The sequence below is a fragment of the Prevotella sp. P6B1 genome (assembly GCF_000702825.1).
Taxonomy (GTDB): domain Bacteria; phylum Bacteroidota; class Bacteroidia; order Bacteroidales; family Bacteroidaceae; genus Prevotella.
Genome location: NZ_JNKF01000015.1, coordinates 1 through 115,343 on the forward strand (window position 1 = coordinate 1; position 115,343 = coordinate 115,343).

At 50.2% G+C, this 115,343-nt stretch carries 97 protein-coding genes, 1 tRNA gene, 2 pseudogenes and 1 riboswitch (1 of these 101 running past the window's edge); of the genes and pseudogenes, 48 read left to right on the forward strand and 52 right to left on the reverse strand.

Features of this window, described 5'->3' with window-relative positions:
• Positions 1-26 precede the first annotated feature (26 nt).
• Both T495_RS0112250 and T495_RS0112255 read right to left on the reverse strand, forming a co-directional pair.
• Positions 27-878 (reverse strand): annotated as a pseudogene (locus T495_RS0112250) (IS3 family transposase); the annotation flags it as partial.
• Positions 863-1,396, reverse strand: coding sequence for a helix-turn-helix domain-containing protein (locus T495_RS0112255; RefSeq protein WP_033148910.1), 534 nt, complete (start codon positions 1,394-1,396; stop codon positions 863-865). The gene T495_RS0112255 and the pseudogene T495_RS0112250, both read right to left, overlap by 16 nt.
• Before the next feature lie 116 nt (positions 1,397-1,512).
• Here T495_RS0112255 and mfd point away from each other — a divergent pair, with 116 nt between their 5' ends.
• From mfd to epsC, 11 genes are all read left to right on the forward strand, one after another.
• Positions 1,513-4,860, forward strand: a complete 3,348-nt coding sequence (gene mfd, locus T495_RS0112260) for a transcription-repair coupling factor (protein WP_033148911.1) — start codon at positions 1,513-1,515, stop codon at positions 4,858-4,860.
• 110 nt (positions 4,861-4,970) lie between these two features.
• The gene (locus T495_RS0112265) at positions 4,971-5,396 is read left to right on the forward strand and encodes an Hsp20/alpha crystallin family protein (protein WP_033148912.1); all 426 of its coding nucleotides are present in this window, start codon (positions 4,971-4,973) and stop codon (positions 5,394-5,396) included.
• Between the two features lie 92 nt (positions 5,397-5,488).
• Positions 5,489-6,316, forward strand: coding sequence for a sensor histidine kinase KdpD (locus T495_RS0112270; RefSeq protein ID WP_033148913.1), 828 nt, complete (start codon positions 5,489-5,491; stop codon positions 6,314-6,316).
• Between the two features lie 55 nt (positions 6,317-6,371).
• Positions 6,372-6,471, forward strand: a riboswitch (TPP riboswitch).
• A 34-nt stretch (positions 6,472-6,505) separates the two neighbouring features.
• Positions 6,506-7,285 carry a thiazole synthase gene (locus tag T495_RS0112275; protein WP_033148914.1) on the forward strand — a complete coding sequence of 260 codons (780 nt, stop codon included), beginning with the start codon at positions 6,506-6,508 and terminating at the stop codon, positions 7,283-7,285.
• A gap of 3 nt (positions 7,286-7,288) precedes the next feature.
• Entirely contained in the window at positions 7,289-7,489 is a 201-nt protein-coding gene (gene thiS, locus T495_RS0112280; protein WP_028903611.1) for a sulfur carrier protein ThiS, read from the forward strand.
• Between the two features lie 6 nt (positions 7,490-7,495).
• Positions 7,496-8,638, forward strand: coding sequence for a 2-iminoacetate synthase ThiH (thiH, locus tag T495_RS0112285; RefSeq protein ID WP_033148915.1), 1,143 nt, complete (start codon positions 7,496-7,498; stop codon positions 8,636-8,638).
• The gene (locus tag T495_RS16390) at positions 8,635-10,020 is read left to right on the forward strand and encodes a thiamine phosphate synthase (RefSeq protein ID WP_081832120.1); all 1,386 of its coding nucleotides are present in this window, start codon (positions 8,635-8,637) and stop codon (positions 10,018-10,020) included. The genes thiH and T495_RS16390 overlap by 4 nt, the downstream gene beginning before the upstream one ends.
• The gene (gene thiC / locus T495_RS0112295; protein WP_033148916.1) at positions 10,001-11,587 is read left to right on the forward strand and encodes a phosphomethylpyrimidine synthase ThiC; all 1,587 of its coding nucleotides are present in this window, start codon (positions 10,001-10,003) and stop codon (positions 11,585-11,587) included. Before T495_RS16390 ends, thiC begins: the two co-directional genes overlap by 20 nt.
• Positions 11,575-12,150 (forward strand): thiamine phosphate synthase, encoded by a 576-nt coding sequence (locus T495_RS0112300; protein ID WP_033148917.1) that lies wholly within the window; start codon positions 11,575-11,577, stop codon positions 12,148-12,150. The genes thiC and T495_RS0112300 overlap by 13 nt, the downstream gene beginning before the upstream one ends.
• A 5-nt stretch (positions 12,151-12,155) precedes the next feature.
• Positions 12,156-12,851, forward strand: coding sequence for a HesA/MoeB/ThiF family protein (locus T495_RS0112305; protein WP_197020397.1), 696 nt, complete (start codon positions 12,156-12,158; stop codon positions 12,849-12,851).
• A gap of 61 nt (positions 12,852-12,912) precedes the next feature.
• Positions 12,913-13,833, forward strand: coding sequence for a serine O-acetyltransferase EpsC (epsC, locus tag T495_RS0112310; protein WP_033148918.1), 921 nt, complete (start codon positions 12,913-12,915; stop codon positions 13,831-13,833).
• A gap of 32 nt (positions 13,834-13,865) precedes the next feature.
• Here the strand turns inward: epsC and T495_RS0112315 are convergent, their stop codons facing one another.
• Positions 13,866-15,134 (reverse strand): MFS transporter, encoded by a 1,269-nt coding sequence (locus T495_RS0112315; RefSeq protein ID WP_028903616.1) that lies wholly within the window; start codon positions 15,132-15,134, stop codon positions 13,866-13,868.
• Positions 15,135-15,168: 34 nt separating this feature from the next.
• A complete protein-coding gene (locus tag T495_RS15645; RefSeq protein WP_081832121.1) occupies positions 15,169-18,837 on the reverse strand; it encodes a DUF4922 domain-containing protein in 3,669 nt (1,222 codons plus the stop codon).
• A gap of 102 nt (positions 18,838-18,939) precedes the next feature.
• Here T495_RS15645 and rlmN point away from each other — a divergent pair, with 102 nt between their 5' ends.
• The 9 genes from rlmN to T495_RS0112365 all read left to right on the forward strand — a co-directional run bounded on the left by rlmN (position 18,940) and on the right by T495_RS0112365 (position 28,962).
• Positions 18,940-19,977, forward strand: coding sequence for a 23S rRNA (adenine(2503)-C(2))-methyltransferase RlmN (rlmN, locus tag T495_RS0112325; RefSeq protein WP_028903617.1), 1,038 nt, complete (start codon positions 18,940-18,942; stop codon positions 19,975-19,977).
• Positions 19,970-21,007: a PdxA family protein gene (locus T495_RS0112330; RefSeq protein WP_028903618.1), complete on the forward strand. Its 1,038-nt coding sequence runs from the start codon at positions 19,970-19,972 to the stop codon at positions 21,005-21,007. The genes rlmN and T495_RS0112330 overlap by 8 nt, the downstream gene beginning before the upstream one ends.
• A gap of 15 nt (positions 21,008-21,022) precedes the next feature.
• Positions 21,023-22,027, forward strand: coding sequence for a lysylphosphatidylglycerol synthase transmembrane domain-containing protein (locus tag T495_RS0112335; RefSeq protein WP_028903619.1), 1,005 nt, complete (start codon positions 21,023-21,025; stop codon positions 22,025-22,027).
• A 65-nt stretch (positions 22,028-22,092) separates the two neighbouring features.
• Positions 22,093-23,334, forward strand: a complete 1,242-nt coding sequence (locus T495_RS0112340; RefSeq protein ID WP_028903620.1) for a sigma-54-dependent Fis family transcriptional regulator — start codon at positions 22,093-22,095, stop codon at positions 23,332-23,334.
• Positions 23,318-23,836 (forward strand): LptE family protein, encoded by a 519-nt coding sequence (locus tag T495_RS0112345; RefSeq protein WP_033148919.1) that lies wholly within the window; start codon positions 23,318-23,320, stop codon positions 23,834-23,836. The genes T495_RS0112340 and T495_RS0112345 overlap by 17 nt, the downstream gene beginning before the upstream one ends.
• A gap of 6 nt (positions 23,837-23,842) precedes the next feature.
• Positions 23,843-24,619, forward strand: coding sequence for a hypothetical protein (locus T495_RS0112350; protein WP_033148920.1), 777 nt, complete (start codon positions 23,843-23,845; stop codon positions 24,617-24,619).
• A gap of 4 nt (positions 24,620-24,623) precedes the next feature.
• Positions 24,624-25,013 (forward strand): preprotein translocase subunit SecG, encoded by a 390-nt coding sequence (secG, locus tag T495_RS0112355; protein WP_028903623.1) that lies wholly within the window; start codon positions 24,624-24,626, stop codon positions 25,011-25,013.
• Between the two features lie 218 nt (positions 25,014-25,231).
• Complete coding sequence (locus tag T495_RS0112360) at positions 25,232-28,330, forward strand: glycoside hydrolase family 2 TIM barrel-domain containing protein (protein WP_033148921.1); 3,099 nt, start codon at positions 25,232-25,234, stop codon at positions 28,328-28,330.
• Between the two features lie 167 nt (positions 28,331-28,497).
• Complete coding sequence (locus T495_RS0112365) at positions 28,498-28,962, forward strand: hypothetical protein (RefSeq protein WP_155993658.1); 465 nt, start codon at positions 28,498-28,500, stop codon at positions 28,960-28,962.
• Here the strand turns inward: T495_RS0112365 and T495_RS0112370 are convergent.
• Positions 28,933-29,841, reverse strand: a complete 909-nt coding sequence (locus T495_RS0112370) for a glycosyltransferase family 2 protein (RefSeq protein ID WP_033148922.1) — start codon at positions 29,839-29,841, stop codon at positions 28,933-28,935. The two genes, T495_RS0112365 and T495_RS0112370, sit on opposite strands and share 30 nt — an antisense overlap.
• A 131-nt stretch (positions 29,842-29,972) precedes the next feature.
• Here T495_RS0112370 and T495_RS0112375 point away from each other — a divergent pair, with 131 nt between their 5' ends.
• Both T495_RS0112375 and T495_RS0112380 read left to right on the forward strand, forming a co-directional pair.
• A complete protein-coding gene (locus tag T495_RS0112375; RefSeq protein WP_028903627.1) occupies positions 29,973-30,524 on the forward strand; it encodes a 30S ribosomal protein S16 in 552 nt (183 codons plus the stop codon).
• Between the two features lie 8 nt (positions 30,525-30,532).
• Complete coding sequence (locus T495_RS0112380; RefSeq protein ID WP_081832122.1) at positions 30,533-31,690, forward strand: glycosyltransferase; 1,158 nt, start codon at positions 30,533-30,535, stop codon at positions 31,688-31,690.
• Here T495_RS0112380 and T495_RS15365 read toward each other — a convergent pair.
• Complete coding sequence (locus T495_RS15365; protein ID WP_197020398.1) at positions 31,671-32,648, reverse strand: glycosyltransferase; 978 nt, start codon at positions 32,646-32,648, stop codon at positions 31,671-31,673. The genes T495_RS0112380 and T495_RS15365 overlap by 20 nt on opposite strands.
• A gap of 8 nt (positions 32,649-32,656) precedes the next feature.
• A complete protein-coding gene (locus T495_RS0112390) occupies positions 32,657-33,643 on the reverse strand; it encodes a glycosyltransferase family A protein (protein WP_033148924.1) in 987 nt (328 codons plus the stop codon).
• Positions 33,644-33,697: 54 nt separating this feature from the next.
• On the opposite strand from T495_RS0112390, the gene T495_RS0112395 reads away from it, so the two are divergent.
• The gene (locus T495_RS0112395) at positions 33,698-35,179 is read left to right on the forward strand and encodes an oligosaccharide flippase family protein (RefSeq protein ID WP_033148925.1); all 1,482 of its coding nucleotides are present in this window, start codon (positions 33,698-33,700) and stop codon (positions 35,177-35,179) included.
• Here the strand turns inward: T495_RS0112395 and T495_RS0112400 are convergent.
• Together T495_RS0112400 and rlmD are read right to left on the reverse strand one after the other, a co-directional pair.
• A complete protein-coding gene (locus T495_RS0112400; RefSeq protein WP_051652044.1) occupies positions 35,176-36,309 on the reverse strand; it encodes a porin in 1,134 nt (377 codons plus the stop codon). The two genes, T495_RS0112395 and T495_RS0112400, sit on opposite strands and share 4 nt — an antisense overlap.
• 116 nt (positions 36,310-36,425) lie before the next feature.
• On the reverse strand, positions 36,426-37,877 hold the full coding sequence (rlmD, locus tag T495_RS0112405) for a 23S rRNA (uracil(1939)-C(5))-methyltransferase RlmD (RefSeq protein WP_028903632.1): 1,452 nt from the start codon (positions 37,875-37,877) through the stop codon (positions 36,426-36,428).
• Positions 37,878-38,088: 211 nt separating this feature from the next.
• On the opposite strand from rlmD, the gene ppdK reads away from it, so the two are divergent.
• Complete coding sequence (gene ppdK / locus T495_RS0112410) at positions 38,089-40,809, forward strand: pyruvate, phosphate dikinase (protein WP_033148926.1); 2,721 nt, start codon at positions 38,089-38,091, stop codon at positions 40,807-40,809.
• A gap of 451 nt (positions 40,810-41,260) precedes the next feature.
• Here the strand turns inward: ppdK and T495_RS0112420 are convergent, their stop codons facing one another.
• The 6 genes from T495_RS0112420 to T495_RS0112445 all read right to left on the reverse strand — a co-directional run bounded on the left by T495_RS0112420 (position 41,261) and on the right by T495_RS0112445 (position 46,490).
• Positions 41,261-42,385 carry an alpha/beta hydrolase gene (locus T495_RS0112420; protein ID WP_369793256.1) on the reverse strand — a complete coding sequence of 375 codons (1,125 nt, stop codon included), beginning with the start codon at positions 42,383-42,385 and terminating at the stop codon, positions 41,261-41,263.
• Position 42,386: 1 nt separating this feature from the next.
• The gene (locus tag T495_RS0112425) at positions 42,387-43,322 is read right to left on the reverse strand and encodes an EFR1 family ferrodoxin (protein ID WP_051652045.1); all 936 of its coding nucleotides are present in this window, start codon (positions 43,320-43,322) and stop codon (positions 42,387-42,389) included.
• Positions 43,319-43,903, reverse strand: coding sequence for a cyclophilin-like fold protein (locus tag T495_RS15370; protein WP_051652046.1), 585 nt, complete (start codon positions 43,901-43,903; stop codon positions 43,319-43,321). The genes T495_RS0112425 and T495_RS15370 overlap by 4 nt, the downstream gene beginning before the upstream one ends.
• Before the next feature lie 19 nt (positions 43,904-43,922).
• A complete protein-coding gene (locus T495_RS0112435; RefSeq protein WP_033148928.1) occupies positions 43,923-44,606 on the reverse strand; it encodes a dihydrofolate reductase family protein in 684 nt (227 codons plus the stop codon).
• 95 nt (positions 44,607-44,701) lie between these two features.
• Positions 44,702-45,607 (reverse strand): AraC family transcriptional regulator, encoded by a 906-nt coding sequence (locus T495_RS0112440; protein WP_028903638.1) that lies wholly within the window; start codon positions 45,605-45,607, stop codon positions 44,702-44,704.
• Between the two features lie 58 nt (positions 45,608-45,665).
• Complete coding sequence (locus tag T495_RS0112445) at positions 45,666-46,490, reverse strand: AraC family transcriptional regulator (RefSeq protein ID WP_033148929.1); 825 nt, start codon at positions 46,488-46,490, stop codon at positions 45,666-45,668.
• A gap of 212 nt (positions 46,491-46,702) precedes the next feature.
• On the opposite strand from T495_RS0112445, the gene T495_RS0112450 reads away from it, so the two are divergent.
• The 3 genes from T495_RS0112450 to T495_RS0112460 are packed head-to-tail and all read left to right on the forward strand — an operon-like array spanning position 46,703 to position 49,352.
• A complete protein-coding gene (locus tag T495_RS0112450) occupies positions 46,703-47,308 on the forward strand; it encodes a flavodoxin (protein WP_033148930.1) in 606 nt (201 codons plus the stop codon).
• A gap of 11 nt (positions 47,309-47,319) precedes the next feature.
• On the forward strand, positions 47,320-48,165 hold the full coding sequence (locus tag T495_RS0112455; protein ID WP_033148931.1) for an aldo/keto reductase: 846 nt from the start codon (positions 47,320-47,322) through the stop codon (positions 48,163-48,165).
• Between the two features lie 14 nt (positions 48,166-48,179).
• On the forward strand, positions 48,180-49,352 hold the full coding sequence (locus tag T495_RS0112460; protein ID WP_033148932.1) for an iron-containing alcohol dehydrogenase: 1,173 nt from the start codon (positions 48,180-48,182) through the stop codon (positions 49,350-49,352).
• A 74-nt stretch (positions 49,353-49,426) separates the two neighbouring features.
• On the opposite strand, the gene T495_RS0112465 is transcribed toward T495_RS0112460, so the two are convergent.
• The 6 genes and pseudogenes from T495_RS0112465 to T495_RS15945 all read right to left on the reverse strand — a co-directional run.
• Entirely contained in the window at positions 49,427-50,695 is a 1,269-nt protein-coding gene (locus T495_RS0112465) for an ATP-binding protein (protein ID WP_369793258.1), read from the reverse strand.
• A 277-nt stretch (positions 50,696-50,972) separates the two neighbouring features.
• Positions 50,973-51,455 (reverse strand): DUF4112 domain-containing protein, encoded by a 483-nt coding sequence (locus T495_RS0112470; RefSeq protein WP_033148934.1) that lies wholly within the window; start codon positions 51,453-51,455, stop codon positions 50,973-50,975.
• Positions 51,455-52,210: an MBL fold metallo-hydrolase gene (locus T495_RS0112475; RefSeq protein ID WP_033148935.1), complete on the reverse strand. Its 756-nt coding sequence runs from the start codon at positions 52,208-52,210 to the stop codon at positions 51,455-51,457. Before T495_RS0112475 ends, T495_RS0112470 begins: the two co-directional genes overlap by 1 nt.
• On the reverse strand, positions 52,185-52,307 hold the full coding sequence (locus T495_RS15940; RefSeq protein ID WP_369699755.1) for a hypothetical protein: 123 nt from the start codon (positions 52,305-52,307) through the stop codon (positions 52,185-52,187). Before T495_RS15940 ends, T495_RS0112475 begins: the two co-directional genes overlap by 26 nt.
• 50 nt (positions 52,308-52,357) lie before the next feature.
• Complete coding sequence (locus tag T495_RS0112480; RefSeq protein ID WP_028903654.1) at positions 52,358-52,906, reverse strand: exonuclease domain-containing protein; 549 nt, start codon at positions 52,904-52,906, stop codon at positions 52,358-52,360.
• A gap of 10 nt (positions 52,907-52,916) precedes the next feature.
• Positions 52,917-53,072, reverse strand: a pseudogene (locus T495_RS15945) (flavin oxidoreductase); the annotation flags it as partial.
• A 233-nt stretch (positions 53,073-53,305) separates the two neighbouring features.
• Between T495_RS15945 and T495_RS0112485 the strand changes: the two are divergent.
• Positions 53,306-53,764, forward strand: a complete 459-nt coding sequence (locus T495_RS0112485; protein WP_033148936.1) for a GNAT family N-acetyltransferase — start codon at positions 53,306-53,308, stop codon at positions 53,762-53,764.
• A gap of 34 nt (positions 53,765-53,798) precedes the next feature.
• On the opposite strand, the gene T495_RS0112490 is transcribed toward T495_RS0112485, so the two are convergent.
• The 4 genes from T495_RS0112490 to T495_RS0112505 all read right to left on the reverse strand — a co-directional run bounded on the left by T495_RS0112490 (position 53,799) and on the right by T495_RS0112505 (position 55,436).
• Positions 53,799-54,341: a carbonic anhydrase gene (locus T495_RS0112490; RefSeq protein ID WP_033148937.1), complete on the reverse strand. Its 543-nt coding sequence runs from the start codon at positions 54,339-54,341 to the stop codon at positions 53,799-53,801.
• 107 nt (positions 54,342-54,448) lie between these two features.
• Positions 54,449-54,979 carry a hypothetical protein gene (locus T495_RS0112495; protein ID WP_033149022.1) on the reverse strand — a complete coding sequence of 177 codons (531 nt, stop codon included), beginning with the start codon at positions 54,977-54,979 and terminating at the stop codon, positions 54,449-54,451.
• A 5-nt stretch (positions 54,980-54,984) separates the two neighbouring features.
• Entirely contained in the window at positions 54,985-55,230 is a 246-nt protein-coding gene (locus T495_RS0112500; RefSeq protein WP_028903662.1) for a hypothetical protein, read from the reverse strand.
• Positions 55,227-55,436 (reverse strand): DUF4250 domain-containing protein, encoded by a 210-nt coding sequence (locus T495_RS0112505; RefSeq protein ID WP_028903663.1) that lies wholly within the window; start codon positions 55,434-55,436, stop codon positions 55,227-55,229. The genes T495_RS0112500 and T495_RS0112505 overlap by 4 nt, the downstream gene beginning before the upstream one ends.
• Positions 55,437-55,588: 152 nt before the next feature.
• Here T495_RS0112505 and T495_RS16080 point away from each other — a divergent pair, with 152 nt between their 5' ends.
• Together T495_RS16080 and T495_RS0112510 are read left to right on the forward strand one after the other, a co-directional pair.
• Positions 55,589-55,729 carry a hypothetical protein gene (locus T495_RS16080; protein ID WP_197018844.1) on the forward strand — a complete coding sequence of 47 codons (141 nt, stop codon included), beginning with the start codon at positions 55,589-55,591 and terminating at the stop codon, positions 55,727-55,729.
• A 53-nt stretch (positions 55,730-55,782) separates the two neighbouring features.
• Positions 55,783-56,157, forward strand: a complete 375-nt coding sequence (locus T495_RS0112510; protein WP_033148938.1) for a thioesterase family protein — start codon at positions 55,783-55,785, stop codon at positions 56,155-56,157.
• A 95-nt stretch (positions 56,158-56,252) separates the two neighbouring features.
• Here T495_RS0112510 and T495_RS0112515 read toward each other — a convergent pair whose 3' ends face one another.
• The 5 genes from T495_RS0112515 to T495_RS0112535 form a co-directional block, all read right to left on the reverse strand.
• Entirely contained in the window at positions 56,253-56,660 is a 408-nt protein-coding gene (locus tag T495_RS0112515; protein WP_033149023.1) for a hypothetical protein, read from the reverse strand.
• A gap of 56 nt (positions 56,661-56,716) precedes the next feature.
• Positions 56,717-59,116, reverse strand: a complete 2,400-nt coding sequence (locus T495_RS0112520; protein WP_231495107.1) for a BT4734/BF3469 family protein — start codon at positions 59,114-59,116, stop codon at positions 56,717-56,719.
• On the reverse strand, positions 59,071-59,355 hold the full coding sequence (locus T495_RS0112525; RefSeq protein WP_028903667.1) for a hypothetical protein: 285 nt from the start codon (positions 59,353-59,355) through the stop codon (positions 59,071-59,073). The genes T495_RS0112520 and T495_RS0112525 overlap by 46 nt, the downstream gene beginning before the upstream one ends.
• Positions 59,352-60,044 (reverse strand): Rha family transcriptional regulator, encoded by a 693-nt coding sequence (locus tag T495_RS0112530; protein ID WP_081832123.1) that lies wholly within the window; start codon positions 60,042-60,044, stop codon positions 59,352-59,354. The genes T495_RS0112525 and T495_RS0112530 overlap by 4 nt, the downstream gene beginning before the upstream one ends.
• Before the next feature lie 252 nt (positions 60,045-60,296).
• Positions 60,297-64,232 (reverse strand): hybrid sensor histidine kinase/response regulator transcription factor, encoded by a 3,936-nt coding sequence (locus T495_RS0112535; RefSeq protein WP_051652048.1) that lies wholly within the window; start codon positions 64,230-64,232, stop codon positions 60,297-60,299.
• A gap of 247 nt (positions 64,233-64,479) precedes the next feature.
• On the opposite strand from T495_RS0112535, the gene T495_RS0112540 reads away from it, so the two are divergent.
• The 8 genes from T495_RS0112540 to T495_RS0112575 all read left to right on the forward strand — a co-directional run bounded on the left by T495_RS0112540 (position 64,480) and on the right by T495_RS0112575 (position 81,229).
• On the forward strand, positions 64,480-67,674 hold the full coding sequence (locus tag T495_RS0112540; RefSeq protein ID WP_051652049.1) for a TonB-dependent receptor: 3,195 nt from the start codon (positions 64,480-64,482) through the stop codon (positions 67,672-67,674).
• A gap of 6 nt (positions 67,675-67,680) precedes the next feature.
• Positions 67,681-69,657 carry a RagB/SusD family nutrient uptake outer membrane protein gene (locus T495_RS0112545; RefSeq protein ID WP_033148941.1) on the forward strand — a complete coding sequence of 659 codons (1,977 nt, stop codon included), beginning with the start codon at positions 67,681-67,683 and terminating at the stop codon, positions 69,655-69,657.
• A gap of 18 nt (positions 69,658-69,675) precedes the next feature.
• Complete coding sequence (locus tag T495_RS0112550; protein ID WP_081832124.1) at positions 69,676-72,450, forward strand: SusC/RagA family TonB-linked outer membrane protein; 2,775 nt, start codon at positions 69,676-69,678, stop codon at positions 72,448-72,450.
• 19 nt (positions 72,451-72,469) lie between these two features.
• Positions 72,470-74,176, forward strand: a complete 1,707-nt coding sequence (locus tag T495_RS0112555) for a RagB/SusD family nutrient uptake outer membrane protein (RefSeq protein WP_033148942.1) — start codon at positions 72,470-72,472, stop codon at positions 74,174-74,176.
• A gap of 25 nt (positions 74,177-74,201) precedes the next feature.
• Entirely contained in the window at positions 74,202-75,533 is a 1,332-nt protein-coding gene (locus T495_RS0112560) for an IPT/TIG domain-containing protein (RefSeq protein ID WP_033148943.1), read from the forward strand.
• Positions 75,534-75,687: 154 nt separating this feature from the next.
• Positions 75,688-78,762: a glycosyl hydrolase gene (locus T495_RS0112565; RefSeq protein ID WP_081773325.1), complete on the forward strand. Its 3,075-nt coding sequence runs from the start codon at positions 75,688-75,690 to the stop codon at positions 78,760-78,762.
• Between the two features lie 45 nt (positions 78,763-78,807).
• The gene (locus tag T495_RS0112570) at positions 78,808-80,028 is read left to right on the forward strand and encodes a glycoside hydrolase family 27 protein (RefSeq protein WP_369793259.1); all 1,221 of its coding nucleotides are present in this window, start codon (positions 78,808-78,810) and stop codon (positions 80,026-80,028) included.
• Position 80,029: 1 nt separating this feature from the next.
• The gene (locus T495_RS0112575) at positions 80,030-81,229 is read left to right on the forward strand and encodes a glycosyl hydrolase (RefSeq protein WP_197020399.1); all 1,200 of its coding nucleotides are present in this window, start codon (positions 80,030-80,032) and stop codon (positions 81,227-81,229) included.
• A gap of 104 nt (positions 81,230-81,333) precedes the next feature.
• Here T495_RS0112575 and T495_RS0112580 read toward each other — a convergent pair whose 3' ends face one another.
• Entirely contained in the window at positions 81,334-82,389 is a 1,056-nt protein-coding gene (locus tag T495_RS0112580) for a hypothetical protein (protein ID WP_155993661.1), read from the reverse strand.
• 546 nt (positions 82,390-82,935) lie between these two features.
• On the opposite strand from T495_RS0112580, the gene T495_RS0112585 reads away from it, so the two are divergent.
• Positions 82,936-83,460, forward strand: a complete 525-nt coding sequence (locus T495_RS0112585) for a hypothetical protein (RefSeq protein WP_033148946.1) — start codon at positions 82,936-82,938, stop codon at positions 83,458-83,460.
• A gap of 19 nt (positions 83,461-83,479) precedes the next feature.
• Positions 83,480-83,581 (forward strand): smalltalk protein, encoded by a 102-nt coding sequence (locus T495_RS15950; protein WP_155950094.1) that lies wholly within the window; start codon positions 83,480-83,482, stop codon positions 83,579-83,581.
• An 83-nt stretch (positions 83,582-83,664) separates the two neighbouring features.
• Here T495_RS15950 and hisC read toward each other — a convergent pair whose 3' ends face one another.
• The 3 genes from hisC to hisG are packed head-to-tail and all read right to left on the reverse strand — an operon-like array spanning position 83,665 to position 86,853.
• Complete coding sequence (hisC, locus tag T495_RS0112590; RefSeq protein WP_033148947.1) at positions 83,665-84,699, reverse strand: histidinol-phosphate transaminase; 1,035 nt, start codon at positions 84,697-84,699, stop codon at positions 83,665-83,667.
• Positions 84,700-84,718: 19 nt separating this feature from the next.
• The gene (gene hisD / locus T495_RS0112595) at positions 84,719-86,005 is read right to left on the reverse strand and encodes a histidinol dehydrogenase (RefSeq protein ID WP_033148948.1); all 1,287 of its coding nucleotides are present in this window, start codon (positions 86,003-86,005) and stop codon (positions 84,719-84,721) included.
• Entirely contained in the window at positions 86,002-86,853 is an 852-nt protein-coding gene (gene hisG, locus T495_RS0112600) for an ATP phosphoribosyltransferase (RefSeq protein WP_028903679.1), read from the reverse strand. Before hisG ends, hisD begins: the two co-directional genes overlap by 4 nt.
• A 117-nt stretch (positions 86,854-86,970) precedes the next feature.
• Between hisG and T495_RS0112605 the strand changes: the two genes are divergently transcribed.
• Positions 86,971-88,104: a transglycosylase SLT domain-containing protein gene (locus T495_RS0112605; protein WP_028903680.1), complete on the forward strand. Its 1,134-nt coding sequence runs from the start codon at positions 86,971-86,973 to the stop codon at positions 88,102-88,104.
• 87 nt (positions 88,105-88,191) lie between these two features.
• Here T495_RS0112605 and rpiB read toward each other — a convergent pair whose 3' ends face one another.
• The gene (gene rpiB / locus T495_RS0112610) at positions 88,192-88,638 is read right to left on the reverse strand and encodes a ribose 5-phosphate isomerase B (RefSeq protein WP_028904622.1); all 447 of its coding nucleotides are present in this window, start codon (positions 88,636-88,638) and stop codon (positions 88,192-88,194) included.
• A 49-nt stretch (positions 88,639-88,687) separates the two neighbouring features.
• The gene (locus tag T495_RS0112615; protein ID WP_033148949.1) at positions 88,688-90,700 is read right to left on the reverse strand and encodes a transketolase; all 2,013 of its coding nucleotides are present in this window, start codon (positions 90,698-90,700) and stop codon (positions 88,688-88,690) included.
• A 143-nt stretch (positions 90,701-90,843) separates the two neighbouring features.
• On the opposite strand from T495_RS0112615, the gene T495_RS0112620 reads away from it, so the two are divergent.
• From T495_RS0112620 to T495_RS0112630, 3 genes are all read left to right on the forward strand, one after another.
• Positions 90,844-91,608, forward strand: a complete 765-nt coding sequence (locus T495_RS0112620; RefSeq protein ID WP_033148950.1) for an amidohydrolase — start codon at positions 90,844-90,846, stop codon at positions 91,606-91,608.
• Positions 91,609-91,661: 53 nt separating this feature from the next.
• A tRNA-Tyr gene (locus T495_RS0112625) sits at positions 91,662-91,744 on the forward strand.
• 99 nt (positions 91,745-91,843) lie between these two features.
• A complete protein-coding gene (locus T495_RS0112630) occupies positions 91,844-92,734 on the forward strand; it encodes a cation diffusion facilitator family transporter (RefSeq protein WP_033148951.1) in 891 nt (296 codons plus the stop codon).
• 36 nt (positions 92,735-92,770) lie between these two features.
• On the opposite strand, the gene T495_RS0112635 is transcribed toward T495_RS0112630, so the two are convergent.
• The 16 genes from T495_RS0112635 to T495_RS0112710 all read right to left on the reverse strand — a co-directional run bounded on the left by T495_RS0112635 (position 92,771) and on the right by T495_RS0112710 (position 112,235).
• Positions 92,771-94,363 (reverse strand): alpha-N-arabinofuranosidase, encoded by a 1,593-nt coding sequence (locus tag T495_RS0112635; protein WP_033148952.1) that lies wholly within the window; start codon positions 94,361-94,363, stop codon positions 92,771-92,773.
• A 15-nt stretch (positions 94,364-94,378) separates the two neighbouring features.
• A complete protein-coding gene (locus T495_RS0112640; RefSeq protein WP_033148953.1) occupies positions 94,379-95,965 on the reverse strand; it encodes a xylulokinase in 1,587 nt (528 codons plus the stop codon).
• A gap of 23 nt (positions 95,966-95,988) precedes the next feature.
• Entirely contained in the window at positions 95,989-97,527 is a 1,539-nt protein-coding gene (gene araA, locus T495_RS0112645; RefSeq protein ID WP_028904425.1) for an L-arabinose isomerase, read from the reverse strand.
• Between the two features lie 18 nt (positions 97,528-97,545).
• Positions 97,546-98,256, reverse strand: a complete 711-nt coding sequence (locus tag T495_RS0112650; RefSeq protein ID WP_028904426.1) for an L-ribulose-5-phosphate 4-epimerase — start codon at positions 98,254-98,256, stop codon at positions 97,546-97,548.
• 5 nt (positions 98,257-98,261) lie between these two features.
• Complete coding sequence (locus T495_RS0112655) at positions 98,262-98,936, reverse strand: NUDIX domain-containing protein (protein WP_033148954.1); 675 nt, start codon at positions 98,934-98,936, stop codon at positions 98,262-98,264.
• Positions 98,937-98,949: 13 nt separating this feature from the next.
• On the reverse strand, positions 98,950-100,629 hold the full coding sequence (locus T495_RS0112660) for a sodium:solute symporter (RefSeq protein ID WP_033148955.1): 1,680 nt from the start codon (positions 100,627-100,629) through the stop codon (positions 98,950-98,952).
• A gap of 41 nt (positions 100,630-100,670) precedes the next feature.
• Positions 100,671-101,849, reverse strand: coding sequence for an aldose epimerase family protein (locus T495_RS0112665; RefSeq protein WP_033148956.1), 1,179 nt, complete (start codon positions 101,847-101,849; stop codon positions 100,671-100,673).
• Between the two features lie 184 nt (positions 101,850-102,033).
• Complete coding sequence (galK, locus tag T495_RS0112670) at positions 102,034-103,197, reverse strand: galactokinase (RefSeq protein ID WP_033148957.1); 1,164 nt, start codon at positions 103,195-103,197, stop codon at positions 102,034-102,036.
• A 26-nt stretch (positions 103,198-103,223) separates the two neighbouring features.
• Positions 103,224-104,501, reverse strand: a complete 1,278-nt coding sequence (locus T495_RS0112675; RefSeq protein WP_033148958.1) for an MFS transporter — start codon at positions 104,499-104,501, stop codon at positions 103,224-103,226.
• Positions 104,502-104,534: 33 nt separating this feature from the next.
• Complete coding sequence (locus T495_RS0112680; RefSeq protein ID WP_033148959.1) at positions 104,535-105,626, reverse strand: aldose epimerase family protein; 1,092 nt, start codon at positions 105,624-105,626, stop codon at positions 104,535-104,537.
• A gap of 107 nt (positions 105,627-105,733) precedes the next feature.
• Positions 105,734-107,047 carry a folylpolyglutamate synthase/dihydrofolate synthase family protein gene (locus T495_RS0112685; protein ID WP_028904433.1) on the reverse strand — a complete coding sequence of 438 codons (1,314 nt, stop codon included), beginning with the start codon at positions 107,045-107,047 and terminating at the stop codon, positions 105,734-105,736.
• A gap of 20 nt (positions 107,048-107,067) precedes the next feature.
• A complete protein-coding gene (gene dnaJ / locus T495_RS0112690; RefSeq protein ID WP_033148960.1) occupies positions 107,068-108,228 on the reverse strand; it encodes a molecular chaperone DnaJ in 1,161 nt (386 codons plus the stop codon).
• 6 nt (positions 108,229-108,234) lie between these two features.
• Positions 108,235-108,819, reverse strand: a complete 585-nt coding sequence (locus T495_RS0112695) for a nucleotide exchange factor GrpE (RefSeq protein WP_028904435.1) — start codon at positions 108,817-108,819, stop codon at positions 108,235-108,237.
• Between the two features lie 50 nt (positions 108,820-108,869).
• A complete protein-coding gene (locus T495_RS0112700) occupies positions 108,870-110,483 on the reverse strand; it encodes an ABC-F family ATP-binding cassette domain-containing protein (RefSeq protein ID WP_028904436.1) in 1,614 nt (537 codons plus the stop codon).
• Between the two features lie 70 nt (positions 110,484-110,553).
• A complete protein-coding gene (gene hisB / locus T495_RS0112705; protein ID WP_028904437.1) occupies positions 110,554-111,624 on the reverse strand; it encodes a bifunctional histidinol-phosphatase/imidazoleglycerol-phosphate dehydratase HisB in 1,071 nt (356 codons plus the stop codon).
• Entirely contained in the window at positions 111,621-112,235 is a 615-nt protein-coding gene (locus T495_RS0112710) for a hypothetical protein (protein ID WP_033148961.1), read from the reverse strand. The genes hisB and T495_RS0112710 overlap by 4 nt, the downstream gene beginning before the upstream one ends.
• 98 nt (positions 112,236-112,333) lie before the next feature.
• Here T495_RS0112710 and T495_RS0112715 point away from each other — a divergent pair, with 98 nt between their 5' ends.
• The 4 genes in view from T495_RS0112715 to T495_RS0112730 are tightly spaced (at most 33 nt apart) and all read left to right on the forward strand, a layout consistent with a single transcriptional unit that may run on beyond the window.
• A complete protein-coding gene (locus T495_RS0112715) occupies positions 112,334-113,326 on the forward strand; it encodes a Gfo/Idh/MocA family protein (protein ID WP_028904439.1) in 993 nt (330 codons plus the stop codon).
• Between the two features lie 13 nt (positions 113,327-113,339).
• Positions 113,340-114,431, forward strand: a complete 1,092-nt coding sequence (locus T495_RS0112720) for a DUF4421 domain-containing protein (protein WP_231495108.1) — start codon at positions 113,340-113,342, stop codon at positions 114,429-114,431.
• Positions 114,428-115,291, forward strand: a complete 864-nt coding sequence (locus T495_RS0112725) for an N-acetylmuramoyl-L-alanine amidase-like domain-containing protein (protein WP_028904441.1) — start codon at positions 114,428-114,430, stop codon at positions 115,289-115,291. Before T495_RS0112720 ends, T495_RS0112725 begins: the two co-directional genes overlap by 4 nt.
• A gap of 33 nt (positions 115,292-115,324) precedes the next feature.
• Positions 115,325-115,343, forward strand: the beginning of a protein-coding gene (locus T495_RS0112730) for a YkvA family protein (protein ID WP_028904442.1). The gene runs 374 nt beyond the window's last position; 19 of the gene's 393 nt are visible here — the first part of the coding sequence; the start codon lies at positions 115,325-115,327; its stop codon lies off the right edge, out of view.

The following is a 115,343-nucleotide window of genomic DNA, read 5'->3' on the forward strand; positions in this document are numbered from 1 at the left end:
TGAAGTGAACCCCAAAGTTTGGACGGTTAAACAATAGAAGCTGTAAGCATTTTCCTGTATTGTACAGGAGACATGCCATTAAGCCTCAGTTTTATTCTCTCATTATTGTAATACTCAATGTACTCTTTCAAGTCTTTTATGAAGACTTCCATAGAGGTATACTTACCTGGATATAGCAGTTCAGACTTCATGAGACCAAAGAAATTCTCCATCATGGCATTGTCCAGACAGTTTCCCTTGCGAGACATACTTTGGATGATGCCATGTTTCTTTAGGCTATTCTGATAGGCCATATGCTGGTAGTGCCATCCTTGATCAGAGTGTAATACAACGCTCTCAGGCAGCTTTATACGCTTGTACATTTGGTTGAGCATACCGAGCACCATCTCCATGTTGGGTACCTGTGTGATTGTATATGCAAGGATCTCGCCGTCACACATGTCGAGTATTGGTGAGAGATAGGCCTTACGCCCCTCTATCGTCACCTGAGTTACGTCTGTAGCAAGCTTCTGGTAAGGCCTGTCTGCAACAAAATCCCTGTCGATGATATTGGGAGCCGTCTTACCCACTTCGCCCTTATAGGAACGGTATTTCACCTTCCTCACCTCGCTTTTCAGTCCAAGTTCATCCATAAGCTTCTTGACCGTCTTGTGATTAATAAGACGACCCTCATTACGGAGTTCCAGAGTTATACGCCTGTAGCCGTAACGACCTTTATGCTTATGAAATATGGTGTATATCATATCTTTTACTTCCTTGTACCTGTCTTTCTTCTTGCCGTGCTTGAGGTGATAGTAGAACGTGCTACGCGCCATCTTCTTGAGCTCTAGCAGGACATCTAAGTCCGCATGCTCATTACGCCTTAGTTCTTCGATGGCTTGCGCCCAATCGCTTTGTTTCGGGCTTCTCTTTCCTCGACTAAGGCTCTCACTTTTTTTAGCAGGAGAATCTCCAGCCTTAAGCGTTCGTTCTCCTTGCGAAGGCGCTCATTTTCCTTCTCGCATTCTTCTTTTGGGAGTCGTTTCATTCTTACCATACCAGTCTTTGGCCCTCGTTTCTTAGGCGCAAGCGCTTCAAAGCCGCCCTTTTCTACAAGTTGAGCCCAGTCACTCAACGCAGTACTTGATACGCCATATTTTCCAGAAAGCTGGTACAAAGTTAATTCACTTTCTTGATATTCGCGAATGATTTTACATTTTTCTTCATAAGAAAGTTTCTTTTCCCTTTTTCCTTTAGTAATAAGGCCCTGAATTCCATGCTCCTTGTAGGCAGCCAACCATTCATACACATTATTACGATTTAAATTAAGTTTGTCAGACACAGAACGAACTGACTGACCTTGTTCTACCAACTTAAGAATTGCTAACTTTTCTTCTAAACTACGATGTTGTTTCATTTGAACCTTTAAGCTGTGTCCAACTTTCTGGGTTCACTTCAAAGGTGCCAGAGAATAAAAAAAACGAAACATTCATGAGTTTCGTTTTTTTTGTTTATCTTTGCACCGATTACGCGATGAAGATAGAAGATTTAGAGAAGGTATATGCCAAGCTGCCGCAGGTGTCGGCGCTGGCTCATGAGATAGGAACGTCCGCCTCCAAGCGGATTTTCCTCGAGGGTTTGTTGGCCTCCAGTGCGCCGATGTTGTTCGGCAGTCTGGCTGCCAAGTGTAAGGCGCCCATCCTGTTTATCCTGCAGGATGCCGAGGAGGCTGGCTACTTTTATCACGACCTGACCCAGTTGCTGGGGCAGCGCCGTGTGCTGTTCTTCCCGAGCAGCTACAGGCGCGCCATCAAGTACGGTCAGCTGGATGCTGCCTCGCAGATACTCCGCACCGAGGTGATGACGCAACTGTCGACAGACAACTGTCAGCTTTACATTGTTACCTATCCCGAGGCGCTCGCCGAGATGGTAGTGCCCAAGCAGACGCTGAACGCCCGCACACTCACCATTGAGCGTGGGCAGCAGGTGGCTGTGGGCGATATTGTGAAGCAGCTGCGCGAGCTGGGATTCAGCGAGGTGGACTACGTGTATGAGCCCGGACAGTTTGCCCTGCGTGGCTCTATCCTCGACGTGTATAGCTACAGCTGCGAGTATCCCTACCGTGTGGATTTCTTTGGCGACGATGTGGATTCCGTACGTACCTTCCAGGTGGAGGACCAGCTCTCGCTCGATGCCCGCGATAGGGTAGAGATAGTGCCGGAACTTGAGGCCAGCGATACTGCCCAGGAGCCGTTCCTCTCGCTGTTGCCTGCCGATACCATCATCGCCACGAAGGACTATCTGTATGTGCGCGATGCCATCGATGCCGCCTTCCAGGAAGGTATGCCACTGGTCACTGGTCCGCAGTTCATGCATCAGGCAGAGGGCTTCTGCAGAATAGAGTTCGGGCATCGTGCCTCGGTATCCGATTGCAGCATCATCCGATTCAATATCACCATCCAGCCCCTGTTCCACAAGAACTTCGAGTTGCTGTTCCAGGCGTTTGATAACTATATAGACCAGGGCTACCAGCTGTATATCCTCGCCGACAGTCCGAAGCAGAACGAACGACTGAAGGATATCTTTGCCCAGCGTGCCGCTACCGAGGGCGAACAGGCCGATATCCGTTTCACGCCCGTGGATAAGACCCTGCACGAGGGCTTTATCGACGACGATCTGAAGGTCTGTTTCTTTACCGACCACCAGATATTCGACCGTTTCCATAAATACAACCTGAAGAGCGACAAGGCCCGTAGCGGTAAGATGGCGCTGACGCTGAAGGAGATACAGCAGTTTGAGATTGGCGACTACGTGGTGCATGTGGACCACGGTGTGGGTAAATTCGGCGGATTGGTGCGCATGCCGCAGGGTGATGGCTATCAGGAGATGATCAAGCTCACCTATCAGCATGGCGACGCCATCTACGTATCGATCCACTCGCTCTACAAGGTGGCTAAATACAAGTCGCAGGACGGTGGCGAGGCACCACGACTCTCTACCTTAGGCACTGGTCAGTGGGAGCGTCTGAAGGAGCGCACCAAGGCGCATATCAAGGAGATAGCGCGCGACCTGATCAAACTCTACGCCAAGCGTCGCCGCGAGAAAGGGTTCGCCTTCAGTCATGATTCCTATCTGCAGCACGAACTCGAGGCCTCGTTCCTCTATGAGGACACCCCCGACCAGCTAAAGGCCACGCAGGATGTGAAGGCCGACATGGAGAAAGCACGCCCCATGGACCGACTGGTGTGTGGCGATGTGGGCTTCGGTAAGACCGAGGTGGCTGTGCGTGCTGCCTTCAAGGCTGCCGTGGATGGTAAGCAGGTGGCGGTGCTGGTGCCCACCACGGTGCTGGCCTATCAGCACTTCCGTACCTTCAGTAAGCGACTGAAGGATATGCCTGTGACGGTCGACTACCTCACGCGTGCGCGTACCACTAAGGATACTACCCGCATCCAGAAGGATCTGGCCGAGGGTAAGATAGATATCATCATCGGTACCCACCGACTCATCAGCAAGAGTGTGAAGTTCAAGGACCTGGGACTGCTCATCATCGACGAGGAGCAGAAGTTCGGTGTATCTACCAAGGAGAAGCTGCGCCAGATGAAGACATCGGTCGACACGCTGACCATGAGTGCCACGCCTATCCCCCGCACCCTGCAGTTCTCGCTGGTAGGTGCGCGCGACCTGAGCGTGATCCAGACGCCACCGCCTAACCGCTATCCCATACAGACCGAGATACACACATTCTCGCCAGAGATCATCGCCGAGGCGGTGAACTACGAGATGAGCAGGAACGGACAGGTGTACTTTGTGCACAACCGCATTGCCGATCTGCCACATATCGCCGAGATTATCCAGAAGTATGTGCCCGATGCCCGTATCTGTATCGGTCACGGACAGATGAAGCCCGAGGAACTCGAGAAGATCATCCTCGACTTCTCGAACTACGATTTCGACATACTGCTATCGACCACCATCGTCGAGAACGGTATCGACATACCTAATGCCAACACCATCATCATCAACGGTGCCCATAACTTCGGACTCTCCGACCTGCACCAGATGCGTGGTCGTGTGGGACGTGGCAACCGCAAGGCCTTCTGCTACCTGTTGGCACCGCCGCTCTCGGCACTCAATCCCGAGAGCCGCCGAAGACTGGAGGCCCTCGAGAACTTCTCCGACCTCGGTTCGGGCATCAATATCGCCATGCAGGACCTCGACATCCGTGGTGCCGGCAACCTGTTGGGATCGGAGCAGAGCGGCTTTATTGCCGACCTGGGCTACGAGACCTATCAGAAGATACTGAACCAGGCGATGGCTGAGCTGAAGAACGAGGAACCCGAGTTCGCAGCTGTAGAAAAGGCCGATGCTAAAAACGATCAACAGTCAGCGCTTCATGCTCAAATAGCCTGGGTGGACGACTGTGCGCTGGATTCGGATATCGAGATGTACTATCCCGACCAGTATGTGCCCAGCGACTCCGAACGTATGCTGCTGTATCGCGAACTTGATAATCTGGCCAACAGCACCCAGCTCGAACTGCAGCTCGATGCCTATCGCAAGCGCCTGATCGACCGTTTCGGACCTATCCCTGCCGTCAGCGAAGAGCTCATCACCGTGGTGCCTCTGCGTGTGGCTGGCAAGCAGTTGGGTATCGAAAAGATCATGCTCAAACAGCAGAAGATGTACTTCTACTTTGTGAGTCGCGACGATAGTCCTTACTTCCAGAGCGAAGCCTTCGGGCGCATTCTGCAGTACGTATCGCGCTATCCCCGCAGGTGCAACTTCCGCGAGGGTAAAGGCAAGCACTCTGTTGTGATTTCTGAGATACCTACCGTAGCGGCTGCTCTGTCAGTTTGTCAGGAAATTCTGTCAATCTGACGCATATTTTCTCGCTGGTATCTGTTTTGCATCCTTGGTTGCTGAACGCCACGAGGCGCTCATCAACATGGTTTAACAATTTAAAAAAATAGAATTAGGAGGTAAAGATTATGATGCCAGTAATGAGAAGTAACAGTTGGATTCCAAGCGTGTTTGGTGATTTGTTTGACACGGATTTTATGCCGCGCGCCAATTGCACCGCACCAGCCATCAATGTGAAAGAAAGCGAGAAGGCCTACACCGTAGAGCTGGCCGCACCGGGCATGAAGAAGGAGGATTTTAATGTGCACATCAACGATGAGGGTAACCTGATCATCAAGATGGAGAAGAAACACGAGCACAAGGAGGAGGATAAGAACAGCCGCTACCTGCGTCGCGAGTTCTCTTACTCTAAGTATGAGCAGACCCTGATCCTGCCTGATGATGTGAAGAAGGAGGACATCAAGGCACGTGTGGAGGATGGTGTGCTCACCGTAGAGTTGCCGAAGATGGTCGAGGAGAAGGTTAAGCTCTCACGTCAGATAGACATCGCCTAACGTATAAGGAGAAGCAGTTAACGATTGTTAACTGCTTCTTTTTTTCGTCTTATTTGCTTATCTTTGCAATCAGAAACCTAAAATATAGTTATATGGATTGGTATTGGATTATAAACATTGTCATTATTGTTGTATTGTTGGTAAGTCTGTTTCTGGGGCATCACTACTATCGGAAACGTTTGAATAAGGAGATAAGTCGTGCTCAGCGTAGTGAGCGTATCAAGACGGTGTTTCTGGCCAATGTCAGTCATGCGCTCCGTTCGCCGCTTAATACCATTATCAAGACTAGCGACGAGCTTTCTACTCAGAGTGTAGATGATATGGATGCCGTCAAAGTCATCAATCAGGCTAAGCATATCAACAAGAATGGTCATCAGCTGCTTTATTTTATCTCGCAGTTGCTCGAGCTCTCTAATTTCGAGAGTAGTATGGGTACCTTTACGATGATTGAAGTGAATCTGGCCGAGCTTATGGCGTCGTATCGTCGTGAGGCGTTGCGCGATGTCAATTCCGAGGTGTCGATTGTGGTGCGCAGTCCGCTTTCGCCCCATTGCAAGGCTACGCTCGATACCAATCTGATGTATCAGCTCATGATGCACCTGCTGCATAACGCCACGCAGCATACCAAGGAGGGGCTCATCACGCTGAATTATGAATATGAGCGCCGCGGTCTGAAGATAACCGTCACTGATACTGGCGACGGTATGCCGCAGAAGCTGCAGAACAATCTCTCGTCGATGTTCCAGATGGGCGACTCGCTGAATCTCTTCAATCAGAGTTCCGGTCTTGGGCTCAGTATCTGTAAGGCTATTGTCGATAGTCTGAATGGTCAGATCACTCTGAACTCCGAGCCTGCCAAGGGCACCACGGTCACAGTGTGGCTACCGTGTGCCATGCGCCACATGAAGAAAGGATTATAAAAAATATCTGCCGAAATGTTTGGACGTTTCGGCAGATTTGTTTATCTTTGCAGCCGATTTAAACACGGGGTGCCTGCTGTTTGGCAGTGCTGAGATGATACCCATATAACCTGATGCAGGTAATGCTGCCGAAGGGATAGTTTGATGAGGTCTTCTTATAAAAGCTCCATTAATTGTTATTTAAAACCAATGGAAAGATTGTGGATTAACGGAAAGGAATTTTCGTCGCGTATCATCATGGGTACCGGCAAATTCGGTTCTAACAACCTGATGCAGAAGGCCATAGAGGCATCGGGTACTGAGATGGTGACTATGGCCATGAAGCGTATCGACGACGATGAGCGTAGCGACGACATGCTGCCCTTCATCGAGCATCCAAGCATTCAGATTCTGCCTAACACATCGGGCTGTCGCAATGCCGAAGAGGCGGTGTTTGCCTGTCAGATGGCTGAGGAGGCGTTTGGTACCAAATGGGTGAAGCTGGAGATTCATCCCGACCCACGCTACCTGTTGCCCGACCCTGTGGAGACACTGAAGGCTACCGAGCAACTGGTGAAGATGGGATTCACGGTGCTGCCTTACTGTCAGGCCGATCCCGTGTTGTGTCGCAGGTTGCAGGAGGCTGGTGCCGCTACGGTCATGCCCTTGGGCTCGCCCATCGGCAGTAACCAGGGACTGCGTACCATCGATTTCCTGCACATCATTATCGACGAGGCTCAGGTGCCAGTAGTGGTCGATGCCGGTATAGGCGCTCCCAGCGATGCTGCCAAAGCCATGGAGATAGGTGCCGACGCTGTGATGGTGAATACCGCCATTGCCGTAGCTGCCGATCCCGTGCGGATGGCACACGCCTTCCGACTGGCTGTTGAGGCTGGACGCGAGGCTTTCGAAGCAGGTGTAGCCACACCGACAGCGCGCATGGAGGCTTCGGCCACATCGCCACTCACATCATTCTTAGCGGAGGACTGAACGATGGAAGTAACAATCAATCACCAACCTGCCACACTGAACGATGGTACCACACTGGCCCAGTTGGCCGAGGCGCGTAACATCGGCACCAAAGGAGTGGCGATAGCCGTGAACGGCGCCATCGTTCACGCTGCTGACTGGGAGAAGACCACCATCAGCCCGCAAGACGACATAATTATCATTAAAGCTTTTTGTGGAGGATAACGCATCATGTTTATAGACGAAATCAGAAAAATAGGCTGGGACGCTACCACTGAGCGCATCATGAGCAAGACCGATGCCGACGTGCTGCGCGCCCTGAATAAGACGCATTGCGACGTGGACGACCTGATGGCGATGATATCGCCTGCTGGTGCCAAATATCTGGAGCCCATGGCAGCGCTGAGCAGGAAGTACACCCGGGAGCGTTTCGGTAATACGGTCAACATGTTCATACCCGTGTATATCACCAATGCCTGCACCAACTCGTGTGTGTACTGTGGCTTCCATGTTGAGAACAAGATGAAGCGCATTGTGCTCACCGAGGATGAAATCAAGCGCGAGTACCAGGCCATCAAAGCCTTGGGACCGTTTGATAATCTGCTGATACTGACAGGTGAGAATCCGGTACTGGCTAATGTGGACTATATCGCCCGCGCCCTCGACCTGGCCAAACCCTATTTCAACAACCTGCAGATCGAGGTGATGCCACTCAAGATGGAGGACTACGCCCTGTTGCGACAGCACGGACTCAATGGCGTGATCTGTTTCCAGGAGACCTATAACGAGGCCCGCTACAAGGTGTACCATCCCCGTGGCATGAAGTCGAACTACGAGTGGCGCCTCAATGGCTACGACCGTATGGGGCAGGCCGGTGTGCAGCGCATCGGCATGGGCGCCCTCATCGGTCTGGAGGACTGGCGCACGGAGATAGCCATGCTGGGCTATCATCTGCGCTATCTGGAGAAGACCTACTGGCAAACCCACTACAGCGTGAACTTCCCCCGTATGCGTCCGTCGGAGAACGGTGGCTTCCAGCCCAACGTGGTGATGAGCGACCGCGAACTGGCTCAGGTCACCTTCGCCATGCGTATCTTCGACCATGATGTGGATATCTCTTACTCTACCCGTGAAACCAGCGACATGCGTAACCACATGGCCACGCTGGGTGTCACCACCATGAGTGCCGAGAGTCATACCGACCCAGGCGGCTATGCCTGCTATCCCAACGCCCTGGAGCAGTTCCATGTGGCCGACAGCCGTACCACCCCCGAGGTGGTGGCCGACCTTAAGCGCATGGGCGTGCAACCCGTGTGGAAGAGCTGGGATCGCAGTTTCGATATTCCAACCATGAACCCTTGTGTGGCTGTATGAGACAACTGACAACCGTACTCACCATTGCTGGTAGCGACTGCTCTGGCGGCGCAGGCCTGCAGGCCGATATCCGTACCATCGGACAACTGGGTGGCCATGCCGCCTCGGTGGTCACGGCGCTCACCGTTCAGAACAGCATGGGGGGACTACACAGTGAATCCGTGTCAGCCACGCTGGTGCGTCAGCAGCTGCGTGCCGTATTGAACGACCTGCAGCCGCTGGCCATCAAAACGGGCATGCTGCCCACGCGCGAGGTGGTAGAGGTGGTGGCTCAGGAGCTCACCACCTACCGCCAGTCGCATCCCGATGTGTGCATCGTGCTCGACCCCGTGATGGTGTCCACCTCGGGCATGCCGCTCATGGATGCCGATGCCATCGGCACCTTTGTGACGCAGCTGTACCCGCTGTGCACCCTCATCACCCCCAACATCCCTGAGGCCAAAGTGCTGGCTGGCTATGGCTTGTGGCCTGGTAAGGATCAGCATGCCTGGCTGCTGAAAGGCGGACATGCCGAAGGTGACAAAAAGTGCGACCGGCTCTATATGGATGGTCAGGTGCTGACGTTCAGTCACGAGGCTGTCTATACCCAAGGCATGCATGGCACTGGCTGCCGACTCTCGTCGGCCATCGCCACGCTGTTGGCGCAAGGACAATCGCTGACCGATGCTGTGCGTGGAGGCATTGAGTATCTGCAATCCGACCTTCGTGCATCGGTAGGCATGAGCTACGGGCTGGGGCCCATGCGCGTGCAGTTCATCTCACACGAAACCGAGCGGTTCACCCAGCTGCTGGGTGTGGAGCAGGCCCTGATGGGCGGTTGCCGTTGGATACAGCTGCGCATGAAGGAGGCTACTGCCGAACAGATAGTGGCTACAAGTCGCGAGGTGAGTGAGCTGTGTCATCGCTTTGGTGCCGTGTTCATTGTCGATGACCATGTGGAGCTGGTAGATGCCATCGGTGCCGATGGCGTACATCTGGGCCGTCATGACATGTCGCCTGTTGAAGCAAGGAAGCTGTTGGGCGATGACAGAATCATCGGTGGAACGGCTAACACCATCGATGATGTGCGCCTGCTGGCTGCAGCCGGTGTCGACTATATCGGTTGCGGGCCTTACCGTTACACCACCACCAAGGCCAATCTCTCGCCCATACTCGGTGCAGAGGGTTATCTGAGGATTACCCGACAGATGCGTCAGGAGGGTATCAGCGTGCCGATGGTGGCTATTGGCGGGATAGAGCCCGACGATGTGAAACTGCTGTTGGATAGTGGTGTGCAGGGCGTGGCCGTGAGTGGTACGGTGCTGCGTGCCGAGCAGCCGAAAGAACAAATGAAAGTAATCATTAACAAAGTAAAGCAACATAATGAAGACCATACATATTAATCAACGTATTACATATCCCTCGTCGAAAAAGATCTATGTAGAGGGTAGTATCCATCCCGACCTCCGTGTGGCCATGCGCGAGGTAACGCTGACGCCCACCGTGAAGCATGTGGACGGTCAGCGCGTGCTTGAGGATAATGGCCGTGTGACCATCTACGACACCAGTGGTGTATATAGCGATCCCGACTACGAGGTTGATCTGGAGAAGGGACTGCCCAAACTGCGTGCCCCCTGGATTGAGAGCAGAAACGAGGTCGACACCCAGATGTCGCTGGCCAAGCGTGGTATCATCACCCATGAGATGGAGTATGTGGCCATCCGTGAGAATATGAACTGTGAGGCCATGGGCATTGAGAGCTATATCACCCCCGAGTTCGTGCGTCAGCAGGTGGCTGCGGGTAAGGCGGTGATTCCTGCTAACAAGAAGCACCCCGAGGCGGAGCCCATGATTATCGGTACCGACTTCCTGGTGAAGATCAACACCAATATCGGTAACTCGCGCGACAACTCGGGTATCGAGGAGGAAGTAGAGAAAGCCATCTGGAGCTGTAAATGGGGTGGCGACACCATCATGGACCTCTCGACAGGCGAGGATATCCACACTACCCGTGAGTGGATTCTCCGCAACAGTCCGGTGCCTGTGGGCACCGTGCCTATGTATCAGGCGCTGAAGAAGGTGGACGGACACGTAGAGCAGCTGAGCTGGGAGGTGTATCGCGACACGCTGGTGGAGCAATGCGAGCAGGGCGTGGATTATTTCACTATTCACTGCGGTATCCGACTGAAGAACGTACACTTGTCTGATAATCGTCTGACGGGTATCGTGAGTCGTGGTGGCAGTATCATTGCCCAGTGGTGCCAGCATCACCAGCAGGAGAGCTTCCTCTACGAGCATTTCGATGATATCTGCGATATCTGTCGTCGCTACGATGTGGCACTGTCGCTGGGCGATGGTCTGCGTCCGGGAAGTATCCACGATGCCAACGATGCCGCCCAGTTTGCCGAACTCGACACCATGGGCGAGCTGGTGCAGCGTGCCTGGGACAAGGATGTGCAGGTGTTTATCGAGGGCCCCGGTCATGTGCCCTTGCACAAGATCCGTGAGAACATGGACCGTCAGATCGAGAAGTGCCACGGCGCCCCCTTCTACACCCTGGGTCCGCTGGTCACCGATATCGCCCCCGGCTACGATCATATCACCAGCGCCATCGGTGCCGCCAATATCGGCTGGTATGGCACCGCCATGCTGTGCTACGTCACCCCCAAGGAGCACCTCGGACTGCCCGACCGCGAGGATGTGCGCAATGGCGTGGTGGCCTATAAGATTGCCGCCCATGCTGCCGACCTGGCCAAGGGACATCCTGCTGCCATGATTCGTGACAACGCCCTGAGTAAGGCGCGCTATGACTTCCGCTGGAAAGACCAGTTCAACCTCTCGCTCGACCCCGAACGTGCTTTGGAGTACTACAAACTGTCGAACCACACTGAGGGCAACTATTGCACCATGTGTGGTCCGGAGTTCTGCGCTGCCCGTATCAGTCACTCGTTGAAGTCATGTTCAGAGTAATAGGTATTACACGACCGGATTTCTATGCGGGCGAGGCCCGACAAATAACCGAACTGCTGGAGACTTGCCGGGTGGATATCATCCACCTGCGCAAGCCACAGGCAAAACCCGAGCAGGTGGCAGCACTATTGCAAGAACTGTCGCCCGAGGTGCGGAAACATCTCATGATACACGACTTCTTTGCGTTGGTGCCCGACTTCGGTCTGCGCGGCATCCATCTCAATGGGCGGCATCCTGATACCCCATCGTATATCACCAGTGCGTATAGGGTGTCGTGTGGTTGTCATACCATTAGCGAGTTGGTGGCGCAGAAGGCACGTGTGGACTTCGAGGGTAACCCCTTGATGGACTATCTGTTTCTGAGTCCGGTCTTCGACAGCATCTCCAAGCCCGGCTATTATGCCGCCTTTGCACCCGAGGTGATGTGTAAGGCGGGACAGATGGGTATCATCGACCAGCGCGTGATAGCCTTAGGCGGTGTGACGCCCCATCGATTCGATCAGTTGGCACAGTGGCATTTTGGGGGTGCTGCCATGTTAGGACATATATGGAAAAGCGTATGAACGAAATGCAGAAAGCAAGATATGAGCGCCAGATGAAACTGGACGAAGTAGGATGGGCAGGTCAGGAACGCCTGATGAAGAGTAAGGTACTGATTGTGGGAACTGGCGGTTTAGGCTCGCCGGTGGCCTTGTACCTCGCTGCTGCTGGTGTAGGTACCATCGGACTGATAGACAGCGATGTGGTAGAGATCAGTAATCTGCAGCGCCAGATTATCCACACGGTGGCCGATATCGGTAAACCCAAGGTGGAGAGCGCCTATGAGAAGATACATGCCCAGAACCCGGATGTGGAAGTGAGACGATATGCCGTGCGACTGAGCGAAGAGAATGTTGATGACCTGCTAGCCGACTATGATTTCATTATCGAGGCCTCGGATAATTTCGCTACCAAGTATCTGGTGAACGATGCCTGTGTACGTCTGCGCAAGCCGCTCGCTATCGGCAGTGTGTTCCGCTACAGCGGTCAGTTGATGACCATTCTGCCCGATACCGCCCAGCTGCGTGACCTGTTTCCGGAACAACCCGATGCCGATGAGGTGGACTGTAGTAGGTTCGGACTGCTGGCCACACTACCTGGAATCGTGGGTAGCATGCTGGCTACCGAGGCGCTGAAGTATATCCTGGGTGTGGGGCAGTTACTGACTAACCAGTTTTTCACCATCGACACCCAATACCTGCTCGCAGAAAAATTTTCTGCGTAAAATTTGGTTGTGTGGGATATTATTCGTACTTTTGCCGCGAAACTTAGGCAAAAGAAGAGAAATGGACAAATCTAGAATAAACGAGACATTGCAGCGCAATGTGGCTGAGTTGTCGAAACAATCAGCCCATGAGGTGAACATGATGCCTGCCACCGTAGCTCCACTGCCATCGGTAGAGCAGGTGAAGCGTATTGTGGCGCTGGTAAAGAACATCATCTTCCCCGATTATTTTGAGAAACGACAGCCCGATGAGGCTATCCGCGCTTATCATATCGGTGTGGCAATGGAGGAACTGTGTACACTACTCACCAAGCAGATAGCTCACGGTCTGCAGTTCTGTGAGGACTGCGAGGCAAACAGTACCAAGGCACAGGTATATGCCATTGCCGAGGAGAAGGCGCTGGCGTTTATCGATGCCCTGCCCGAAATCAAACGTCTGTTATATACCGATATTCAGGCTATGTTCGACAATGACCCTGCTGCGCCCAACTATGGCGAGGTGATATTCTGCTACCCATCGATGAACACGATGACGCACTATCGCATTGCCCACAAGCTGCACGAGTTGCAGGTGCCCGTTATTCCACGTATCATCACCGAACAGGCACACTCCAAAACGGGTATCGACATCCATCCAGGAGCGAAGATTGGCGAGTATTTCGCTATCGACCATGGTACAGGTGTGGTGATAGGCGAGACCGCTATCATCGGTAACCATGTGACACTGTATCAGGGCGTGACGTTAGGTGCCAAGAGCTTTAAGTACGATGAGAATGGAAATATGCTGAACATACCACGACACCCGATACTGGAGGATAACGTAACGGTATATTCGAATGCCTCGATCCTGGGACGTATCACCATCGGACACCATTCGGTGATTGGTGGTAACATCTGGGTAACGCACAGCGTGCCGCCTTACTCGCGCATACAGCAGAGTAAAGCCGTGGATGTGGCTTTCCAAGATGGCGCAGGAATATAAGAAAAAAGGCTTCCAGATGTGGAAGCCTTTTCTTATGCTTTTTTCTTACCGAACTCCGGATCGATCTTCAGTAGTGCGGAGACGATATACGTCATGGCACAGCAACCTACCACGATGAGGAAGAATATCTGATAGCCAACAGCCTCCTGCAGGGCACCTGCAAAGAGACCAGGAATCATCATCGACAGCGCCATGAAAGCGGTACAGAGGGCGTAGTGGGCGGTTTTGTGTTCGCCCTGGCTGTAGTAAATCAGGTAGAGCATGTAGGCCGAGAAACCAAAGCCATAGCCGAACTGTTCGAGGAAGATGCAGATATTGATGACGAGCAGACTCGAGGGTAGGGCGTACGACAGATAGACGTAAACCAGATCAGGGATGGTAATTGCCATCACCATAGGCCAGAGCCAACGCTTCAAGCCGTCCTTGCTGGCTGCGATACCGCCTAAGATGCCACCTAAGGTGAGACCGATGACACCCACGGTGCCCTGCACCAGTCCGAATTCGCCATCGCTCAAGCCCAGTCCGCCGTTGCTGCCTTTATCCACTAAGAACAGTGCCGATACCTTGGCCAGTAATCCCTCAGGCATGCGGTAGAACAACATGAAACAGATGCCCACCCAGACCTGTGGCTTGTGGAAGAAGGTGACGAGTGTGTTCCAAAACTCGGTGATGATATCGCCTGCGGTTTTCTGGATGCGATGGGTATCTTCGCTGGGGCGTGGCAGTGCCCAGTTGTGGTAGAGCCACAGGGCGATGAACAGACCCGCAACGAGGTAGAACACCAAGCTCCAGGCGTAGGCAATGTTGCGCGTGAGCACTTGCAGCGCTCCTGCCAAGCCTACTAACAAACCTGATGAGAAAATGGTGGCAATGCGGTAGAACGTAGAGCGGATGCCCACGAAGTAGGCCTGCTCGTGCTGCTCCAAACCTAACATATAGAAACCGTCGGCTGCAATATCGTGGGTAGCGCTGCTGAAAGCCAGCAGCCAGAAGAATCCCAACGAGCCCTGTAACCATAACGGCCCGGGAATGGTGAAGGCCACACCAGCCAGGGCGGCTGCGATGAGTATCTGCATGGCCAGGATCCACCAGCGTTTGGTCCGTAACATGTCTACAAACGGACTCCATAGGGGTTTGATGACCCATGGTAGATAGAGCCATGAGGTGTAGAGCGTGATGTCGGTATTCGACAAACCAAGACGCTTGTAGATGATCACCGAGATGGTCATCACTGCCACGTAGGGCACGCCTTCGGCAAAGTAAAGGGAGGGCACCCAGGCCCAGGGATTCTTATTTCTCATTTTTTATTGAACATTGACCATTGAACATTGACCATTAATCGTAGAGACGCTTGATTTGGGCACCGCGATAGTAGAACAGCAGGATATCATTGTACGGATGACCCTGTTCGCCCATCACGGCGGCACCTATCTGACAGAGACCTACACCGTGGCCCCAGCCCTTGCCATGAAGGGTGAAGCCCTCGGCAGTCTTCTCTACGTCGAAAGCCGAAGAGTAGAGGTGGCTCTCGCTCAGGGCACGACGAATCTCGAGTTCCTTACCAATGGTGAGGGTTTTCTTTGTACCTACAATCTTGAGTTTCCAGATACGTCCGCTCTTGCCACGCTCCACGGGGATGAGGTCGATAATCTCGCCGAAGTCGATCTTCAGCTTGCGGTTGATGAGATCTGATACCTCGGCCTTGGTGTAGCTGACAGTCCAACGGTAGAAGTCGGGCGTCTCCTGATCAAAGTCGTTGAGTACCTGCGAGAGGATATGCTTGTCGCTGGTATTGCAGTAGGGATCCTGGAATGATACCAAGTAGGGCTTCGGCGTGTCTTCCCAGCAGTACTGGAACTCTTCTGTCACGCCACCGCAACACTTCGAGAAACGAGCGTCGCAAATCTCGTCATCGTACATCAGTACCTGTCCGCGCGTTTCGCTGATAGCCTCCTCCACATGGGTATTGTTGGCACGGGTGATACCCTGATAACGCTGGCAGTGGTCGTCGGCACATACATCGAAGATAGTGTGATCCTCGCGATCGTACCAGCGGATAAACTCGGTGTCGCTCTTGGTGAACGAGAAGAAGTTATCGCCACCACTCTCGTGCTGCTTGCGCTTCTCGATCTGTGCCAATAGCCACGAACGTGAGATGACGGCATGGGCCTTCAGGAACTCAAGACTTGATGTTGAGCTCATCTCGCTCGATATGACGCTGGTGAGATATTTCTCGACAGGCAGTTCGTTGATGGCTACAATCTTGTCGGCCTCTACCACGATGCGTAGGGTGCCTTCGAAGGTCTGGGTCTCCTTGCGCTCCCAGTGGAAATTAACGCCGATGGTCACATCGTTGAGTGAGAACGAGGCATCGTCGGCTTGTGGTGTGAAGGTGAGGTTACGATACTGGGTGCCACGCCATAGGATACCACCCTCGCTGAACTCTACCACCTGGTTGCCGGTAATCACTTCGCCCTTGGCTACGTAAGGCTTGTTGAGGCTGAAGGATATCTTCTCGCCACTGACGATGCCAACAGTGACGTTGGGCTCCTTTTTCATTGAACATTGATCATTGACCATTGAACTTTGGGTAGCTCTCAGACGGTCGATAACCTGCTGGAGCTGGTCGGCTGGCAGCGATACCTCGTTAAGAATATCGATAGCAATCTCAGGCGTCAGTCGCTCAAAGTCCTGTTGACGTGGGGTGACGATGAGACCAGACATGTCGAGGGCGCCTGGCGAGATGATGAACTGTTCGTCGCCCTCCTTGTAATAACAGTCGGGACGGTGTTTTTCGCGGGGGAATACCACCGAATAGTAGTCGGTATCGTGTCGCCAGCTCACGATGTTCATCATGGGCTCTGGCTCGCCCTCTGGCACAGGCAGCGATTCGTAGAGTCGCAGGAAGAGCTGCTCGTCGCCATACTCCGACTTACTGTGAATCAACAGCGCAGGACATGGGTACTCCTCGATGAGCGAGATACCCTCTTCGTCGTTCAGGTTGATGATGGGCTTCAGGTTACGTGAAAGGCGTCCCCACGACATCTGTAGGGGTAATACACCCGAAGTGCCACCCTGGAAGTGGGCATGGTCGGGCGCTGAAGCACCACATTTCGGACCATTGTAGAATACCATCATCTGGGGGTACTCGCTTAGCAGTTTATGGATTTCACCATACGTGTTTCGAATCAGCTGTGGCTCATGCTTCACCGATGGAATTGTGAAGTGGATGGGCAGGATGGGGAAGGGGTTTACCAAGAGGTCGTACTGAGCGTCGAAGGGCTTCTTGACCTGCTCTTTCGGACGGTTCTGCTCGCAGAGGAAACAGGGGCGCTCAGCCAGTGTCTGCTTGTCGATCTTGGCACCTGTCGATACGATGCGGGCAGGGTTCCACTGCACCTTCATGGTCGAGGCACCCAACGATAACTCGCGTGTCTTCACATTGCGCAGGTCGTGGTAGCGCTTGCGGGCATCGTCCCACTTCTCAAGCTGACGGTTGAAGAATCGCATCAGAGGTGAGTCGTTCATCAGTTCCTGCTTACCCTGTAGCATCTGCTGACGGGCCATAATCTCCAATGAGCGCAACTGGTCCTTGTAGAGATTGTTAGCGTTTACCTTATCGATAGAGAGGGCTGCATCGCTGTTGCCACCCCAGCGGCGACAGAGATAAAGCTCAGTAAAGATACGTCCGATGCGATAGTGGCGCGAGAAGATCAATCCTAAAGCGTAGTCCTCACCATAGCTGGTGTTGGGGAAACCTATCTGGCGCAATAGGGGGGTGAAGAAGGCGCGTGGCGCGCCTAGACCGTTGATGCGCAGGGCATTGTTAGGGCCGTTCTCGTCAGTCCACTCCGCGTGGTCGATAAGTCCTGGCGGCAGGGTGTTCAGATCGAAGTCGCACATACGATACGAGCCGATGACCATGGCAGCATGCTGCTTATAGAAGGCATCCACTATCTGCTGTAGCGTCTTGGGCGACGAGTAGAGGTCGTCGCTGTCCAACTGTATGGCGAAGCGTCCGCAACGATCGTCGTGAATGGCTGTGTTCCAACAGCCGCCGATGCCCAAATCGTGGCGCTCAGGGATGATATGGATGAGTCGCTCGTCGTGAAAACTGCGCAGCAACTCTGTGGTCTTGTCAGTCGAGTGGTTATCCACCACGATGACATTGTATTTGAATTTCGTTTTCTGACTCAGGGCGCTGTTTACGGCGTCGCAGATAGTCTTTTCACGGTTATAGACGGGGATGACCACCGATGCCTCGACGTCGAACTCCTGCTCGTTGAAGTCGGGGGTGCGGTAGAAGGAGGGGTCGATTTTAGCACCAATAGCAGCCAGATGGGAGGTGGCGGCATGCTCCATCTCTACCTGTACCTCACGGTTACGTGGGTTCACGTAGTCGAACTGTTTTTCGCCTGAGGTACGGGTATCGGTCTCCAGCTCCGTGTAGAGTTTCTCGTTGATGTGGAAAATACGTCCCTCGCGACTTAGGAACAGACGGAGGGCATAAATAGCCGCAAACTTATAGCAGCAATGCTGTTGAACAAAGGAACGCAGCAGCGAGGTCTTGACGAGTATCAGCGATCCGAAGTCGAAATCGTCGCGGATACTGCCCACCTGGTAGTCGATAACGGGGTGGGGCTGCAGCTTGCTGTCGATCAAGTCATAGTGGTCGGCATAGATCATGGCTGCATCCGAATCGGTGGCGATGCGTAGCATGCGGTCGAGTGAGCCCTTGCCTAATTGTAATTCTCGGGGACGTATCTGCAGCAAGGCATATTCGGCTTTCGCCATATCGGCGATGGCCGTCAGGGTTTGGCTGCTTGTCAGGTCGTTTACTACTATTTGCTGACAGTCTTTCAACGCTTCGTCATCCGCTTCGATGGGTTGACTTACCAGCAAACATATATGCTGAATCGTTTTGCTGCCTTTGATCTGCGCCACCACGTCGCGTGCCGACTTGAGATCATTGCAAGGCAAAAAACAGTCTATTTTTTCTCTCATTCTCTGAAATTAGTAATTTATTAAAGCGCAAATTTCGTAATATTTTCCGAGAAAACCAAATAATTCAAGAAAATTTTCTAACTTTGCAGCCAAAAAGTAAAGATGTACGACGAAAAGAAAGTATTAATAGGTATGTCGCTTAGCGAATTGCAGCAGGTGGTAACAACGTTGGGAATGCCCAAGTTTACTGCCGGCCAGATAGCGAAGTGGCTCTACCAGCAGCACGTGAGCAGTATCGACGAGATGACCAATCTCTCGAAGGCTAATCGTGAGAAACTCTCTGCATCCTATACCATCGGCAATATGGCACCTCTTGACTGTCAACGCTCGGTCGATGGAACGATCAAATATCTGTTTCCTGTGGCCAGTGGCCATTTCGTGGAGACGGTTTATATCCCCGATGGTGACCGTGCTACGCTGTGTGTGTCGTGTCAGGTGGGGTGTAAGATGAACTGTCTGTTCTGTCAGACGGGTAAACAGGGCTATGAGGGCAGTCTGACACCAGGCGATATCCTGAATCAGATATACTCGCTGCCAGAGCGCGAGTCGCTGACCAATATTGTGTTTATGGGTCAGGGCGAGCCCATGGATAATCTCGACGCCGTGTTGCGTGCTACCGAGGTGCTGACAGCGGATTATGGCTATGCCTGGAGTCCGCGTCGTATCACCGTGTCGAGTGTGGGCGTTAAGAATAAGTTGAAGCGTTTCCTCGATGAGAGCGAGTGCCATGTGGCTATCTCCATGCACTCGCCGCTGCCAGAACAGCGTCGCATGTTGATGCCCGCTGAGCGACAGATGTCAATCACTGAGGTGGTTGATCTGTTGAAGCAGTACGACTTCGCTCACCAGCGTCGTTGCTCGTTCGAATATATCTGCTTTGCAGGTCTTAACGATACGCCCACCCATGCCCGCGAGATTGTAAAACTGCTCAAGGGGCTCGACTGCCGTGTAAACCTCATCCGTTTCCATGAGATTCCGGATGTTGATCTGCCTGGTGCCGACGAGAAGCGTATGGAAGCCCTGCGTGACTATCTGACCGCTCATGGCGTATTTACTACCATCCGTGCCAGTCGAGGACAAGATATCTTTGCCGCGTGCGGTCTACTTTCGACAGCTAAAAAACAACAAGAGAATGGATAATAAGAAAATTCGCGTGGCTATCACGCATGGCGATACCAACGGCATCGGCTATGAGGTTATCCTCCGTGCTTTCGAGGATCCTATGATGCTCGATATGTGTACACCTATCATATATGGTTCGCCAAAGGCCGCAGCCTTCCATCGTAAGGCTACAGGCATAGAAACCCAGTTTATCACGATTAACGACGCCGCTGAGGCCAAGGATGGCAAGGTGAACCTGCTCGCCTGCTTTGATGAAGAGGTGAAGGTAGAGTTCGGCGAACCCACCGAGGAGAGCAACCGTGCCGCCAGACAGGCGATGGCACGCGCCAAGGAGGATATGCAGAAGCATCTGTATGATGTGCTGGTGTTAGGTCCTGTGGTGCCCAATCCCAACCCTAATCGCGATGATAAGGCGCTCACTGTCATGCTGAGCGATCGTGTGCGCATAGGTCTGCTCACCAATCGTCTGCCTATCAATGAGGTGGCTCAGAGCATCAGTACGGAGAAGATTGTGGAGAAGGGACAGATATTCTGGAAGAGCTTGAAGCGCGATTTCCGTATCAATAATCCCCGTATCGCTGTGCTGGCACTTAATCCGCAGGCTGGCACTGAGGAGGAGAAGATCATCGCCCCTGCCATCGAGGAACTCGAGAAACAGAATGTGCAGGCTTATGGTCCTTATACGGCTGAGGATTTCTTTGCTAACAACCAGCATGAGGCTTTCGATGGTGTACTGGCTATGTACGACGATCAGGGACTGCTGCCTTTCCGTGCTCTGGCACCCGAGTTTGGTGTGAAATTCAAGGCGGGTATCAGCGCCATCTGTATTACCACCGACCATGGACCATTATTTGAGAAAGCCGGTAAGGGTGAGGCCGATCCAACTTCGTTGCGCCAGGCCATCTATACAGCAGTTGATATGTTCCGCCATCGTCAGGAGTACGACGAGCCATTGGCTAATCCGCTGCCTAAGCTCTATCACGAGAAACGTGAGGATGGTGACAAGGCCCGTTTTGCTATGCCCCGTGCCAAGGATATCTTTAAGTAATCGTCTCTTCTGCTGATGAAAAAGAATTATCAGAACGGCTTTTTCCTGTTTGGACTGCTCGTTCTTATCATTATGGCCTCGCAGCTTGATTTCCGTCAGGCCTGGGAGGGTATACTGCATGCTGGCTATTGGTTTGTGGGCGTACTCGTATTGTGGGCGTTCCTCTATATGATGAATACCGCTTCATGGTATCTCATCATTAATACCATTGGCAATGAGCAGGGCGTGTGCCGCAAGTGCAAGGTGGGTTTCTGGTGGCTCTATAAGATTACCATCTCGGCTTTCGCCTTGAATTATGCGACGCCTGGCGGATTGATGGGCGGTGAGCCTTACCGTATCATGTCGCTCTCGCCCAAGGTGGGTACTCAGCGTGCCTCGTCGTCAGTCATCCTCTATGTTATGACGCATATCTACAGTCACTTCTGGTTCTGGCTGCTCAGCGTGCCATTGTATATCATTACCCAGAAGATGACGCCGCTCACTTATATCCTGTTGCCCATCATCGCCGGTGTAGCTCTGTTGGCCATCTGGTTCTTTCTGCGTGGCTACAAGCGTGGTATCGCCATGACGGGTATGAACGTCCTGAGCCATTTCCCCATGGTAAAGAAGTGGGCACAGCCATTCATTGAGCGCAACCGCGAAAAGCTGGCAGAGATCGACCAGCAGATAGCCGCCCTGCACAATCAGAACCCGCGTACGTTCAAGTTGGCTGTGGTGCTCGAACTGCTGTGCCGATTGGCTTCTACGCTTGAAATCTATTTCATCCTGCTGGTCATCATGCCTGATGTCACCATTCCACAGTGTATCCTCATCTATGCATTCACCACACTATTTGCTAATATGCTGTTTTTCATGCCGCTGCAGTTAGGTGGTCGCGAGGGTGGTTTCCTGATGTCGACCGAGGGTTTGAGTATGACGGCTAACGCGGGTATCTTCGTGGCACTGCTGGTCCGTCTGCGCGAACTGATTTGGACCGCCATCGGCTTGCTTTTGATCAAGTTGGATAGGAAAGAAAAGTAATTTGCGTTAAAAATTCTGCCAAAATTGCAGATGTTTCGGAAAAATTATGTAATTTTGTCAGCTCAATGAAGACAAGTGAACTTCAAAATATCAAGCAGCGGTACAATATCGTTGGTAATTGCGACGCATTGAACCACGTACTCGACGTAGCCCTTCAGGTTGCGCCGACAGACCTTAGTGTGCTCATTGTAGGCGAGAGTGGTGTGGGTAAGGAGATTATCCCCCGCGTCATCCACGACAACTCGCCACGTCGCCGTGAAAAGTATTTTGCCATCAACTGTGGCTCAATTCCCGAGGGAACCATCGATAGCGAACTCTTTGGTCATGTCAAAGGTTCTTATACAGGTGCTATCAACGATTCGCCAGGTTATTTTGGCGTGGCCAACAAGGGTACGTTGTTCCTCGACGAGGTAGGCGAGCTGCCATTGGCTACCCAGGCCAGATTGTTGCGTGTGCTCGAAACAGGCGAGTATATCCCAGTGGGTGGCACCGAGATCCGCAAGACCGATGTACGTATTGTGGCTGCTACTAATGTGAATATCCGTCAGGCCATCAGCGAAGGTCGTTTCCGCGAGGACCTCTACTATCGCCTCAACTCGATACCCATCCAGATGCCGCCTCTGCGTGAGCGTGGTGAGGATATCATCCTGTTGTTCCGTTTGTTCGCCTTGCAGATGGCCGAGAAGTACAAGATGGACCGCGTGGTGCTCGACGAGGGCGCCAAGCAGCTCCTGATGCATTATAAGTGGCCTGGCAATGTGCGCCAGTTGAAGAATATCACCGAACAGATCAGCGTGCTCTCGCCCGAGCGTACCATCACTGCTCAGGTGCTCAGTCAGTTCATTCCCCAGGATCAGGAGTCAACCCAGTTGGCAACCATCCACCGCGAGGGTAGTGGCGACCATAGCTTTGAGAACGAGCGCGAGATCCTGTATAAGATTCTGTTCGAGTTGCGTGGCAACGTGAACGATATGCGCCGTGAGATGAGTGCGCTGAAAAAGCAGTTGGACGATGTGCAGACAGCATCGCCTGTTGTACCTCAGGTAGAGCATATGCCTGCTACAACATTCCCAACGCCTATCACTCCGCACCCTGCACCCGTGGCATCTGTAGAGGATGCCATTGCCGAAGAGTATATAGAGCCCGCTCAGGAGATGGAGAGCCTGAACCTGAACGATATAGGCAAGCAGATGCTTGAGAAGGCCTTGGAGCGTAATCATGGCAACCGCAAGAAAGCCGCCCAGGAACTGGGCATTAGTGACCGAACCCTTTATCGCAGACTGAAACAGTATGGGCTGGATCAATAAGATAAGAACAATCGTGTTTGTTTCTATCCTCGCAGTAGTAACAAGCTGCTCCGTGAGCTATAAGTTCAACGGCGCCAGCATCGACTATTCGCAGACCAAGTCTATCCAAATAGCCGAGTTCCCCATCCGCAGTAGTTATGTATGGGGACCGATGGGACCACTGTTCAACAATCAGTTGAAGGACCAGTTTGCCGACCATACCCGTCTGGAGCTCGTCAAGCGTAATGGCGATTTGAAGCTCGAAGGTGAGATTACGCGCTACGAACAGCGCAACAAGTCGGTGAGTGCCGAGGGCTATTCGGCCATGACCGAGCTCTCTATGACTGTCAACGTGCGATTTACGAATAACAAGAACCATAATGAAGATTTCGAGGAGCAGTTCACCGCTTCACAGAGTTACGAGACCACTCAGTCGCTCAATAGCGTGCAGGAGGAGCTTGTTACCAAGATGGTGAAGGACCTCTGTGATCAGATTTTTAATAGAGCAGTAGCTAACTGGTAATACCTTATGGATAGAATCACTGAACTGATCCAACATCCTGAGCGGATGGATCGTGACTCGCTCTACGAGTTGCGTTCCCTGCTGGCACTTTATCCTTATTTCCAGACAGCCCGTCTGCTCCTGCTGCAGAACCTCTATCTGCTCCACGACGCCACCTTCGACGAGGAGTTGCGTCGTGCCTCGGCCTATATTACCAATCGTCGTGTGCTGTTCCAGATGATTGAGGGGCGTCACTACGAGTATCACCCTGTGGCCGCTACAGCCAAGGACAAGCCTGCTGCAGCCCCAGAACCTGCTGTTGATCGTACCATCTCACTCATTGATAATTTCCTTGAGAGCATCCCTAAAGAGTCTGACGACGAGCCTACGCGTAAGTCCAAGCGTCGTCCCACACCCGCTGATGCTGCTGTCGACTATGTCGCCTACCTGATGGATATCGAGCCCGATGGTGGTCAGGAGATGCCAGGAGAGGTTCCACAGATGCCTGGTCAGGAACTTATTGATTCATTCATAAATGATGACAATGGCGGCTTCCAGTTGCGTGAGGTCCCCGAGTACCATCCTGAGCCCGCTCCCGAGCCTCAAAATGATGAAAATGAGGTTGAAAGTGAGTATTTTACCGAAACTTTGGCACGAATTTATATCAAACAAGGTAGATATTCGAAAGCTTTGGAAATTATTCAGCGATTAAGTTTGCAAATTCCGAAAAAAAATGCTTACTTTGCAGATCAAATACGTTTCTTAGAGAAATTAATAGTAAATAGTAACAAAAAAAATAAATAAAAAAATGTACACATTATTTGTAATTCTCATCGTGGTTGCAGCATTTCTTATGATTAGCATTGTGCTCATCCAGGAATCAAAGGGAGGCGGTCTGGCTTCTCAGTTCTCAGGTTATAACCAGATTGGCGGTGTTCGCAAGACTACCGACTTCATCGAGAAGGCCACATGGTTCCTCGCTGGTTTCATGGTGTTGGTTAGCGTATGCTGCGCTTACGTAGCTCCTCAGGCCGATGGTGCCACTTCTGTGATGGAGAACTATCAGGCTCCTGCTACCAATCCTAACAACCTGCCTGGTTTCGGTGCCAGTCAGCAGAAGGACGCTGCTGCTCCTGCTGCCGCTGCTCCTGCTACAGAGGCTCCTGCTACAGAGGCTCCCGCAGCCGAGAAGGAGTAATATTTACCTCTTTCCACAAAAGATTCATGGAGAGTTTGCAAGCGCAAACTCTCCATTTTCTGTTAATGGTTTTCCTTAAATTTGTGTTTTTTTGAAAAGTACCTACAGTTTTTTTGCGCGCTAAGTACTTTTTTTGTGAAAAGTACTTAGAGAAATATAAAAAATATCGTATCTTTGCACGGGATTATTAATTAAATCAATTATTATATTACGACCGTATGATTAGGAAACTATTGTTATGTATGGTGTGTGGTGCGTTCACAATGGCGAATGCACAGAAGACACCAGTCTGGAAAGATGCCAGCGTGAACCAGCAGAACCGCGAGCCGCGCAGAGCCCACTTCTTTGCCTTTGAAGACGAGGACAAGGCTAATGGCGACAAGGCTCAGAGCTCACGCTATCTCTCAATGGAGGGAAAATGGAAATTCAATTTTGTGAAGAACCACCAGGATGCGCCCAAGGGATTCTATGCCCTGAAATACGACGACTCGGAATGGGTGGATTTCCCCGTGCCAGGACTCTTTGAGATAGAGGGCTATGGCGACAAGATCTACAAGAATATGGGCTATGCCTGGAGTACCACCTTTAAGAGCGAACCGCCCTATATCGGTGAGACAAACAACTATACGGGCTCGTACCGACGTACCTTCGAACTGCCCAAGGACTGGAAGGGACAGCAGGTGTTTTTCCACGTGGGTAGTGCCACCAGCAACCTGGCAGTATGGGTGAACGGCAAATACGTGGGCTACAGCGAGGACTCGAAGGTGGCTGCTGAGTTCGATATCACCAAGTACCTGAAGACCGGTAAGAACCTGATAGCCATGCAGGTGATGCGCTGGTGTGACGGCAGCTACCTGGAGGACCAGGATTTCTGGCGATTCACAGGTATCGCACGTGAGGTGTATCTCTATGCCACACCAAAGGTGCACATCCAGGATATCACCATCGGACAGGACTACGTGCAGGGCAACGGCTTGCTGAACGTGGACGTGAAGCTGGCCGGCAAGGCACAGGTGCAGGCAAAGCTCTTCGACGCTGCCGGCAACCTGGTGGCTGAGGGACTGAAGGCTACCGTGCCTGGCGCCAAGGCCTGGACGGCTGAGACACCAAACCTCTATACACTGCAGCTGACACTGAAGCAGGCTGGCAAGACCCTCGAGGTGGTGAAGAAGAAAGTGGGATTCCGTCATATCGAGATCAAAGGCGGACAGCTGCTCATTAACGGACAACCCATCCTGATCAAGGGTGCCGACCGCCATGAGCTGGACCCCGACGGTGGCTATATCGTGAGCGTGGACCGTATGATACAGGATATCAAGATCATGAAGCAATTGAACATCAACGCGGTGCGCACCTGCCACTATCCTGACGACCCACGCTGGTACGACCTGTGCGATGAGTATGGTATCTACCTGACAGCAGAGAGCAACCTGGAGAGTCACGGCATGGGCTATGGTGAGGGCACACTCGCCAAGCGTGCTGACTTTGAGAAGATGCACATTGAGCGACAGGAGGGTAATATGATTACCTATAAGAACCACCCCAGCATCATTGTGTGGAGCCTGGGTAACGAGGCTGGCTACGGTCCTAACTTTGAGAAGGCCTATGACTGGGTGAAGGCGTATGACAAGACACGTCCCTGCCAGTTTGAGCAGGCCCGACAGAACGGCAAGACGGATATCTTCTGTCCTATGTACTATGGCTACGAGGACTGCGAGCGCTATGCCAAGGGCGACAATCCACGTCCGCTGATACAGTGTGAGTATGCGCACGCCATGGGTAACTCGATGGGCGGATTCAAGGAGTACTGGGATATCATCCGCAAGTATCCGAAATACCAGGGTGGTTATATCTGGGACTTTGTGGACCAGGGACTGCGCGACAAGAACAGCACCACTGGCAAGGAGATCTTTACCTATGGTGGTGACTACGGACGCTATCCTGCCAGCGACCACAACTTTAACTGCAACGGACTCATCGCACCCGACCGTAGACTGAACCCGCATGCCTACGAGGTGGGCTACTACTACCAGAACGTATGGGTGAGCGACAAAGGACTGAAGGAAGGCCGATTCGAGGTGTACAACGAGAACTTCTTCAAGACGCTCGACGACTTGGAGTTGGAGTGGTTTGTTGGTGGTGCTACTGCTGGTAAGGCACACCATCATGGTGGCAACCGTCCTGCAGGTATGACCTTCGGACATGGTGGCAAGATCGATATCAGTGGCATTGCTCCACAGCAGCGTAAGGTGATTACCGACGAGGCCATGAAGAAGACTATCGAGCGTGTGTTAGGACATCACGGCGATATGGAAGTGTTTGTCATCTTCCAGTTCAAGAGCAAGGAGGCTCAGCCACTGATTGAGAAGGGACAGGTGATGGCACGTCAGCAGTTTGCCCTGAACAGCTACCAGTATCCTGAGCTGAAGGCCGAAAAAGCCAATGTGCAGAAGGAGGAAACTGAGAGTTATGTGAAATTAGAGGTTGCTGGTACCACACTGACCATTGGCAAATGGAGTGGATGGATTGACTACCTCGACGTGGATGGTAAGGAGATGCTGCAGGATCGTGAGTCGATTATGCCAGAGTTCTGGCGCGCACCTACTGACAATGACTATGGTGCTGGCATGCAGCAGAAGTTTGGCGTGTGGAAGAACCCACAGATGATAGTGAAGGATGTGAAGATTGATGGCAACACTGTTATCTCGACTTTCGACATGCCAGAGGTAAAGGCTACGCTGACCATGACTTACACGCTGACCGAGGAAGGCGAGGTGATTGTACGCGAGCAGTTGAAGGCCGACAAGGAGGCTCAGGTGAGTCCGATGTTCCGCTACGGTATGCAGCTGCAGATGCCGAAGGAGTTTGATGCTGTCAGCTATTATGGTCGTGGTCCTGTTGAGAACTATATCGACCGTAACTCGAGTGAGTTCTTGGGCATCTATAATAATAAGGTAGAGCAGGAGTACTATCCATATGTGCGTCCGCAGGAGTCGGGCAACCACACCGATGTACGCTGGTTCCGCGTGATGAATACCCAGGGTGAAGGACTGGAGTTTTACAGCAATGCACCTATGGAGGCCAGTGCGCTGAAGTTCCTGACTGAAGACCTGGACGACGGCGTGACCAAGGATAAGAAGATAGGCCGCCACTCGGGCGACCTCGTGGAGCGTGCCCAGACACAGGTGCACATCCAGCAGCGACAGATGGGACTGGGCTGTGTGAACTCATGGGGTGCATGGCCTCGTGAGGAGTATATGATGCCTTATAAGGACTATGATTTTACATTCGCTATCCGTCCGATAAAAATAAAATGAGCGGAATTTAGGCTTTTTTAGAACAAAATGTAACCACCTAAGGCTTGATTTCAGTCAAAAAGTAGGCCTTAGGTGGTTATTTTATGAATTTTTAGCCAAAAAGCCTTGGCTGGTACATGATAAATTGTTACCTTTGCAGCGTTAAAAGGAGATGAATTGATATGAAGATGAGAGAAAAAGTAACAATTTTGCTGATGGCCCTGATGATGGGTCCAATCATGAGCTATGCTGAAGAGAACCAAGTCACCAGCGAGTGTGACACCACTTATATCAAACTCGATGAGAACCGTGTGCCCATCACGCATGTGAACCTGACATACGACGAACTCGTAGAGAAAGTTGGCGAACTTGAGACGATTCTGGAGACTGACGATTTCCAGCTCTACGCTGCAGGTGACTATACCTATAAAGTAGTAGGCGGTGTCGTAACCTCTATGGCTATTCAGATTCCTGATGACAACAACGATAAGGTGGTTTACAATCAGATTCTGAATACACTGGCTAAGAGCAATTCGCTGAAGGATACGCACAATACAGGTGGTAACTATTACCAGTATGCTAACTTCCAGATTCAGTTCGACGACTTTGAAGGTTACGAGAAATTAACCTTCTCTGCACTCGAGGTGGAGTAAGTTGAGGTAATACCCCAAGCGATACAATTTAAAAAGAGAGAGATAAGGGCGGGATCCACAGAGATTCCGCCTTTCTATTTTTCCAAATAATCGGTGCCACAGACGGATGAGCCACAGAATGGCTGGAATGTGGATGCCCGATACCAGGGTGAGCAGGCGCGAATAGCCACGCAGATCATGACGGAAAGAGCAGAGTGTGTGTAGTCCTTCCTCTGTCTTAGCCACAAAGTCGGCATTCGACTCGAAGGTGCAGAACCCCATCGGATTATCGATATGTATGATGGGGATGCGATGGCGCTGCAGCGCCTTGCCCAATAGCACATCCTCGTAGCCGTAATGGCGCAGGCGCTCGTCGAATGGATGCTGGAGCATCACCTCTCGGGCGATAAGCAGATTGGCGGTATGCAGATGCTGGTAGGGCTTTTTCTGTCGCTCGCTGGCTGTATGGTGGGGCTCTTCGGCCTTTTCGTAACGATAACGCAGCAGTTGCTGCTGTTCTATAGAATCGGCAGTGATGCTGACGCCGCCATCAACCACCTGAGCAGGCAGACAGTCGAGATAACGTTGCAGAAAATCGGGGCGAATGAGCGTCATATCACTATCTATATATAATAGGTACGCGTACGTAGCCTCTTGAGCAAGAAAGTTGCGGATAGCGGCACGTCCGGTGTTCTGCTTGCGCTCGATATAGCGGCAGTGGGCGAGGGTGGAAATCTGACGGTTAGCTGCAATACATGTCTGGTCGGTTGAGCCATCATCAGCCACCAGAATCTCGAAGGGCAATCCCAATGCAACCGCTTGCTTGTGCAATCGGTTCACCAGTTCTACACACACCTGCTGATAGGTGGGAATCAGTATCGATAACGTTATATCACTCATTTTGGATGCAAAAATACAAAAAAAAGATGAAAATATTTTGTGGATTGATAGAAAAGTCGTAATTTTGCACCCGCTTTTACGAGATAAGAGCATGAAATTCAAATTATTAACAACAAATTAAAGATTAAAAAATGGCAACAAAAATCAGATTGCAGCGCGGTGGTCGCAAAGGTTATGCTTTCTACAGCATCGTTATCGCCGACGCTCGTGCACCACGTGATGGTCGTTTCACTGAAAAGATTGGTACTTATAACCCTAACACCAATCCTGCCACAGTAGACCTGAATTTCGAGCGTGCACTGTACTGGGTAGAGACAGGTGCTCAGCCCACAGACACTGTACGTAACATCCTGAGCCGTGAGGGCGTTTACCTGATGAAGCACCTGCGTGGTGGCGTAAAGAAGGGCGCTTTCGATGAGGCTGCTGCACAGAAGAAGTTCGACGCCTGGAAGGCTGACAAGCAGAACGGTCTGAACAAGATCGCTGAGGCTGAGGCTAAGGCTAAGAAGGATGCTGCTGCTAACGCACTGAAGGCAGAGAAGGCCGTTAATGAGGCCATCGCCAAGAAGGTAGCTGACAAGAAGGCTGCTGAGGCTGCTGCTAAGGCTGAGGCCGAGGCTGCTGCCGCTGCTGAGGCTGCTGCAGAGACTCCTGCTGAGGAGGCTGCTCCTGCTGAGGCATAAAGCTGGCTATGCATATACTCGAGATACCCTCGTTCTTTACCCCGTATGGAGGTGAATTCTGTTTGGAACAGGCCAAAGCTTTAAAGGCTTTGGGGCATGAGGTTCGTATATTGAGTAATGTACAATTAGGATTTACTATCGGAGGGAAGGACTATATGGTCCTTCCCTTCACTCGTTTTGAGCACGAGCGTGAGGGTATCACCATCTATCAGTCGTACCAGCGTGGTTGCCCACGCATGGTGCATCATAATGCGATGCGCTGGGTAAGCATCGTAGAGTCGATGTTCCGCACCTATGTCTACAGATATGGTAAGCCCGATATCATCCACGCTCACTGCGCCAAATGGGCAGGCTATGCTGCGATGCAGATTTGCAGGCAATATGGTATTCCCTATGTGATTACAGAACATCTGTCGCTGATGAGTCTGGAGGATGAGTTTGGTAAGGCTCCCAGCGATACCTGGCAGATACCTCTGCTGAAACAAGCTTATCAACAGGCGGCGATGGTGCTGCCGGTATCTGAGGAACTGGTGGCTGAGACCGCTTGTTATTATGGTACAGACTACCGATGGCAGCATCTGTCGAATGTGATAGATACCGATTTCTTCCATTATGCAGAGCGGGATTATAGAACGGACAGCCCCTTCCGATTCTGCTGTGTGGCTGACTACTCTTATCGGAAAGGTTATGATGTACTGTTGGATGCCTGCCGACTGTTACAGGAACAAGGCTGTGATATAGAATTGCATATCGCAGGTCGATTGACAGATAGGAAAGCCTGCCAACAGGCAATCGCAGAGAGAGGCCTGACGCAGATCGTTACTCATGGACAAATAGATCGTGAAGGTGTCCGCACATTGCTCTACCAGAACGATGCACTGGTGCTGGCCAGTAGGAGCGAGGTACAGCCATTGGTACTGCTCGAAGCGATGTCGACAGGTATTCCCGTGATTGGTACTGAGTGTACCCCCCAGAACCAGCGGATAGCTGGTGGTTGTACAGTTGTGCCAATAGACGATGTTGAAGCCTTGGCAGCAGCAATGCAGCATGTGGCCCAGGAAAGAAATACGGATGGTAAAGCCATTTCGGATGCTGTTAAACGGATGGCTTCGCCCAAAGTGGTAGGACAGCAACTGGTAAACTTGTTTAACGGAATAATCGTTTAGTAGCCACAAAGCTGTGACGTATCATGAGTCCTAACCGCCACAGCCATTCGTGCTGCATGACAGTAAACAATAGCTTGATTTTCCAATCTCTGTCAGTCAGCCATTCCCGTTCGTAGTTTAGTGTCTGGTGGAAGAGTGGTGCCTGATGCGAACGGAAGGCATGCATGCCTAATACAAAGATACGTTCTGCAAGAAAAGTCTGTATATCGAGATGCGCTTTGTTGGCCATATAACGGATCTGCTGGGTGGTTTTGTATACAAAATCGAAGAGTTTGATGTCGTCAGTGGCGTTCGATACTCCTCCGCAACTGTAGTTGAGTGTGATGTCTTGCAGATAGGCAATGTCGCCATGCTGAGCCATCACGAAAGCTATCTGCATGTCTTCGCTGACGTAGTTTGTTTGGCGAAACAGGCCAGCATCCTCCTCATAGGCTTTTCTGAACACCTCGGCCTTATAGAGTGATGTGCAGAGGTGAAACACACTCATGTTGCGCTGTGTGATGATATCTTTGAGCAGCTTATTGCCCGCTGTGATAGGGGCGTGCAGCCTTTGGTGGCTGGGATAGGTAGTACGGGTCAGTTCGTTGTAGAACTGCCAGTTGGTGATGACCATCGTCACGTTGGGATGCGCTTCCATGACCCTGACTTCCTTTTCCAATTTCTCTGTGTCAATCCAGAAGTCATCGCCTGCGCAATCGGCTATGTACCTGCCTCGGCATTGCAGCAGGCTGTCGAAATAATTATCTACAATCCCTTTGTTTTGTTCGTTTGCCAGCAGACGGATGATGACAGGATACTTGTCGGCATAGGTTTGACAGATAGCGCGGGTGTTGTCAGTAGAGCAGTCTTCGCCAATCACGATTTCGATGGGCAGATGGCACTTCTGCGACAGGATAGAATCGAGTGTTCGTGCTATCGTATTCTCCTGATTATAGGTGGTTACTACAACCGATATCATATTTTCCATCATCTTTCTTTTTTTATCAATGGAAGTGTGGATAGCAGAATCTTACGCCCGATGGTATTGTTGATCAGTCGGCGGAACAAGATGTATTTCTTGCTATATGGATGATTGGGTAGGGGGAACAGTCCGTCCTTGCTTAGTTCTTCCAGCGTTTCCTTCAGTTTATCCTCCGACCGTGTCAGCATAATCGTGTTGTAGATATAATCCATCGTCAGTTGGGACACACGGCGTTGCAGGGCCACTTTGTCACTCTGCGGACTGGTGTCGGCTAATCGATTTAGATGAAGAATAACTTTCTTGGTATCATCGAGTCGTTTTTGGATGCTTGCCTCGTCATTCTGGTGTATGGCTGAAGTGGCACGCTCACGATAGAAATAGGCTTTTTCCTCTGTGATATAGACCGTTTCAGCTCGAATCAGCAGTTGGGGGGTAAATTCCTCGTCTTCGCCGTATGTAATGTCTGGGGTGAAGGCTAATTGTCCTCTGACAGCCTGGCGGAACAGGCAGCAACAGGTTGAACCATGAATGTTTGTTGTGCGCATCAGTTCGATGCCGTTCTTTTTTATGGGGGAGCAGATGGCACTGGCTGGCTGATTATGTCGATGGGTAAAATCAAACATCACTATATCGGCATCGCTGTTATTGCGTAGGATATCCAGACAGTGCTCGTAGGGCTCTGTCAGCAGATAGTCATCACCGTCGATAAGCTGGATGTACTGGCCTTTGGCCATAGCCATTGCTGTATTTCTCGCTACGCTAACACCGCTATTCTTCTGTCTGATGTAGATAATCTCGTCGCCATACTTCAGAAGGTCGTTCATCGGACTTGTTTCTGAGCCGTCGTCCACTACGATAATCTCCCGCTCTCCGGGTTGCAGCGAGAGAGCAAGAATACTGTCGATACATGTGCAGAGCAGTTCGACAGGCAGATTGTAGTAGGTCAGGATGAAACTGACCAACGGAGCTGGTGCTTGATGTCTTATTTCCATATTTGTTTATATAAACGTAATATTTTCCTGAATATTGCGTTTTATGATATAGATATGAACCAGGAACGCGACGAAGGTTACAGTCACGTGTTGAAATACACGGGAGTATTCGGAGGCGTACAGGGCCTGAATGTGTTGATAGGTCTTGTGCGCAATAAGTTTGTGGCCATGCTGTTAGGTCCTGGCGGTATGGGCTTGGTATCCCTCTTCACTACTACCGTTCAGTTGTTGTCGCAGGCTACGAACTTGGGTGTTTCGTTCAGTGCGGTCCGACATATTTCAGAATGCTACGATGCTGGTGATACTGAACGCGCAGCTCATTTTGTCAGAGTGGTGCGTGGCTGGTGCCTGCTTACAGCCCTGTTGGGCATGCTGTTGTGTATAGTGGTAGGTCCGTTTCTTAGTAATACCACTTTCGCATGGGGCGACCATACGTTGCATTTCATCCTCTTGTCGCCAGCCATCGGCATGTTGGCGATTACTGGTGGCGAAACGGCTATCCTAAAAGGTCAGCGCCGTCTGGGGGCGTTGGCATTGGTGCAGATATGTTCGGCTTTGGCGTCGCTGGTGATATCAATACCCATCTATTATTTCTTCTGGCAGGCAGGTATTGTGCCTGTCATCGTGTTGATGGCGTTTGTCACCATGTGCGCTACGTTGCGCTTCTCCTTGCGCCTCTATCCTTTGCAGTTAAGGGGTATGTGTGGTATCTTGGGCGAGGGAATGGAGATGGTGCGCTTAGGCGTGGCTTTTACGTTGGCGGGTATTGTGGGCAGTGCAGCTGAGATGGTCATCCGTTCCTACCTCAATGTGGTTGGCGATCTCGATATGCTGGGCTTCTATAATGCGGGCTATATGCTTACTATCACCTATGCTGGTTTGGTGTTCTCTGCGATGGATACGGATTACTATCCACGACTCTCTGGTGTGAATCAGGATGTAGAGGCTACAAACTTCACTGTTAACCGTCAGATGGAGGTTTCACTACTCATTGTGGCACCTATGCTCACTGCCCTGATAGCCCTGTTGCCAGTATTCATTCCGCAGCTGTTCACCAGCGAATTCCTGCCTGTGGTGCCTATGGCGCAAGTGGCCGCGCTGGCTATGTTTTTCAAGGTGCTGACGCTGCCTGTGGCTTATATCACGTTGGCGCGTGGCTATTCGCTCTCTTATCTGGCGTTCGAGTCGGCCTATTACGTGGCACTGGTGTTGCTGATTGTGATTGGTTACGAGCAGTGGGGCTTGTGGGGGACAGGTCTCGCCATCGCGCTGGCACACGCTTTCGAGTTTATGATGATTCATGTCTATGCCTACAAAAAATACGGCTACCGAATGACGGTAACCGTATCTCAATATGCGTTTGTTTTGTTTACCTTAGGTGGGCTCGCCTACGCTTGCACCATTCTGCTTACTGGCATTGTCTACTGGGTAGTAGAACTATTGGTGGTTTTGGCGAGTGGCCTGTATTCATTGCAGATTCTTCGTCAGAAGACACATCTGTGGCAGGCCCTTACCCGCAGGTTCCGCAAAAGTTAGAAACGGAAGTCGAGTTCTACGTCAACCAGATTGTAGTTGTGCTTTCCTTCAGCCAACTTGCGGTCGTTAACGTGAGAGTATTCTACGTGCATCTCCAGATTCTTGGTGAAGAAGTAGTTCAAACCGCACTCTACCTGGTTTACAGATGAATTCCATTCCTTAGCTACGCGATAAGTCTGGTAGCGAGCCTTTGCGTGGAGCTTGCCCTTGATGAGTGGCACAATACCAAATGCGTACCAACCATCAGCCTTGTCGCCGTATTCGAGATTAGAACCCCATCCCTGGTTATGGATATACTCTGCACGGAAGGTGTATTCATCCTTGTCGTACTCAGCTGAGAGACAGTAACGGTTCTTACGAACACTCTTAAGGGTAATGGTTTGTCTGCCGAGGATGGGATCTACATAAGTAGTTGCCATCTCACCGCGTGTACCAGTCCATCCGAAGGCACCAATACGAAGCCCCTTGATAGGCATTACCCACATGCCACCGATGATATCCTTCTTGTTGTCCTTGTCCTTCATGTTGATACCTTCACCATTGTAAATACCAACCTGATAGTGCAGCAACTTGCGTCCGCTTGCGTTTGGCAGAATATTACCAGCCACCTGGATACCAAGGTCGCGACCACCTGAAGATTTCTCGCCAGTACGATCGCCGAAACCAGAAAGGTTGTTGATTACATCAGCATATCCTCTCCAACCCTGGGTGATGGGGTGTGTGGGGTTCTCGAATGTGAAGGCACGCTTGAACTGACCTGCACGAATCTTGAACTCAGGATATTTGCGCCACTCAGCATAAAGGTCAACCAGCTGTACTGTGGGCTCGCCTGGCCCCTTAGCGTTGGTGCCCTGAATCTGAGCACGCCAGTCGAAGTCGCCAATTTTGCCATCGAGAATAAAACGAGCCAAGCGGAGGTTAAAGGTGTTAGTATGATCGCCTTCTTTGTCCTGACCCTGATACTGCAGCATACCATAGCCACTGAATTTAATGTTCTTTACCCAGGCAGGTACCTCAACGGTAGCCTTCTCCTGAGTAGCCTGTGTCTCTTCTACTTCTGGCAATGTTTCTGCATTTGCAGTCATTGTCATCGACGCCATCAGCGCCATCATCCAATATAATTTTCTCATTGTGGTATGAATTAAAAAATTAGTAAATGTAGTTATCTGTAAAAATATTTTTAGTTAAACTTGGGGCAAATATATGAAAAAATATTGAAACTTCCAAGTATTTGCCCCAAATTCTTTTATCTGCGCTCCAGTAGCACCACATTTTCTACGTGTGGTGTGTGGGGGAACATATCAACGGGCTGAACGGCTGCCACGCGATAATCTACGTCGAGATCGTGCAGGTCGCGGGCTTGTGTGGCAGGGTTGCAGCTTACGTAAACAATACGTTTCGGAGCAGCGCCAAGGATGGTCTTCACTACATCGGGGTGCATACCAGCACGTGGGGGATCGGTAATAATCACATCCGGACGTCCGTGCTCGGCAATGAATTCCTCTGTCAGGATATCCTTCATGTCGCCTGCATAGAACAGGGTGTTGTCGATCTTGTTTACTTCAGAGTTGATCTTTGCATCCTCGATAGCTTCGGGCACATACTCAATACCAATCACTTTACGCGCCTTCTTGGCTACAAAGTTGGCAATGGTGCCTGTGCCGGTATAGAGGTCGTAAACCAGCTCGTTGCCAGTAAGCCCGGCAAAATTACGGGCTACCGAGTACAGGTGGTAGGCCTGCTCGGTGTTGGTCTGGTAGAAACTCTTGGGACCAACCTTAAACTTCAGGTCCTCCATCAACTCATAGATGTGGTCGATACCTTTGAATACCAATATCTCCTGATCGCCAATGGTATCGTTGCACTTCTGGTTGTCGAGGTACATCAGCGAGGTAATCTGTGGAAACTTATCGGCGATATGCTGCAGCAGTCCCTTGGCCTGTTCCTCGCTCTGGGCCAGAGCCTCGGCCGATGTACGGTCGTAGTGGAACTGGAAGATAACCATCCACTCGCCACTGGCGCTGTTGCGGATGATGATATCGCGCAGCAGTCCTACCTGGGCACGCAGGTCAAAGAACGATAAGCCGTTGGCCATTGCATAGTCGCGTGCCTCGTTGCGAATCTCGTTCTGCAGATTGTCCATCAACCAGCATTTCTCGATAGGCAGTATCTTATCGAAAGCACCTGTAATATGGAATCCGATAGCGGGCACGTCCTTCAGACTCTGACTCTCGTCGTTGGGCAGTGTCTGAATCTGCTCCTTGGTCAGATAGCGCTTGTTGGCGCATCCGAAGTCGAGCTTGTTGCGATACGCCTGGGTATGTACGCTTCCTAAAATAGGCATAAACTCAGGCAACTCGATTTTACCGATACGGTGTAATTGGTCGTACACCTGCTGCTGCTTAAACTTCAGCTGTTCCTCGTAAGGCAGGTTCTGCCATTTACAACCGCCACACACACCAAAGTGTGCGCAGAATGGGGTCGCGCGTACCTTACTTAATTCTATGAATCTTACAACCTCGCCCTCGGCAAAGGAGTGCTTCTTGCGGCGGATCTGTACATCGCACACATCGCCAGGCACGCAGAAAGGTACGAATACCACCAGGTCGTCCCAGTGGAACAGACACTTACCTTCAGCAGCCGCAGCCTCTATTACAACACCCTCGAGGAGTGGTAATGGTTTCTTGTTTCTTGCCATATTATTCTTGATTTTGGGCACAAAGGTACAAAAAATCTATCAAAAATCCGTTGTATTCCATGTTTCCTGTAGTAAAACTATGCCAAAAAAGTGAAAATGTAACGTCGACTTTGCAAATTTTGCCGATTTTTCTTGTAGGTTTGATGGAATTTTAGTAATTTTGCAAAATCTAATCGAAAATAATTTATCATCAACAAAACAATAATTACGTATGAGTCAGAAAAGAGTTTACCTCTTCGGTAATGGTAAGGCCGAAGGAAACGCAAAGATGCGTGAGGAACTTGGTGGTAAGGGTGCTAACCTTGCTGAGATGAACCACATTGGTGTTCCTGTTCCTCCAGGTTTCACAATCACCACAGATTGTTGTAATGAGTACTATCAGGTTGGTCAGCAGAAGATTATGGAGCTTCTGAACGACGACGTGATGGCTGCCGTGAAGCACATTGAAGATTTGATGAACTGTAAGTTCGGCGATGCCCAGAATCCTCTGCTGGTATCTGTTCGTTCTGGTGCCCGTGCCTCAATGCCTGGTATGATGGACACCATCCTGAACCTTGGTTTGAACGACGAGGTTGCCGAGGGTATGGCTAAGAAGACAAACAATCCTCACTTCGTGTACGACTCTTATCGTCGTTTCGTACAGATGTACGGCGATGTTGTGCTCGAGATGAAGCCCGTGAATAAAACTGATATCGACCCATTCGAGGAGATTATCGAAAAGGTTAAGAAGGAGAGTGGTGTTGTGCTCGATAAGGACCTCTCAGTAGAGGACCTGAAGAAGCTGGTTCAGCTGTTCAAGGCTGCCATCAAGGAGCGCACTGGTAAGGACTTCCCCAACGATCCTATCGAGCAGCTCTGGGGTGCTATCTGTGCTGTATTCCGTTCTTGGATGAACGAGCGCGCTATCCTGTATCGTAAGATGGAAGGAATCCCCGACGAGTGGGGTACAGCCGTATCAGTTATGGCCATGGTATTCGGTAACATGGGCGACACATCAGCTACTGGTGTATGCTTCAGCCGTGATGCCGCTAATGGTGAGAACCTGTTCAACGGTGAGTATCTGGTTAACGCTCAGGGTGAGGACGTTGTGGCTGGTATCCGTACTCCACAGCAGATCACAAAGATTGGTTCTCAGCGCTGGGCTGAGCGCGCAGGTATCTCTGAGGAGGAGCGCGTAGCCAAGTATCCTTCAATGGAGGAGGCAATGCCAGAGATCTATGCTGAGCTGAATGGTATCCAGGATAAGCTGGAGCACCACTATCACGATATGCAGGATATGGAGTTCACCGTACAGGAGGGCAAGCTCTGGTTCCTCCAGACACGTAACGGTAAGCGTACTGGTGCTGCTATGGTTAAGATTGCTATCGACCTGCTCCACGAAGGTATGATCGACGAGAAGACTGCCATCCAGCGTTGCGAGCCTCAGAAGCTCGACGAGCTGCTCCACCCCGTATTCGATAAGAAGGCTCTGGCTGCTGCTAAGGTTATCGCTCAGGGTCTGCCCGCATCTCCTGGTGCTGCTTGTGGTCAGATTGTATTCCACGCTGACGACGCTAAGGAGTGGCACGAGAACGGACACAAGGTAGTACTCGTACGTATCGAGACCTCTCCTGAGGATCTGGCTGGTATGGCTGCTGCCGAGGGTATCCTCACAGCTCGTGGTGGTATGACATCTCACGCTGCCGTTGTGGCTCGTGGTATGGGTAAGTGCTGCGTATCGGGTGTAGGTGCTCTGAATGTAAGCTATAAGGATAAGACCGTTGAGATCGACGGCGTAGTATATAAGGAGGGCGACTTCATCTCCCTGAACGGTACAACTGGTCAGGTATATGCTGGCGAGGTTCCAACAAAGGCTGCCGAGCTTTCTGGCGACTTCAAGGAGCTGATGGACCTCTGCGACAAGTACACCAAGCTGCAGGTTCGTACCAATGCTGATACACCACACGATGCACAGGTAGCTCGCGCTTTCGGTGCTAAGGGTATCGGTCTTACACGTACCGAGCACATGTTCTTCGAGGATCAGAAGATCGTTGCTATGCGTGAGATGATTCTGGCCGACAGCGTTGCCGGACGTGAGAAGGCTCTTGCTAAGCTGCTGCCTTATCAGAAGGCTGACTTCAAGGGTATCCTCGAGGCTATGGACGGTCTGCCAGTTAACATCCGTTTGCTCGATCCACCTCTCCACGAGTTTGTTCCCCACGATCTGGCTGGTCAGCAGACCATGGCTAAGGAGATGGGCGTAAGCTTGGATGAGATTAAGCGTCGTGTTGACTCACTCGCTGAGAACAACCCAATGCTGGGTCACCGTGGTTGCCGTCTGGGTATCACATTCCCTGAGATTACCGCTATGCAGACCAAGGCTATCCTCTCTGCAGCTTGCGAGCTGAAGAAGGAGGGTAAGAACCCAATGCCAGAGATCATGGTTCCTCTGATTGGTACTATCAACGAGCTCAAGCAGCAGAAGGAGATCATCCAGTATGCCGCTAAGGAGGTATTCGCTGAGTACGGTATCGAGGTTGAGTTCGAGATTGGTACAATGATCGAGATTCCACGTGCTGCTCTGACAGCCGATCTGATTGCTTCAGAGGCTCAGTACTTCTCATTCGGTACTAACGACCTGACTCAGATGACCTTCGGATACAGCCGTGACGATATCGCTTCGTTCCTGCCTGTATATCTCGACAAGAAGATTCTGAAGGTTGACCCATTCCAGGTACTCGACCAGAAGGGTGTAGGCCGTCTCATCAAGTTTGCCGTTAAGGAAGGCCGTGAGGTACGTCCTGACCTCCGTTGTGGTATCTGTGGTGAGCATGGTGGTGAGCCCAGCTCAGTTAAGTTCTGCGCTAAGATTGGCATGAACTACGCTAGCTGCTCTCCATTCCGTGTGCCCATCGCCCGCCTTGCCGCCGCGCAGGCTGCTGTCGAGGAGTAATAATCACTCTTACATAATTTGCTGAGGGACCTGCCCTAATGGACAGGTCTCTTTTTTATATCTCATTTGAGAGCATGTCGAAGTACAATCTTATCCGCGGAGAGGTATTCGTCTGTGGTGAACGTGTGTCTACAATCGAGGACTCAGGATTTACAAACGTCGAACAGGTTATAACGAGACTCCTTTCGTTTTTACATGAAGACGTGTCACGCCCAACCAAGGTTCAGATAAAGATATCGAATCTTGACAAGAAGCAAACGCGATTATATCAGAGAATATTAAAGTGACTGACATATAAACATTGATACGATTAACCTTCACAGAAGCCTAAAACCCTATTCGAGAACAATTTGGAAATAACAGCCTCAAAATTTCTGAAGGACAAATATCGAAACATCTCCCAAATCGAAAAGATTTGGGAGATGTTTATTGGTGTGGCTTGTATCTAAGCCTATCTCAAATACGTTTTGAAAAACTTCTCCAGTTTATCCCAAGGAATCATATTCTTGGGTTCGCCCTTACCTACGAGTTCAGTATATCCACCATCGTAGAGGTCGCAATGTGAGGCTCCTGGGATGATGAGCAGCTGCTTGTTCTCTGGGTTGGGATTGGGTTCGCCAACAAACTTGTACCCCTCTGCCTTACCATCAACCATATAGTGATAGGCAGCCTCACCGAAGTAGCGTGAGTGAGCCTTCTCACCATGCATCACGAGGACGGCAGAGCGGATTTCATTGATGTAGTAGAGGAAACGGGCGTTGGCATAAGCCTGAGTGCCGATGACGCGCCAACCGTCGTTCGAGTTGCCGCTGCGGGCATGATATCCGCGCTCGGTCTTGTAATAATCGTAGTACTCCTTCACGAACTGAGGAGCCTCGTCGGGCAGAGGATCGACGACGCCACCGGCCATCGCCATCGGGTCGGCCAGGCGCTGCTTGGCAAGTGCCTCACGGGCAGCATGGCGCGACTCTTCCTTGTCCTCGCTGTCGAAATAGCCGTTGCCACTGACGCGGGTCATGTCGTACATCGTCGAGACAACAGTAGCCTTGATGCGTGTGTCGGCAGCGGCAGCATTGAAGGCAATTCCACCCCAACCGCAGATGCCGATGATACCAATACGTTCAGCATCCACATTTTCCTGCTTCGACAGGAAATCGACAGCGGCCATGAAGTCCTCGGTATTGATGTCGGGTGAAGCTGTGCGACGAGGCTCTCCACTGCTCTCGCCAGTGTACGACGGGTCGAAAGCCAATGCTACAAAGCCGCGCTCGGCCATCTGCATGGCATAGAGGCCGCTCGACTGCTCCTTGGTGGCGCCGAATGGGCCACTCACGGCAATGGCGGCCATCTTGCCCTTGGCATCCTTTGGCGTATAGAGGTCAGCTGCCAGCGTCAAGCCGTACTGTGTTTCGAACGTCACCTTGCAGTGGTTCACTTTCTCGCTCAGCGGGAACACCTTGTCCCACTCCTGTGTCAGATTCAATGTTGTCATATTCTCTTCTTTTTTATTTTGTTCTTGGTTTGTGCAGGCTGTGAGCAATCCGCCCATCAGTACTGCGGCTAAAATTACTTTCATATTATTTTTGACTATTGGCCTTGATGAGATCAGCTAAGCTGACATTCGGATTACGATATCGTGCATTCCTGTTTGCCTCTTCGGGTTCCGGAGGCGTGGGAATGATTGAAATTGCTTTCTTCGGGCAGTTGTGAACACATGCCAGACAATTTTCGCATTCCCCATTGGCAACCGAATGACCATCAATCACTTTCCAGGAGCCATGCGGACAAACCGAAGTACAAACTCCACATCCGATGCAGTCATCCGTGGCAAAGACAATCTTCTCCGATCTTGTCACAGTCGGGCGCTGGCGGTCGCGTCCCGACATGCGGTAATATCCGTCACATATCATCCTGTCCTGCTCTGTAACCTCCTGAATATAGTTTTCGCGATTGTTGATAGAAGCAAGAACTGTGGCAACTCTTTCGGGAATACGCTGAAGCTTGGGGTCGGCCAATTCCCTTTCCATGTCGAAATACGGCAGGTAAGTATCGACCATCTGGATGGTGGAGATATAATTCATCTGAAAACCGTGCTTCTTGGCAAGGTCATCAACGAACTCTGGGAATATCGTGCTATGGGCTCCATAAGTGCCCACTGTAAAGAAATAATCGGCCTTGAAAGATGAACGAGCAATGAAATCCTGGACAATGGCAGGAGGAATGAAACAGTAGACGGGACACACGAATCCTATTTCTTCTGCCTCATAATCAGGATGCTCGTTGTGAATTTCCTGTGAGATGCTCAGCAAGGTCGCTTCATCTCCGCCCAACTGCCTGGCTATATAAAGGCTATTGCCGGTTGCAGAGAAATAGAAGATCAGACGTTTGGTCTTCTTCTCATTTTCCTTTGGGGACTCTCCAAACGACGGAAGCGTCGGAACGCAGGCTGCAAGCATTCCAAGGCCCATGACCTTGAGTGCTTTTCTTCGACTGATAGGTTTGTTGACGTTCATAGGATAACTTTTTTATGGTTCTTGAAATAGATGCCATGTGTAGGGTTCTGTACCCGCTGACCATTCACCGAGTAATAGGTTCCATCTTCCGACCCATTGCTCTTCACCTCCTTGATGGCAGCGGAATTATCCAGCGACAAAACTACGCCGATATTACTTTCCCCAGCTTTCAGGAAAGTGCGCAATTCGCTCTCCGAAAGGCCGTCAATCTTGCCCAAGCGGGTGTAGCTCCACGAATTGGTGCCATAGAAGAGACAGAGGTTACTGCCGTTGTAGAGGATGACATCGCCCGGCTGGGCTGTCGTTTGCTGATCGTTCTCAGGCAGAGAGAAGCCCAATGGGCCCCAAATCTCAAAGCCGCCGCTGCTGTTGAGCGTTATACTGACAGGTGCCTCTTGCAATTTGGCGACCAATGCCTGCGTGGCACTATTATTGGTCAGCGTGACGGCCTCAGTCCTTCCATCGATAGTGATGTACATCTTTGTTGTCATTGTCTCGTAGTTCGTTGTCTGTGCTTGAATCTCGTCTCTGCTGCATGACATGACAAGCAACGCAGCTAAAATCATAAAAATCTGTTTCATCGCAATTCTCAAATTTCAATTATGAATTCACGACCTGGTATCTCATCCACACGATTCCGTCCTGCTCCTCCACGCTCTTGAAGGCCAGCCGGACGGGGGTCCGCTCCATCGTTCTACCGTCGAAGGCAGCAGCCATGCCCTCGCGCCCGTCGATGCCGTAGCCGTACATTATGCTCACCTCGTCGATCAAACCCTGGTCGAGCAGCGATCCATTGATGTGTCCGCCACCCACCACGGCCAGACGGTTCACGCCGAACACCGTGCGCAACGTCTCTAAAGCCGATGCCAGGTCGATGCCATCGCGCCCCGTGGTAATATAAGATATGTGTTTCTGCTTCAGATAGTCCAGATATTCCTGACTGGCCTGCTCCGATAGTATCATCAGCAGCGGACGCCCGAACAGCTCCGTGGTGTTGTCGTCCCAAAGTAGCGTGCCGCGAGTATCAACGCCGATGGCATAACCGTTGACCTCTGTGGCCCGATACATTTGTTGCCCGGCATCTTCATGCGCTTTCTGCGGTTGGAACTCGCCAGTCTGTGCATAGTGCATCGCCAGTGTTGTCTTGCCCTCCAGCGTCGAAGGGCAATCGAGCTGTGTCAGTGCCTCGTAGTAGTGGTTCGTGTCATCAATCTGCTCTGTCATTGCGCAGTCTATCCTGCCGTCGAGCGAAGCCATCATGTGGCAAATTACGTATGGTCTCATTCTTGTTTGTTTTAAAAACCGCTGCAAAGGTACGACGATTTAGCCATACTCCGCTTAGACGGATTACGGATAAATCTACCAAAAATGATGATTGTTTATTTTTCGCGCTGTTCGGCGAAAAATTGTGAGGGAGTCTGCCCTGTTAGCTGTTTGAAAAGGCGGGTGAAATGGTTAGGATACTCGAAACCAAGCGCATCGGACACTTGCGTGATACTCATGCCGCCAAGCATCAGACTTTTGGCACGCATGATGATGAAACCTCTGATGTAGTCTTTCGGACTCTCTCCCAAAGCACCACGCACGATGTCGCCGAAATAGCCAGGCGACAGACACAGCTCGCTGGCACAGTATTTCACGCTGGGGAGCCCCCCGGTGCGCTGACGGCCTTTGTCGTAGTAGTCGATAAGCACCTGTTGGAATCGGGCTAGGATGTCGCTGCTGCCAGCTGTCATCTCCTTAAATTGGCGGGTATAGAAACGGTTACAGTAGTCCAGAATAAGCAGGATGTAGTCTCGCACGATGTCGTCCTGTACATTATCGTCATCAGTTGTTTGCAGCTCCCTTCGAATGTTCGCCATCAACCCCGATAACGTGTCCTTCTCTTCGGTATTCAGAAAGAGTGCCTCGTTGTTGTTGTACGAGAAGAAATGGTAGTCCTTCATGCGTCGTTCAATCTCCGTGCCGTGGATGAATACAGGGTCGAACAGCAGCACCCAACCGTGATACTGCCGCCTGCTGCCGTCATCGCGCTTGCCCCCAATTTGTCCCGGAGCAAAAGCAATTAGCGAGCCGTCGCCCTCGTGGTAGATGCCTATGCCGTAGGTCAGGTTCTCAGGGAACTCGCGTTGCAGGAAGATGCCGTAGCAGTCGATGCGGTTCAGCGAATGGCGTATCTCGCCCACCTCGTCGTAATGGATAATGGCGACGTGGGGATGTAGGATTGGCACACGAATGTCACGTGCATAGTCGTTAGCCTCGTTGATATACAGATCCAACTTCATTGCGGGTACAAAGTTACTAATTTTCTTCGAATTAACTGCAGAATAACATAAATGAGTCTTACAAATCAAGCTTTGGTTGCAGACTCAGACGGTATTCGCTGGGCGACTGGCCAAGATGCTTGGTGCAGTAGCGGCTGAAGTAAGAGAGTGACGTGAAGTTCATCAGGTCGGCTATCTGGGTGAGGGACAGGCGTTCATCATTCAGATAGTCTTTCAATATAGGTACGGTGTGTCGGTCGATGTATGAGGTGACACTGTGTCCTGTCACACGTTTGATGGTGGCAGAAAGATATTTGGGCGATACGTTCAGCCGTTCGGCATAGTAGCTCACATCACGCTCCGTTCGGCTGATGCCAGTAGCAAGCAGAGCCATCAGTTGTTTCACGATGTAGGCTGTGCGGTCGGTATGGGTGTCTGTTGCATCACGTTGGGCATGGGCCTCGAAGATGTCGTACATCATCGTCAGGCAGAGACTGCCCATCAGTTCGCGATAGAACTGCAAATGGCTGTCGTCCTTGCGGTCACGAAGACGATGGAAGTCATCAAGCAGATGTCGTGCTTGTTCATTTGTCAGTTTGATAACGGGGTCTTGGTTCAGCGAGATACTGCCACCGATGCTGTAGTTGTTCGACGGCAGCAGGTTCTGCAGGAACTTGTAATCAGCAGCAAACCATTCTACCTGCAAGTCTGCATGTGCCGCAAGGTTGCAGACACGATCAGGCATCGGTATCACCACCAGGTTGTTCTTCATGATATGGTAGCATCGCTCGTTGAACACAAAACTTGCCTCACCTGCCAAGCAAAGCAGATGCATGCAGGTGTGGCTCAGTTCCTTGGCATTCATGCCGTAGAAGTCGGTGGAATACTGAAAATCTATCTTCATATGAGGCAATGTTGCGATTAAGCAAGCGCAAAAGAGCTTGCTCATTTTGCCGAGCGTGAGCAACTTCGCGCTGTTTACAGCGCAAAATTACACATTATTTTATATATAAAAGAACGATTTAGGCAAAAAGTGAAAATTGTGAAGTAATTTATGAAACAAAAGTATCAGGAAATCGTCGTAACTTTGCAACGTGATTCAAAAGTATATTTAAAATGAATATCAAAAGTATCATCACAGCCGCATTGGCATTGCTCATCTCGACAGCTTGCAGCGGCGGCGCAAAACAGGAGAAAGTTATGAACAAGGATGGTAAAAGTTTGGTAGTATTCTTCTCACATGCGGGAGACAACTACGCAGTAGGAAACATTGAGGTAGGTAACACGAAGATTGTGGCAGACTACATCACAGAAGTGACAGGTGCAGAGCAGTTTGAAATCGTTACGCATAAGTACGACGGGATGGCTTATACACCACTCATCAATCTGGCGAAGGAAGAGACCAAGAAAGGCGAATTGCCAGAGTACGAAGGAGATGTAGATATGAGCGGCTACGATACCGTTTTCATTGGAGGCCCCGTATGGTGGGGCACTTATCCGCAAGTGATGTTCACCTTCTTCAAGAAGCATGCAAACGACCTGAAGGGTAAGACCGTCATTCCTTTCACCACCCACGAAGGTTCTGGATTGGCCAACTGTGTGGAGGATGTAAAGAAAGCCTTCCCTGGTGCAAATGTTACAAAGGGCTTCAGCATCTACGGTCACGAGGTGCGCACAGAAAAGAAAAAGGTCGAGAAGTGGCTTAATAGTTTAGGATATTAATAACGAAGATTATGGAGTATATTAAACTATCAAACGGTGTCAAGATGCCGACATTGGGCTACGGCGTGTTTCTGGTAAGCCCTGATGAGTGTGAGCGTTGTGTAAGCGATGCGCTGAGTGTGGGCTATCGCCTGATTGACACGGCACAGGCCTACCAGAATGAGGAAGGTGTAGGCAATGCCTGGCGCAAGAGTGGCATCAAGCGCGAAGACTTGTTCCTCGTTACGAAGGTATGGATTTCTAATGCTGGTGAGGAAAAGGCTGCCAAGAGCATCGATGAGAGTCTGCGCAAGTTGCAGACAGACTATATCGACCTGTTGCTCATCCATCAGGCCTATGGTGACGTGTTCGGCACTTGGCGGGCTATGGAGAAGGCCTATCGTGCTGGCAAAGTCCGCGCCATCGGTGTGAGCAATTTCCAGGCAGGCCGTTTCTTCGACTTTGCCCACTATGTAGAGCTGAAGCCGATGGTGAACCAGTTGCAGTGCAACACGCTCATCCAGCAGACAGACATCGAACCGATTCATGCTGAGTTTGGCACGAAGATGATGGCGTGGGGACCGCTTGGCGGACAGGGTGTTGACGGCATCGTGAAGAGCGAGGCGCTGACTGCCATCGGAGCGAAATATGGTAAGAGTGCTGCTCAGGTTGCCCTCCGCTGGCTCACCCAGCGCGGTGTCGTGGCTATTCCGAAGTCGAGCCACAAGGAGCGTATGGCGCAAAACTTTGACATCTTCGACTTCACGCTGAGCGATGACGAGATGGCTCAGATTGCCCAGCTGAACCAGCACGACACGGGCATCATCAACTTCGGCGACCCACAGTTTGTGAAATATTTAATTCAGAATTACGGATAATAAAAAATACAACTATGTTAGGAAACTTTTCTTATTACAACCCAACCAAACTGTATTTTGGTGATGAGTCTTTGAACTTCCTCAAGGACGAACTGAAGGGCTACGGCCCAGTGGTGCTGCTCAACTACGGCAGTGGCAGTGTAAAACGTAACGGCATCTACGACCAGGTGGTGGCTATCCTCAAAGAGGCAGGCAAGACCATCGTTGAGAACCCTGGCGTGATGACCAATCCCACCTTAGAGAAACTGCATGAGGGCGTCAAGATTGCCCGCGAGAACGAGGTAGACTTGATCCTTGCTCTTGGCGGCGGCAGCGTTTGCGACTACTCGAAGGCCGTGGCTGCATCTGTCTATTATGAAGGCGACTACTGGGACAAGTTCTGGCTGAAGCAGGAAAATCCCGCTAAGGACCAGAGACTGCTGCCTGTGGGCTGTATCCTGACGATGGCTGGCACAGGCTCTGAGATGAACGCCGGCACTGTGATTACAGATGCAGAGCATACTTTCAAGGTGGGGCATGTGTTCGACAGTCGTCTGATGCCTAAGTTCTCTATCCTCAATCCGAAGTTCACGATGACCGTACCCGAGAACCAGATGAAGGCGGGTATCTACGACATCATGAACCACATCATGGAGCAGTACTTCTCGGACTTCGATGACAACACCAGCGACTACCTCTCTGAAGGACTGATGCGTTCTGTCATCCACAGCAGCCGCATCGCTGTAAAGAATCCTCAGGACTACGAGGCACGCTCGAACATCATGTGGACAGCCACATGGGCACTGAACACCCTTATCGGACTGGGCAAGCAGCAGGACTGGATGGTTCACATGATTGGTCACAGCGTGGGTGCTTGGACACATGCCCCACACGGCTATGCGCTGGCATCTGTCTCAATGGCCTACTATCGCCGCTCCATGCAGAACGGTCTGTCTAAGTTTGTGCGCTTCGCCAAGAACGTGTGGAATATCCAGAGCAACGGAATGACCGACGAACAGATAGCCGAAGCTGGTCTGCAGGCCCTGAAAGCCTGGATGCAAGAGATAGGTCTGCCCTTGACCATCACTCAACTGGGTGCCACTGAAGATATGATTCCCGGCATCACCGAAGGCACCATCTGCTATCCCGCCGGTTATCTGAATCTGACGAAGTCAGACGTGACAGAGATTCTTAAGGAGAGCATGTAATCCCTTCAATCACTATAAAAAAGAACCCCGTCAAGTTTTACCTTGGCGGGGATTTTTTGTTTGTCTTGTTTATATTAATCTTTTAAACAACCAATGGGAACCACAAATATGCCGTCTGGCCTTTGGTATGCATAAGGCCCAACTGCTGTAAGAACCATCTTAAATGAAGGCTTTTTCATTTTCGTTGTATCAATGGTGTTTGCAAGCGTATTCAATGCATCAGCACCATCGTTTATCAGCTTTTCGCCGCCAAGTTTTACCTCTATCAGTCCATATGTTCCATTACGGCGATGTAGCACGGTGTCGCACTCAAGCCCTGAACTGTCGCGATAATGATAGAGCTTCCCATCAAGTGCTTCAGCAAATACACGTAGGTCGCGTACAGCCATATCTTCGAAGATAAGACCAAATGAGTCCAAATCGTTTATCAGGTCTTTTGGACCTAAACCTAATGATGCCGTACCAATGCTTGGGTCAACGAAATGACGAGTATCGCTAGTACGAATCGCAGCCTTACTGCGGATGTTAGGATTCCATGCATCGAGGTCTTCAATCACAAAAAGCTTTCTTAGAGCCTTGATATAGTCAGCGACGGTATCCTCGTCAAGTGTTTTTGCATCGTTTGATAGCATATCGGCCTTAATGGTACTATAGGGCACTTGCTGAGAAATATTACGGGCATAAGAACGAAGCAACAGACGCGTACGTTCTGGGCTGCGTTTTACACCATCTACTCGTTGTATATCTCTTTCTGCTATGTCATCAACATAGCCAAAAGCCTGATCCAGTGCAATATCACCTTCTAGCATTGTTGCTTGAGGCCAACCGCCACGACAAGTCAGATAGGCAATGCGCTCCAAATCGATGCTATTGGGTTGGGGAGCAAACGTCTCGCCATCAAAGAGATTTGTTAGGCTGACGCTACCCGTAGATTCTCCAGACTCATATAGACTCATCGGACGCATCTTGACTCTGCCAATACGCCCCGTCCCACTATGAACTGTATCTTCAGCCTGTGGTGCAACTGTAGAACCAGTCAGGATGAATTGAGAAAACGCATTTCGCTTATCCACTTCATTTCTGATAGTATCCCATAGTTCTGTTATCGTCTGCCATTCGTCAATCAGTCTGGGTGTTTCGCCTTGAAGGAGTGTCTTTGAACTGATTTCCATCATCTGCTTGCTCTGTTTTAAAACTTCTGTGTCTCCTAAATCAAGCAGACTCTTAGCTTGCTGGCGCGCTGTCGTTGTCTTGCCGCACCATTTTGGTCCTTCAATCAACACTGCACCCTTACCTGCCAGCTTGCGAGCCAAAAGTCTGTCAACAATTCTTGGTTTATACATATTATCCATCATTTTATTCGTTGTTGATTTTGTGCGCAAAGTTACAGATTTATATTGAATTGTCCAAATTTTTTTTGATTTTTCGGTTGTTTGTGGTGATTTTGTTCGGTCGTTTGTGAAAGTTTGGTTCGGTTGTTTGTAATTTTGTATGGGGATTTTTATTGAAAAGTGTAGTTTTTGGGTGCTAAAACTCATTGAAAAGTGTAGTTTATTTGCACTGAGTAAAATTACTCACACCACTGAGTAAAATTTTAATTTAATTCTAAATGCTTGACTATTAGGTGATTAGTGAATATAAGTAACTACCAAAACTTGCCAAAGCCCATATCATAAGAGCAATGAGTATAAGTAGGATGATTAGTATAACGGCTGATTGTATAGCTTTTTGATTCACCTCCTTTGTTACGGTCACGTTGCCGTCAACAAATCCTTGAATCATCGCCATGTTCTTAGTGTTAGCGCGGTGGAATACATCAATAACGTCGCCAATAAAGAATGGTATCATACCCAATAGCACATCACGGAGTGCATTGTTGATAATTGCAAGAGTAAGGGGGATGCTTTTGATGACGCGCGTTGAGAAATAGATGAAAGGAACTACACAAAACATGGTTATTACATCGCCCCATCCTGGAATGATTCCAATGACAGCGTCAAGATAATAGCGATCCATGTAACGAGTGATATCGTTCATTGTCTGATAGATTTTATTGTCCATCAGACGTTTCCTTTGTAGCAGTCGCTTCTCGTCTATATCCATTATTTTAGCAGTATAGTTTCTCCTTCTCTTTTAATCTCCCAGAATGGAATTTGCTTTTCATCCGTAAACTCATTCATGCGCCAGGACGATTCGAAGCCGCTGGCTACGAAGTGCATGGGAACGAACATGCCAACCTTGAAACGCTCGATGAATTGTCGGCCTCCGAGGGTATAGCCATTGCCTATGCGTCCGTCTATTGGGAACATCACAAGGTCGAAACCATCCGCAACTTTGCGAATATCTTTCAACTCGCCTAAATATTGTTTCTCGTGGGCTATCGGATCTATCTCTTCATCGAACTCCTCGCTATAGATAGTTTCTCCTGGTACCACATCTGGTAGGAATCTTGCATACCAGTTGTTCAAGTCGCCAGCATGGAAAATACGTTTGCCCTCTATCTCTACTATCCATGATACGCCGCTATCCGTGCTGCCAAGTGCTTTGACGTTAACTTTCTCATCAGACCACGAACCACCTTTTGCCAGCCATACATCAGCATCATCCTTATTGGCTCTTCTGTGTTTAAGAATATCCTTGCTTAAGATGTAGGTGATATCTGGCTTTTGTTTTTTCCATTCAAAGATAGTTCTTGTAAAGTGGTCTTCGTGGAAATGGCTGGAGAAAACATAGATTGGTTTTTGTTTTAGAAGTATATCTTCCATCACGCCACTCGGATCCAACCAATAGTCGAATACCAAGATGGCATGTTCCGTCTCAAGCACAAAGCCGCTATGGAATATATATGTTAGTTTCATTTTTCTTGTCGGGATACTTGTCGGTCAGATACTTCTCGTAGCTTTTTTGTGCCACAAAACTCTTATTGAAGTCAATAATCTGGTCTATCATACTCATAATGCCTAAATACATTTTTCATTGATGTTTCATTTTATTTTTTAGCTACCCTATAAGATATATAGGGCGATGGCAGCGCAGGCTTCGGCATCGGCCAGTGCGTGGTGGTGATTCTTCAGGTCGTAGCCACAGGCGGCTGCAACCGTGTGGAGTTGGTGGTTGGGTAGGGAACGACCAAATTGCCTGCGGGCGGCTGTGAGGGTATCGTAGAAGCGATAATCGGGATAGTCCATCTGATAGACTTTGAAAGCTGCTTTCAGACATCCCTCATCGAAACGGGCATTGTGGGCCACGAAGGGTAGGGAAGCTATCTGGTAGCGGAGATCATCAATTATCTGTTGCTCTGAGAAGAAAACATTGGCTATCTTTTCCTCTAATCGCTCCCATACTTTTGAGAATACGGGAGCATCGTCAGTATCTTGTTGGCTCAGCCCATGTACCCGTTGGCACCAATAATTATAGTAGTTGGGCTCGGGCTGGATGAGACTATAGAAACTGTCAACTACCTGCCCATTACGTACCATGACCACTCCGATGGAGCAGACACTTGACGGCTGCTGATTGGCCGTCTCGAAATCGATAGCAATGAAGTCTCGGATCATTTCATCTGTTTACCGTCAGAGAATGCCTTACCAACGGTTCCTTCATATCCCACTGACCGCCCCAAGCCGCATTCATAGCATTGGGCTTACCTTCTTTGTCGTAGGTGCCGATAATCAGCACGGGTTGTGGCAACAGCCACGCAGTTGATTTAAAACTCTTCATATCACAAAACATATTAAAAGCTACGGCAAAGATAGTAATTTTCAGGATTAAATTCGTATTTTTGCACCCAAGTTTACAATACTTTAAGAAAGAAGAATGGTAAAGGTTCTTTTAATTAACGGAAGCCCCAGAGAGAACGGTAATACCAAAATGGTTGAGAAAGTGCCATCCCTCAATATCGAGGAGCAAGCCGGCACCAGAACCTGTGGTGTAACTATATGTTTGGAAATACAATGAAACAATTTGAACCGAAACTGCATATGAAAACGTTCCTGGAGCTGACTACGGACGAGTTGTACGAACTCCTTAGAGTGCGTAGCGAGGTGTTCGTGGTTGAGCAGAACTGCGTCTATCAGGATATGGACGGAGATGACCAGGAATCCATTCATTTGTGGCTGACAATAGCCGACAAGATTGTTGCTTTAGCTCGTGTATGTCCTGCTGGTACTCACATGAAGGAGATTTCGATTGGCAGAGTCATCACCACTGAACGTGGGAAAGGCTATGGCAAGCAAATCATGCTCCATGCCATAGATGCAGCGATAGAGCATTTCGACGCGAAACTTATAGATATTGAAGCGCAGGAGTATGCCAAAGGATTCTATGAAAGTGTAGGATTCAAGCAGTCATCCGACACCTTCATGCTTGATGGAATCCCTCACATTAAAATGACTTGGAAAAAGGAGCTATGATGAAGTGGACAGAGCACATATAATACTGTCCACTTCATTTGATTTCCTCCAACGCTCCTGTTTCTGAATCAATGATAAACCCTCGAACCACTATATCCTTTGGCACCAACGGATGGGTCTTGATGGTTTCAACGGTCTTACGGACAGAGGTTGGTGTGTCCTTAAAACCTTCCAACCACTGGTTGAGGTCGATGCCGCACTTGCGGATGGTGTCGAGCGTTTCGTCCTTCACGCCACGGGCAATCATCTCATGGTGGAAGTGGTCGTAGCTCATGTGGCAGGCTCCGCAATGAGAGTGGGCTACCACCATGATTTCCTGTACGCCCAGCTCGTAGATGGCTACAATCAGGCTACGCATGGCTGAGTCGAAAGCCGAAATAACCAAACCGCCTGCGTTTTTGATAATCTTCGCGTCACCGTTCTTCAGACCAAGAGCAGCAGGCAGCAGTTCGGTCAGTCGGGTATCCATACACGAAAGTACTGCTAATTTCTTGTCAGGATACTTATCGGTTATGTATTTTTCGTATCCCTTCTGTGCAACAAATGTCTTGTTGAATTCAATAATCTGGTCTATCATAATCACAAAACATATTTAAAGTATTGTAAACTTGGATGCAAAAATACGAAAAAAACGAAGATAATGCGTATCTTTGCGATGAAAATCCTCATAAATCCACGAATGTATCAGTTCATCTGCGTCATGTGATACCCCATACGCTTCAGCTGTATGGCGGCGCCCATCAGGTAGAGCTGGTGCAGGCAGGCTACGTAGCCGTTGAAGGCCTCTTTCGTGCCTGGTTCATACCGCTGGTGCATCAGGGCATTGTAAACGCGTGAGGCACACTCGCCAGCCAACTTCTCCAGAGCGGTGTAGTCATCGCCCTGCAACAGCAGCACCTCCTCGCGGATATATTCGTCCATCGCATCGTAGCCCCGCTTGTCGCGCATATAGGCGTAGAGGTTCTCTACTTTCGAATAGATCTCCCATTCCGTGTCCCACATCTTGGCCACGGCCATGCCGAGATACATCATCCAGCCGAGCGATACCGATGGGTAACCCTGAAACTCGCGGATGCCGTCGGGGAGGTAGGCTCTGGTTATCTCCTCCCATTTATCTTCTACATCAGGACACTCAGGCATCCTTTCGTCAACCTCGTTCATGCTCAGCAGGAACTGATGCAGGTCTTTACGCAATTCTTCTTCAAAACTCTTCATAATCATTATAGCATTTTCTCAAGTATCTCCACGGCCTTGGTGATGTCTTCCTTGAACCGCTTGTGGTCTCGAAGGAAGTCAGCTCTGCCGTTACTGATGGCATGATACAGCTCCTGACTCATGTCGTTGGCATAGTCGGAAATAGCCATCTCTATGTCATCCTTCTGCCAGTCGAGCGTGGAATGAACATATATTCTCTGCTTCTGATGCAGAAAACTATAGGCGGTCTCGATACTGTCTTTGGTTATCATCTTCTTTCTTCATCATATCCTATCGGGCGGAACTGCCGTTGTGGCTCGCTGTACACGAATCCGTGGCCTAACAGGTAATTCTTGATATCCTCCGGCTCTGTCCCGAAGTTGTAGCACAATGATTCCAGCGTGTCAAATTCCTCGTCTCTCAGGAGCATATTCACGCTCGAAACCAGTATAGCAGGGTCTTTGGGTAGGTAGTCCATATAACAAATGTAAAGGCATTATACCTCATCTTATATCACAAAACATATTAAAAGCTACGGCAAAGGTAGTCATTTTTAAGAATAAATTCGTAATTTTGCCCTCACAATTAACATAAGTTGAATTTTAACGATTTCAGATAGTGATGGCATACATGAATAGATTTAATCAGACTGACGATTTCCGTCGCGACGAGCTGATCCGCATCATCGAGCACTCTGTGGAGAAGCTGACCCTCCAGGAACTGGAGGCACTGTATTATGATATGACGACGAAATCCTATATTAACGATTGATTTAAGTTATAAGCGTCATGCTTTGCACAAATATTAATAAATAGCATAAGAAGATGATAGAAATTGGATTGAAACATACCAGTAAGTTAGTAGTAACCGACGCCGTTACTGCCGTGAAGATGGGTTCGGGCGATATGCCCGTGTTGGCCACGCCAGCCATGATGGCGTTGATGGAGAATGCAGCCATGCTGGCAGTGGCTGGTGAGCTGCCCGAGGGCAGTACCACCGTTGGCGGCCATATCGCATCATCGCACCTGAAACCCTCGAAAGTAGGCGATAAGATTACGGCTACAGCCGAGGTGGTGAAGGTGGATGGCAGGAAGATAGAGTTCAAGGTTGCGGCCTATGCCGGCGATGTGCTGATAGGCGAGGGCACCCACCTGCGCTTCATGGTGGATAGAGAGCGCTTCCTGTCGAAACTCGGTTAAGTGATATTTCCCTTCCTGTACATGTGAATAAATGAATAGTTTCTTTAATAAAAAAGCAGGCTGATATCCGGATTGGGGATACCAGCCTGCTTGGGTTAGAGGAGGCGCCAGGCGCGGAGGAGGGAGATGGGGTCGCGACAGTTGGGACCGTTTTCCTGGATGGCCATGGCGGCGGCCAGGAGTAGCCAGTTGGCGGGGTGCTGCTGCGGATCGCCCAGATCGTCGTCGGGACCTATGCCGGTGGTGGCGGCTACATTCTTGATATAGGCCTTGGTGTTGTTCTCGGTAGGTGGTGCCCATTTCTCTACTATCTTACGGATAGTGTAAAGGCGGTACTTGCGGTAGTAGGTACGCGTGAGTAGCACCAGGGCTGCACGCCATCCATACTCCATCTGTTTGAACTGGCAGAACGCTGCGTCGGTCTGCTGGGCGCTGAGACCCTTCCACTGGTCGGCTGAGCGACGGATGTTAAGTGGATTACAATTTCTGATTCCTCGAGACATAATCATTGAACATTGAATATTGAACATTGAACTTTTTTTGAAAAGCGAGCAGAACATTAGGGGAGCTCTGGGAGGAGCTTGCGGTAGGTGTGGTTGCCGATGTCTTCGATGATGCCGTCGGCCTTTAGACGACTGATGTTACGCGAGGCGGTGGGTTGCGAACAGCCGAATACCTCGATGACGTGTTTGGCCTTGAACTGCTCGGGCAACTGGCGATAGCACTCGTCGTAACGGGTGGTGCGGCGACGAACCACAAACTCCTTGTCCTGGTCGGCAAAGTAGTGGAATGCCATCTCGCCGAAGAAGAACTGCTGGCTGCGATATTGTATCTCCATCACCAGACGGCAGAATCGGCGATCGATGTCGTCCATCGATAGCGTGCGGTTCTGGTCCCACTCCTGCCAATGGCGCATCAGGATAAAGGGCAGGCTGATGCCTATGCCGTAGTAGGGGATGCGTTTCAGCAACATGCGGTCGGCCTTGTCGTTGTTGAACTCGGCAATGTCCATGTGCTCCGTCTGCCACTCGTAGGTCTCGTCGTTCAGCGGTTCGATGGGTAGCTCGCCTGCTACCTTGTCCAGTCGGTAGGCCCACATCTTCAGCGTGTCGTCGGTACCCTCAATCACCTCCTGATGACGCTTGGCTTTGCCGCGGTCGGGCAGGGGGATGACAGCCAGGCGACTGCTCATACCGGTACCGAAGTTGCGCTGGTTCACCTTGCGATGCAGGGCATAAGGGGTGCCGGTGTAGATGAAGTTCCAGTACACGTTGAACATGCCGCTGATGCTCTCCTGGTTGGCATACATCTGTCCGTCTTCCTCGTTGTGAAAGGCCTTGAGCTCCATAATCTCACGGTCCTTCCAGTCGCCGCCTTTGTTGTTCTTGTTCACGTTGTCGAGCTCGGAGTCGAACGAGAACATATGCAGCTGTAGCGGCACTCCCTGAATGATCTCCCTGGCTGCCAGCATGTGGCGGATAAACTCGCCAGTGGCGGTGCGGGCTGGGTGGATGCGTATGCCTACCTCGGGCTTCTTCAGTGCCTCGGCTTTCTGTGCCTTGGTGCTGGTGGTGCGCTCGGTGCGGCTTTCCTTATAGCGGTTCAGGGCGTCGGTCATACACTGGTCGGCCTGTATGATAGGGTCGGCTATCTGCTTGTAGAACTCCTCGATCATGTGCTTGCCTGCACCGGGATCGCCGATGATGAAGATGCAGTAGTTGAGTCGGCGCATGATCTTGGGGTCGAACCAGAAGTGGTACCATGCACGGGTCATCAGCGTGCCGAAGAGAGCGCCCGACGAGAAGAGTACGGCGGGCAGTTTATGTGGATGTAGGTTAACAAACAGTTCTTTCAGGCAGGGGTAGTACTGGGACATCTCGAGCAGTTCGGCAGCCCATTTATCCAGTGGCAACTGGGAGTAGATGTCAGCCTGTTGTTCGGCTGGGGTAATGGCTTTTTTCAGTTTTACCGGCATGTGCTCGTAGAACTTGAAGTCCATCACCGATCGTACCGTGCCTTCCACATCTTCGCCATCGCGTGCCAGTTCCTGCACCCAGGGCAGTGTCAGCACTACTTCGGTGATTTTCTTGGCGTTCCGGCCCACGATATAGCGCAGCTTGCTGGCCAGATCAACCAGTGTGTTGTGACGGTTGTTGGATAGGTTCACGCCCTCCAGATACTTGTCGATGATCTCCGATACCGGCGTGCCGTTATAGGTTTCTTGCAACGGACTACATGACTTTAGGACTTTTTCAGCAGCAGAATCAGCCTTGTCATTCGTACCTATATTATTCTCTTTCGTAGCCTGCGACTGACCGTTTCGATATAGAGGGTCAAATCGCGCAGAAAATGTTTCATCTTCATAGGTAAACAGTTTTTCTTCGTTAATGTAAATAATGTCGTCGGCAGTGGTCATGAAGGCGCCTCGGCTGCCGTCCTTGCACGACTCATCGAGGGATAGGCCCAGCTTGCGCGAAAAGTCGATCTGGTTGTCGATGAGGTTGCCGATGGCAGGATCGGCGGTGAACACCGGCTTCAGGCCTTGGCCTGATGGGGTGATGTAAACCAGCACGATGCGGGCTTGGTCTTCGGGCGAGAGGCGCTGGTAGGCCTCAGTCCAGATCTGACGCACGTCGCCCTCCAGATGGTCGTAGTCGGCCACTACCAGTCCGTTCAGGTGTACGTGACTCTGACTGCGCCACATGGCCGTTTCCTTTCGCTTCTTGCCTGTGCGCTTGTTCTCTATTTCGCGCTCCCACTCCTCGAAGGTGCCCACGAAGATCATCAGCGCTAACTGCTTCTTCTTCAGGTTGTAGGTCTTCTCGTCGCCATTCAGGCGTGCCTGGCGGGCTTCGTTCACCAGTCTGGCTGTACGTGGCGCGCGGCAGTAGGCCCAGAACAGCTCGGGTGTAATCAGTCGCGTTCGCGAGTCAGTAAGTTGTTGTTGATAACAAAACATTTGTCTATTTCACTTGTTTGTCGATATAATTCCTGTCGTAATTCCTTGAGAGAGTTTACCTCGAACCGTTGATAGACGGTTACGAGGCGTGAGTTCTGTTCGTATAGCACCTTCAGGCGCTGCTGGTTAAGCAGCGGTTTGCCGTCGGGTGGGGCAGGTGGCACGGTGGCCACCTGTCGTTTACGTTGTTTCTTCCACTTCTTCATGTCTTCAGTGATTTCTAAATACTCCAGTGTCATAATGCAAGTAGTTCAAAGATCTTCTGGCAACCCAGTCGGGTCCAGACGGGATAGGTACACTTTCGCATGTCGCCGCGCAGCGTGTAATACTGATGTATGCGCTCGCGGGCCAGTCCGGTGCCTTCATAGGCCTCGGCCAGATGGTAGTGGCGTCCGCGGAACACCAGCAGTCCCTTTTTCACCAGTAAGCGTGCCATCTGCGTGAATGTCATCTCGGCCAGTTCGGCCAGCTCGGTGGTGGTCAGACAGCCGTCGGCTGGAGCGTTCTGGGTGGCTATCTGCTCGTGGCGGATTTCGTCGCAGCGCTGCATGATGTCGTGCTCGGTTTCGAGCAGCAGTGGCGGCTGCGGTTCGTGCGCCAGGTGATCGTCGATGGCCTGCTGAAACTCCAGCTGTTGCCAGCGCAGCACCAGACGGGCGCGCGCCTCGTCGCTAAACTTGGTGGCCACAAACAGGCTCTCGGTCTTGGTGAGCGAAAATACCGGGATGAGTCGTATGCCGCCTTGCGGCATGTTGATCACCTCGGATGTCAGCACAAATTTGTGCCCACATTCCTTTTCCCAGGCAGGCTCCATTTCGCGGATGGCTTTCAGCACCACCTTGTGAAGTTTACCTGTAATGTTTGCGATTTCGCGCGATGTGATGCGTTGCGCATCCATCGGCGTTTTTAATGAATGATTCTGTTTCATAATAAATACATTTTAGTTGTTATTAATGTGGCCTGTTTCAGCATGTCAAAGATCGCGCAATCGTTGTTGATTGGATTGCGGTTGCAAAAGTAGAGTCCAACTATCCAACTGCCAAAATTATTTTTGCGCCAGCCAGTTGGTTGGGATGTAGAATCGATGTGTGATGCTTGTGTTTATCGCCGTATCAGAAAAAACAAAAAAAATTAGCTCCCCCCAATCGGGAGAAGCTAATTGGACTGAATTGAAATGCGATTAGTTGGATTGAAGCAGAAATTCTGATGGCAGACAGCCATATTCTTCTTTGAAGTATTTGCTGAACTGCTTGGGAGAAAAACCTATAGTGTATGCAACTTCAGAGATATTGGTACGTCCTTGTTCCAATAGTGAACGACCTCGCTTGATTCGGATGATGCGAATGAATTCCAACGGCGACTTTCCGGTTATGGCCATCAGTTTCTTGTATAGATGGCTGCGCGTCATGCCTACAGCAGCGCTGAAATCCTCAACCGAGAAATCTGAATTGCTCATGTTATCCTCAACCACCTGAATGGCTTTTGTGATCAACTGCTCGTCGAGCGAACTGACTGTGATTTCACTTGGCGCAATGTCGCGTTTGATAAATTCACGATGATTATTGTCGGTCCATTTTATCATTTTCTCGATGCGTAACTTGAGTATGTTAAGATTGAAAGGTTTGGTGATATAGTCGTCGGCTCCATCTCTCAACCCGGTGATAATATTGTCTTCGGTTGATTTTGCAGTGAGCAGAATGACAGGTATGTGCGATAGGTTGATGTCGTTTTTGATGTGATGGCAAAGCTCCAAGCCATCCATTTCGGGCATCATGATATCGCTGATAACAATATGAATGTCGTTTTCGGACAGTATCTGTAGGGCTTCAACGCCATTTGATGCTGTGAAAACGTTGTACTGGTCGGTCAGGCATCGTTCCAGGAACTGGCAGAAATCGTGGTTGTCTTCAACTACCAGAACCGATTTGTTGCCTGTGTCTTCTATGGCCTTTTTGGTGTTGCTGTCGTTGCTGATAGCACTGGCAGTTCCAGATGCCGACAGAGATATTTGGATGGGGATGGTTACGATAAAAACCGAACCTTTGGGGTGGTTGTCGGCTACCTGTATTTGGCCGTGATGCATGGTTACATATTCCTTCACGATATGTAATCCTACGCCGCTGCCAACGTAGTCGGTGTGGTTATCGCCTTGAAAGAACCGGTCGAAGATATGAGGTTTGTCTTTATCCTTGATGCCAATGCCGGTGTCGGCTACTTCGATGCGTGCCATGGGGCCATCGCGCTCGATGAGGATATCTACACGCCCCTTAGTGGTGTTGTATTTGAAGGCATTGGATAGCAGATTCATAACGATGCGTCGCATTTTGGCCTGATCGAAATCCATTTCAAGATGAGAGGCATTGATTTTGAAATTCATCTGAATGCCGCGGCTTTCGGCATAGAATCTGAATTGCTCGCAGATTTTGCGTACAAATATGATAAGGTCGCCATGTGCAGGGTGTATTTCTTCGTTGCCAGCATCCAGTTTGCGGATATCAAGCAGCTGTACAACCTCGTCCATCAGCATGCGTGCGTTTCGCCAAACCAGATCGAGCTCAACCCGGATACTCTTCTCCAGATTGCCTGAGAGTAATTTCTCAAGTGGGGTGATGATGAGCGACAAGGGCGTTTTCAGGTCGTGACTGATGTTGGTGAAGAATTGCATTTTCTTATCCTCCATCTGCTGCTGTTGTTCGAGTTCCATCTCCAGCTTTTGCAAAGCCAGAGTGGCCTGATGTTTGCGCTTGAGCCACTGAATATAGAAATAGATGCCCGCCATGATGAGTAAAAGGTACAGCAGATAGGCATACCATGACCTCCAGAATGGTGGTTGTATGCGAATTTTTATTACAGACGGCTCGCTGGTCCAGCCACCCATATCTGAAGCGCAAACCTCGAGGGTATATGAGCCTGGAGTGATGGCATTGAAGCTGATGCGATTGCCTGGTAGCAGTGTCCACGGTCCGCCAACCTCTTTCAGTCGGTACATGTAATGCAGTTTGTGTTTTTTGCCGTAATTCATGGCCGAAACGTCGATGGAAAAACTGTTTTGGCTGTAGTTCAGGCAGATGGACTCCTGCAACTGCAGATTGCGCTGAAGGATACCACTCTCGTCGCCAGGAACGATATTCTTATTATTTACAGCCAGATTGGTGAACACGATGTGAGCCTGCAGATAGTTGGTGATTTGCTGCTGGCTGCCGATGCGCAGTAAACCATCGGTATAACCTATCACGCAGCATCCGTCTGTGGTCAGGCATGTGGCATCATTATTAAATGTGGCGTTTTCAAGTCCGTCTTCGTCGTAAAAAGGCGTGCAAACAAATTCGTAGGGTGCGTTTGCCTTTTTCGATGTCCGGATATAAGTTAGTCCGTGGTCGGTGCTTGCCCAGATGTTTTGTTTGTTATCAGCGATGATGGCTCTGACGTAGTTGTTGGATAAGCCTTCGTTTTCGGTGAGTGAGTAGAGAGTGTCATTTTTCTCGTCGTAGATGCGAATGCCGGTGCGTGTACCTATCCACACCAGACCGTGTTTATCTTTGTCAAGAGTTGTTACAAATTCGTTGGTCAGTTGCTGGATACAAGGCGTTGGTTTTAAGAATTTTCGCAGGTCGGTTTGATAGATATAGAATCCTGTGCTTGTGCCAATGTACAGTTTGCGCTTTCTGTCACAGTGTAGCGCAGTTATGCTGGTGGTTCTCAAGTCAGAGTTGTCCATCGTTATCCAGCTGTCGCTCCCGTCTTGTCTGAGACAAATCAAACCATTGTTGATGGTGCCAAACCAGAGATTGTTCTGTTCGTCTTCGGCCATGCATCGCATATACACAGCGCGTTTATTAATCTGGTTGTGATATTGCTTTTTGGCGAATCGGTGACCGTCGAAGCAAAACACGCCGTCGCCATAGGTGCCTACCCATAGATGGCCATTATGGTCGATTAATGAGCAGGTAACCAGATTATTATTCAGCAGGGCGTTTTTCTTGTTGTAAACGGTCTTCGTGCCGTTGGGGGATAGGCATACGATTCCGTTGCCATCAAATCCCACCCAGATATTACCTTGTTTGTCTTCTGACACACAACTCACATCCTCGTTGTTCTTTAGCGGGGTTAAGTCGAATACATGTGGCGAAAGGTCGGTAAAAGCCGCACCGCGTTTGCTGGTTCCGATCCACATCAGGTTTTGGGCGTCGCGATAAAAGCAACTGATATGGTTGCTTGGCAGTGTGAACGGATATTCTTCGTTGCGTGTTATCTGTTGTAATTCCTGGCTGTGGGCATTTAGCAGATAGATGCCCTCATTTTCTGTGCCTATCCATATCCTTCCTTTTTCGTCGTCGGTGAGTGTGGTAAGAATCACGTTTTTCAGCAGATGCAGCGAGGGTATGTCTTTCCACTCTTTGGTGGCGTTGATATAACAGCGTAGTTCATCTGAAGCCGAATGGGCCGTATAGAACCACAGTGCGCCTCTGGAGTCTAAATATACTTGGTGCCATAAGTTGGTGGATAGTTTTATCTGACTGACGTAATTCAGGCAATGCTGCAAGATATCGACTTGATAAAACCTGCCATCATTGGTTAGGATATAGGCTTGGTTTCCCCTGGCAGTCAGGCTGAGTATGTTATCGCCAAACTGGTGTGGGATGGTGGTGAGTTCTTGTTTCTTGAAGTCGTAGCGATACAGATATTTGGTGGATATGGTCCACAAATTCTGTGCATCATCGGTCATAATCTCTTTGATAGGCTCTTTGATGCCAAGTGCAGATAGTTTTTGGGTGGCATCATCGGCGATTTTGTCTAAGCACCTGTCGTAGGTGTATAGTTTCTGTATCGTTCTTACCCAAATGGTGCCTTCGGCATCCTCTATGATATAATTGGTGTCGTTATTATAGCTGCCCAGTTGGGTTACGGTATATTTCTTAAGCTGGTAGCCATCGTATCTGTCGATGCCATTGCTGGTGGCCATCCACATAAATCCGTATTTATCCCGGATGATGCTTTTGACGTAATTGTCGGAGAGCCCCGATCTTACATCTATCTTATGAAACATCAGTTGGTTGATGCCAAATGCATGTAGCTGTATTGAACCAATGAGTAGTAAAAGAATCAGTTTCTTCATTTCGATTGTTTTATTTATTTGTTGCAAAGATACTTTTTTTTCTGATTCGAGAGATAAGTTTAGGCAAATAATTACGGTTGAGAAACGAAAAAAGAACAGGCAACTTCCTGTTTGTGTTATTTTACTTCCCAAATGTTTCCTCGGCACAAAAGGGATGTTGTTCGAACCAAACGAGTCTGTCGAAAACCCGCAGAATGACTACTTTTGCCAGCGAATTACTAATATCCTAATATTTAATAACAACTTAATGAAAATTAAAAACGGTTTCTATTTGTGGTGCATCACGGGATTGTTCGCAATCCTGCCCATGGTTTCCTTTGCCCAGAATGGTCAGGTAAAGGGAACCGTCACCGATGCATCGACTGGTGAGGCGCTTATAGGTGCCTCGGTGTTGGTAAAAGGTACTTCCACAGGAACAATCACCGACATGGATGGTAACTTCACTGTCGATTTGTCGGGTCAGAAGACTCTGGTTGTTTCTTTTGTGGGCTACCTGAGTAAAGAGGTGCATGCCGTTAGCGGCAAAAACCTCAGTATCCTGCTCGAGCCCGACTCAAAAGTAGTCGAGGAACTGGTGGTTATCGGTTACGGACAGCAAAAAAAAGTAACGGTAACAGGTTCGATTGTCAATGTCACTGGCGATGAGCTGCTAAAATCGCCTACGCCGTCGCTTGGTAACGCCATTGCCGGTAAGCTACCAGGCTTGTCAACGGTGCAGTACTCTGGTGCGCCTGGTGCTGACGATCCTAACATCTTTATTCGTGGACAAGCTTCGCTTAACGGATCGAACCCATTGATATTGGTTGATGGTGTAGAGCGCAGCTTTACACAGATCGACCCTAACGAGGTGGCTGATATTACCGTACTGAAGGATGCTTCGGCAACGGCCGTTTATGGTGTGCGTGGTGCTAATGGTGTGATTTTGGTAACCACTAAGCGAGGCGAAGAGGGTAGGACGCATGTGTCGGCTTCTACCTCATGGGGTTTGCAAACGGTTACCAACTTTATCCAGTTTGCTGATTCATATACATATGCAACTACCTTTAATCGCGGACGCATAACCGATGGCAGCAATCCCCGTTTCAGCGAGGAGGTAATCAACCACTTCAAAACGCAGGATCAGCCATTGCTTTATCCTAATATCAACTGGATTGATTATGCCATGAACGATGTGGCCCTGCAGAGTCAGCACAACATCAGCGTGTCGGGCGGTAACAAGGTGGCACGCTACTTCGTATCGTTAGGTATGCTCGATCAGGATGGTTTGTTTAAAAACCTGGGCGAAGATCCTAAATCCAACTTCTCATACCAGCGCTATAACTATCGCGCCAATCTGGATCTGAATCTTGGTAAATGGCATCAGCTATCGGTAAACATTGGTGGACGTGTAGAGAATAAGCGTTCTATCGGTCGTGGCGAGTCTAATCTATTTAACACCCTGATGGACTGCCAGCCATTCTCGGGTGCAGGTATTGTGGATGGCAAGTGGATAAAGGCCAATCCAACCTATATATCTGAAGAGGATGCAGTAAGCGGCAACGATGGATTGAGCACATTCTATGGTCAGGGTTATCAGCAGCAAACAACCAATGTGCTGAATGCCGACCTGATTTACAAACTTGATATGGGATTCCTTACCCGTGGTCTTGATTTCCGCATTAAGGGTTCGTATAACTCTACCTATTATCATAGTAAGGACCGTACAGCCGGACAGCCTGCCAGCTTTATGCCTATTGTGAAGGAGGATGGCAGTATTGCACTGCAGCGTAAGGGCGACTATTGGAACTTGGGCTACAACGAGTCGAGCTGGCCCGACCGTAACTGGTATTTCGAAACCAGCTTTAATTACAGTCGCAGTTTTGGCATGCATAATGTGTCGGCTCTGTTGCTTTACAACCAGTCAAAATCATATTATCCCTGGGATAGTCAGAACAGTATGTACATTTCAATTCCTAAGGGATATGTGGGTTTGGTAGCTCGTGCCACTTACGATTACAACCATCGTTATATGCTTGATTTGAATATGGGCTATAATGGCTCGGAGAATTTTGCTAAAGGAAAACGTTACGGTGTATTCCCTTCTGCATCGGCTGGTTGGACTATTTCTGAAGAGAAGTTCTGGAAGCCTCTGCTGCCTGTCATTTCATACCTTAAGCTGCGTGCATCTATTGGTACTGTAGGTAACGATAACTGTCAGGGCTACCGATTCCTTTATCTGCCTGCCGCTTGGAAGATTACCGATGGCTATTATAACAATCCTGGCGATTTTGGTGGTTACAATTTCGGTACCACCAACACCCGCTTCCTGAATGTGGCTCGCGAGTATTCTTCGGCATCGCCCGATGTTACCTGGGAAACAGCTGTTAAACAGAACTATGGTTTCGACATGAAACTGTGGAATAATCGTATCAGCATAGGTTTCGATTATTTCTACGAGGATCGTAAGGATATCCTGATTAACAACGAGACTATGATTCAGGCGCCTACCGCTCTGCGCCCATCGTATATTAACTACGGTAGAGTAAAGAACCATGGTTACGAAGTGACGCTGAAGTATGCCGACAAGCTGAGCGATGATGTGCGATTGGAGATTTCGGCATCGATGGCTTACTCTAAGAATAAGATTATTGAGCAGGCCGAGATTAAGCGTGCCGACAAGCTGGTAAAGGCCAATAGCTATATGGGCAAGCAGCTGGGACTGACAGAGGACACTAAGGTGTCGCCCGACTGGACTTACTACACAGGTCATAGCATTGGTGAGCGCAAGGGCTACCTGTTCTTCGATTTCTATCAGAAAGGCATTACCGAGGAACAGTATATGCAGGCTTACGGTCAGCCTTTGCCCACACAGCTGGTTAACGATCTGAAAGATGGCGATGCGGTGTATGTGGATATTGATGGCGATGGCATAATTTCGGAAGAGTACGACCAGATGTTCTTAGGTACTACCGACCGTCCTGACTACACCTTCTCGCTGAATTGCAATCTGGAGTATAAGAACTTTGATTTTACCATGCTATGGGTGGCTGCAACCAATGTTACACGTAACCTCGATGGCGTTTATCGTCAGCCTTTTGGTCAGCAGTATCACTCATCTCTCCTCCAGTGGGTGGCCGATAATACTTGGACCGAGGAGAATACCAATGCCAAGTTGCCACGTGTCACCTTTGTCAACGAGAAACAGAACCAGTGTTTCTCAAACCTGTGGGATTACGATTCCAAGTATCTGCGACTGAAGAATGTAGAGATTGGCTACACCATCCGTCATCCGCGTTGGTTCAAGAGCTTGAGTAGTGCCCGTATTTATCTTAATGGTACCAATCTGCTCACCTTCTCGCCCTTCAAGGCTAACGATCCTGAAAATATGGGTGGTGGTTATCTGCAGTATATCAAGTACCCTATTCTGCGAGTATATAACTTAGGTGTGAAACTAAATTTCTAATAATCAATGAAAAAAATATATGCAATCATTATAACAGCCTCGTTTGCTGCCATGCCAATGCTTACCACATCGTGTGTTGATGAGGTAACGGTGGGCGATGCCTTCCTTGACAAAGCCAAGGGCGAGGATGTGAATCAGGACCTGATTTTCTCGAAGAAGGTCTATACAGAATACCTGTTGTGGCAGTGTTACGAAGGTTTGTACTGTCCGTTCAAGAATTGCTACAGCCTGAATGCCGGCGTGATGGAGTCGCTGTCGGATATCATGCATTCCGAGTTAGGTTGGGACGACGTGGGGCGCGAGTTCTATACCGGTCATCTGAGTGCAGCCAATGCCAATCCAGGTTGGGTGCAGAGTCGTTTTGCCTTCATCTCGCAGGGCGGTATCCAGAACATGAGCAACCAGTCAAAGCGTTCTATCTGGAACTGCGTGCGCGATTGCGAACTGCTGATAGATAATGTGGACCAAGTGCCCGATATGACCAACGACGAGAAGGCCCGTTTCAAGGCAGAGGCCAAGGTGATACTGGCTTCGAAGTATCTGGATGGCATCCGCCATTTTGGTGCCCTGCCAATCGTGGACCATGCCTTTAAAGGCGAGGACCAGATGGAGAGCGGACGTGCTACATTGGAAGAGACTGTGGCCTTTGCCGTAAACCTCATTGATGAGGCTGTGGCCGAGCCCAACCTGCCTTGGAACCTTACTGATACCGAGATTGCTACTTGGGAAGGACGTGTTACCAAAGCATCGGCTCTGGGTCTGAAGGCTAAGTTGCTCAACTATGTGGCCAGTCCTATCTTTAATAGCGATAAGCCTTATTGCACTGCCGATCCTCAGGATGCCGTCGAGGCTCGTCAGGTGTGGTATGGTAACTACGACGCTCAGCGCTGGCAGGCTGTGGTTGATGCTTGCGAGGAGTTCTTTAAGATGAACAGCGCCAATGGCAACTATTACCAACTGATTACATCGGCCGATAACACCGAAGAGGGCTACCGTCTGGCTTTCCGCAAGGCCTACCGTAGTCGCAACAATCGCGAGGCGCTGCTCTCTATTCACGACCGTGTATATATGAAGGAGTGGGACCAGTGCCCAGCTAACGTATGGCACTCGGGCGCCATTGCTGCCACACTCGACTGGATGGAGATGTTCCCTTGGGCCAATGGTAAGAACTATGATGGTCAGAAATACTACAATCAGAAGCCTGCACAGGTTGATATCTTTGAGAATCGCGATCCACGTTTGTACGAGTCGATGCTGGTACAGAAGAAGGATTACAAATACCAGATGTATGGACCCTCAAACCCTGTGCAGTTGTGGGAGGGTGGCGAGTTTATCGTAACCGGTTCAACAGGTTGGAACTGTCGTCCTCACGGATTTGCCACTTATAAGTACGTACTCGATTTAGGTTCCGACGATCAGGGCGGACAGGGTATTATCGACGACGAGCCCGTGCAGTTTGCCTATATGCGTCTGGCCGAACTCTATCTGATTTATGCCGAGGCTTTGGCCGAAACAGGCAAGCTTACCGAGGCCATCCAGCAGCTGAACATTGTGCGTGCCCGTGTGGGATTACCCGATATCGCCGCTGCCAACCCAGAGCTCTCGCTTACCTCTAACAAAGATAATCTGATAAAGGAGATTATGCGCGAGCGTGCCTGTGAGCTGGGATTCGAGTTCGAGAGTCGTTTCCACGATATGAACCGCCGCAAGATGGCTGCCGACTTTGTAAAGCCCCTGCGTGGCATGAAGATTTACCGAATTGACGATGCTGGTAATCGTGTGGAGCGCAAGTGGAACCCCGATACGGAGCCATTTCCTACCAAGTTCGAGTATGTGCCTTACGCCATCAGCGAGAAGACCGGCAATGCGCGATTTGTATGGAGCCACCCCGAAGCTTGGTCGAACAAATGGTTCTTGGCACCACTGCCACCCGATGAGATTAATAAGAATTACGGATTGACTCAGAATCCTGGTTGGAACTAATAAACGATATTGAATAATATGAATAACAAGATATTGCTAAAATCAATGGTGTTCACGGCGTGCCTGATGCCTATGGCATTGCCTGTTGGAGCACAAAGCGTGGCTAACGATAATGCCAAACTCTCAACCATCGCATCGCACACTATCTCGGGCGACGAGTTGCAGAAGACAGCTGCCACCACCCTGAAGGAGGCTTTGTACGGACGCCTGTTAGGATTAACCGTGCTGAACAATGGCAAGTTCGTTGGCGATGCCGATGCAGGAGCCATATTTAATATCCGTGGTACACAGACTACCAGTGAGAATAATGTGCTGATACTGGTTGATGGTATCAAGCGTTCTATCGATTATCTGACTGTAGATGAGATTGAATCGGTAACAGTACTGCGCGATGGTGCTGCTACGGCTATTTACGGCTACGAAGGACTGAATGGTGCCATACTCATTAAAACAAAGCGTGGTGCCGATAAGAAACTTGCTGTGCAGGTGGGGTACAACCATAAAATTGTGTTCGACCCTAAGACTGCCGACTTCGTTAATGCAGCCACTTATGCCAAGGCTATGAACCAGGCCCGACTGAATGATGGTTTGCAGCCCATGTATAACCAGACCGAGTTGGATGCTTTTGCCAACCAGAGCGCACCTTATTATTATCCACAGGTTGACTGGAAAGATGAGGCGTTGAAGAAGATGGGATCGGAAAACCGTATTAATCTGGCCCTTAACGGTGGCAATCAGCGCCTGAAGTTCTTCTCGTTCATCGACTATACCGACTGTCGTGGATTGCTGAAGGATACCAAGCAGGCCGACTACAACTCACAGCTCAAGTACTCAAAGGCCAATATCCGCACCAATATCGATGCCGAACTGACCAAGACTACCACCATGCAGGTAAATCTGCTGGGCTCGTTTGTAGAGACTAACCGTCCGGCAGGCGTGTCGGCCGATGATGTGTTCGATATGTTCTATCGTGTGCCGTCATCGGCATTCCCTATCACCAATCATCCTGATGGCGACCTGGCTGGTATCTGGGGTGGAAACACCACTTATGGCACCAACAATGTAATTGCACAGATACAGGCTTCGGGATTCCGTAAGTCGCACTCGCGCCTGTTTCAGGGCGATATCACCTTGCGCCAGGACCTGGGTGCGCTGCTTAAAGGCTTGTCGGCTTCAGCTCGTTTTGGTTATAACAACTATTCGCAGATTTTCGAGGATAATACCACGGGATTTATGTATGGCTACGAGCGATACACCTTTGATGCTGATGGAAACGTGAACGGACTGACCACCTACAAGGCTGGCGACAAGACCGACAACACCTCGTTCAACTACTGGCAGAATCAGCATCAGCGTTCTTCGTACCTGTCGATCTCTGCCGATTATCAGACCCAGTTTACCGGCAACGATCATTTTGCTGCTTCGCTCATGTGGAATCAGCAGAACGAGACACCTAACGGACAGTATCTTACCTTTAACCGCATGAACTGGATTGCCAGCGTGCATTACGACCTCAATAACAAGTATGTGGCCGATCTTACATTGGCTGCTAATGGTAGCAACCGCTCATATCCAGAAAAGTGGTCGTTCTCGCCAGCACTATCTTTGGGTTATATCTTTGCTGATAATGATGAGAACCGTGTCTTGAACTATGGCAAACTTCGCCTCTCGGGTGCTATCCGCCATTTAGACTATGTGCCCATCAACGGCATCTGGCTCGAGAATTATAATGGTGGCGGTGGCGATTATTACTTTGGTGCCGGTAATGGCTACCAGACATGGGGTACCTTCATCTCTTATCAGCCTACTACCGACTTTAAGCTCGAAACTGCATATCAGTTTAATATCGGTGCCGATCTGCGCCTGTTGAAGGGGCTCGACCTCACTATCGATGGTTATTATAACTACCGCGATAACATCCTGCTTTCGGGCGATGGACTCATCTCATCGGTGGTTGGTATCCCCTCTGGCTTTGTTAACTGGGGCCGTGTGGCCAGCTATGGTGTAGAGGTTGGCGCCAACTGGATTCAGAAACTGGGTAAGGACCTACAGCTGAATCTGGGCGGACAGTTCACTTGGGGCCGTAACCGCATCAGCCGTACCATCGAAAATGTGGCTTACGATTACCTCTCGGCTGTCGACGGTCGTGTAAACCAGGCATGGGGCTTAGAGGTTCTTGGATTCTTCAGCGACGAGGCCGATATCGCCAACTCGCCCCAGCAGGAGTTTGATAACTGCAAGCCTGGCGACTTTAAGTACAAGGATCAGAATGGCGATGGTGTCATCAATGAGAACGATGTAGTAAAGATGGGCTATAGCACTTCGGTGCCTGAACTGAACTATGCCATCAACGTAGGTCTCAAAGCAGGGAACTTCGGATTCAACGCCCTGTTGCAGGGTGCAGGCATGTTTACCCGTTATATGGGTGCCACAGGTGTATGGACACCTATGATGAATGGTGCCAACCTGACACAAGATTATTACGATAACTGTTGGGACAATAGTAACAACCCGCAGTACCCCCGACTCACATCGCAGGCTAATAACAACAACTACCGCGCCAACAGCGTGTGGTGGAAAAACGTCAACTTCCTGAAGTTGCGCAACTGCGAGGTGTACTATATGTTGCCACAGTCTCTTATTTCAAAGATCAGACTATCGCAGTGTAAGGTTTTTGTGAAGGGCGAGAATCTGCTCGACTTCAGCAACGTAGAGCAACTCGATGCCGAAACCATGTCAACCGGTTATCCTATCATGAAGACCGTCAGCGTAGGTGCATCATTATCATTCTAATTTTAAAACCGATACAATTATGAAGAATTTGAAACATATCATACTGCCAGCGCTTGGTGCAGCCGTGTTGTGTGCCAGCTGTGTTGATCTGGACTATAGCGAGGTAACCACTAACAACGAGGAGTGGGTCTACCAGAGTCCGCAATACGGTATCGAGCGTTTGGTATCGAGCGTCTATGCCCGTATCCCTAACGGACTGAGCAAGAATTTCGAGGGTGGCAGCGGTGCTACATTTGCTGCTGCCTGCGATGAGGCCGACTGTGCACTCTCGCATGCCAATATCCGCAAACTGTACAATGGTGGCTGGAGCCCCATTAACCCCTTCTCGTACACTTGGAGTAACTCGTATAAGGCCATTGCCGAGGCTAACAACTTCTTGGAGAAACTGGATAAGATAGACCTGTCGGCCTATGAGAACAATAACGATTTCCAGGCCATGAAGAATAAGTTTGAGTTGTTTGAGTACGAAACCCGCTTTTTGCGTGCTTACTTCTACTTTGAGTTGGTACGTGCCTACGGCGATGTACCTTTCACACTCAAGTCGCTCACTAATGCCGAGGCTAATCAGCTTAGTCGCACTTCGGCCATTACCATCATGGATTGGATTGTAGATGAGATGGACGCAGTAGCCCAATTTCTGCCCGTCACCTATGCCAACGAACTGAACACCGATATAGGCCGTGCCACCAAGCCCATGTGTATGGCACTCAAGGCGCGTACCTTGTTGTATAAAGCGTCGCCACTGTTCAATAGCTCAAACAACAAGCAGTGGTGGCTCGATGCTGCCCGTGCCACCCACGACCTGCTGGTCAGAGCCGAAGGGTGGGGGCTTAAGTTAGGACTCTATTCTGAGTTGTGGGGCCCTGCCAATGCCGATGGCACAGAGATTATCTTTGCCGTGAAGCGCGGCGCTTCCAGCTCGTGGGAAACCTACAACTATCCTGTAGGTGTTGAGAATGGACAGTCGGGCATGTGCCCCACACAGTCGCTGGTCGATGCTTATGAGTATCTGGATAGTCCTCAGTCCTTTGGCGAGCGCCATCCTGAGTCGGTTATCAACCTCAGCACTACCGATCCTTATGCTAATCTCGACCCCCGTTTTGCTATGACCGTTTGTAAGAATGGCGACATCTGGCCCAACTACAATACCACACCTATCGAGACCTTCGAGGGTGGAGTGAATGCCTCGCCGCTTACCAATGCCACTAATACCGGTTATTATCTGAAGAAGTATTGCGACCCCAACGTTAATATCTCAACCAATAATTCTACCACCACACTGCATGCCTGGATAGTTATGCGATTGGGTGAGTTTTATCTGAACTATGCCGAGGCTATGTACAACTATTATGGCGATGCAACCGCCAAGGGTGAGTTTACGCTGAGTGCTAATGATGCTGTGAACGCCATACTTGATCGTGCCGATGTGGGCATGCCTCACTGGACCACTTCGCCTGCCAACTGGCTGCAGCGCTACGAGCGTGAGCGTATGGTAGAGTTGGCTTTCGAGGATCAGCGGTTCTGGGATATCCGCCGCTGGAAGAAAGGCGATACGCAGAAGCTGGTCAATACCATTAGCATTACTAAGGATGCGGATGGACAGCTGCTGTTACACCGTGGTGCTCTGAGTCGAGGTTGGAACAATAAGTTCTACTTCTTCCCCATCCCCTTTGTCGAGATTAGTAAGAATCCTAATCTTACTCAAAACCCTGATTGGGACAAATAAAAACTCATAAAATTGAAACATCGATATGAAAAAGAATACATTTAACATGATGCTTTTGGCCATGGCAATGGGTGTTGTTTCCTGTTCGGATGATGCCGATAGCACTGTAGAGAGACTTTCGGTAGCGGCTTTCTATCCTACGATTGTAATGGATGGTACCGAGGTATCAATCACTGGTACAGGCCTCTCGGATGTAACGACGGTAGAGTTTCCTGGTGGTCAAGTAGCCAAATCGGTTCAGGTTATCAACGATTCGCGTATCATAGCCGTTGCCCCTACAGGTGTTGATGCCGAGGCTGGCACACTTACCGTATCAACAGGCACAGAGCAGGCACAGAGCCGACAGACTATCCGTAAGGCACAGCCCGCACTGCGTTATTTTAATCCGGCCGAGTCGGTAAAAACATACGATGACCTACAGATTGAAGGTAACGATTTAATGCTGGTTAAGCAGGTTAACATTGGTATGGGTGATGAGGCGATTACTATCAATGCCATCGACTTTAAGCGTAAATCAAACGATAACATCACCATTACGCTTCCTGGTGAGACACCTATTGGCAATGAGCAGCCTATTAGCGCAGTTTTCGATAATGGTGAGTTGATGGTGTTGGGTAATATGGATATTGAGCGCGGTGCTCAAGGCGGACACTGGGAAGACCAGGAGATTGACATCTATAACGATGGCGATGTAGTGATGAAGGGCGACTGGAGCAGCTACTTCATGATTGATAAGAGCGTCCTGGCCGATGCACAGGTTGGCAACGTTATCCGCGTGTATATTAAGGATAAGACCAGCGACGATAACTGGGTTATCCTGTCCGATGGTAATTGGAGCGAACTTGCAGCCCAGCGTGCCAGCGACGAGGATATGGCTGCAGGCTATAAGGACTTTACACTCGATGAAAATATGCTGGCAGCTATGCAAAGCACTGGTCTGCTTATTCGTGGTATTAATTTTACTGCCGTAAAGGTGGTACTGGTAGTGTCAGTATGGGTGCCCAATACTGCCGGCCCAGTAGAAACAGTACTGAATGATACCGAGACCGATATGGGTGGCTGGTCGGCTGCCATCATCATAGGCAAGGAAGCCTTCGAAAATGCAAAAACAGGTAATATTATACGTGTGTATATTAAGAATCAGGTAGAAGGATGGCAACAGGGCTCATTCAAGAATGGCAGCGACTGGGGCGGACTTACCGACGAACTCGGCGTGATAGGTCTATCAACCCAGGATTTCGAAATAGGCTATTACGAGATGACCATCGACGATGTAACCCTGCCGCTACTTCAGGATAACGGATTGATCATCAGCGGATGCAATTACACAGCTGTGAAAGTTGTGCTTATACAGTAAAGAACGGATTTATAGTATTATTAGTTATTAGTTAGTATTAGATTTGGTTAGGGGGGAGGGAACTCCTTGGTGTGATTCTCTCCCTCTTTTTTCAGTAAAAAGTATTGTGATTTCAGTATAAATGTTTATCTTTGCGGAGAAAATGTAAAACTATATGAAAAGAATTTGCAGCGTTTTATTATTGGGTGTTATGCCTTTCTTGTGCTTGTTAGGGCAGATAGCCCCCAGACCGATAGACAAGAAGGCTACAAAAGAGGCGGCGTCTTTGTATCAGTATCTTAGGAACGAAGTTTGGGGCAAGCAGGTGCTCTCTGGTTGTCAGGCCCGATGGGATTATAACACGACCGATGCTGATGAAGTGAGAAAAAGTACAGGCAAGTATCCCGCCATCAATATATTCGACTTCCAGCATTTCAGAATGGAGCATATTAACTATCTGGCCGATACTGCCAAGGATTGGCATCAGGCGGGTGGTATTGTGGGCTTTATCTGGCATTGGAGTGTACCTGTAGATACCTTGATGACCCCTGATAAAGGGTATTCGTTCTATACCCCTTCGGCAGCACGGACGCCACAGGAGGGCACTACATTTTCGCCACGTAAGGCGCTACAAAAAGGTACACCCGAGAATCAGGCCCTGATGCACGATCTGGAGCGTATCACCAACTTGTTGCTGCACTATCAGAAACAGGGCATCCCCATCATCTGGCGTCCGTTCCACGAAGCGGCTGGCAATAGCAACCGTGGTGGAACAGCATGGTTCTGGTGGGGCAGCGATGGTGCCGAAACGTTCAAACAACTGTATTTGTTCATGCAGAGTTACCTGATGGCGCATGGTGTACACAACCTGATATACGTGTGGACATCAGAACTCGATGATGACGATTGGTATCCTGGTGACAAGTTTGTTGATATTGTGGCCCGCGATCAGTATCATATTTCAACCAATCATGGCAGCTATAAAGAACAGTACGATATATTAAGCCGCAAGTATCCACATAAGATGCTGGCACTGGCCGAATGTGATTGTATGCCAAGTGCCGAGGCCATGATGAAAGACGGCGCTAAATGGTTGTATGTGGCTCCGTGGACAGTGCCTTTCCTTTTCGGCAGTAACAACACACCTGATTTCTGGAAGCAATTCCTGAATACTGACTTGGTTCTTACGCGCGATGAAACTCCATATTCAATAGGTAAAAAAAATAAAGCCCAGATGGTTCGTATCAAGTCGACATCGGGCGGAAAACAGTTTGATGGTATCGGTGCTGTGAATGGTGGCGGGGCTACTTCGGTGTTGCTGAAGGACTATCCTGAACCGCAGCGCTCGCAGATTATGGATTTGGTATATAAGCCTAAGTTCGGTGCTTCAGTCAGTTCTTTGCTGGTAGAGATACCTGGCGATGGTAATTCTACGCAGGGCTCCATGCCGTCGCACAGTCACTACCGTGGCGATTTCAATGCTCAGCGTGGCTACACATGGTGGGTGATGCGCGAGGCTAAGCAGCGCAACGCCAAGCTCGACCTTGATGCTACAGGGTGGAGCGCACCTCGCTGGGTGGGCGACTTCTGGACGCAGGATATGGCCGATTACTATGTGGACTGGCTTACGGGGTTGCGTCAACAATACGGACTGGAACTGAATGCCATAGGCTGTCATAACGAAAAGGGCTGGAATAATGAGTTCGCTAAGATGTTGCGCCGCACCATGAATGAGCGAGGCTTTAAGAATGTGAAGCTACATGCCTTCGACAACTGGGGACCTGACAAGATGGAGTTTATGAAGGCGATGACGCACGATGCTGAGTTACGCGATGCCATCTATGCTGTGAGTGCTCATACATTCAGCGAGATCCCCCTTACGGCAGAGCAGCGTGCCATGGCCGAAAGCATGGGCAAGCCCATCTGGAACAGCGAGGACCATATCTATCTCAAGGGTTTCGACTGCCTGATAGGCATCGTAAAAGCTTTTAATGAGAATTATATCGTGAGCGGTGCCACCAAGGTGATTAACTGGTACGACATTGGTGCTACCTATCCATTAGAGCCCTATAGCCAAGATCCGCCCATGCTGATAGCTCAGCAACCTTGGAGCGGCAACTATAGCGTGCGCCAGGCCTTGTGGGGCTATGCACACTACGGACAGTTTACCGAAGTGGGTTGGCAGTATGTGGACGATGGCTGTCGGAAACTTGATGGTGGCGGTTCTATGTGCATGTTGCGTAATCCTGCTACCAGCGACTATAGCATCATCTTCGAGACGAAGGAGGCTACCGCTCCTCAGACTATACGCATCAGTGTGCCAAAAGGCCTCTCTGCGGCTAAACTCTGCGTATGGCGCAGCAATGAGCAGGAACAGTTTGTACGACTGGCTGATATCACCCCCAAAAGTCGTAGCTTTACCATTACTTTGAATCCTGACTGTGTTTACTCTCTCTCAACTACCACAGGTCAGCAGAAGGGCAGTTTTGCCGATGTTCCGGCTACAGCTGCGTTCCCAATGCCTTATCAGGACGACTTTGATGGCTATGGTCACCCTGCACAATGGGGCTATCTGCCGCATTACATGGCCGACATCATCGGATGTTTTGAGTTGCGCCAGGCACCTGATGGCGGTTCGGGCACATGCCTGCAACAGACGGTAGGTGAGCATACGCTGAGTTGGGCGCCCGAATGGCACCATTACTCCATCATCGGTGATGCCGCATGGCAGGACTACGAGGTGAGTGCCGATGTGCTGCTGAATCCTCAGGACGAGGCAGCCATTATGGGGCGTGTATGTGATGTGGGCTCTGGTTATGGCGTATGGGCAAAAGGCTACTACCTGAAGATCAACGAACACGGACGCTGCCAGCTCTATATCACTCGTGGTAAGCTGGACCAGAAGGAGCTGATAGGCGATGCTGAGCAGCAGGCACTCATCCTGGCCCGTAAGGATATCGAGGTGGGAGGCGAGTATGTACTTGACAGTACGCAGGTTAAGGGCTTCGACGCCCGACGTTGGCACAACCTGCGTTTGCGTTTTGAGGGCGATGAGATAACTGGTTATGTGGATGGACAACAGGTGTGCCGTGCCACATCCGACCGTTACACCCACGGTATGGCCGCGCTGATGGCACCCCTGCAAGAGCGCCGTGTCAGCACGCCTTACTTCGACAATCTGAAGATAACACCTCTCGGTCGTACCAAGGCTGTTGCAAATATATCACGCAATCCGAATCCACTTTATTGATCGAAATAACAATTAGAACAGAATAATATGCAGAAGAAAACGAAAATGATCATCCTGGGCAGTATGCTTGCCCTGATGACACTGCCTGTAAAGGCACAGAAATGGGAAGGTCTGGCTGATACGCCACAGATGGGATGGAGTACTTGGAATAAGTTCCAAGGCAACATCTCGGAGGACGTGATTAAAGGCATTGCCGATGCGATGGTAGAGAGTGGCCTGCGCGATGCTGGCTATACCTACATTAATATCGACGATTGCTGGCACGGCAAGCGCGATGCCAACGGCTTTATTACGGCCGATCCCAAGAAGTTTCCCAACGGTATGAAGACCTTGGCCGACTACGTGCATAGTAAGGGCCTGAAACTGGGTATCTACAGCGATGCCGGTACCGCTACTTGTGCCGGCGAACCTGGTTCGTTAGGACATGAGTATCAGGATGCACTGCAGTATGCCCGCTGGGGAGTAGACTATCTGAAGTATGACTGGTGTAACACCACCAACGTGAACCCACAGTGTGCCTACCAACTCATCAGCGATGCCTTGCGTGCTGCTGGGCGCCCTATTTTCCTCAGTATGTGCGAGTGGGGGAGTAGCCGCCCTTGGAAATGGGCCCGACAGATAGGTCACTCATGGCGTACCACACCAGACATCTGGTGCGATTTCGATTCGCTGCGCGTTTTTGAGGCTGGTTATAGTCAGTTCGGGGTTATGCAGTGCATAGCGTATAACGACACCCTGCGTCAGTATGCAGGAAAGGGCTATTGGAACGATCCCGACATGCTGGAGGTTGGCAACGGCATGACTGAGAACGAAGACCGCGCACACTTCACGATGTGGTGTATGATGGCCAGTCCGCTGATTCTTGGCAACGATTTGCGTAATATGAGCGAGGCTACACGCAACATTATCATGAATAAGGAAATGATAGCCATCGATCAGGATACATTGGGCGTGCAGGGACTACACTATTGCGACCGCGACGGTTTGCAGTTCTGGTTCAAACCGCTTGCCGGAGGCGATTGGGCATTCACCATCCTCAATCCCACGCGCCAGGATATCACCTGCTGCCTGAACTGGCAGGACTTCAATCTCACGGATCGTGAGGTGAGCAAGCTGAGCACCGATTTTGCAACCAAGGTCTATAAGGTGTATAACCTGTGGACCCACAAACAAGAGGGCAAGACAACACTGAAGAACAAGGTTGATCGTAAGCTCGTGGTGAAGAGCCGCGATGTGGTTTCTTATCGACTGATAAATGGTAAATAACATGAAAAGACTGGCTGCTATACTAACGGCTGTCATGATGACTTGTGGCATCTGTGCTGCAGAACCAGTTAAGTCGGATGCAGCGCAGCAACTGATGCAGTTGCTGAATGATATCAACGGACAGAAAACGTTGTCGGGTACGATGGCTTGTGTAAACTGGAATATCAGCGAGGCAGAGTGGGTTCATCAGCATACTGAAAAGTGGCCCGCCATCGCTACTTTTGATCTGATTCATCTGCCATGGTCGTCGGCTGGAGGATGGATAGATTACGATAACACCAGTGTGCTCGAAGAATGGCACCAGCAGGGGGGCATCATCAGCATCTGCTGGCACTGGAACGTGCCTGCCCGCAGCGGTAAGAGTGGAAAGTATGCCTTCTACTGGGGAACCGATAATGGTAAGGAAGATGAGCAGACTACCTTCGATGTGAAGAAGATTTTCGACACGACATCGGCTGAATACCAGATCATGATGCAGGATATCGACCGCGTGGCCGGTATCTTGCTCAAACTCAAGGAGAAAGGCATCCCTGTGTTGTGGCGACCGCTGCACGAGGCTGGTGGCATGTGGTTCTGGTGGGGCCGCGACCCTGATGCCTGTAACGAACTGTGGCATAAGATGTATGACCGTTTTCAGGAGCTGGGTGTTGATAATCTGGTTTGGGTGTGGACTCAGAGTTCGGCATGGGGCAAGCCATATAGCGACGGTTATCGCTGGTATCCCGGCGACGATTATGTCGATGTAGTGGGTATTGACATCTATAACGAAACTAATGCCAGCACTATCCGCACCAAATGCTATGATTTCTTGAACGAATATTCGCCCTCGAAGCTTGTGGCACTCACCGAGTGCGGCTCGGTGCCCGACATGGGGCAGCAATGGCAAGCTGGAGCACATTGGCTATGGTTTATGCCTTGGTACGATTATGCCGTTACAAGCGATGTGAATAGCACAGCGTTCCGTCAAACTGCGCATAGCAATGCCGATATATCATGGTGGAACGAGGCTTTCAGTCATGATTATGTACTTACGCGCGATGATGTGAAGGCCTTACTAACCAGTGGTATGTTGGCGCCAACAACCAATAGAAGTACAGTAGGCAGCCAAGAAATCTACACGCTTGATGGCCGACGTGTTACTACAGTCTCTCGTCGAGGCTTATATATTAAGGACGGCAAGAAAGTAGTGATGTACAAGTAATAGCTGCTAACCTCTTTTTTTTGTTTGCCGCCAAGACCAGACCTGTTGCCAGCCTTGGCGGCAATTCTACCGGGAGAAGCTAATTGGACTGAATTGGGATGCGCTTAGTTGGATTTTACGTACTCCAGCACCCAGTCCAGGTAGGGCTGTTCATTGCGTTTGCCCATGTAGGTGGCGTAACACTCAGTCTTTACTTTATAGTTGTATTGCACCTTGATGGCGCGGGCCAGCTCGGGCTTACTGCAGCCGAATACACCTGCGGCTATCAGACTGCCTGCTACCAAGGCCGGCAGCTTGATGCGCTTCTTGCTGTTGGCCCAGTCGGCGATGATGCTCTTGCCTTTATCCGATGCCAATAGGTGGTCGACAAACTGCTCTATCCACTCGGCGGTGTACTTATTGGCATCGGATACAAGCTGCAGCACTTCCGATTGGGTGAGGATGCACTTGATGATCTTAGCGGGAGCAAAAGCGTTGAGCGGCTCAGGCTGCGGGCGATGCTTGTTTATGATGGCTTGCAATTTGGGATGCTGCACCACCAAGTCGGCATTCACCATGTCGAGTACGGCATCGAGTTCGAACAGGGCCTTGGTGTCCTCGTACGAGAAATCGTTCATGTGTTTCATAGCATACTTGCCGAACTTGGTGCGGTTGATCATCACAATGTCGCCATCGATAATCAGGTAGCGCATCAGCTTGGCCAGCTCTTTCTTGATGTGGCTATCGAGATTGTCCTCGCACGACAGCCACGGCCTGATTTCCTCTTCGGGGATGTTACTGATTTCCAGATTGCGGGGCGTTGTGTCGTGCCGCATGATGCCACGCCTCAGCACATTGAGTATCACCTGTATGCGCTTGCACTTCAGCATCTCGGGCGTCATGCCATACAGGTCGTTCTTCCATCTGTTGTAGCTGTCGATGATGGTCTTGTCGGTTAGTAAGGGCTTCAGCAGGTCGTACATTTGTTGGTAGTCGATCTGCCTGCCGGAGTTGGTTACCATCTCTGAGGCCTTGACGATACAGAGCGACGTGAGGAGGCTCTTGTGCAAGAGCTCCTGCATGTAGGCTGGTACAGGGTCCATGACGTGATTCACTGGGTCGATTGTTGCAGATAATACGTCGATTATCTGCCTAACGGATAAGGAGATTTTGTTGTCCATAAAGTTCTTGAATTTTTTTTAAATTTTTTAGGTTTACTAATTTTGTCGGTGCAAAGATAGTGAAAATATAACAATTACGCAAATTTTTCAGGCAAAAAAATTCAGTTATTCATTTATTCACATGTACAGGAAGGTTCTGCACGTATACTCTGCTATTAGTGAGTATATTAGTATATTATAATTATATTATATATTATATTTATATAATATATAATATAAAATATATGTTTGAATAAATTCAAAACCTTCTTGTACATATGAATAAATGAATAGTGAATAAAAACGGCTGTTTGCTCCTGATCGCAGAACCGTAACTTTTGGTGGCTGGAAACGTCATTTTCTGGCGCCAGAAGTTACGCTTCTGTATGTATTAGATGTATGCTATAAAAATTTATGTTTTTACTGCAAAAATGTGGGCAGAATATTTGGCGGTTTCGAAAATATTTTGTATCTTTGCAGTGTTAATCAAGATATGAACAGCACACACGGGAAGCGGCTGCCCGATGTAGTCAGTCGCACTTAAGTCTAATTAATACACACACATTTATGGCAAAAGTATTTTATCTGTTGAAGCAGAACAAGGTGAGAAACTCGAAGGTGCGCGGCAAGTGGTTCGCCCGTCAGAAAACCATCGAGACCTTGAACACCCGCAAGTTGGCGAACCACATCAGCGAGCATGGCTCTATCTACACCCCCGACGTAGTGTTCGGTGTGCTCGAGAAGTTCCGCAGCTGTCTGTTGGAGATGCTGCTCAACTCAAAGCGTGTGAAGATCGACGGTCTGGGTATCTTCTTCACCACCTTGGAGAATACTGAGGGCGGTGCCGAGAGCAAGGACAAGTTCCTGCCTCAGAAGAACCTGAAGGGATTGCACATCCGATTCCTGCCCGATTCAACCACCGAGACCGACATCTCGAGTCGTGAGTTCATCAAGAAGGCCGAATTCGTCAATGCCGAGACGCTGGCCGGCGCACTCGATGGCGACGCACCCTCGTCGGGCTCAGGCAGCGACAACAGCCAGAGTGGCAATACTGGCGGTAACACCGGAGGAAGCGGCAGTACCGAAGATTAACCATTAAATATTGAAAGCTATGAGTAAGAAAGAGAGTATCAAGTTTATCGTGCAGTTGATTGCATCCATCGCAACGGCGATTGTAACGGCACTGGGAGCCACATCGTGCATCGGCGCATAGTAAGTAGTCCTCCCCACAAAGTAAGCACCCTGCTTCAGTAGAATGAGGCAGGGTGCTTTGGTATTTAGGGCCGCGGCCAGGGATTAATACTGGCGCAGGGCGGCTACAAGCTCGTTGTTCTCGGTCTTGGTACCGATGGTGATGCGCAGGCAGTTCTGACAGAGCTGCACGCGATGGCGGTTGCGAACGATGATGCCCTGATCAACCAGATAGTTGTAGATCTTGGTGGCATCGGTCATCTTGGCCAGGAAGAAGTTGGCATCGGTGGGATATACCTTCTCGCAGATGGGCAGCTCGCGGAAAGCTTCCATCATGCGGCCACGCTCCTGGATGAGCACCTTCACCCACTGGTCGACCTCGAAGGGATCCTTCAGGGCCTCGAGGGCCTGCTGCTGGGTGAGGAGGTTTACATTATAAGGATACTTCACCTTATTGAACAGGGCGATGATATCCTGCGACGCAAATGCCATACCCAGACGGAGAGCGGCGCAGCCCCATGCCTTCGACATGGTGTTGAGCACAATCAGGTTGGGGTACTTGGCCAACTCGGCACGAAGGGGCTTCTGCGAGGCGAAATCGCTGTAGGCCTCGTCGACAATCACCAAGCCGTCGAAATTCTCAATGACCTTTATCACCTCTTCGCGCACCAGACAGTTGCCGGTGGGGTTGTTAGGGGTGCACAGCCAGATAATCTTGGTATGGGCATCGGTGGCAGCCAACAGCGCGTCGGCAGTTACCTGAAAATGCTCGTCGAGCAGTACGGTACGATACTCCACATTGTTGATATCGGCGCACACCTTATACATGCCATAGGTGGGCTCGATGGCCACCACGTTATCCACGCCTGGCTCGCAGAAACAGCGATAGGGCAGGTCGATGGCCTCGTCGCTACCGTTGCCTAAGAAGATGCACTCGGCAGGCACGCCTTTTACCTTGGCGATGGCTGCCTTGAGCTCCAGCTGCAAGGGGTCGGGGTAGCGGTTGTAAGGCGCATTGTAAGGGTTCTCGTTGGCATCGAGAAACACATGTGCCTCTCGGCCAGCGTACTCGTTACGTGCGCTGCTGTATGGTGCCAGGCTCCAGATATTGGGTCTTGTAAGTTCTTCTAATGACTTCATAACTTTCAACTGTCAACTATCAACTTTCAACTGCGCGTATGCGCACAGTCATAGCATTCTTGTGGGCATCAAGCTGCTCGGCTTCGGCCATGAGTTCTACGGCGCGACCGATGCTGCGGATACCATCCTCGCTGAGGTGCTGGAAGGTGATCTTACGGCAGTAGCTGTCGAGGTTCACGCCGCTGTAGGCAGTGGCATAGCCGTGGGTGGGCAGTGTGTGGTTGGTGCCGCTGGCATAGTCGCCTGCACTCTCACAGGCATACTCGCCCAGGAACACGCTACCTGCGTTGACTACCTTATTGGCTACCTTGGCGTAATCCTTCACCTGCAGAATGAGGTGCTCGGGGGCGTAGGCATTCGAGAGGTCGATAGCCTCCTGCAGACTGTTCACCAGTACCAGGCGGCTGTTGTCGAGCGCTTTGGCTGCCATCTCCTTACGGGGCAGCATATCCAGCTGGCGGTTCACCTCGGCCTGTACGTCGAGAATCACCTGCTCGGAGGTGGTGATGAGGAACACCTGCGAGTCAATACCATGCTCGGCCTGCGACAGCAAGTCGGCTGCCACAAACTCGATATTGGCATGCTTATCGGCGATGACGCACACCTCGGAAGGACCTGCGGGCATGTCGATAGCCACATCGTGCAGGCTTACCTGCTGCTTGGCGGCCATCACATACTGGTTGCCGGGACCGAAGATTTTATAGACCTTGGGCACGCTCTCGGTACCGTAGGCCATAGCGCCGATGGCCTGCACGCCACCAGCCTTGAAAATCTTGCTGACACCTGCGATACGGGCAGCCACGAGAATGGCGGGATTCACCTTGCCATCGCGACCTGGAGGGGTGCAGAGCACTATCTCCTCGCAGCCTGCTATCTTGGCAGGGGTGGCGAGCATGAGCACGGTTGAGAAGAGTGGGGCGGTGCCGCCAGGAATGTAGAGACCAACCTTCTGGATGGCTACACTCTTCTGCCAGCAAACCACGCCGGGCTGTGTCTCGATCTTCTTGCCCTTGAACTGCTGCGACTCGTGGAAGGCCTTGATGTTGTAGTGGGCCACCTGGATGGCAGCTTTCAGCTCAGGACTCACCAGTGCCTCGGCCTCGTTCATCTCGGCCTCGGTAACTGCGAGCTGGGGCAGATCAACATGGTCGAACTTCAGCTCATAGCCCTTTACGGCATCGTCGCCGCGCTTCTTCACGTCGGCCAGCACCGATGCTACAGTATCATTAAGTTGTGAAACGTCCAGATGAGGACGCTCCACAATCTTTGCCCATTCGCTTCTTTCGGGATATCGAATTACATTCATAATATCATCTTTTCGATTGGCGTTACCAGGATGCCCTGGGCGCCCATTTCCTTCAGTTTGCCGATAATCTCCCAGAACTGCTTCTGGTCGAGTACGGTGTGAACAGAGCACCAGTCCTCGTCGGCCAGAGGGATGATGGTGGGGCTCTTCAGACCAGGCAGCACGTCGATAATCTCCTGCAGACGAGCCTTAGGAGCGTTCATGCGTACGTACTTCTTGTCCTCGGCGTCCTTAACGGCCTTGAAGCGGAACAGCATCTGTTCGAGGATGGCCTTCTTCTCGTCGCTCATCTGCTTGTTGCCGATCAGCAGGGCCTCGCTCTTCATCACTACCTCTACCTCGCGGAGGTTGTTGCTCACCAGGGTAGAGCCTGATGATACGATATCGAAGATAGCATCGGCCAGACCAATGCCCGGGCTGATTTCTACGCTACCTGTGATTACATGGATTTCTGCATGGATATGATGCTGCTCAAGGAAATGTCGGAGGATTTCGGGGTAGCTGGTGGCAATCTTCTTGCCGTTGAACCACTCTACTCCCTTGTAGTCGATCTCTTTGGGGATGGCCAGCGAGAGGCGGCACTTTGAGAAGCCGAGACGTGAGATGATATCAGCATCTTCGCCACGCTCAACGAACTCGTTTTCGCCCACCACGCCGATGTCAGCCACTCCACTGGCTACACTCTGTGGGATGTCATCATCGCGGAGGTAAAGCACCTCCAGCGGAAAGTTGGACGACTGCACCAGCAAGGTGCGCTTTGAGGCACTAACCTTGATGTCTGCTTCTGCCAGCAGATTCATCGTGTCTTCAAACAGACGTCCTTTTGATTGTACTGCAATTCTTAACATATTGTTAAATCTAAAAATATCGGGTGCAAAATTACAACTTTTTCGTGAATTTCGTGCGCTTCGTGCACAAAAAGTAGTACCTTTGCACCGTTTTTACTAACAAAATGGTGCAGATTGATGCAAAAATGGTATAAATATGTCGGTTTCGGGGCGCTTTTGCTTTCGCTGGTGTCGTGTTTCGAGAAGAAGCACGAACCCATTGTGGCACCCTGGGGTGTGATTGATGATACCGTTTCGGTTTCGGACGAGTTCGACCTGCACGACATCCAGACCAGTGGCGAACTGATTATGGCCACCATCAGCGGTCCGCAGACGTACTACGAGTATCATGGCAAGTACCTGGGCACGCAGTTCCTGATTTGTCAGCGTTTCGCCGATTCGCTGGGTGTGCGACTGCGTGTGGAGGTGTATCGCGACAGTATGGAGTTGGTAAAACGTTTTGCTGAAGGCGAGGTGGATATCGTGGCGTGGCCCACACCCGGACATATCGATGCCGATACGGCCAAGAACGATCTGGCTAAGGAGTTGCAGGGCTGGTATCGCCCCGCGCTGATAGCTGCCGTACAGAAGGAGGAGAACGACCTGCTGACGGTTCGCAAGGTGCATCGCCGAATCTTCTCGCCCATGCTCGATGCCAAGGGCGGTATCATCTCGCACTACGACAGCTATTTCATGACGTATGCCCGCGATATCCGTTGGGACTGGCGCCTGCTGGCTGCCCAGTGTTATCAGGAGTCGACCTTCGACCCACGTGCCGTATCGTTTGCCGGTGCCAAGGGGCTGATGCAGATCATGCCTGGTACTGCCGACCATCTGGGTGTGCCGCGCAGTCAGTTGTACGAGCCCGAGGCTAACATACGTGCGGCGGTGAAATATATCGGACAACTGCAGAAAACCTTCTCGGATGTGCGCGACCAGTACGAGCGAACCAACTTTGTTCTGGCCAGTTACAACGGTGGTGCGCACCATATACGCGATGCCATGAATCTGGCTAAGCGCGACGGTAGGAATCCGCACCGCTGGAGCGAGGTGGCGCCCTATGTGCTGAAGCTGGCACAGCCTCGGTATTACAATGATCCTATCGTGAAATATGGTTACATGCGTGGATCGGAGACGGTGGATTACGTGCAGCGCATCCGACAGCGCCATGCGGGCTATCAGGGTGTGAAGACGCCTCACATGGGATTCCACGGGGTAGGCAAGCCCCGAAAAGCCGAACAGCGAAAAGGAAAGTATGATATCAAAAATTAACCCCCGGCAATTGCCGAGGGGTTTTTTCTGTACGGGGATCTTGACCTTCGGTCGAGATCGCTCACGTTCGAAAATGAAAGCGAGCTTTTATTTTGACTTAATCGCGATCTTATCAACGCGCTTCTGGTGGCGGCCACCTTCGAAGCTGGCGGTGAAGAACTCGTCCATAATCTTACGAGCCATGTTGTTGTCGATGAAACGACCTGGCATTACCAGTACGTTGGCATCGTTGTGCTGACGGATGAGATGTGCAATCTCAGGAATCCAGCACAGTCCGGCGCGCACCTGCTGGTGCTTGTTCAGGGTGATGGAGATACCCTCGCCACTGCCACAGATGGCAATACCGGGATAAACCTCGCCACTCTCGATACCCTCGGCCAGTGCGTGTCCGAAGTCAGGATAGTCAACACTGGCATCGCTCCATGTACCATAGTCCTTAAAGGGGTAACCCTTCTCCTCCAGGTACTGGAGCACAAACTGCTTTAAAGCGAAGCCTGCATGATCGCAAGCTACTCCTACTTTTTTTACTTCCATAGTCTTAAATTTTAAAAGGCACGGACCTGAATCCGTGCCTTGTTATTAATTAAGCAAGTAATTTCTTAACCTGCTGATATACATTCTCTCCGGTGAAGCCGAGCTTCTCGTCGAGCACCTTGTAAGGAGCAGAGAAACCGAAGCTCTCCAAGCCCCATACAGTACCGTCGGCACCTACCAGACCCTCGAGGTTTACGGGCAGACCTGCGGTGAGACCGAACTTCTTAACACCAGCGGGCAGTACGCTCTGCTGATACTCCTTGCTCTGGCTGCGGAACAGACCCTCAGAAGGAACGCTAACCACGCGAACCTTTACACCGTCCTCGCGGAGCAGCTTAGCACCAGCCTCGAGAGTAGAAACCTCAGAACCTGAAGCCAGCAGGATAACGTCGAAGTTCTCGTCGCTACCAGCTACAACGTAAGCACCCTTGGTGGCCTGGTTGTAGTCGTTGCCCTCGGGCAGCATATCGATATTCTGACGAGAGAAGATCAGGGCTGTTGGGGTATCGACATTCTCCATAGCCATGCGCCAGCAAACGGTGGTCTCCTCGGCATCGGCAGGACGAACTACCAATACAGAGTTCTTGCCGTGGTGGTTCTTCAGCTTCTCCATCAGGCGGATCTGTGCCTCCTGCTCAACAGGCTCGTGGGTAGGACCATCCTCACCTACACGGAAGGCATCGTGAGTCCAGATGAACTTAACGGGCAGCTCCATGAGGGCAGCCATACGTACGGCGGGCTTCATGTAGTCAGAGAATACAAAGAAGGTACCGCAAGCGGGGATAACACCACCGTGCAGAGCCATACCAATGCAGCAGCAAGCCATGGTGAGCTCGGCTACACCAGCCTCGAAGAAGGCACCGCTGAAGTCGCCACGAACCAGGTCGTGAGTCTTCTTCAGGAAGCCGTCGGTCTTATCTGAGTTAGAAAGGTCGGCCGAAGCACAGATCATGTTGGGCACCTGCTCAGCGAGAGCTGACAGTACAGTAGCACTGGCACCACGTGTAGCGGCACCTGCCTTCTGCTCAACCTTGCTCCAGTCGATAACAGGAGCCTTACCGCTGAACCACTCCTCAAGCTGCTTGGCCTGCTCGGGGTGACCCTTTGCCCACTCTGCCTTCTCGGCATAGCGCTCTGCTACAATCTTCTTCAGCTCCTCGGCACGCTTAGCGTACATCTCCTGAACCTCGGGGAAGATCTGGAATGGGTTCTCGGGATCGGCACCCAGGTTCTTCATGGTGTTGATGTAAGCATCGCCACCGAGAGGAGCACCGTGAGTAGCGCAGTTGCTCTCGTAAGAGCTGTTGTCAGCCTTACGGGCACCCTTACCCATTACGCAGTGACCGATGATGAGTGATGGGCGATCCTTCTCGGCCTGAGCCTTCTTGATGGCCTCGCGAATCTGGTCAACATCGTTACCGTCGATTTTCTGTACAAACCAGCCCCATGCCTCGTACTTCTTGGCGGTATCCTCAGAGGTAACCACCTCGGTCTTGGTAGAGAGCTGAATATCGTTAGCGTCGTAGAACATGATGAGGTTGTCGAGTCCCAGGTTACCAGCAATACGACCAGCACCCTGTGAAATCTCCTCCTGTACACCACCATCAGAGATGTAGGCGTAGATGGTCTGGTTCATGACATTACCCAGACGAGCCTTCAGGAACTTAGCGGCGATAGCAGCACCTACTGCGAAACAGTGACCCTGACCAAGAGGACCAGAGGTGTTCTCGATGCCGCGCTCAATCTCGCGCTCGGGGTGACCAGGAGTTACTGAACCCCACTGGCGAAGGTTCTTCAGATCCTCGAGGGTATATTTGCCAATAAGAGCCAACTGGCTGTAGAGCATAGGAGCCATGTGACCTGGATCGAGGAAGAAGCGGTCGCGACCCTCCCAGGCGGGATTCTCGGGATCGTAAACCAGGAACTCACTGTACAGGGCGTTGATGAAATCTGCACCACCCATAGCACCGCCGGGGTGACCCGACTTTGCTTTTTCAACCATCGAAGCAGCAAGGATACGGATATTATCCGCTGCCATGTTCATAACTTTGTTGTCGTTCATAATGAATAATTAATTGAAAAACGTAAATTTTTGCCGCAAAGGTACAAAAAAACTTCGAATTAAGTGCTGGTTTCTTGATAAATTGTACCCAATGTTAGAAAAATGATATATCTTTGCAACATATAATAAAGTAATGTGTTGTTATGAAAGTGTCAATTGTACAACATACCATCCGTTGTGATGACTTGAAATGGAACCTGAAACACCTTGATGAGCTGCTTGGAGAGCCATCAGGGGCCGGTCTATATGTCTTGACAGAAACCTTTGCTACCGGGTTTATGGCAGAGGGGGCGACAGCGCAAGCTGGCAAACAAGCGGAACAGGTTCTGGCATGGATGAAGTATCAGGCAGCGCGGCTCCATGCGGCTGTTGCCGGTAGTGTGGCAATGGTGGATGAGCTGGGACAGCTGCGCAATCGGCTCTACTTTGTCCGTCCCGATGGCACGTTCGATTTCTACGACAAGCGCCATCTGTTTGCCTATGCTGGCGAAAACCGGGATTATGTGGCTGGCGACAGGCGTGTGGTGGTTGCGTGGCAGGGTGTCAGGTTCCTGCTGCAGGTGTGCTACGATCTGCGGTTCCCTGTGTTCTCGCGCAACCGTGGCGACTACGATGCCATGATCTATGTGGCCAACTGGCCTGACAAGCGTCGTGATGTATGGCAGACATTGTTGAAAGCACGTGCCATCGAGAACCAGTGCTTTGTGGTAGGTGTGAACCGCGTGGGCAGCGATCAGGCATGCAATTATGTTGGCGATTCGGTGGTTATCGATGCTTATGGACGTACGGTTGCCGAGTGCACATCTGCTGCAGAACAGGTAGTTACGGCTGAGTTGAACATGGATGAACTGCGCCGATTCCGTGAAAAATTCCCCGTTTTGGACGATGCGGATAATTTTTCTGCCTAAAAATTTGTTCAACTCAAAAATTATGTGTACCTTTGCACCCGATTTCAAAACAAGGGTGTTTTCCAGAGTGGCCAAATGGGGCAGACTGTAAATCTGCTGTCTTTCGACTTCGGTGGTTCGAATCCATCAGCACCCACAGAAAAAGCTCACCAACAGGTGGGCTTTTTTGTTTCTCGCAACAAAAAAGCGGAAAATCTTGGCGTATTCGCTTTTTTTTGTTTACCTTTGCCAGCAAATGGATAGAAATAAGGAGATATATCGGGTGACGATGGTGGGTGGTGCCGTGAATGTGGTGCTGCTGCTCTTCAAGTTTGTGGCTGGTATTGTGGGCCACAGTGCAGCTATGGTGGCCGATGCTGTACACTCGCTGTCGGACTTTGTAACGGATATCATCGTGCTGGTGTTTGTACACATCAGCGGCAAACCGAAAGACAAATCGCACGACTACGGACACGGAAAGTTCGAGACGCTGGCCATGACCATTATCGGCATAGCACTCCTGATAGTAGCTATCGGCATTGTGTATAGCGGACTTTCTGAGATTATTGCCTGGGCACAAGGGGTAGAACTCAAGGCGCCGGGCCTGTTGGCCCTATGGGCAGCGCTGTTGTCGATAGTGCTGAAGGAGGCGGTGTATCATTACTCGATGCGGGAGGCTCGTAAGCTGAACTCGCAGGCGGTAGAGGCTAATGCCTGGCATCACCGCAGCGATGCGCTCTCGTCGGTAGGTACGGCTGTTGGTATAGGTGGGGCTATCTTCTTAGGTCAGCGCTGGACGGTGCTCGATCCGATAGCGTCGGTTATCGTGGGTCTGTTTATCACAAAAGTGGCTATCGACCTGTTGCGCAATGGTATCGGCGACCTGATGGAGCAGTCGCTACCCGATGCCGTGGAGGATGAGATACTGCAGCTGGCTGCCTCGGTGCCTGGCGTAACTGAGCCTCATGAGTTGCGTACCCGACGATTGGGAAATCATTATGCCATCGAGTTGCATGTGCTGATGGATGGGCAGATGACACTCTGTGAAGCACACGATAAGGCCTCGGAGGTGGAAGATATACTGCGGCAGCACTACGGGCCGGATACTCACATTGCCGTACACGTAGAACCGATATCAGAGCAATAGAAAAAAAGAACCCCGCCAACCGGCGGGGCATCTTTTTTATTTGATGTTCAGAACAACAATCGACTTAGCGGGGATCTTCACGGTGAGAACACCTTTCTTCAATTTTGCATCCTTGAAGTCGGTGGGGGCTACAACATCAGGATTCTTGAAATCGTTGTAGTCGGCTACGTTCTTCGAAGTGAGGATGCGACCGCTTACCTGCTTGGCATTGAAACCAGCGAAGTTGAAATCGATGGTCTGTGCCTTGTCGAGGCTGACGTTGGTCAGAGCAAGCACGATGCTGCCGTCCTTAGTCTTGGCAGCCGAGGCAGAGAGCAGTGGGCAGGGACGGGTAGAGTTGTCCTTGGTGTCCTGCTTCTTCTTCCAGTAGTCGGTGCTGCACTGTACAGTCTCTGTAGGCAGGTCGACAGGCAGATGGGTTGCCTCCTGGAACGGGGTGTACATCTGGAATACCCAGTAGGTAGGTGTCAGTACCATGTGGCCTGTACCCTCCTGATCGGTGAGGATCATCGACTGCAGAACGTTAACTACCTGAGCGATATTGGCCATCTTTACACGGTCGGTGTACTTATGGAATACGTTGAGACTCAAGGCAGCTACGAAAGCATCGCGCAGGGCATTCTGCTGGTACAGGTGACCAGGAATGGTGCCGGGCTCCTCGTCCCACCAGGTACCCCACTCGTCAACGAGCAGACCGATGGTGTTCTTAGGATCCTTCTCGTCCATGATGGCCTTGTGCTTCTTGATAACCTCCTCGATCTCCAGGCACTTACCGAGTGCCCAGTAGTACTGGTCGGTATCGAAGTTGATGGCAGACCCCTTAGGACCATTCCAACCGGTGCAGGTGTAGTAGTGCAGAGAGATACCCTGCATCTGACCACCGATACGATCCATCAGCACTTTGGTCCAGTTGTAGTCGTAGTCGCTGGCACCCGAGGCAATACGGTAGAGCTGGTTGCCACCCTGATTGCGCAGGTAGGTGTTGAACTTGCGATACTCGTCGCTATAGTACTCCGGGCGCATGTTACCACCGCAGCCCCATGCCTCGTTACCGATACCGAAGTACTTCACCTTCCAGGCCTTGTCGCGACCGTTCTGGCGGCGCAGACGTGCCATAGGTGTATCGCCATCGCTGGTCATGTACTCAACCCACTGGGCCATCTCCTTTACGGTACCAGAACCTACATTACCAGAGATATAGGGCTCGCATCCGAGCATCTCGCAGAGGTTCAGGAACTCGTGGGTACCAAACGAGTTGTCCTCGATGGTGCCGCCCCAGTTGTTGTTACGCAGAGAAGGACGCTGGTTCTTAGGACCGATACCGTCCATCCAGTGGTAGTCGTCGGCAAAGCAGCCGCCAGGCCAGCGCATTACGGGAATCTTCAGGGCTTTCAAAGCCTCGAACACATCCTTGCGGTAACCCTTGATGTTGGGGATCTGTGAGTTCTCGCCCACCCAGAGACCGCCGTAGATACAGCTGCCGAGGTGCTCTGAGAACTGACCATAGATCTCACGGTTAATTTTGGCTCCTGCCTGATCGGCATGAACCGTAGCTTTCACATTTTCTGCGGCTGATGCCGATGCGGCAAAAGCCAGTGCGATAGTCGCGGTTAGAATAACTTTCTTCATGTCGTTGTTGAAATCTTACTTATTATCTACAGCGGCCTGCTCGATGGGGAGACAGCGCTTGTAGTTCTCGATATACTTCTCGAAACCTGCTACGTCGTCGGCAGTAGGAGCGATAGAGAGACCGGTATTGCCTGCGAAGACAATTTCTTCGAGGTAGTCGGCCAGGTTCTTGCCGTTCTTCTTAATCAGGTAGCCAGCCAGCAGGGCAATACCCCAGGCACCACCTTCGCCTGCTGTCTCCATCACCGAGATAGGTGAGTTAAGGGCGGCAGCCAGCATGCGCTGACCTACACCGGCAGTCTTGAAGTAACCACCATGACCGGTGATACGGTCAACCTTGATCTTCTCCTCCTTCAACAGGATGTCGTTACCAATCTTCAGCACACCGATAGCACCATAGAGGTGAGCGCGCATGAAGTTGGCGAGATTGAACTTATCGCCAGCAGAGCGAACGAACATGGGACGTCCTTCAGCCAGACCTGTTACAGGCTCACCGGAAACGTAGTTGTAGGCCATCAAGCCACCGCAGTCGGTATCGCCTTCGAGGGCTTTGTTGAACAACTTGCCGTAGAGCTCATTCATATCAACGGGAACACCCAGCAGCTGCTGGTACTCCTTGAACAGGCCTACCCAGGCATTGATGTCGCTGGTGCAGTTGTTACAGTGAACCATGGCTACGAGTGAACCGTCGGGTGTGGTCACCATATCGATCATCTCATAAGGCTTAGAGAGTGGCTTCTCCAATACAATCATAGAGAATGAAGAAGTACCGGCCGATACGTTACCTGTGCGCTGCTTGACAGCGTTGGTTGCTACCATGCCTGTTCCAGCGTCGCCCTCAGGAGGACAAACGGGGATACCTGCCTTCAGGTGACCGGAAACGTCGAGTTTCTTAGCACCCTCGGGAGTGAGGAAACCGGCGTTCTCGCCTGCATTCAAGCTCTTGGGCAGAATGTCGAGCAACTTCCAAGCGAAGCCCTTAGGCGCAATGAGCTCGTCGAACTTGCGAACCATCTCGGCATCGTAAGTCTTGGTTACGGGATCCACGGGAATCATACCTGAAGCATCGCCTACACCCAGTACGAACTCGCCTGTTACCTGCCAGTGAACATAACCTGCCAGAGTGGTCAGATACTTGATGTCGGAAACATGCTCCTCGTTGTCGAGGATGCACTGGTAGAGGTGGCTGATACTCCAGCGCAGGGGGATGTTGTAGTTGAAGAGCTGAGAGAGCTCGGCAGTTGCCTTACCGGTGTTGGTGTTACGCCATGTGCGGAAGGGAACCAGAATCTGCTGGTCCTTGTTGAAGGCCATGTAGCCGTGCATCATGGCACTGAAGCCGATGGCAGCCAGACTCTCAATCTCGCAGTCGTACTGCTTTAACACGTCCTTGCGGAGATCGGCATAGCAGTCCTGCAGACCATACCAAACAGCCTCGGTAGAGTAGGTCCAGAGACCATCTACCAACTGATTCTCCCACTCGTGTGAGCCCTGTGCAATGGGCTCGTTGTCCTCGTCGATGAGGACGGCCTTGATACGGGTAGAGCCAAACTCGATACCGAGAATGGCTTTACCTGCTTGTATAGTTTCTTTTGCTGTCATAGTTGTCAATTGTCAATTTTCAATTAACGAAGTGCTTTGTTCAACATGTAGTAAACCTCGTTGTTACGGAGCTGCTGCTTGAAGTCGGCAATGTTGGTCTGCTTGTTGATGCGGACATACTCGATACCGGTCATCTCAGCAAAGTCCTCCCAGTACTCCTCGTTGATATCGTAAGAGAAAGCGCTGTGGTGAGTACCACCAGCCAGGATCCATGCGGCAGCGCCAACCTCGAATGTGGGTTGTGGAACCCAGAGTGCTGAAGCTACAGGCAGTTTTGGCATGGGCTGTGGTTCGATGCACTCTACCTCCTGAGAAATCAGGCGGAAACGGTTACCCAGGTCAACAACGGTAGCCTTGATACCAGCGCCGGTCTTTGAGGTGAATACCAGACGGGCGGTCTGCTGCTTGCGGATACCAATGCCCAGGAAGTGAACCTCGAGCTTGGGCTTGTCGGTAGCAATCAGCGGACAAACCTCGAGCATGTGGCTCTGCAGGCAAGAACTCTTGTCGCCAGCAAAGTTGAGGGTGTAGTCCTCAAGGAATGAGCAGCCGGTAGGCATGCCCTGCTGGATAACCCACAGGGTGCGATAGAGGCAAGCTGTCTTCCAGTCGCCCTCGGCACCGAAACCATAACCTTCCTGCATCAGGCGCTGTGAAGCGAGACCAGGAATCTGGTCGAAACCGCAGAAGTTAGGATCGTCGATGTTAGCATCGCCCAAGTCGTCGAAGTTGGTGGTGAAGGCAGTTGCGCCCTCGTCCTTCAGTACGCGGCGCAGGGCAATCTCGGCCTTGGCAGCATTCTTCACCTTCTCCCAGTAAACCTGCTCGCCGCTCTCGTCGATCTTGATGGTGTAGAGCTTCTTGTACTCCTCAACGAGCTCGTCGGCCTCCTGATCGGTTACCTGCTTGAAGTACTCCATCAGAGAAGATACAGGGTAATAGTCAACATGATAGCCCAGACGCTGCTCGAACTCAACGCGGTCGCCATCGGTAACGGCAACGTTGTTCATGTTCATACCGAACATCAAGCAGCGTACGTTGTGAGCATCAGCCACACCAGCGGCTACGCGAGCCCATACGGCAATCTGCTTCTGAGCCTTCGCGTCCTTCCAATAACCACAAACCACTTTGCGGGCTACGCGCATACGCGTACAGATATGTCCGAACTCGATATCGCCGTGAGCACTCTGGTTCAGATTCATGAAGTCCATGTCGATGTCGTTCCAGGGTATCTCGGCGTTATACTGGGTGTGGAAGTGGCACAAAGGCTTCTGCAGCTGCTGTAGACCCTTGATCCACATCTTGGCAGGACTGAAGGTGTGCATCCAAGTGATGATACCTACACACTTTTCGTCGTTATTAGCAGCGAGCATCACCTGCTCAACCTCCTTGCTGCTATTTGCTGTACCTTTATAAACAATCTTAACGGGGATGTTGCCAGAGGCGTTCAGACCTTCTACCATCTCCTTTGAGTGACTGTCGACTGCAATGACTGCATCGCCTCCGTAGAGGAGCTGAGCACCGGTCACCCACCAAATTTCGTAATTATCAAATGCTTTCATACTCATTGTTATTACTGATTAATGTTTCTGTCCTTTTTGTCCGTAGTAAGCGTTTGGACCATGTTTACGCATATAGTGTTTTTCTATCAGCAGTGGATTCATGGTGAGGCTTGGGTTTACTGAGAAGGCTACGAAGGCCATCTTGGCACACTGCTCCATGACCTTGGCGTTATAAACAGCGTTGTCGGGAGAAGTTCCCCATGAGAAGGGACCGTGGTTTTTAACCAATACGGCAGGTGTGTGGTCGGGATTGATCTTACGGATGTTCAGAATCTCATCGACAATCACATTGCCGGTCTCCAACTCGTAGTTGCCTTTTACCTCAGCCTCGGTCATATCGCGGGTGCAGGGGATATCCTTGTAGAAATAGTCGGCGTGAGTAGTGCCGATGTTGGGGATATCGCGGCCGGCCTGTGCGAAAGCTGTGGCATAGGTAGAGTGGGTGTGAACCACACCCTGGATGTTGGGAAATGCCTTATATAATACCAAGTGGGTAGGGGTGTCGCTCGAGGGGTTGAGGTCGCCTTCAACAACCTTACCGCTTTCGAGGTCGACAACTACCATATCAGAAGCCTTCATAACGTCGTAGTCAACACCTGAGGGCTTGATGACAACGAGCCCTTTTTCGCGGTCGATACCTGAAACATTGCCCCAGGTAAAGATTACCAGGTTTTGCTTTACAAGGTCTAAGTTGGCCTTGAATACTTTTTCTTTTAATTCTTCTAACATAGTTATTACAATTTGAAATTTGAATCTTCGTTGTAAGCTTTATTATTAAATCGGTAAAGATAAGCACCACGCTTAGAACTCTTCTTGTCGATGAGCTCCGTCTTCTCGATGAAGTCCATCTCTTTAATACGTTTGCGGAAGTTACGTTTGTCGAGCTCGGTACCATATACAGCCTCATAGAGTCGCTGCAGCTGGGTGAGGGTGAACAGGCTGGGCAGTAAGCGGAAACCAACCGGTTCGTGTGCCATCTTTTGTTTCATCATCTTGCGTGCCTTGGCTACCATTTCATTATGGTCGGAGTAGAGTTGTGGCATCTCGTCGATGTTTACCCACTCCAGTCCGTGTTCTTTACGCAATTTGTCGTCGTAGTCATTGGCATTGATAAGGGCGTAATAGGCGATAGATACCACACGCTCACCCGGGTCGCGGTCTACATTACCGAAGGCACCTATCTGGCGCATGTAGAGATTACGAAGACCCGTGAGTTCGAAGAGGGTGCGTGAGGCTGCCTCGTCAACGCTCTCGTTGGCGGAAACGAAGCCTCCGTAGAGGCTCCATTCGCCACGTCCTGGGTCCATGTTGCGGCGACCGATCAGAATCTTCAGCTTGTTCTCATCGAAACCGAAGATGATACAGTCGACCGACAACCAGACTTTGGAATGTTCATGATAATATGTCATATATTGCTATGATTTACCAGAAATAGATGTAGAATGCTACGGTAAAGCCAAGAATAACGATGGTGTGGAATACATCCCACTTATTCCAGCTCTTGCGAGTGGCTTCAATCTGCTCGGGGGTAGAAGTTCCGAATACCAGACCCTGAATCTTCTTCTCGTCGGGAGCCTCTGTCAGCAGAGATACAACGATTACAACCAGGCAGCATACAATCAGCATGACACCGCAGAAGAACAACCAGTTGAAGTCGTAGAATACAGCCTTGAACCAGCTGTCGGCTGCATCGGTGGCGTTGCTGTAGTAAACCTTAGCGCCCAGACGTGTCAAACCGATGATGATACCAGAGAGCAATCCCCACATACCACCCTTGGCAGATGCACGCTTCCAGCAGATACCCAGCAGGAAGGCGGCAGCGATACCAGGAGCCAGTACTGACTGTACATCCTGCAGATAGTTGTAGAGTACGTTACCTACCGAACGCATGATGGGAATCCACAGGATACCGAGAATCACGATAACTACAGTTGCAATCTGTCCGATACGAACCAGCTGCTTCTCAGGAGTCTCAGGACGCAGACGCTTCCAGAAGTCGATGGTGAACAGCATGGCTGAAGAGTTGAACAGAGATGCTAAAGAAGACATCAGGGCAGCCAGGATACCACAAACTACCAGACCCTTAACACCTGCAGGCAGCAACTTAGCTACGAGGGTAGGGAAGGCTGCATCGGGTGTGCTCAGTACAAATACCTCACCGTTTGGCAGGGTGATGCCTTTGGTGCTCATGGCGAAGGCAATCATACCAGGAATCAGGAACAGGAATACGGGCAGCAACTTCAGATAAGCACCGAAGATGGTACCACGACGAGCTTCCTTCTCATCCTTTCCAGAGAGTACACGCTGAACGATGTACTGGTCGGTACACCAATACCAGAAACCAATAACGGCAGAACCGATGAGGGCACCCAGCCAAGGATAGTTGGCATCGCGGTTATCGCGAATGAGTGAGGTCATCTTGTCGCCATATTCGTTAGCGTCAACAGCACCGCAAACAGCCATCATCTCGTCCCATCCGCCCAGGGCCTTGAAACCAAGTACCAGGATGATGAGTGAACCGAGCAGCAGGATAGGAGTCTGCAGAACCGAAGTGTAGAGCACGCTCTTCATACCACCAAAGATGGTGTAGATAGCGGTGATAACTACCAGACCGATAGCTGCAATCCAGAAGAAGTCGATACCCCAGAGCTGCTCGATACCGAATACCTGCTGGAATACCAGACCACCTGCATAAACTGTTACGGCTACCTTGGTGAGCACATAAGAGATCAGTGAGATCACCGAGAGGATGGTACGGCTCTGTGTGTTGTAGCGACGCTCCAGGAACTCTGGCATGGTATAAACCATCGAACGGGTGTAGAATGGTACAAACACCCAACCTAAGATCAGGATCATCCATCCCTGAATCTCCCAGTGGGCCATAGCCATACCTGATGAAGCACCGGCACCGGCCAAGCCAATCAGGTGTTCTGAACCAATGTTTGAAGCAAAGATTGATGCACCGATGGCTATCCATGTTGCATCCTTACCACCTAAGAAATAATCTGCTGAGTTATTGTTCTTCTGAGAAATAACCCATAATACAATGCCAATCAGTGCACAACAGAAAGCACCGATGACAATCCAGTCTAATAATGCCATTTTTTAATTGATTGATATTTGTTAGTAACTATAGATTCCGTTTATTTGATGGAGAACTTGTAGGCTGCATGACTGAAGTATTTCTCACCAGGATTCAGTGTGGGCTGAACCCACTCTGGGTGGTTGGGAGAATCGGGATACTTCTGGCTCTCCAGACATACACTCACGTGCTTGGGGTAGGTGATACCATTCTTGCGGGGAATGTCTTTGTCGGCACCTACGCCCTGGAAGTTACCGCTGTAAACCTGTACACCTGGCTCGTTGGTAAACATCTCCATCAGGATTCCTGTCTTGGGGCTGTAGAGGCTGGCGCATACCTGTGTGTCGTCGCCCTTACCGTCCTTATAGGTGTTCAGACAGTAGTTATGGTCGTAACCTGTAGCATTCTGAATCTGGTCGAACTGTGAGTTGATGCTATCGCCCAGAGCGTGAGGCTGACGGAAGTCCATGGGAGTACCCTCAACTGACTTAATCTCGCCTGTGGGGATGTAAAGCTTATCGCTTGGAGTGAAATTGTCTGCATTGACATAGAGTACCATGTCGTAGCCTGGCTGTGTAAAGTCACCACTCAGATTGTAATAGTTGTGGTTGGTCTGGTTGATGATGGTTGGCTTGTCGGTCTCTGCCTCCCAAGTCATATCGAGTACGTTATCGGATGTGAGCTTGTAGGTTGTAACAGACATAATCTTGCCGGGGAATCCGTTCTCACCATCCTGGGCAACAAGTGTAAGCTTCAGAATAGAGTCGCCAATCTGCTCGGCATCAAGAACCTGATGCATCCAACCTGTATTGCCACCACCGTGCAGACTGTTAGGACCATCGTTGGTTCTGAGTTGAACCGTGTCGCCTTTCAGAATGAACTGACCGTTCTTGATACGGTTGGCATAGCGACCTACACTTGAACCGTAGTCGGAGGGTGTATTGATAGTGTCGGCATACTGGGCGATGTTGTCGAATCCGAGTACAACATCGGTTGGCTTGCCATCCTTATCTGGCACAACAAGCGAAACGATTCTACCACCATAGTTGGTGATGCATACCTCCATGCCGTTCTGATTCTTCAGCGTGTAGAGCTTCACTGGTTTTGACTGAATAGTGGTGTCGAATTTGGCTGGGTCGAGACCCGATACAGTTAGTTGAGGAGCCTGCTGGCCACTTGCGCATGAGAGCATCAGCGCAGCTACGCCAACTCCCATCAAAGTTGCTTTGATTGTCTTCATTTTGTTACTATGTTTTAAGTTGTTGATAATTTGTTGTTATTATTTTGGGTGTAAAATTACAACCTTAATTTCGAATTTACAAGCTAAAATAAGAAAAAAAAGAGAGTAAGGTGTAGTTTTCACACCTTACTCTCGTTATTTAACCTTTATAAACACAGAATGCTGTGTTTTTGTTGGTTCGGAGTTAGCAAATTCTACGTGAACCGTCGCCAATTACTACATCGTAAACTTTTGGCTCGTGTCCATACTTGGCATTGAATTTGGCCTTGGCATCGTCGATGAATTTCTTGTAGAGATCGTTGCGAACCAGGTTGATGGTACAGCCACCAAATCCACCGCCCATGATGCGGCTACCGGTAACACCGTTCTCCTTTGCCAAGTCGTTCAGATAGTCAAGCTCTTCGCAGGATACCTCGTAGTCCTTCGATAGGCCTTCGTGGGTCTGATACATCAACTCACCTACCTTCTCATAATCGCCCTCGTTCAGCGCGTCGCAGACAGCAAGTACACGGTCCTTCTCGCCAAGAACGAACTTGGCGCGCTTGTAGTCCTCTTCGCCAACTTCTGCACGAACCTCATCAAGCTGCTCCCATGTGCAGTCGCGCAGGGTCTCGAACTTACCCTCTGGATGCTTAGCGGCAATATGCTTTACAACATTTTCGCAGCTGTTGCGGCGATCGTTGTAGGGTGAACCTGCCAACTGGTGCTTAACAACAGAATCGAGCAATACCAGACGATAGCCATCGGGCTTGAATGGGAAGTACTCGAACTCGCGAGAACGGCAGTCGAGGCGCATCAGACAGCCAGCCTTGCCAAATACCGAGGCAAACTGGTCCATGATACCACACTTAACACCACAGTAGTTGTGCTCGGTAGCCTGACCGGCCAGAACCATATCCCACTGCGATACCTTGTTCTCACCAAAAATATCGTTCAGACCGCAAGCAAAACAGCTCTCCATAGCGGCTGAAGATGACATTCCTGCTCCAAGGGGCACATCGCCAGCGAAAGCAATGTTGAATCCTTTAACTGGAACGCCTAACTTTTTCATTTCCAAGGCGATACCATAAATGTATCGGGCCCAAGATGCTTTGGGACCTGCAGGGTCGGAAAGCTTGAAGTCTACACGGTCCTTCAGGTCGATAGCATAAGCCATTACTGTATCTTCGGTATCGTTGGCACGCATCTCAGCTACGATGCCCTTGTCTACAGCACCTGGGAATACGAAACCACCATTATAATCGGTATGCTCACCAATCAGGTTGATACGTCCGGGAGATGCATATACGTTTCCTGTCTTTCCATCAAAGTGCTTGATGAAGCGGCTTCTTACAAATTCGATGTCCATAAGTTTAAAATTTTAAGGGGTTAATATTAATCTACCTTAATATCCTGGTTTACGTTCTTGCAACCAACAAGGGCGTAGAACAGAATGTAGGCCAACATAGCGATGACAAGCCAATAGCTGAAGATTGGACCAGCTGACTTGGCGATAGCCTCTTGAATGAGGGGCATTACACCACCACCAACAACCATTGTCATGAAGATACCTGAGGCAGCCTCGGTGTACTTACCCAATCCCTCAACAGAGAGGTTGAAGATACCACCCCACATGATAGAGGTACAGAGGCCGCATGCGGGAATCAGGAATGCCTTAGCAGGTACGTCGTGTCCGCTGAATGAGATTGTTACGCTCTCGGGCATGAAGATGGCAACAACAAGAAGCAGGATGGCTACAGTACTAACTGTAGATAGCTGCAACTTGGTAGAAACCTTGCCAGAGATAGCGCTTGAGCAGGCACGACCAATCATCATGAGAAGCCAGTAGGCGGCTGCCAGAGTTCCACCGATGGCGGCTGCACCTTCGAAACCGAGGTCGGTCACGTAGAAGTTAAGCTCCATAGGGATTCCAATCTCGATACCTACATAGAAGAAGATAGCGATAACGCCCAGTACGCAATGGCGGAATGCCAACGGACTACGCTCGTACTTTGGTGAAACCTTGCCGAGTGTGGGCTCTGGAATCGTAACACGGCTGATGATTACGAACGAAATAGCGAATACGGCCATACCAATGAACAGCAGGGGAGCAACGTCGCTCATGCTGGTCTCTGCGGTAACAGTACCTACCAGAATTCCTGCCAACAGCGGAGTGAGCGTACCGGTCAGCGAATTCAGCGTACCTCCAACCTGAATCAGCTGGTTACCTTTGTTACCACCACCTCCAAGAAGGTTCAGCATGGGGTTTACAACGGTGTTGAGCATGCATACGCAGAAACCGCAGACGAAAGCACCCAGCAGGTAGATAACCAGATTGAGGGCTACAGGGATGCTATCGTATGTGAATACGTAAGTACCTGCGCCTACAAGGCTAGAGAGATACTGGAAACACAAACCAACGATACCCACGATCAGAGCAATCAGGGCAGTCTTCTTGTATCCGTATTTCGTCAGCATTTTACCTGCAGGAATACCCATGAACAGGTAAGCAGCAAAGTTCATCAGGTTACCCCAAGCTTTGGCAAAAGGATATTCAAAACCCCAGATGTTTCCAAAGGGAGCACCCATGTTAGTTACAAAGCTAATCATCGCGAAGATGAAGCACATCGTGATAATGGCAATTACTTTGCCATTCTTGTTTGTTTCAGTCATATTGTTGTCTATTAATTTTTTAAGTTGGAGAGATTATTCAACTACACCGAAGCGGTAAATCGTCTTCTGCTTATAGCGCTGACCAGGATTCAGTATCACGCTTGGGAAGTATGGACGGTTTGGTGAATCGGGGAAGTGCTGAGCCTCAAAGCATACTGCTGAACGGTGGGGGAATGTGCAACCATTGGCGCCTTTGTAACCATTCAGGAAGTTGCCGGTGTAGAGCTGAAGTCCTGGCTCGGTGGTGTAAACCTCCATGGTGCGTCCGCTCTTAGGATCGGTCAACTTAGCTGCAAACGAGAGCTCGCCCTCTTCCTGCTTGTTCAGCACGTAGTTGTGGTCGAAACCATGACCGAACTTGATTTGCTCGTTGTCGGCATCGATATCCTGTCCGAATGGCTTGGCCTTTCGGAAGTCGAATGGAGTACCCTCAACCTTCAGGATTTCACCTGTTGGGATTGCAGTTGCATCGGTTGGCAGGTAGAAGTCGGCGTTGATCTCGCAGATCTGGTCCTCGATACCTGGTGTAGGATCAGCTGTACCGCCCAATGCGAAGAAAGCGTGATGTGTGAGGTTCACGATAGTCTTCTTGTTGGTGGTAGCCAGATATTCGATTACCAACTCATTCTGATCGGTGAAAGTAAATTCTACCGTTACATCAAGCTCGCCTGTGAACCCTTCCTCACCATAAGATGAAATACGATGCAAGGCCAGAGAGCGTGGCCCCATCTGACGGGCATCCCATACCTTTGCATTGAAACCTACGGCACCGCCATGCAAGTGGTTGGGACCGTCGTTGAGTGCCAACTGATACTCCTTGCCGTTCAGAATGAACTGTCCTTTGCAGATACGGTTACCCCAACGACCTATCAATGTTGACAGGTAGGGCTCATTTCCGCTGGTCAACTGCTCAATGTTGTCGTGACCCTGAATAACGTTAGCTACTTTGCCATCCTTTCCAGGAACCATAATAGCACAAATGGCTCCTCCGTAGTTAGAGATGGCCACTTCAAAACCCTTACGGTTTCTAAGAATGTACAAGTCGGTTTTTTTACCGTTGATAGTGGCCTGAAAGTTTTCACGTTTCAGACCGCACAGATTCACTGTCTCTGTAGTGTTTGCCATTTCGTAATGTTTTTAGTTAAAATACTATTTTTCTGCAAAGTAACAGAAAAAAAATCAAAATGACAAACGTTTCTACGAAAAAAAAGTTTTTGTTGTATTAAAAAAGCCTAAATACAGTTCTTTAGCAGGTCTGCTACGATGTAACTGCTACCTCCAACGAACACAAAGTCATTATTGTCGGCTGCAGCCTTTGCTGCTTCGTAGGCAGTTTTTACATCCGGATAGCTCTCTCCGTCAAGTCCTAAACCTTGGGCGTAGAGCTTCAAAACGTTCTCTGAAACCGCTCTTTTATTGCTGGCTTTTGTAAAATAATACGTAGCATTAATCGGCAATAGTTCCATCACACCATGAATGTCCTTATCATCGACCATTCCAAATACTATGTGCATGTGGTCGCACTGGACAGACTTCAGTTGCTTGCTCAGATAGGTCCATCCTGGTACATTGTGACCTGTGTCGCAGATCGTCAATGGGGCATCGCCCACTTTCATCCAACGACCCTTCAGTCCGGTCAGGCTGCATACGTGTGCAAATCCCTGTTTTACCTCGCGGTTCTGGCAGGTTGTGTTTGCAGCGCATTTGCAGGCGTGCATATATCCTAACGCCTCCAATTGCTGTACAGCGCAGAGAATAGTGTTGGCGTTCTTCTCCTGATAGCTACCGTTTAGTTCTCCGCTTATAATACCAAAACTCTTGGTGTAGAATTCTATCCCTTTGGTGTTGATGGAAGCTGAGATAATCTGCTGACGGTCCTCAGCGAAAACAATAGGAGATTGTTTTTCCATAGCAATAGTACTGAACACCTGACGTGTTTCAGGGGTTGTCTCACCAATCACTACGGGGACATGCTGTTTGATGATACCGGCTTTTTCCATGGCAATCTCTTCCAGGGAGTTGCCTAAGAATTGCATGTGGTCCATGCCGATATTCGTGATGACCGACAGAATAGGGGTAATGATGTTGGTACAATCCAAGCGGCCGCCCAGACCAACCTCGATAACGGCTATATCGACATTCATGTCAGCAAAATACTTGAATGCCATAGCCGTTGTGAGTTCGAAAAAGGAAGGCTGTAAGGGGGTGAAGAAAGGTTTCTCTTTCTCGACGAAATCTACAACATAGTCCTCTGGAATGGGCTGACCGTTTACGCGGATGCGTTCGCTGAAGTCAACCAAATGGGGTGATGTGTATAGTCCCACCTTGTAACCGCACATCTGCAGAATAGCAGAAAGCGTGTGAGCACATGAGCCTTTGCCGTTGGTTCCCGCCACGTGAATGGTGAGATACTTCTTATGGGGATGGCCGAAATGCTCATCAAGTGCATGACTGTTTTCGAGCCCTTCCTTATAGCCCCCTGCGCCTTGACGCTCAAACATGGGCAACTGGCTATACAGGTATTCACACGTTTCCTGATATGTCATAGCTATACCTTATTAATATATTAATTAAAGTAATTCTTGAATTTTTGGAAGATGGAGTCGCGTGTCTGCTTATCACCCTTGAAATTGTCGCTGCCCTTGAACTGCTCAATGGTCTGCTTCTCTTCCTTGCTGAGTGTCTTTGGTACATACACGCTGATGTTTACTACCAAATCGCCGCGTCCGCTTCCATAACCCTGAACTACTGGCAGACCTTTGCCACGCAGACGAAGTGTCTTACCAGGCTGGGTGCCGTTCTCAAGTTTGACCTTTAACTTAGTGCCTTCGATAGTGGGGATTTCTATGTCGCCACCTAAGGCTGCTGTTGGGAAGTCGAGCAACAGGTTGTAAATCAAGTCATTACCATCGCGGATAAATGTCTGGTGATCCTCTTCTTCGATAAACACCTGAATGTCGCCAGCTATACCGTTGTGCTTGCCGGCATTTCCTTTTCCGGGGACGTTGACAACCATGCCTTCAGCTACACCGGCTGGGATGTTGATTTCAACAACTTCCTCACCTTTCTCAACGCCTGTTCCGCCGCAATGCTTACATTTGTTTTTGATGACCTGACCCTCGCCGCCGCAGGTAGGACAAACACTCTGCTGCTGCATCATACCGAAAATGCTCTGGGTGGTATGCGTGATGTAGCCCTGCCCATGACAGGTAGGACATTGCTCCTTCTGGCTTCCTGCCTCTGCACCGCTACCGTTACAGTGAGGGCAGGGGATATCCTTACGTACCTTGAACTTCTTGGTAACACCGGTATTGATCTCTTCGAGTGTTAGTTTCACCTTCAGTCGCAGATCGCTTCCACGATGCTGCTGCTGACGACGCTGACCACCACCGAATCCACCGAATCCGTGACCACCGAAGATGTCGCCGAACATAGAGAAGATATCGTCCATGTTCATGTTGGTCTCAAATCCGCTGAATCCTCCGAATCCGCCACCCATGTTAGGACCGTCGAATCCGAACTGGTCATACTGCTGACGAGTCTTCGGATCGTGCAGTACATTATATGCCTCGGCCGCCTCCTTGAATTTCTCTTCAGCTTCTTTGTCGCCGGGGTTGCGGTCAGGGTGATATTTGATGGCTATCTTTCGATATGCCTTTTTGATTTCATCTTCTGTTGCGCTCTTTTGGACGCCCAACACCTCATAATAATCTCGTTTCTGTGCCATATCGGTTTATTGTCCTACTGCCACTTTTGCGTGGCGGATTACTTTGTCGTTCAATTTGTATCCTTCCTGCAGGCAGTCGATAACCTTACCTTTCTTGTCGTCGCCCATGCCGGGAACCATTGCTACCGCCTCGTGCAGGTCGGTATCAAAGTCGGCATCCTTGGTTTCAATCTTGCTAACGCCCTGGCTCTCGAGGGCTTTTACAAACTTGTTGTAAATCAGTTCCATACCTTCGCGCAGTACCTGTGGGTCGTCGGTCTTGGTGCCGTTGGCAATGGCACGCTCCATATCGTCGAGTATAGGGAGAATGGCTGAGATGGCCTTCTCGCCACCGTTCAGAATCAGCTCGGCACGCTCTTTCAGGGTGCGCTTGCGGTAATTCTCAAATTCGGCAGCCTTGTAGAGCAACTGTGTCTTCAGTTCCTCTATTTCCTGCTGGGCTTTTGCCAGTGGATCCTGCTCTTCTGTTTCTTCTTCCTGAGCGGCCTCTTCGGTCTTTTCTGCCTCTGCGCTCTCAGTATTCTCTGCGTTCTCTGTGTTCATCTCTTCGAGGTTCTCCTCGTTTTCGATGTTGATATCTTTTTCTGTCATAATAGCGATTTTTAAAGTTCTGCTGATAGTTTAGCAAAATCCGTGCCAATTTAGACGTACATCTTCTCCTTCTGCGCCTTGATGGTCTCATCATAGATGTAATCATCGTAGCTTGTCAGCTTGTCGATAGTACCCTTTGGCGTCAGTTCGATGATACGATCGGCCACGGTGTTGATGAACTCATGGTCGTGCGATGCAAACAGAATGTTACCCTTAAAGTTGATCAGGTTGTTGTTGAAGGCCTGAATACTTTCCAGATCCAAGTGGTTGGTAGGCGTGTCGAGGATCAGACAGTTGGCATTCTTCAACTGCATGCGGGCTATCATACAACGCATTTTCTCTCCTCCCGAGAGTACGTTCACATGTTTCAGGACGTCCTCTTCCTTGAACAGCATACGACCCAGGAACGACTTCATGGTAACCTCGTTACCTGGTCCCCATTGTGAGAGCCAGTCAACCAGATTCATCTCACTCTGGAAGAACTCGGTATTGTCGAGTGGCAGATAGGCGGTGGTGATGGTAACACCCCACTTGTAGGTACCTGCCTGAGCTTCACGATTGCCGTTGATAATCTCGAACAGGGCTGTCATAGCCTTTGGATTGTGGCTCAGGAAAACGGTCTTCTGTCCCTTTTCGATGGTGAAGCTGACGTTGTCAAACAATACGGTACCGTCGCTGTCAACAGCCTTCAGTCCTTCTACCTCCAGAATCTGTGTGCCAGGCTCGCGTTCCATCTGGAAGATGATGCCTGGGTATTTACGTGTTGATGGAGTAATCTCTTCTACATTCAGCTTTTCCAGCATCTTCTTACGAGATGTGGTCTGCTTTGACTTGGCTACGTTGGCTGAGAATCGGCGGATAAACTCCTCCAGCTGCTTCTTCTTCTCCTCAGCCTTCATCTTCTGGTTCTGAGCCTGGCGCAGAGCCAACTGCGAACTCTCGTACCAGAACGAGTAGTTACCTGAGAACAGGGTTACCTTGCCAAAGTCGATATCGACGGTCTGGGTCGATACGGCATCCAGGAAGTGACGGTCGTGCGAAACAACTAATACGCATTGCTCCAAATTGCTTAAATATTCCTCCAACCACTGAACGGTGTCCAGATCAAGGTCGTTGGTAGGCTCGTCGAGCAACAGGTTGTCGGGGTGTCCGAACAGGGCTTTAGCCAGCATAACGCGTACTTTCTCGTTGTTTGATATCTCGCTCATCTGCTTGTAGTGCTGACTCTCTGCTACTCCCAGATTCTGTAATAGCTGTGCAGCCTCGCTTTCGGCCTCCCAGCCGTTCATCTCGGCAAATGCCATCTCTAATTCTGCAGCTCTTACGCCGTCTTCTTCGCTCATTTCGGGTTTTGCATACAGAGCCTCACGCTCTTTCATGTTCTCCCAAAGTGGCTGATGTCCCATCAGCACAGTGTTCATCACCGAAAATTCATCATACTTGAAGTGGTCCTGCTCCAGCACGCTCAGGCGCTCGCCTGGCTGCATCTCGATGGTTCCTTTATTGGCTTCAAGCTCGCCGCTGATGGCGCGCAGCAGAGTTGATTTACCAGCACCGTTGGCACCGATAATACCATAAATGTTACCACTTGTAAACTTTAAGTTTACATCCTTGTAGAGGACCTTCTTTCCAAACTGGATTGCCAGATTTGTAACTGTAATCATCTTAACTTCTTAACTTATATATTATTTTGGGCTGCAAAGGTACGAAAAATAATTGATATTACCAAATTTTCTACAACATTCCCTTTGTAGAGGGTAACTCATAGTGGTAGATATCTCGACGTACAGCCATTTTCAGCGCTCTTGCCAGGGCTTTGAAGATGCCTTCAATCTTGTGATGCTCATTCTGACCTTCGGCTTTGATGTTCAGGTTCATCTTCGAGGCATCGCTCAGGCTCTTAAAGAAGTGCAGGAACATCTCGGTGGGCATTTCGCCTATTTTCTCACGATGGAACTCGGCGTCCCAAACCAGCCAGGGGCGTCCGCCGAAATCCAGACAGGCTGAGCACAGGCAATCGTCCATAGGTAGGCAATAGCCATAGCGCTCGATGCCTCGCTTGTCGCCCAGAGCCTGTAGAATACATTCGCCCAGGGCAATAGCCGTGTCTTCTATGGTGTGATGCTCGTCAACCTCCAGATCGCCTTTGGTGTGGATGGTCAGGTCTATCATTCCGTGCTTACCGATCTGTTCCAGCATATGGTCGAAGAATCCTAAGCCAGTACTGATGTCGCATTTTCCCGATCCGTCGAGGTTTACTTTTACCCAGATGTCGGTCTCTTTCGTGGTGCGCTTCACTTCGGCTGTGCGCTCGCCGGCAAACAGCAGTTCGGCTATCTTGTTCCAAGTGATACCCTCGTCGCTCAGAATCAGCGATTTGCAACCGATATTCTTGGCGAACTGTCGGTCGGTTTCGCGATCGCCAATTACGTACGAGTTGGCGATGTCGTAGTCGGGATTGTTAATATATTTTTCTACCAATCCGATGCTTGGCTTACGGGTTGGTGCGTTGTCTTCGGGGAAGTGAGGGTCGATCAGAATCTCGTCGAAGGTAATGCCTTCGCCCTCAAGTGTTTGCAGAATGAAGTTATGTACGGGCCAGAATGTGTCTTCGGGGAAACTCTCTGTTCCTAAGCCATCCTGATTACTAACCATCACAAACTCAAAGTCCAGTTTCTCGCGGATAAAGGCCAGGTTGCGGAATACGCCTTTTACGAATTTTAGTTTTTCAAAGCTGTCAATCTGCTCGTCGGCAGGTTCCTCAATCAGCGTTCCGTCGCGGTCGATAAATAAAATCTTTTTCATATTGTTTTCTTGTTGAATTCTTCTTTCTCTTTGTCCTGCATGTATATCGATATCTTAACCAGATACATGGGCAGTACCATGGTGAGCCATACGTATGCCTGGATAAAACCAGCTATTGCAAATACTGCGATGCTTAGCCATTTTACGCTGTCGGGCATCCCCGATGGATCGCCGTATAGCATGCCTATCTGCGATTGCCAGTTGGCTGTTATCAGTATGACTGTGGGCAGGGTGGTTAGTAATGCCAGTAGTGCTACGATGATGAGGCTCACAAAGGCTACTAATAATAGCTTGCCTATGTGTGCCATCCATGCGCCGTAGCGCAGGGCTACGGGGGGGAGCATCTGCAACTTCTTAAGGCGCCATTTGGCTGCGGCCAGCCAGGTGCCTACAGCTACTATGGCCAGTATCGAAGCGGGTAAGAGTAGGGTGGGTGATATCAGTACAGGCAGAGCCTGAGCCACAGCCGCGAGGAGTGCAAAGCCGATGGCCAGCCACCAGGTGGCACGGAAAATTTTCCGGAAGTTGGCGCTGTACAACTGGTAGCCCTCGCGAATGCAAGCCTGACTGCTACGCACCTTCATTTCTATCTCTTTTTTCTCTGTTTCCATTGCTAATTCTATTTTTTCGAGTGCAAAGATAGTAATTTTTAAGCATGGATTAAACGGAATTCACAGATTTTTTTTATCTTTGCACCAAATTTTTAATAATGAAGTTATTAAGATGGGGTTTCATAGGCTGTGGCGAAGTGACCGAGAAGAAGAGCGGTCCCGCATTCAGCGAGGTTGAAGGTTCGAGTGTGGTGGCTGTGATGAGTCGCACCGAGAAACATGCGCGTACTTATGCTGTTCAGCATGGAATCGCCAAGTGGTATACCGATGCTCAGGAAATGATTGATGATCCTGATGTGAATGCCATTTATGTGGCTACACCGCCTTCAAGTCATGCTACCTACGCTATTATGGCTATGAAGGCAGGTAAACCCGTTTACGTAGAAAAACCTTTGGCTGCCAGTTATGAGGATTGCGCCCGTATCAATCGTATTAGCGAACAAACGGGTGTGCCTTGCTTTGTTGCCTACTATCGTCGCTATCTGCCTTATTTCCAGAAAGTAAAGGATATTGTGAATAGTGGTCAGATTGGCAAGATCATCAATGTGCAGATACGTTATACAGAACCGCCTCGTCAGGCCGACCTTGATGCTATCGCCAATCATGAGCCCTTGCCTTGGCGCTTGCAGCCCGAGATTGCGGGTGGTGGTTATTTCTATGATATGGCCCCCCATCAGCTCGACATACTTCAGGACCTGTTCGGGGTTATCCTTGAGGCGCGAGGTATTTGCAGTAATCGTGGCGGATTATACAAGGCTGAGGATTCTGTGAGCGCCTGTTTCCAGTTTGAGAATGGCTTGCCGGGTAGTGGGTCGTGGTGCTATGTGGCCCATGAGTCGGCTCGCGAAGACTGTATTGAGATTATTGGCACCGAAGGACAGGTAAGTTTCTCGGTGTTCGATTATACGCCTATTCGCCTACAGACTACTCAGGGTGAAGAGCGTATCACAGTACCTAACCCGCCCTATGTGCAATATCCTATCATTAAGAATGTGATAGAGCATCTGCAGGGCTTGGGGGTATGTGAGTGTACTAGCGTGTCGGCCACACCTGTTAATTGGGTGATGGATCGTATCTTGGGCAAATTCTGATTATTCATTGTGTATGAAGTTTGTGTTGTTGGTGTTGTCGTGGATAATGGTTGGGCTGAGTGCTATTGCTGCTGAGCCCGATACGTTGGCTACTGATACACTCGACAATGATAATCGGATGGGTTTGATTCGTCGTACCGTGCGTGGGTTTGACCGTCTGAATGATGAGTATATCGAACCGCAGCACTATGAGTTTACGGTGATGGGTCAGATTACTCGTACCTATGAGAGCTTCGTGTTGGGCAGCAACGGACAGGAGATAACGCTGGCTCCCGATGGGCGCACTAAGATCGGGCCGTACTTCGGTTGGCGCTGGTTCTTCTTAGGCTATACTTTCGATATCCACAATTTGGGGTTTAGTCAGAGTGGCTTACGCAAGGAGTTCGATCTGAGTATCTATTCGTCGCAGGTGGGTATCGATATTTTCTATCGTCGTACAGGTAACGACTATAAGATCCGGGACGTGCGACTGGGTTATGGTATTAATGGCGATTTGTTTGAAGGCATACCTTTCGATGGTGTCAATGTGGGCATCACAGGTGCCAGCGCCTATTATATCTTTAACCACGGTAGGTTCTCTTATCCAGCAGCCTTCAGTCAGAGCACTTGTCAGAAGATTAGTTGCGGTTCGTGGATGGCTGGCATCGGCTTTACCAGGAATAGCCTGGATATGGATTACGATAAGCTGGTTTCTACCCTCAGGTCGCGAATGGAACGGGCGCAAGAACTTCGGGTTGATAGTGGTATGATGTTCAGCGGTATCAAATATAGCGATTTTATGATATCGGGTGGCTATGCCTATAACTGGGTGTTTGCCAAGAACTGGTTGTTCTGTGCCAGCGGACAGTTGGCTGTATGTTATAAGTCGAGCTATGGCAAGGTGGCTGATGAGAAAACTGGGTTCAGTATGGAGAAAGTGAATCTTGATGGAATAGGCCGCTTTGGTGTTGTATATAACAATACTCGCTGGTATGCCGGCTGTAGTGCCATCCTGCGGTCAAATAACTATCGCACATCACGCTTTACAGCCAATAACATCTTTGGCTCATTTAATGCCTATATAGGCTATAACTTTATGTTGAAAAAGAAATATCGTAAGGCATGAAACGATTTCTATATATAATAATAGGTATAAGCGTTTGCCTGGTATCGCATGCTGCGGGTCTGAGCCGTGTAAAAGCTCTGCCTCAGGATAGTGTTACCATCTGCCGACTTCTGGCTGAGGCGAAAAAGCAGCCGGCGTCGACCTGTCTGCCGCTGTTCTTTGCCAAGAAGTTCCTGGGCGTGCCCTATGTTGCTTTTACCCTTGAGGGTGATAAGCATGAGCGACTGGTGATAAATACCCGCCAGCTGGACTGTACCACGCTTGTTGAGACTGTTACCGCTCTGACTCTTTGTGCCCAGCATAAGGATTACTCATGGTTCGCTTACCAGCATGCGCTCATTGATCTGCGTTATCGTGGTGGTGTTATCAAGGAGTATCCCAGCAGGTTGCATTATTTTACCGAGTGGATCACGGATAATACCCGTGCCGGTGTGGTTAGCGAGATTCAAGCGCCTAATCCGCCGTTTACGGCAGTACAGCATGTCAATGTCAATTATATGAGTACCCATCCCCAGAGCTATCAGGCGTTACGTGAGCATCCTGATTTCGTGAGTGCTATCAGTAAGATGGAGCGTAGGGTGTCGGGTGCAAAATACCGATTCATCCCCAAGAAATCCGTGGGCAATGATAAGTTGCTCCGCCGGGTGATTAAGGATGGTGATATCATAGCGATTACTTGTAATAAGGCGGGCCTGGATATTGCTCATCTGGGGTTTGCCTTGTGGCGTAAGGATGGGTTGCATCTGCTCAACGCATCGCAACTGCATCACAAAGTGGTGATTGAGCCTATGACGCTCTACCAGTATCTGCAGAAGCATCCCTCGCATACAGGAATCAGAATTATACGAATTATTAAGTAACTTAAAAAAATAACTTAACCAAAGGTGAAAATTATGGAATTACCCGATTTTA

Coding starts and splice junctions, on each gene's coding strand:
- T495_RS0112360 (WP_033148921.1), top strand. CDS start 25,232: ATGATTAGGAAACTATTGTTATGTATGGTGTGTGGTGCGTTCACAATG.
- T495_RS0112425 (WP_051652045.1), bottom strand. CDS start 43,322: ATGAACGTCAACAAACCTATCAGTCGAAGAAAAGCACTCAAGGTCATG.
- hisG (WP_028903679.1), bottom strand. CDS start 86,853: ATGTTAAGAATTGCAGTACAATCAAAAGGACGTCTGTTTGAAGACACG.
- T495_RS0112520 (WP_231495107.1), bottom strand. CDS start 59,116: ATGTTTTGTTATCAACAACAACTTACTGACTCGCGAACGCGACTGATT.
- T495_RS0112340 (WP_028903620.1), top strand. CDS start 22,093: ATGAAGACAAGTGAACTTCAAAATATCAAGCAGCGGTACAATATCGTT.
- T495_RS0112395 (WP_033148925.1), top strand. CDS start 33,698: ATGAACCAGGAACGCGACGAAGGTTACAGTCACGTGTTGAAATACACG.
- T495_RS15365 (WP_197020398.1), bottom strand. CDS start 32,648: ATGATATCGGTTGTAGTAACCACCTATAATCAGGAGAATACGATAGCA.
- T495_RS0112270 (WP_033148913.1), top strand. CDS start 5,489: ATGGATTGGTATTGGATTATAAACATTGTCATTATTGTTGTATTGTTG.
- T495_RS16080 (WP_197018844.1), top strand. CDS start 55,589: ATGAATAGATTTAATCAGACTGACGATTTCCGTCGCGACGAGCTGATC.
- T495_RS0112495 (WP_033149022.1), bottom strand. CDS start 54,979: ATGAAGAGTTTTGAAGAAGAATTGCGTAAAGACCTGCATCAGTTCCTG.
- T495_RS0112675 (WP_033148958.1), bottom strand. CDS start 104,501: ATGACTGAAACAAACAAGAATGGCAAAGTAATTGCCATTATCACGATG.
- T495_RS0112515 (WP_033149023.1), bottom strand. CDS start 56,660: ATGTCTCGAGGAATCAGAAATTGTAATCCACTTAACATCCGTCGCTCA.
- T495_RS0112500 (WP_028903662.1), bottom strand. CDS start 55,230: ATGATAACCAAAGACAGTATCGAGACCGCCTATAGTTTTCTGCATCAG.
- T495_RS0112560 (WP_033148943.1), top strand. CDS start 74,202: ATGAAAAAGAATACATTTAACATGATGCTTTTGGCCATGGCAATGGGT.
- T495_RS0112545 (WP_033148941.1), top strand. CDS start 67,681: ATGAAAAAAATATATGCAATCATTATAACAGCCTCGTTTGCTGCCATG.
- rlmD (WP_028903632.1), bottom strand. CDS start 37,877: ATGGCAAGAAACAAGAAACCATTACCACTCCTCGAGGGTGTTGTAATA.
- T495_RS0112445 (WP_033148929.1), bottom strand. CDS start 46,490: ATGAAGATAGATTTTCAGTATTCCACCGACTTCTACGGCATGAATGCC.
- T495_RS0112550 (WP_081832124.1), top strand. CDS start 69,676: ATGAATAACAAGATATTGCTAAAATCAATGGTGTTCACGGCGTGCCTG.
- T495_RS0112400 (WP_051652044.1), bottom strand. CDS start 36,309: ATGAGAAAATTATATTGGATGATGGCGCTGATGGCGTCGATGACAATG.
- T495_RS0112465 (WP_369793258.1), bottom strand. CDS start 50,695: ATGTATAAACCAAGAATTGTTGACAGACTTTTGGCTCGCAAGCTGGCA.
- T495_RS0112490 (WP_033148937.1), bottom strand. CDS start 54,341: ATGATAGACCAGATTATTGAATTCAACAAGACATTTGTTGCACAGAAG.
- T495_RS0112330 (WP_028903618.1), top strand. CDS start 19,970: ATGGATAATAAGAAAATTCGCGTGGCTATCACGCATGGCGATACCAAC.
- epsC (WP_033148918.1), top strand. CDS start 12,913: ATGGACAAATCTAGAATAAACGAGACATTGCAGCGCAATGTGGCTGAG.
- T495_RS0112620 (WP_033148950.1), top strand. CDS start 90,844: ATGAAAGTGTCAATTGTACAACATACCATCCGTTGTGATGACTTGAAA.
- T495_RS0112525 (WP_028903667.1), bottom strand. CDS start 59,355: ATGACACTGGAGTATTTAGAAATCACTGAAGACATGAAGAAGTGGAAG.
- secG (WP_028903623.1), top strand. CDS start 24,624: ATGTACACATTATTTGTAATTCTCATCGTGGTTGCAGCATTTCTTATG.
- thiS (WP_028903611.1), top strand. CDS start 7,289: ATGGAAGTAACAATCAATCACCAACCTGCCACACTGAACGATGGTACC.
- T495_RS0112535 (WP_051652048.1), bottom strand. CDS start 64,232: ATGAAGAAACTGATTCTTTTACTACTCATTGGTTCAATACAGCTACAT.
- mfd (WP_033148911.1), top strand. CDS start 1,513: ATGAAGATAGAAGATTTAGAGAAGGTATATGCCAAGCTGCCGCAGGTG.
- T495_RS0112350 (WP_033148920.1), top strand. CDS start 23,843: ATGGATAGAATCACTGAACTGATCCAACATCCTGAGCGGATGGATCGT.
- T495_RS0112435 (WP_033148928.1), bottom strand. CDS start 44,606: ATGAGACCATACGTAATTTGCCACATGATGGCTTCGCTCGACGGCAGG.
- T495_RS0112710 (WP_033148961.1), bottom strand. CDS start 112,235: ATGGAAACAGAGAAAAAAGAGATAGAAATGAAGGTGCGTAGCAGTCAG.
- T495_RS0112640 (WP_033148953.1), bottom strand. CDS start 95,965: ATGACAGCAAAAGAAACTATACAAGCAGGTAAAGCCATTCTCGGTATC.
- dnaJ (WP_033148960.1), bottom strand. CDS start 108,228: ATGGCACAGAAACGAGATTATTATGAGGTGTTGGGCGTCCAAAAGAGC.
- T495_RS0112720 (WP_231495108.1), top strand. CDS start 113,340: ATGAAGTTTGTGTTGTTGGTGTTGTCGTGGATAATGGTTGGGCTGAGT.
- T495_RS15370 (WP_051652046.1), bottom strand. CDS start 43,903: ATGAAACAGATTTTTATGATTTTAGCTGCGTTGCTTGTCATGTCATGC.
- T495_RS0112485 (WP_033148936.1), top strand. CDS start 53,306: ATGAAACAATTTGAACCGAAACTGCATATGAAAACGTTCCTGGAGCTG.
- T495_RS0112605 (WP_028903680.1), top strand. CDS start 86,971: ATGCAAAAATGGTATAAATATGTCGGTTTCGGGGCGCTTTTGCTTTCG.
- T495_RS0112635 (WP_033148952.1), bottom strand. CDS start 94,363: ATGAAGAAAGTTATTCTAACCGCGACTATCGCACTGGCTTTTGCCGCA.
- T495_RS0112345 (WP_033148919.1), top strand. CDS start 23,318: ATGGGCTGGATCAATAAGATAAGAACAATCGTGTTTGTTTCTATCCTC.
- T495_RS0112370 (WP_033148922.1), bottom strand. CDS start 29,841: ATGAGTGATATAACGTTATCGATACTGATTCCCACCTATCAGCAGGTG.
- T495_RS0112505 (WP_028903663.1), bottom strand. CDS start 55,436: ATGGACTACCTACCCAAAGACCCTGCTATACTGGTTTCGAGCGTGAAT.
- T495_RS0112300 (WP_033148917.1), top strand. CDS start 11,575: ATGTTCAGAGTAATAGGTATTACACGACCGGATTTCTATGCGGGCGAG.
- T495_RS0112580 (WP_155993661.1), bottom strand. CDS start 82,389: ATGGACAACAAAATCTCCTTATCCGTTAGGCAGATAATCGACGTATTA.
- T495_RS0112665 (WP_033148956.1), bottom strand. CDS start 101,849: ATGAAGACAATCAAAGCAACTTTGATGGGAGTTGGCGTAGCTGCGCTG.
- T495_RS0112660 (WP_033148955.1), bottom strand. CDS start 100,629: ATGGCATTATTAGACTGGATTGTCATCGGTGCTTTCTGTTGTGCACTG.
- T495_RS0112565 (WP_081773325.1), top strand. CDS start 75,688: ATGAAAAGAATTTGCAGCGTTTTATTATTGGGTGTTATGCCTTTCTTG.
- T495_RS0112315 (WP_028903616.1), bottom strand. CDS start 15,134: ATGAGAAATAAGAATCCCTGGGCCTGGGTGCCCTCCCTTTACTTTGCC.
- galK (WP_033148957.1), bottom strand. CDS start 103,197: ATGGACATCGAATTTGTAAGAAGCCGCTTCATCAAGCACTTTGATGGA.
- rpiB (WP_028904622.1), bottom strand. CDS start 88,638: ATGGAAGTAAAAAAAGTAGGAGTAGCTTGCGATCATGCAGGCTTCGCT.
- T495_RS15940 (WP_369699755.1), bottom strand. CDS start 52,307: ATGAGTATGATAGACCAGATTATTGACTTCAATAAGAGTTTTGTGGCA.
- T495_RS0112715 (WP_028904439.1), top strand. CDS start 112,334: ATGAAGTTATTAAGATGGGGTTTCATAGGCTGTGGCGAAGTGACCGAG.
- thiH (WP_033148915.1), top strand. CDS start 7,496: ATGTTTATAGACGAAATCAGAAAAATAGGCTGGGACGCTACCACTGAG.
- T495_RS0112540 (WP_051652049.1), top strand. CDS start 64,480: ATGAAAATTAAAAACGGTTTCTATTTGTGGTGCATCACGGGATTGTTC.
- T495_RS0112460 (WP_033148932.1), top strand. CDS start 48,180: ATGTTAGGAAACTTTTCTTATTACAACCCAACCAAACTGTATTTTGGT.
- T495_RS0112305 (WP_197020397.1), top strand. CDS start 12,156: ATGCAGAAAGCAAGATATGAGCGCCAGATGAAACTGGACGAAGTAGGA.
- T495_RS0112685 (WP_028904433.1), bottom strand. CDS start 107,047: ATGACATATCAGGAAACGTGTGAATACCTGTATAGCCAGTTGCCCATG.
- T495_RS0112475 (WP_033148935.1), bottom strand. CDS start 52,210: ATGAAACTAACATATATATTCCATAGCGGCTTTGTGCTTGAGACGGAA.
- rlmN (WP_028903617.1), top strand. CDS start 18,940: ATGTACGACGAAAAGAAAGTATTAATAGGTATGTCGCTTAGCGAATTG.
- T495_RS15950 (WP_155950094.1), top strand. CDS start 83,480: ATGAGTAAGAAAGAGAGTATCAAGTTTATCGTGCAGTTGATTGCATCC.
- T495_RS0112265 (WP_033148912.1), top strand. CDS start 4,971: ATGATGCCAGTAATGAGAAGTAACAGTTGGATTCCAAGCGTGTTTGGT.
- T495_RS0112575 (WP_197020399.1), top strand. CDS start 80,030: ATGAAAAGACTGGCTGCTATACTAACGGCTGTCATGATGACTTGTGGC.
- T495_RS0112380 (WP_081832122.1), top strand. CDS start 30,533: ATGCATATACTCGAGATACCCTCGTTCTTTACCCCGTATGGAGGTGAA.
- T495_RS0112275 (WP_033148914.1), top strand. CDS start 6,506: ATGGAAAGATTGTGGATTAACGGAAAGGAATTTTCGTCGCGTATCATC.
- T495_RS0112335 (WP_028903619.1), top strand. CDS start 21,023: ATGAAAAAGAATTATCAGAACGGCTTTTTCCTGTTTGGACTGCTCGTT.
- T495_RS0112650 (WP_028904426.1), bottom strand. CDS start 98,256: ATGTTAGAAGAATTAAAAGAAAAAGTATTCAAGGCCAACTTAGACCTT.
- hisC (WP_033148947.1), bottom strand. CDS start 84,699: ATGAAGTCATTAGAAGAACTTACAAGACCCAATATCTGGAGCCTGGCA.
- T495_RS0112695 (WP_028904435.1), bottom strand. CDS start 108,819: ATGACAGAAAAAGATATCAACATCGAAAACGAGGAGAACCTCGAAGAG.
- T495_RS0112255 (WP_033148910.1), bottom strand. CDS start 1,396: ATGAAACAACATCGTAGTTTAGAAGAAAAGTTAGCAATTCTTAAGTTG.
- hisB (WP_028904437.1), bottom strand. CDS start 111,624: ATGAAAAAGATTTTATTTATCGACCGCGACGGAACGCTGATTGAGGAA.
- T495_RS0112470 (WP_033148934.1), bottom strand. CDS start 51,455: ATGGATATAGACGAGAAGCGACTGCTACAAAGGAAACGTCTGATGGAC.
- T495_RS0112390 (WP_033148924.1), bottom strand. CDS start 33,643: ATGGAAATAAGACATCAAGCACCAGCTCCGTTGGTCAGTTTCATCCTG.
- T495_RS0112530 (WP_081832123.1), bottom strand. CDS start 60,044: ATGAAACAGAATCATTCATTAAAAACGCCGATGGATGCGCAACGCATC.
- T495_RS0112725 (WP_028904441.1), top strand. CDS start 114,428: ATGAAACGATTTCTATATATAATAATAGGTATAAGCGTTTGCCTGGTA.
- thiC (WP_033148916.1), top strand. CDS start 10,001: ATGAAGACCATACATATTAATCAACGTATTACATATCCCTCGTCGAAA.
- araA (WP_028904425.1), bottom strand. CDS start 97,527: ATGAAAGCATTTGATAATTACGAAATTTGGTGGGTGACCGGTGCTCAG.
- T495_RS15645 (WP_081832121.1), bottom strand. CDS start 18,837: ATGAGAGAAAAAATAGACTGTTTTTTGCCTTGCAATGATCTCAAGTCG.
- T495_RS0112655 (WP_033148954.1), bottom strand. CDS start 98,936: ATGACATATTATCATGAACATTCCAAAGTCTGGTTGTCGGTCGACTGT.
- T495_RS0112700 (WP_028904436.1), bottom strand. CDS start 110,483: ATGATTACAGTTACAAATCTGGCAATCCAGTTTGGAAAGAAGGTCCTC.
- T495_RS0112585 (WP_033148946.1), top strand. CDS start 82,936: ATGGCAAAAGTATTTTATCTGTTGAAGCAGAACAAGGTGAGAAACTCG.
- T495_RS0112365 (WP_155993658.1), top strand. CDS start 28,498: ATGAGAGAAAAAGTAACAATTTTGCTGATGGCCCTGATGATGGGTCCA.
- T495_RS0112680 (WP_033148959.1), bottom strand. CDS start 105,626: ATGGCAAACACTACAGAGACAGTGAATCTGTGCGGTCTGAAACGTGAA.
- T495_RS16390 (WP_081832120.1), top strand. CDS start 8,635: ATGAGACAACTGACAACCGTACTCACCATTGCTGGTAGCGACTGCTCT.
- hisD (WP_033148948.1), bottom strand. CDS start 86,005: ATGAATGTAATTCGATATCCCGAAAGAAGCGAATGGGCAAAGATTGTG.
- T495_RS0112375 (WP_028903627.1), top strand. CDS start 29,973: ATGGCAACAAAAATCAGATTGCAGCGCGGTGGTCGCAAAGGTTATGCT.
- T495_RS0112455 (WP_033148931.1), top strand. CDS start 47,320: ATGGAGTATATTAAACTATCAAACGGTGTCAAGATGCCGACATTGGGC.
- T495_RS0112555 (WP_033148942.1), top strand. CDS start 72,470: ATGAAGAATTTGAAACATATCATACTGCCAGCGCTTGGTGCAGCCGTG.
- ppdK (WP_033148926.1), top strand. CDS start 38,089: ATGAGTCAGAAAAGAGTTTACCTCTTCGGTAATGGTAAGGCCGAAGGA.
- T495_RS0112570 (WP_369793259.1), top strand. CDS start 78,808: ATGATCATCCTGGGCAGTATGCTTGCCCTGATGACACTGCCTGTAAAG.
- T495_RS0112450 (WP_033148930.1), top strand. CDS start 46,703: ATGAATATCAAAAGTATCATCACAGCCGCATTGGCATTGCTCATCTCG.
- T495_RS0112440 (WP_028903638.1), bottom strand. CDS start 45,607: ATGAAGTTGGATCTGTATATCAACGAGGCTAACGACTATGCACGTGAC.
- T495_RS0112615 (WP_033148949.1), bottom strand. CDS start 90,700: ATGAACGACAACAAAGTTATGAACATGGCAGCGGATAATATCCGTATC.
- T495_RS0112510 (WP_033148938.1), top strand. CDS start 55,783: ATGATAGAAATTGGATTGAAACATACCAGTAAGTTAGTAGTAACCGAC.
- T495_RS0112420 (WP_369793256.1), bottom strand. CDS start 42,385: ATGAAAGTAATTTTAGCCGCAGTACTGATGGGCGGATTGCTCACAGCC.
- T495_RS0112630 (WP_033148951.1), top strand. CDS start 91,844: ATGGATAGAAATAAGGAGATATATCGGGTGACGATGGTGGGTGGTGCC.